This window comes from Paenibacillus amylolyticus (assembly GCF_047302515.1).
Classification (GTDB): domain Bacteria; phylum Bacillota; class Bacilli; order Paenibacillales; family Paenibacillaceae; genus Paenibacillus; species Paenibacillus amylolyticus_G.
The window spans coordinates 1384110-1499452 of sequence record NZ_CP168019.1; the positions used below are offsets into that span (position 1 = coordinate 1384110).

121 protein-coding genes, 1 riboswitch and 1 other annotated feature (2 of these 123 cut by a window edge) are annotated in these 115343 nt (G+C 46.3%); of the genes, 108 read left to right on the top strand and 13 right to left on the bottom strand.

From position 1 onward, the window contains the following. The 4 genes from ACDJ59_RS06060 to ACDJ59_RS06075 all read left to right on the top strand — a co-directional run. Positions 1-1002, top strand: partial view of a metal ABC transporter solute-binding protein, Zn/Mn family gene (locus ACDJ59_RS06060; RefSeq protein ID WP_413407982.1) — the 3' portion only. It extends 57 nt beyond the left edge of the window; only the last 1002 of its 1059 coding nucleotides appear in the window; its start codon lies off the left edge, out of view; it ends in the stop codon at positions 1000-1002. 99 nt (positions 1003-1101) lie between these two features. Beyond that, positions 1102-1860, top strand: a complete 759-nt coding sequence (locus ACDJ59_RS06065; protein ID WP_413407984.1) for a metal ABC transporter ATP-binding protein — start codon at positions 1102-1104, stop codon at positions 1858-1860. A gap of 52 nt (positions 1861-1912) precedes the next feature. After that, complete coding sequence (locus tag ACDJ59_RS06070) at positions 1913-2716, top strand: metal ABC transporter permease (protein WP_017687569.1); 804 nt, start codon at positions 1913-1915, stop codon at positions 2714-2716. 49 nt (positions 2717-2765) lie between these two features. Then, on the top strand, positions 2766-3479 hold the full coding sequence (locus ACDJ59_RS06075; protein ID WP_017687570.1) for a cytochrome c biogenesis CcdA family protein: 714 nt from the start codon (positions 2766-2768) through the stop codon (positions 3477-3479). Between the two features lie 146 nt (positions 3480-3625). Here the strand turns inward: ACDJ59_RS06075 and splB are convergent, their stop codons facing one another. Beyond that, entirely contained in the window at positions 3626-4696 is a 1071-nt protein-coding gene (gene splB, locus ACDJ59_RS06080; RefSeq protein ID WP_047843632.1) for a spore photoproduct lyase, read from the bottom strand. Positions 4697-4888: 192 nt separating this feature from the next. Here splB and mntR point away from each other — a divergent pair, with 192 nt between their 5' ends. From mntR to ACDJ59_RS06095, 3 genes are all read left to right on the top strand, one after another. Continuing rightward, positions 4889-5317, top strand: coding sequence for a transcriptional regulator MntR (gene mntR, locus ACDJ59_RS06085; protein ID WP_036614415.1), 429 nt, complete (start codon positions 4889-4891; stop codon positions 5315-5317). A 209-nt stretch (positions 5318-5526) separates the two neighbouring features. Continuing rightward, entirely contained in the window at positions 5527-7137 is a 1611-nt protein-coding gene (locus ACDJ59_RS06090; RefSeq protein WP_413407985.1) for a family 10 glycosylhydrolase, read from the top strand. 89 nt (positions 7138-7226) lie between these two features. Continuing rightward, a complete protein-coding gene (locus tag ACDJ59_RS06095; protein WP_036614410.1) occupies positions 7227-8228 on the top strand; it encodes a patatin-like phospholipase family protein in 1002 nt (333 codons plus the stop codon). Positions 8229-8289: 61 nt separating this feature from the next. On the opposite strand, the gene ACDJ59_RS06100 is transcribed toward ACDJ59_RS06095, so the two are convergent. Both ACDJ59_RS06100 and ACDJ59_RS06105 read right to left on the bottom strand, forming a co-directional pair. Continuing rightward, on the bottom strand, positions 8290-8622 hold the full coding sequence (locus tag ACDJ59_RS06100) for a hypothetical protein (RefSeq protein ID WP_413407986.1): 333 nt from the start codon (positions 8620-8622) through the stop codon (positions 8290-8292). Between the two features lie 5 nt (positions 8623-8627). Next, positions 8628-9620 (bottom strand): DUF1385 domain-containing protein, encoded by a 993-nt coding sequence (locus ACDJ59_RS06105; protein WP_062835280.1) that lies wholly within the window; start codon positions 9618-9620, stop codon positions 8628-8630. 213 nt (positions 9621-9833) lie between these two features. Here ACDJ59_RS06105 and ACDJ59_RS06110 point away from each other — a divergent pair, with 213 nt between their 5' ends. The 5 genes from ACDJ59_RS06110 (at position 9834) to ACDJ59_RS06130 (ending at position 14360) form a co-directional block, all read left to right on the top strand. Continuing rightward, positions 9834-10412, top strand: coding sequence for a YqhR family membrane protein (locus ACDJ59_RS06110; RefSeq protein ID WP_074095698.1), 579 nt, complete (start codon positions 9834-9836; stop codon positions 10410-10412). Positions 10413-10488: 76 nt separating this feature from the next. Continuing rightward, positions 10489-10932, top strand: a complete 444-nt coding sequence (aroQ, locus tag ACDJ59_RS06115) for a type II 3-dehydroquinate dehydratase (protein WP_036614400.1) — start codon at positions 10489-10491, stop codon at positions 10930-10932. A 39-nt stretch (positions 10933-10971) separates the two neighbouring features. After that, entirely contained in the window at positions 10972-12045 is a 1074-nt protein-coding gene (locus ACDJ59_RS06120; RefSeq protein ID WP_413407987.1) for a M24 family metallopeptidase, read from the top strand. Positions 12046-12358: 313 nt separating this feature from the next. After that, complete coding sequence (gene efp, locus ACDJ59_RS06125; protein WP_017687580.1) at positions 12359-12916, top strand: elongation factor P; 558 nt, start codon at positions 12359-12361, stop codon at positions 12914-12916. 190 nt (positions 12917-13106) lie between these two features. Continuing rightward, the gene (locus tag ACDJ59_RS06130; RefSeq protein WP_047843625.1) at positions 13107-14360 is read left to right on the top strand and encodes an aspartate kinase; all 1254 of its coding nucleotides are present in this window, start codon (positions 13107-13109) and stop codon (positions 14358-14360) included. Positions 14361-14447: 87 nt separating this feature from the next. Here ACDJ59_RS06130 and ACDJ59_RS06135 read toward each other — a convergent pair whose 3' ends face one another. After that, a complete protein-coding gene (locus tag ACDJ59_RS06135; protein ID WP_413407988.1) occupies positions 14448-15197 on the bottom strand; it encodes a 2-phosphosulfolactate phosphatase in 750 nt (249 codons plus the stop codon). Positions 15198-15459: 262 nt separating this feature from the next. Here ACDJ59_RS06135 and spoIIIAA point away from each other — a divergent pair, with 262 nt between their 5' ends. The 26 genes from spoIIIAA to ACDJ59_RS06265 all read left to right on the top strand — a co-directional run bounded on the left by spoIIIAA (position 15460) and on the right by ACDJ59_RS06265 (position 38983). Then, complete coding sequence (spoIIIAA, locus tag ACDJ59_RS06140) at positions 15460-16464, top strand: stage III sporulation protein AA (protein ID WP_340905739.1); 1005 nt, start codon at positions 15460-15462, stop codon at positions 16462-16464. Then, positions 16457-16975: a stage III sporulation protein SpoIIIAB gene (gene spoIIIAB / locus ACDJ59_RS06145; protein ID WP_036614389.1), complete on the top strand. Its 519-nt coding sequence runs from the start codon at positions 16457-16459 to the stop codon at positions 16973-16975. The genes spoIIIAA and spoIIIAB overlap by 8 nt, the downstream gene beginning before the upstream one ends. A gap of 29 nt (positions 16976-17004) precedes the next feature. Next, positions 17005-17208: a stage III sporulation protein AC gene (gene spoIIIAC, locus ACDJ59_RS06150; RefSeq protein WP_017687585.1), complete on the top strand. Its 204-nt coding sequence runs from the start codon at positions 17005-17007 to the stop codon at positions 17206-17208. 32 nt (positions 17209-17240) lie between these two features. Next, positions 17241-17630 (top strand): stage III sporulation protein AD, encoded by a 390-nt coding sequence (spoIIIAD, locus tag ACDJ59_RS06155; RefSeq protein WP_017687586.1) that lies wholly within the window; start codon positions 17241-17243, stop codon positions 17628-17630. A gap of 68 nt (positions 17631-17698) precedes the next feature. Further along, positions 17699-18841, top strand: a complete 1143-nt coding sequence (gene spoIIIAE, locus ACDJ59_RS06160) for a stage III sporulation protein AE (RefSeq protein WP_373419868.1) — start codon at positions 17699-17701, stop codon at positions 18839-18841. A 31-nt stretch (positions 18842-18872) separates the two neighbouring features. Continuing rightward, positions 18873-19703, top strand: a complete 831-nt coding sequence (spoIIIAF, locus tag ACDJ59_RS06165; RefSeq protein WP_413407989.1) for a stage III sporulation protein AF — start codon at positions 18873-18875, stop codon at positions 19701-19703. A 15-nt stretch (positions 19704-19718) separates the two neighbouring features. Further along, positions 19719-20357, top strand: coding sequence for a stage III sporulation protein AG (spoIIIAG, locus tag ACDJ59_RS06170; protein WP_036614381.1), 639 nt, complete (start codon positions 19719-19721; stop codon positions 20355-20357). 66 nt (positions 20358-20423) lie between these two features. Continuing rightward, positions 20424-21254, top strand: coding sequence for a SpoIIIAH-like family protein (locus tag ACDJ59_RS06175; protein WP_413407990.1), 831 nt, complete (start codon positions 20424-20426; stop codon positions 21252-21254). 139 nt (positions 21255-21393) lie between these two features. Next, a complete protein-coding gene (gene accB, locus ACDJ59_RS06180; RefSeq protein ID WP_026080991.1) occupies positions 21394-21858 on the top strand; it encodes an acetyl-CoA carboxylase biotin carboxyl carrier protein in 465 nt (154 codons plus the stop codon). Positions 21859-21913: 55 nt separating this feature from the next. Next, complete coding sequence (accC, locus tag ACDJ59_RS06185; protein WP_036614375.1) at positions 21914-23257, top strand: acetyl-CoA carboxylase biotin carboxylase subunit; 1344 nt, start codon at positions 21914-21916, stop codon at positions 23255-23257. Positions 23258-23474: 217 nt separating this feature from the next. Then, on the top strand, positions 23475-23885 hold the full coding sequence (locus tag ACDJ59_RS06190) for an Asp23/Gls24 family envelope stress response protein (RefSeq protein ID WP_017687593.1): 411 nt from the start codon (positions 23475-23477) through the stop codon (positions 23883-23885). Positions 23886-24031: 146 nt separating this feature from the next. After that, a complete protein-coding gene (gene amaP, locus ACDJ59_RS06195) occupies positions 24032-24571 on the top strand; it encodes an alkaline shock response membrane anchor protein AmaP (RefSeq protein WP_017687594.1) in 540 nt (179 codons plus the stop codon). Between the two features lie 14 nt (positions 24572-24585). Continuing rightward, positions 24586-24819, top strand: a complete 234-nt coding sequence (locus ACDJ59_RS06200) for a DUF2273 domain-containing protein (RefSeq protein ID WP_017687595.1) — start codon at positions 24586-24588, stop codon at positions 24817-24819. A 222-nt stretch (positions 24820-25041) separates the two neighbouring features. After that, on the top strand, positions 25042-25494 hold the full coding sequence (gene nusB / locus ACDJ59_RS06205) for a transcription antitermination factor NusB (protein WP_017687596.1): 453 nt from the start codon (positions 25042-25044) through the stop codon (positions 25492-25494). Positions 25495-25611: 117 nt separating this feature from the next. After that, positions 25612-26469: a bifunctional methylenetetrahydrofolate dehydrogenase/methenyltetrahydrofolate cyclohydrolase FolD gene (folD, locus tag ACDJ59_RS06210; protein ID WP_017687597.1), complete on the top strand. Its 858-nt coding sequence runs from the start codon at positions 25612-25614 to the stop codon at positions 26467-26469. Between the two features lie 10 nt (positions 26470-26479). After that, the gene (gene xseA / locus ACDJ59_RS06215; RefSeq protein WP_413407992.1) at positions 26480-27844 is read left to right on the top strand and encodes an exodeoxyribonuclease VII large subunit; all 1365 of its coding nucleotides are present in this window, start codon (positions 26480-26482) and stop codon (positions 27842-27844) included. Further along, positions 27834-28091 carry an exodeoxyribonuclease VII small subunit gene (xseB, locus tag ACDJ59_RS06220; protein ID WP_017687599.1) on the top strand — a complete coding sequence of 86 codons (258 nt, stop codon included), beginning with the start codon at positions 27834-27836 and terminating at the stop codon, positions 28089-28091. Before xseA ends, xseB begins: the two co-directional genes overlap by 11 nt. Then, positions 28066-28989 (top strand): polyprenyl synthetase family protein, encoded by a 924-nt coding sequence (locus ACDJ59_RS06225; RefSeq protein ID WP_413407993.1) that lies wholly within the window; start codon positions 28066-28068, stop codon positions 28987-28989. Before xseB ends, ACDJ59_RS06225 begins: the two co-directional genes overlap by 26 nt. Before the next feature lie 284 nt (positions 28990-29273). Next, on the top strand, positions 29274-31181 hold the full coding sequence (dxs, locus tag ACDJ59_RS06230; protein WP_036614362.1) for a 1-deoxy-D-xylulose-5-phosphate synthase: 1908 nt from the start codon (positions 29274-29276) through the stop codon (positions 31179-31181). Positions 31182-31203: 22 nt separating this feature from the next. Beyond that, the gene (locus ACDJ59_RS06235) at positions 31204-32049 is read left to right on the top strand and encodes a TlyA family RNA methyltransferase (RefSeq protein ID WP_339297343.1); all 846 of its coding nucleotides are present in this window, start codon (positions 31204-31206) and stop codon (positions 32047-32049) included. An 84-nt stretch (positions 32050-32133) separates the two neighbouring features. After that, entirely contained in the window at positions 32134-32619 is a 486-nt protein-coding gene (locus ACDJ59_RS06240; protein ID WP_413407994.1) for a hypothetical protein, read from the top strand. 84 nt (positions 32620-32703) lie between these two features. Continuing rightward, the gene (gene ahrC, locus ACDJ59_RS06245; RefSeq protein WP_017687604.1) at positions 32704-33153 is read left to right on the top strand and encodes a transcriptional regulator AhrC/ArgR; all 450 of its coding nucleotides are present in this window, start codon (positions 32704-32706) and stop codon (positions 33151-33153) included. 278 nt (positions 33154-33431) lie between these two features. Beyond that, positions 33432-35150: a DNA repair protein RecN gene (recN, locus tag ACDJ59_RS06250; RefSeq protein ID WP_340386702.1), complete on the top strand. Its 1719-nt coding sequence runs from the start codon at positions 33432-33434 to the stop codon at positions 35148-35150. 120 nt (positions 35151-35270) lie between these two features. Continuing rightward, positions 35271-36599 (top strand): SpoIVB peptidase, encoded by a 1329-nt coding sequence (spoIVB, locus tag ACDJ59_RS06255; protein ID WP_036675010.1) that lies wholly within the window; start codon positions 35271-35273, stop codon positions 36597-36599. 195 nt (positions 36600-36794) lie between these two features. Continuing rightward, a complete protein-coding gene (gene spo0A, locus ACDJ59_RS06260; RefSeq protein WP_017687607.1) occupies positions 36795-37601 on the top strand; it encodes a sporulation transcription factor Spo0A in 807 nt (268 codons plus the stop codon). Positions 37602-38026: 425 nt separating this feature from the next. Beyond that, positions 38027-38983: a GGDEF domain-containing protein gene (locus ACDJ59_RS06265; RefSeq protein WP_413407995.1), complete on the top strand. Its 957-nt coding sequence runs from the start codon at positions 38027-38029 to the stop codon at positions 38981-38983. 192 nt (positions 38984-39175) lie between these two features. Here the strand turns inward: ACDJ59_RS06265 and ACDJ59_RS06270 are convergent, their stop codons facing one another. Further along, positions 39176-39988, bottom strand: a complete 813-nt coding sequence (locus ACDJ59_RS06270) for a hypothetical protein (RefSeq protein WP_413407996.1) — start codon at positions 39986-39988, stop codon at positions 39176-39178. Between the two features lie 269 nt (positions 39989-40257). Here ACDJ59_RS06270 and ACDJ59_RS06275 point away from each other — a divergent pair, with 269 nt between their 5' ends. From ACDJ59_RS06275 to ACDJ59_RS06295, 5 genes are all read left to right on the top strand, one after another. Further along, positions 40258-42156 carry an ABC transporter substrate-binding protein gene (locus ACDJ59_RS06275; RefSeq protein WP_413407997.1) on the top strand — a complete coding sequence of 633 codons (1899 nt, stop codon included), beginning with the start codon at positions 40258-40260 and terminating at the stop codon, positions 42154-42156. Between the two features lie 195 nt (positions 42157-42351). After that, positions 42352-44325: an AraC family transcriptional regulator gene (locus ACDJ59_RS06280; protein ID WP_413407998.1), complete on the top strand. Its 1974-nt coding sequence runs from the start codon at positions 42352-42354 to the stop codon at positions 44323-44325. Between the two features lie 159 nt (positions 44326-44484). Continuing rightward, positions 44485-45522 (top strand): NAD(P)/FAD-dependent oxidoreductase, encoded by a 1038-nt coding sequence (locus tag ACDJ59_RS06285; RefSeq protein ID WP_253438770.1) that lies wholly within the window; start codon positions 44485-44487, stop codon positions 45520-45522. A gap of 205 nt (positions 45523-45727) precedes the next feature. Continuing rightward, positions 45728-46378 carry a hypothetical protein gene (locus ACDJ59_RS06290; protein WP_413407999.1) on the top strand — a complete coding sequence of 217 codons (651 nt, stop codon included), beginning with the start codon at positions 45728-45730 and terminating at the stop codon, positions 46376-46378. Between the two features lie 534 nt (positions 46379-46912). Next, positions 46913-47389, top strand: a complete 477-nt coding sequence (locus tag ACDJ59_RS06295) for a hypothetical protein (protein ID WP_017687614.1) — start codon at positions 46913-46915, stop codon at positions 47387-47389. A gap of 121 nt (positions 47390-47510) precedes the next feature. Here the strand turns inward: ACDJ59_RS06295 and ACDJ59_RS06300 are convergent, their stop codons facing one another. Next, entirely contained in the window at positions 47511-48110 is a 600-nt protein-coding gene (locus tag ACDJ59_RS06300) for a thymidine kinase (RefSeq protein WP_017687615.1), read from the bottom strand. Between the two features lie 176 nt (positions 48111-48286). On the opposite strand from ACDJ59_RS06300, the gene ACDJ59_RS06305 reads away from it, so the two are divergent. Then, positions 48287-48499 carry a hypothetical protein gene (locus ACDJ59_RS06305; protein WP_413408000.1) on the top strand — a complete coding sequence of 71 codons (213 nt, stop codon included), beginning with the start codon at positions 48287-48289 and terminating at the stop codon, positions 48497-48499. 8 nt (positions 48500-48507) lie between these two features. Here ACDJ59_RS06305 and ACDJ59_RS06310 read toward each other — a convergent pair whose 3' ends face one another. Then, entirely contained in the window at positions 48508-48855 is a 348-nt protein-coding gene (locus tag ACDJ59_RS06310) for a potassium channel family protein (protein WP_036607883.1), read from the bottom strand. A 63-nt stretch (positions 48856-48918) separates the two neighbouring features. Then, positions 48919-49236: a DUF2627 domain-containing protein gene (locus tag ACDJ59_RS06315; RefSeq protein ID WP_017687618.1), complete on the bottom strand. Its 318-nt coding sequence runs from the start codon at positions 49234-49236 to the stop codon at positions 48919-48921. A 224-nt stretch (positions 49237-49460) separates the two neighbouring features. Between ACDJ59_RS06315 and lpdA the strand changes: the two genes are divergently transcribed. The 5 genes from lpdA to lipB all read left to right on the top strand — a co-directional run bounded on the left by lpdA (position 49461) and on the right by lipB (position 55360). Then, entirely contained in the window at positions 49461-50885 is a 1425-nt protein-coding gene (lpdA, locus tag ACDJ59_RS06320) for a dihydrolipoyl dehydrogenase (RefSeq protein ID WP_413408001.1), read from the top strand. A 139-nt stretch (positions 50886-51024) separates the two neighbouring features. Then, positions 51025-52053: a thiamine pyrophosphate-dependent dehydrogenase E1 component subunit alpha gene (locus tag ACDJ59_RS06325; protein WP_036607878.1), complete on the top strand. Its 1029-nt coding sequence runs from the start codon at positions 51025-51027 to the stop codon at positions 52051-52053. A gap of 2 nt (positions 52054-52055) precedes the next feature. Next, positions 52056-53042, top strand: a complete 987-nt coding sequence (locus ACDJ59_RS06330) for an alpha-ketoacid dehydrogenase subunit beta (RefSeq protein ID WP_017687621.1) — start codon at positions 52056-52058, stop codon at positions 53040-53042. Positions 53043-53089: 47 nt separating this feature from the next. Continuing rightward, on the top strand, positions 53090-54541 hold the full coding sequence (locus ACDJ59_RS06335) for a dihydrolipoamide acetyltransferase family protein (RefSeq protein ID WP_413408002.1): 1452 nt from the start codon (positions 53090-53092) through the stop codon (positions 54539-54541). Between the two features lie 111 nt (positions 54542-54652). Then, the gene (gene lipB / locus ACDJ59_RS06340; RefSeq protein WP_036607873.1) at positions 54653-55360 is read left to right on the top strand and encodes a lipoyl(octanoyl) transferase LipB; all 708 of its coding nucleotides are present in this window, start codon (positions 54653-54655) and stop codon (positions 55358-55360) included. Between the two features lie 26 nt (positions 55361-55386). On the opposite strand, the gene prli42 is transcribed toward lipB, so the two are convergent. After that, positions 55387-55488 (bottom strand): stressosome-associated protein Prli42, encoded by a 102-nt coding sequence (gene prli42, locus ACDJ59_RS06345; RefSeq protein ID WP_017687624.1) that lies wholly within the window; start codon positions 55486-55488, stop codon positions 55387-55389. 83 nt (positions 55489-55571) lie between these two features. Here prli42 and ACDJ59_RS06350 point away from each other — a divergent pair, with 83 nt between their 5' ends. Then, the gene (locus ACDJ59_RS06350) at positions 55572-56705 is read left to right on the top strand and encodes a M20/M25/M40 family metallo-hydrolase (RefSeq protein WP_413408003.1); all 1134 of its coding nucleotides are present in this window, start codon (positions 55572-55574) and stop codon (positions 56703-56705) included. Positions 56706-56851: 146 nt separating this feature from the next. Here ACDJ59_RS06350 and ACDJ59_RS06355 read toward each other — a convergent pair whose 3' ends face one another. Next, on the bottom strand, positions 56852-56986 hold the full coding sequence (locus tag ACDJ59_RS06355; RefSeq protein WP_017687626.1) for a Z-ring formation inhibitor MciZ: 135 nt from the start codon (positions 56984-56986) through the stop codon (positions 56852-56854). Between the two features lie 122 nt (positions 56987-57108). Between ACDJ59_RS06355 and ACDJ59_RS06360 the strand changes: the two genes are divergently transcribed. From ACDJ59_RS06360 to sigF, 11 genes are all read left to right on the top strand, one after another. Continuing rightward, positions 57109-57702 carry an NUDIX domain-containing protein gene (locus ACDJ59_RS06360; RefSeq protein WP_051447058.1) on the top strand — a complete coding sequence of 198 codons (594 nt, stop codon included), beginning with the start codon at positions 57109-57111 and terminating at the stop codon, positions 57700-57702. A 2-nt stretch (positions 57703-57704) separates the two neighbouring features. Continuing rightward, a complete protein-coding gene (locus ACDJ59_RS06365; protein WP_413408004.1) occupies positions 57705-58925 on the top strand; it encodes an endonuclease Q family protein in 1221 nt (406 codons plus the stop codon). A gap of 161 nt (positions 58926-59086) precedes the next feature. Further along, on the top strand, positions 59087-59716 hold the full coding sequence (spoIIM, locus tag ACDJ59_RS06370; protein ID WP_017687629.1) for a stage II sporulation protein M: 630 nt from the start codon (positions 59087-59089) through the stop codon (positions 59714-59716). Positions 59717-59823: 107 nt separating this feature from the next. Continuing rightward, positions 59824-60291, top strand: a complete 468-nt coding sequence (locus ACDJ59_RS06375; RefSeq protein ID WP_036607866.1) for a Fur family transcriptional regulator — start codon at positions 59824-59826, stop codon at positions 60289-60291. 157 nt (positions 60292-60448) lie between these two features. Beyond that, the gene (locus ACDJ59_RS06380) at positions 60449-60691 is read left to right on the top strand and encodes a DUF4227 family protein (RefSeq protein WP_017687632.1); all 243 of its coding nucleotides are present in this window, start codon (positions 60449-60451) and stop codon (positions 60689-60691) included. A gap of 75 nt (positions 60692-60766) precedes the next feature. After that, entirely contained in the window at positions 60767-61657 is an 891-nt protein-coding gene (locus ACDJ59_RS06385) for a tyrosine recombinase (RefSeq protein WP_413408005.1), read from the top strand. 129 nt (positions 61658-61786) lie between these two features. Further along, positions 61787-62611, top strand: a complete 825-nt coding sequence (locus ACDJ59_RS06390) for a purine-nucleoside phosphorylase (protein WP_413408006.1) — start codon at positions 61787-61789, stop codon at positions 62609-62611. Positions 62612-62859: 248 nt separating this feature from the next. Continuing rightward, positions 62860-64035, top strand: a complete 1176-nt coding sequence (locus ACDJ59_RS06395; RefSeq protein WP_413408007.1) for a D-alanyl-D-alanine carboxypeptidase family protein — start codon at positions 62860-62862, stop codon at positions 64033-64035. Between the two features lie 145 nt (positions 64036-64180). Next, positions 64181-64534: an anti-sigma F factor antagonist gene (spoIIAA, locus tag ACDJ59_RS06400; RefSeq protein WP_017687636.1), complete on the top strand. Its 354-nt coding sequence runs from the start codon at positions 64181-64183 to the stop codon at positions 64532-64534. Next, positions 64531-64986, top strand: coding sequence for an anti-sigma F factor (gene spoIIAB, locus ACDJ59_RS06405; protein ID WP_036672324.1), 456 nt, complete (start codon positions 64531-64533; stop codon positions 64984-64986). The genes spoIIAA and spoIIAB overlap by 4 nt, the downstream gene beginning before the upstream one ends. 14 nt (positions 64987-65000) lie before the next feature. Further along, positions 65001-65756 (top strand): RNA polymerase sporulation sigma factor SigF, encoded by a 756-nt coding sequence (gene sigF / locus ACDJ59_RS06410; RefSeq protein ID WP_036607856.1) that lies wholly within the window; start codon positions 65001-65003, stop codon positions 65754-65756. A gap of 87 nt (positions 65757-65843) precedes the next feature. On the opposite strand, the gene ACDJ59_RS06415 is transcribed toward sigF, so the two are convergent. Beyond that, a complete protein-coding gene (locus ACDJ59_RS06415) occupies positions 65844-66773 on the bottom strand; it encodes a DMT family transporter (protein ID WP_413408008.1) in 930 nt (309 codons plus the stop codon). Between the two features lie 108 nt (positions 66774-66881). Between ACDJ59_RS06415 and ACDJ59_RS06420 the strand changes: the two genes are divergently transcribed. From ACDJ59_RS06420 to ACDJ59_RS06545, 26 genes are all read left to right on the top strand, one after another. Then, positions 66882-67790, top strand: coding sequence for an AraC family transcriptional regulator (locus tag ACDJ59_RS06420; protein ID WP_413408009.1), 909 nt, complete (start codon positions 66882-66884; stop codon positions 67788-67790). Between the two features lie 481 nt (positions 67791-68271). Further along, positions 68272-68928 (top strand): stage V sporulation protein AA, encoded by a 657-nt coding sequence (locus ACDJ59_RS06425; protein ID WP_413408010.1) that lies wholly within the window; start codon positions 68272-68274, stop codon positions 68926-68928. Beyond that, entirely contained in the window at positions 68909-69337 is a 429-nt protein-coding gene (locus ACDJ59_RS06430) for a stage V sporulation protein AB (RefSeq protein WP_026080996.1), read from the top strand. Before ACDJ59_RS06425 ends, ACDJ59_RS06430 begins: the two co-directional genes overlap by 20 nt. Before the next feature lie 24 nt (positions 69338-69361). After that, positions 69362-71029, top strand: a complete 1668-nt coding sequence (locus tag ACDJ59_RS06435) for a spore germination protein (protein WP_413408012.1) — start codon at positions 69362-69364, stop codon at positions 71027-71029. Between the two features lie 103 nt (positions 71030-71132). Next, positions 71133-72464: a diaminopimelate decarboxylase gene (lysA, locus tag ACDJ59_RS06440; protein ID WP_017687645.1), complete on the top strand. Its 1332-nt coding sequence runs from the start codon at positions 71133-71135 to the stop codon at positions 72462-72464. Positions 72465-72711: 247 nt separating this feature from the next. After that, complete coding sequence (locus ACDJ59_RS06445; RefSeq protein ID WP_017687646.1) at positions 72712-73143, top strand: peptidylprolyl isomerase; 432 nt, start codon at positions 72712-72714, stop codon at positions 73141-73143. A 110-nt stretch (positions 73144-73253) separates the two neighbouring features. Continuing rightward, positions 73254-74561, top strand: coding sequence for a hypothetical protein (locus ACDJ59_RS06450; RefSeq protein WP_413409733.1), 1308 nt, complete (start codon positions 73254-73256; stop codon positions 74559-74561). 168 nt (positions 74562-74729) lie between these two features. Continuing rightward, a riboswitch (FMN riboswitch) is annotated at positions 74730-74896 on the top strand. Between the two features lie 323 nt (positions 74897-75219). After that, positions 75220-76323: a bifunctional diaminohydroxyphosphoribosylaminopyrimidine deaminase/5-amino-6-(5-phosphoribosylamino)uracil reductase RibD gene (ribD, locus tag ACDJ59_RS06455; protein WP_167483687.1), complete on the top strand. Its 1104-nt coding sequence runs from the start codon at positions 75220-75222 to the stop codon at positions 76321-76323. Positions 76324-76384: 61 nt separating this feature from the next. Continuing rightward, positions 76385-77053 carry a riboflavin synthase gene (ribE, locus tag ACDJ59_RS06460; RefSeq protein WP_413408014.1) on the top strand — a complete coding sequence of 223 codons (669 nt, stop codon included), beginning with the start codon at positions 76385-76387 and terminating at the stop codon, positions 77051-77053. A gap of 32 nt (positions 77054-77085) precedes the next feature. Next, positions 77086-78318 carry a bifunctional 3,4-dihydroxy-2-butanone-4-phosphate synthase/GTP cyclohydrolase II gene (locus ACDJ59_RS06465; RefSeq protein ID WP_413408015.1) on the top strand — a complete coding sequence of 411 codons (1233 nt, stop codon included), beginning with the start codon at positions 77086-77088 and terminating at the stop codon, positions 78316-78318. A gap of 102 nt (positions 78319-78420) precedes the next feature. Next, positions 78421-78888 carry a 6,7-dimethyl-8-ribityllumazine synthase gene (gene ribE, locus ACDJ59_RS06470; protein ID WP_017687651.1) on the top strand — a complete coding sequence of 156 codons (468 nt, stop codon included), beginning with the start codon at positions 78421-78423 and terminating at the stop codon, positions 78886-78888. Positions 78889-78992: 104 nt separating this feature from the next. Further along, a complete protein-coding gene (locus tag ACDJ59_RS06475) occupies positions 78993-79793 on the top strand; it encodes a segregation and condensation protein A (RefSeq protein ID WP_076328266.1) in 801 nt (266 codons plus the stop codon). Further along, on the top strand, positions 79762-80418 hold the full coding sequence (gene scpB, locus ACDJ59_RS06480; protein ID WP_413408016.1) for an SMC-Scp complex subunit ScpB: 657 nt from the start codon (positions 79762-79764) through the stop codon (positions 80416-80418). The genes ACDJ59_RS06475 and scpB overlap by 32 nt, the downstream gene beginning before the upstream one ends. Before the next feature lie 189 nt (positions 80419-80607). After that, a complete protein-coding gene (locus ACDJ59_RS06485) occupies positions 80608-81339 on the top strand; it encodes a DUF2953 domain-containing protein (protein WP_036672305.1) in 732 nt (243 codons plus the stop codon). Positions 81340-81486: 147 nt separating this feature from the next. Beyond that, a complete protein-coding gene (gene ytfJ / locus ACDJ59_RS06490; RefSeq protein WP_340013625.1) occupies positions 81487-81969 on the top strand; it encodes a GerW family sporulation protein in 483 nt (160 codons plus the stop codon). A 130-nt stretch (positions 81970-82099) separates the two neighbouring features. Then, entirely contained in the window at positions 82100-83287 is a 1188-nt protein-coding gene (locus ACDJ59_RS06495) for a D-alanyl-D-alanine carboxypeptidase family protein (protein WP_413408017.1), read from the top strand. A 31-nt stretch (positions 83288-83318) separates the two neighbouring features. Further along, positions 83319-83945 (top strand): nucleoside recognition domain-containing protein, encoded by a 627-nt coding sequence (locus ACDJ59_RS06500; protein WP_036672256.1) that lies wholly within the window; start codon positions 83319-83321, stop codon positions 83943-83945. Between the two features lie 6 nt (positions 83946-83951). Continuing rightward, complete coding sequence (locus ACDJ59_RS06505; protein ID WP_017687658.1) at positions 83952-84485, top strand: spore maturation protein; 534 nt, start codon at positions 83952-83954, stop codon at positions 84483-84485. Between the two features lie 63 nt (positions 84486-84548). After that, on the top strand, positions 84549-85367 hold the full coding sequence (locus tag ACDJ59_RS06510; protein WP_413408018.1) for a S1 family peptidase: 819 nt from the start codon (positions 84549-84551) through the stop codon (positions 85365-85367). Positions 85368-85563: 196 nt separating this feature from the next. After that, positions 85564-86313: a pseudouridine synthase gene (locus ACDJ59_RS06515; RefSeq protein WP_036607741.1), complete on the top strand. Its 750-nt coding sequence runs from the start codon at positions 85564-85566 to the stop codon at positions 86311-86313. Positions 86314-86447: 134 nt separating this feature from the next. Then, positions 86448-86975, top strand: coding sequence for a redoxin family protein (locus ACDJ59_RS06520; RefSeq protein WP_017687661.1), 528 nt, complete (start codon positions 86448-86450; stop codon positions 86973-86975). Between the two features lie 14 nt (positions 86976-86989). Then, on the top strand, positions 86990-88663 hold the full coding sequence (locus ACDJ59_RS06525) for a cytochrome c biogenesis protein ResB (protein ID WP_413408019.1): 1674 nt from the start codon (positions 86990-86992) through the stop codon (positions 88661-88663). Continuing rightward, on the top strand, positions 88660-89922 hold the full coding sequence (gene ccsA / locus ACDJ59_RS06530) for a cytochrome c biogenesis protein CcsA (protein WP_036672251.1): 1263 nt from the start codon (positions 88660-88662) through the stop codon (positions 89920-89922). The genes ACDJ59_RS06525 and ccsA overlap by 4 nt, the downstream gene beginning before the upstream one ends. 139 nt (positions 89923-90061) lie before the next feature. Continuing rightward, entirely contained in the window at positions 90062-90778 is a 717-nt protein-coding gene (locus ACDJ59_RS06535; RefSeq protein WP_036607918.1) for a response regulator transcription factor, read from the top strand. 55 nt (positions 90779-90833) lie between these two features. Beyond that, complete coding sequence (locus ACDJ59_RS06540) at positions 90834-92231, top strand: ATP-binding protein (RefSeq protein ID WP_253501426.1); 1398 nt, start codon at positions 90834-90836, stop codon at positions 92229-92231. Between the two features lie 194 nt (positions 92232-92425). Beyond that, positions 92426-96838, top strand: coding sequence for a BclA C-terminal domain-containing protein (locus tag ACDJ59_RS06545; protein WP_413408020.1), 4413 nt, complete (start codon positions 92426-92428; stop codon positions 96836-96838). A gap of 195 nt (positions 96839-97033) precedes the next feature. Here ACDJ59_RS06545 and serA read toward each other — a convergent pair whose 3' ends face one another. Continuing rightward, positions 97034-98629 (bottom strand): phosphoglycerate dehydrogenase, encoded by a 1596-nt coding sequence (serA, locus tag ACDJ59_RS06550; protein ID WP_017687669.1) that lies wholly within the window; start codon positions 98627-98629, stop codon positions 97034-97036. A gap of 199 nt (positions 98630-98828) precedes the next feature. Further along, positions 98829-99059, bottom strand: a binding site (T-box leader). A 335-nt stretch (positions 99060-99394) separates the two neighbouring features. On the opposite strand from serA, the gene ACDJ59_RS06555 reads away from it, so the two are divergent. Genes ACDJ59_RS06555 through ACDJ59_RS06565 form a run of 3 tightly spaced genes read left to right on the top strand, consistent with a single transcriptional unit; the run spans position 99395 to position 101264 of the window. Then, positions 99395-99988, top strand: a complete 594-nt coding sequence (locus tag ACDJ59_RS06555; RefSeq protein ID WP_036607728.1) for a CPBP family intramembrane glutamic endopeptidase — start codon at positions 99395-99397, stop codon at positions 99986-99988. Positions 99989-100005: 17 nt separating this feature from the next. Then, positions 100006-100437, top strand: coding sequence for a hypothetical protein (locus ACDJ59_RS06560; protein WP_152683071.1), 432 nt, complete (start codon positions 100006-100008; stop codon positions 100435-100437). A 29-nt stretch (positions 100438-100466) separates the two neighbouring features. Continuing rightward, positions 100467-101264 (top strand): metallophosphoesterase, encoded by a 798-nt coding sequence (locus ACDJ59_RS06565; protein WP_413408021.1) that lies wholly within the window; start codon positions 100467-100469, stop codon positions 101262-101264. Between the two features lie 44 nt (positions 101265-101308). Here the strand turns inward: ACDJ59_RS06565 and ACDJ59_RS06570 are convergent, their stop codons facing one another. Further along, positions 101309-102205, bottom strand: a complete 897-nt coding sequence (locus ACDJ59_RS06570) for a polysaccharide deacetylase family protein (RefSeq protein ID WP_413408022.1) — start codon at positions 102203-102205, stop codon at positions 101309-101311. Between the two features lie 94 nt (positions 102206-102299). On the opposite strand from ACDJ59_RS06570, the gene ACDJ59_RS06575 reads away from it, so the two are divergent. From ACDJ59_RS06575 to ACDJ59_RS06660, 18 genes are all read left to right on the top strand, one after another. Continuing rightward, complete coding sequence (locus tag ACDJ59_RS06575) at positions 102300-102653, top strand: hypothetical protein (RefSeq protein ID WP_047843572.1); 354 nt, start codon at positions 102300-102302, stop codon at positions 102651-102653. Positions 102654-102840: 187 nt separating this feature from the next. Further along, on the top strand, positions 102841-103455 hold the full coding sequence (locus ACDJ59_RS06580; protein ID WP_017687675.1) for a genetic competence negative regulator: 615 nt from the start codon (positions 102841-102843) through the stop codon (positions 103453-103455). A 43-nt stretch (positions 103456-103498) separates the two neighbouring features. Continuing rightward, the gene (prsW, locus tag ACDJ59_RS06585) at positions 103499-104194 is read left to right on the top strand and encodes a glutamic-type intramembrane protease PrsW (protein WP_017687676.1); all 696 of its coding nucleotides are present in this window, start codon (positions 103499-103501) and stop codon (positions 104192-104194) included. Positions 104195-104308: 114 nt separating this feature from the next. After that, positions 104309-104479: a hypothetical protein gene (locus tag ACDJ59_RS06590; protein WP_165980215.1), complete on the top strand. Its 171-nt coding sequence runs from the start codon at positions 104309-104311 to the stop codon at positions 104477-104479. A 121-nt stretch (positions 104480-104600) separates the two neighbouring features. Next, positions 104601-105947: a germination protein YpeB gene (ypeB, locus tag ACDJ59_RS06595; protein WP_413408023.1), complete on the top strand. Its 1347-nt coding sequence runs from the start codon at positions 104601-104603 to the stop codon at positions 105945-105947. A gap of 148 nt (positions 105948-106095) precedes the next feature. Continuing rightward, on the top strand, positions 106096-106749 hold the full coding sequence (locus ACDJ59_RS06600; RefSeq protein ID WP_413408024.1) for a flagellar brake protein: 654 nt from the start codon (positions 106096-106098) through the stop codon (positions 106747-106749). Between the two features lie 63 nt (positions 106750-106812). Further along, positions 106813-107037, top strand: coding sequence for a hypothetical protein (locus ACDJ59_RS06605; RefSeq protein WP_413408025.1), 225 nt, complete (start codon positions 106813-106815; stop codon positions 107035-107037). A gap of 103 nt (positions 107038-107140) precedes the next feature. Further along, positions 107141-107845: a (d)CMP kinase gene (gene cmk, locus ACDJ59_RS06610; RefSeq protein ID WP_413408026.1), complete on the top strand. Its 705-nt coding sequence runs from the start codon at positions 107141-107143 to the stop codon at positions 107843-107845. Then, positions 107842-108429 carry a lysophospholipid acyltransferase family protein gene (locus tag ACDJ59_RS06615; protein ID WP_036607713.1) on the top strand — a complete coding sequence of 196 codons (588 nt, stop codon included), beginning with the start codon at positions 107842-107844 and terminating at the stop codon, positions 108427-108429. Before cmk ends, ACDJ59_RS06615 begins: the two co-directional genes overlap by 4 nt. Positions 108430-108571: 142 nt before the next feature. Then, positions 108572-109786: a 30S ribosomal protein S1 gene (gene rpsA / locus ACDJ59_RS06620; RefSeq protein ID WP_036607712.1), complete on the top strand. Its 1215-nt coding sequence runs from the start codon at positions 108572-108574 to the stop codon at positions 109784-109786. Positions 109787-109971: 185 nt separating this feature from the next. After that, positions 109972-111294 (top strand): ribosome biogenesis GTPase Der, encoded by a 1323-nt coding sequence (gene der, locus ACDJ59_RS06625; RefSeq protein WP_017687684.1) that lies wholly within the window; start codon positions 109972-109974, stop codon positions 111292-111294. 11 nt (positions 111295-111305) lie between these two features. After that, a complete protein-coding gene (gene plsY, locus ACDJ59_RS06630) occupies positions 111306-111929 on the top strand; it encodes a glycerol-3-phosphate 1-O-acyltransferase PlsY (RefSeq protein ID WP_413408027.1) in 624 nt (207 codons plus the stop codon). Further along, positions 111922-112962: an NAD(P)H-dependent glycerol-3-phosphate dehydrogenase gene (locus ACDJ59_RS06635; RefSeq protein WP_413408028.1), complete on the top strand. Its 1041-nt coding sequence runs from the start codon at positions 111922-111924 to the stop codon at positions 112960-112962. The genes plsY and ACDJ59_RS06635 overlap by 8 nt, the downstream gene beginning before the upstream one ends. Before the next feature lie 103 nt (positions 112963-113065). Continuing rightward, the gene (locus tag ACDJ59_RS06640; protein ID WP_017687687.1) at positions 113066-113341 is read left to right on the top strand and encodes a stage VI sporulation protein F; all 276 of its coding nucleotides are present in this window, start codon (positions 113066-113068) and stop codon (positions 113339-113341) included. A 172-nt stretch (positions 113342-113513) separates the two neighbouring features. Continuing rightward, on the top strand, positions 113514-113693 hold the full coding sequence (locus tag ACDJ59_RS06645) for a DUF2768 family protein (RefSeq protein WP_017687688.1): 180 nt from the start codon (positions 113514-113516) through the stop codon (positions 113691-113693). A gap of 83 nt (positions 113694-113776) precedes the next feature. Further along, on the top strand, positions 113777-114394 hold the full coding sequence (locus ACDJ59_RS06650; RefSeq protein WP_413408029.1) for a hypothetical protein: 618 nt from the start codon (positions 113777-113779) through the stop codon (positions 114392-114394). A 16-nt stretch (positions 114395-114410) separates the two neighbouring features. Beyond that, positions 114411-114761 carry a 2Fe-2S iron-sulfur cluster-binding protein gene (locus ACDJ59_RS06655; RefSeq protein ID WP_413409736.1) on the top strand — a complete coding sequence of 117 codons (351 nt, stop codon included), beginning with the start codon at positions 114411-114413 and terminating at the stop codon, positions 114759-114761. A 46-nt stretch (positions 114762-114807) separates the two neighbouring features. After that, on the top strand, positions 114808-115343 hold the 5' portion of the coding sequence (locus tag ACDJ59_RS06660) for a hypothetical protein (protein ID WP_413408030.1). Its footprint extends 244 nt past the window's final position; 536 of the gene's 780 nt are visible here — the first part of the coding sequence; the start codon lies at positions 114808-114810; its stop codon lies off the right edge, out of view.

Sequence of the window (115343 nt, forward strand, 5' to 3'; positions counted from 1 at the left end):
AAAAGAGGCAGCATGAAGTTACTGTGGACGGGATTGCTTATTCTCACTTTGCTGGTATTGTCAGCGTGTGGGCAGGATAGTTCCAATAGTGCGAAGATTGTGGAAGGCAAGGTAAACGTTGTGACGACATTTTATCCTGTATATGCTTTTACAACTGCAATCGGTGGTGAGGATGCCAATGTTATTAACCTGCTGCCAACAGGAGTAGAGCCACATGACTGGACTCCGAAGAGTCAGGATATCGTTAATACGTCCAAGGCACAGCTGTTTTTCTATAATGGAGCTGGACTGGAAGGATGGGTTCCGAATTTCCTGAAGTCGTTGAATAGCGATACACAGGTGAAGTCTGTTGCCGTCAGTGACGGTGTTAAGCTGTTAACCGCTGAGGGTGATGATGGGCACGGTCACGGCGAAGAGCATGAAGACGAGCATGCGGATGAACATACAGATGAGGCTACCAGTGAAGATGTCGCTGATCATCATATTGATCCACATACGTGGGTTAGTCCGAAATCGGCCATGATCATGGCTGAAAACATCAAAAATAGTCTGGTCGAGGCAGATCCTGATCACAAAGCAGGTTACGAACAACGTTATGAAGAGCTTCGTACGAAGCTTGAGACGCTGGATCAGCGTTTTACAGATGAATTGGCTAACGTACCAAACAACGAAATTGTTGTCTCGCACCAAGCGTTTGGCTACCTTGCACGTGATTATGGATTAACCCAGCATGCCATTATGGGACTTTCCCCGGATGCTGAACCGACAGGACAGGATATTGTGAAGCTTGCGAAACTGGTTAAAGATGAAGGCATTAAATACATTTTCTTCGAAGAGCTGGTATCTGACAAATTGGCGAAAACACTGGCAAGTGAAGCAGGCGTGGAGACCATGGTCCTTAATCCGGTTGAGGGATTGACCAAGGAGCAGGCAACAAACGGGGATGATTATTTCACCCTCATGGAGAAAAATTTGCAAAATCTGCTGATCGCATTAAAATAAGATAGAATGAAGAATTCAGATCGAAGAGTCTTTACCGTTCACGGTGAAGGCTCTTAGGACGCTATGGGATTCTTATATATAATGAAGGGCGGCTTTGCCATGCAGCAAATCATGCCACTATGTCATGATCCAATTATAGAGATCGAGAAACTATCATTTTCCTACGGGGACCAGCGAGTGATTGAGAATCTCGATTTTATGGCCCAGGAACGGGACTTTGTCGGGATTATCGGTTCCAATGGGGCGGGTAAAACGACATTGCTGCGCATGCTGGTAGGACTTCTTCCTCCTGCGCAGGGAGATATCAAACTATTCGGACAGTCGATCCGCAGGTTCAAGGACTGGGACCGAATCGGGTATGTGCCTCAAAAGAATGCATTTAACCCGTTGTTCCCTGCGACCGTTCGTGAAGTGGTCATGTCAGGCTTGTATAATAACAAAAACATGTTCCGTCGTATGTCTCGCAAATGTCAGCAACAGTGCATGGATGCGATGCAGGTCATGCGGATCGAGGATCTGGCGAACAAACGAATTGGTCAATTGTCCGGCGGACAACAGCAGCGTGTATTTTTGGCACGAGCACTTATCAATCACCCGGATCTGTTGATTCTGGATGAACCCACAGTAGGTATTGATGCTGAATCACAGGCCAGTTTCTTTGAACTGATTACCCATATGCATGAACATCACCGAATGACTTTTCTAATGGTGTCTCATGATATGGATCGGATGGAGAGTTATCTGGGTTCTGAAGCTGTGGTAACGAATGGCAAAATTAATTTCCATGTCCGTCATTCGCATGAGGTACAGGATTGTGCTGAGACCAATCTGCAACATACCACTGCACAGGTACGCTAGCCGTATTTGTGGCCCATTAGATTAGAGTAAGGCCGAAGGAGTCGTGTTTGTTTTGGAAATATTAATGAGTGATTTTTTTCAGCGTGCCCTGGCGGGTGGGTTGTTAATTGGCATTACCGCTCCGTTAATCGGACTGTTCCTGGTCTTACGGCGGTTATCCATGATCGGAGACACCTTGTCTCATGTGACCATTGCCGGTGTTGCACTTGGATTCCTGATTGAAGTGTATCCCATTGCAGTGGGCTTGATATTTGCCGTGCTTGCTTCATTTGCGATAGAGAAATTGCGCAAAGCGTACAAGAGTTACGCCGAATTATCGATTGCCATTATCATGTCCGGTGGCGTGGCTCTTGCTTCCTTGTTCTTCACGCTGGGCAAAGGATATAATGCAGATGTCATGAGTTATTTGTTCGGCAGTATATATACATTAGACGCTACGGATCTGAAGCTGGTAGGTGTGGTTACGCTGATCGTGGTGATTGTAGTGGCATTGTTACATAAGGAATTTTTCCTGCTCAGCTTTGAGGAAGATGCGGCAGCGGTTACAGGGTTGCCTGTGAGAATTCTGAACATGTTAATCACTGTGATGACAGCACTTGTCATAAGCACGGCGATCAAGATTGTCGGTGCGCTCCTGGTGTCAGCGCTATTGACTATTCCGGTAGCAGTCAGCCTGTTGATGGCCCGAAGTTTCAAATCCGCTATTATTTTGTCCGTGGTGATTGGCGAAATTGCCGTAGTCCTTGGACTGGTTGTAGCAGGTATCTGGAACCTCGCACCTGGAGCAACGATTGTATTATTGCTGATCATGATGCTGATTCTGACGATGATTGGAAAAAAAGGGTTCCGAGCCTGACGACTGAACGAGCAAGCACGTGAGCCCGGGGAAGGGAGACATCCGCTTCATGCCTGATGTTAATGTATGGATGGCTTTTGTAGCAGGCTTAGTCTCATTTATATCACCATGTTGTCTTCCGCTGTATCCATCATACCTCTCTTACATTACAGGTATGACGGTGCAACAATTGAAGGATGACCGCAATCAGCGCGAAGTCCGCTTTAAGACAATGACGCATACGCTGGCGTTTATTTTAGGCTTCTCGGCTGTATTTTATTCGCTTGGCCTTGGTGCCGGACTGTTTGGACAGTTTTTCAACGATAATCGTGAACTGATTCGTCAATTATCTGCGATTTTGATTATGCTCATGGGATTGTTTTTGCTGGGTGTGTTTAAGCCACAGTTTCTGATGAAGGAACGCAAGCTGGATATGAAATGGAAACCGGCAGGCTATCTGGGCTCTTTTATATTTGGCATCGGTTTCTCAGCAGGCTGGTCGCCGTGTATTGGTCCCATTCTGGCAACAATCATTGCGATGGCTGCGAGTGAGCCCACAACCTGGCTGGCGCTGATTACAGGTTATACGGCAGGGTTTGCAATCCCGTTTTTCATTTTGGCCTTTTTCATCGGTTCGACACGCTGGATTTTACGGTATTCTAATGTCATGATGAAAGTCGGGGGAGCATTGATGTTGTTCCTTGGTGTATTGCTTTTTACAGATCAGATGACGAAGATTACGATCTGGTTGCAGCAGATTACACCAGACTGGATGATTATTTAAACGGATGAACTGAATTTGAATTTAAAAATGCATGACAAAGCAGGCTACATGTTACCAGAGTCAATCTGGGTCATGTAACCTGCTTTTTAATCGTTTGTTAGGAATGCTTTTAACTGCATATGATTTTGGGCAATCCTATTGTTCGTTTAGGTGAAGTAATCAATACTGGCTAGTGGAAAATGTTCAAAGATCCGTTCCGTTATGAATTCGCGCAGCGCATCTTGCTGGTCATCTTTATACACATATTTGTACTGACCCCAGCGGCCCCATTTCATCTTACGTTTCTCGATATCCATCTCCAACTTGGTTTTAGGATAACGTTTCTCAATGGTTGCTTTGGCCGTTTTGGTAAAACGGTGCTGGATCATCTCAAAGGTAAGATCTTTGGTTGCTTCCTCTGGAAGCGTATCTGCCAGCTTCTGCAGCAGATCCGAGTATCCTTCTTCCCAGCCTTCATACCACATGATCGGAGCGATAATGAATCCAAGGGGATAACCGGCGTGTGCAATTTTGCCAGCAGCTTCAATGCGTTCCTCAAATCTGGAGGTAGCCGGTTCAAAGTTTTTGATAACATAATCCGAATTGACACTAAACCGGATACGGGTGTGGCCGTTATGCTTAATGTTCAGCAACGGATCAACGTGATGGTATTTGGTTACAAATCGCAAGCGCCCATATTCTTCTTCCGCCATAAAACGAATCAGGTCACTTAAATTCTCCGTGATATGCTCGAGTCCTACGGGATCAGATGTACAGGCAGCTTCAAATCGTGTAATTTCAGGCGCGCGTTCTTCAATGTATCCTTTGGCTGCCTGAATGATCTCCTCGGTATTGACATAGACACGGACATAAGGTTTCGCACCAAGTGTAGTTTGAAGATAACAATAATGACAGTGCCCCATACAGCCTGTAGAGATGGGAATGGCATATTCCGCTGAAGGTTTCGACTGGTCAAACTTGAGTGTTTTGCGCACACCAACGACCAGAGTACGCTTTGCCATCCGATATTTTTCTTGTTCGGTTTCACCCGGCAAGTTTGTGATTCGGTTATGGGATGTGGTCATCTGATAAGGTATGTTTTTGGATGTCACCCATTCCATAATCCGTTTGCCTTTATCATATTCCAACGCACCGGGTTCAAAATACACCAAATCGGGAATAAAGGGTTTAGTACCTTTTGCTTTACGAACTGGCGGTGAGGCTACACTTGTACTCACGAAATCACTCCTTTCGATGCGGAACTTTGCTTAGTTTGCCTCGTTTGGGGAGAAGTCACGCCTGCCAATTACTTGTGTAACAGCGCGCTCCGAACTGTACAGGACTTGCCAATGCGTATTGATAACATGTATCATTATAAGATAGGGACCAGGCACGAATAGGGGCCGGTCAGAGAGAAAAGAGGGAAGCAGATGCCAACGCCCAGTATGGAAGATTATTTGGAGCGTATATACAAATTAATTGATGAAAAGGGCTATGCTCGTGTGTCTGATATAGCTGAAGGACTGGAAGTACATCCTTCATCGGTGACGAAGATGATCCAAAAGCTGGACAAAGACGAGTACCTGATCTATGAAAAGTACCGCGGACTGGTGCTTACACCAAAAGGCAAAAAGATGGGCAAACGTTTGATGGAGCGCCATCATCTGCTTGAACAATTTTTGACAACGATTGGTGTTCAGGAACAAAATATTTACAATGATGTTGAAGGCATTGAACATCATCTGAGCTGGGACTCCATTACATGCATCGAGTCCTTGGTTGAATACTTCCGTCAGGATGAGAGCCGGTTGCGTGACCTCAAAAACCTTCAGGACGTCATGAGTAATACGGAGTCTTAAGTTTCAGCAGTGGAATAAACATGGTGATATACAATGAATTGTATCCTGTGATCAAAGGATGCTTCTTGCCGTTTCAATGGCAGGAAGCATTTTTTTGTGTGCAATCACACCATAATTTGGTGATTTTCGCAACTAAACGAACGGTAGGAGCGTCTATTAAACTAGTAGAATTTACCGCAAATTTATAATGATTTTGGAGGACTGCACTAATGAACGTTCGTAAAGGATTGATGCTGCTGCTCATTTTTGTACTTGGATTACAGACAGCAGGCATGACGGCCCAAGCAGCCGGGCAGAAGGAAATCGCTATTTTTCTAGATGGAAACCGCTTGGAATCGGATGTATCACCATACATCCTGCCCAAAGTAAATGTAACGATGGTACCTCTGCGTGTTATTAGCGAAGGACTGGGTGCCTCTGTTCTGTGGTCTCAGGCTACACGTACCGTGACTATTCAGAAATCCGATTCGGTCATCTCAATGACGAGCGGACGCCAGCAGGCAACCGTGGATAACACTGTTGTTGGTCTGGATGCATCGGTAGAATTAAAACAAGGTCGGGTCATGGTACCCATTCGATTCGTCAGTGAGAACCTTGGTATTCGGGTGAACTGGAATCAGGCAGCCCAGACTATTGATCTGTACACAGGAGACGAATCAGTACCGACCCCTGAACCAACTCCGGTAACCCCAGTAGAGCCTGGAGGCACGGGCACTGTACCAGCTTCTGAAGAGATGCGGGGAGCCTGGATCTCCACTGTGAATGGAGACTGGCCTTCATCCGGTGCCAAGGGAAATGTGGAGAAGCAAAAGCAGGAATACACGAAACAGCTAGATACTCTTCAAGGTATGGGCATTAATGCCGTATTTGTCCAAGTGAGAGCCAATGGGGATGCCATCTATCCTTCAGGTTTGGTACCTTGGAACAGCGTATTGACAGGAACACAAGGTAAAGATCCAGGTTATGATCCCCTCGCGTTTATGGTTGAGGAAGCACACAAACGGGGCCTGGAGTTCCACGCCTGGTTTAATCCGTTTAGAGCAACGAACTCAGCAAGTACATCAAACTTGGCTGCAAACCACATCTCCAAGCTTCATCCCGACTGGATTGTGAATGCATCCGGCAAAATGTACATTAACCCGGGTATCCCGGAAGCCAGACAGCATATTATCGATACGATCATGGAAGTGGTCAATCAGTATGATATTGATGGCGTACATCTGGATGATTATTTCTATCCGTCCAATGTGACATTTAGTGATGATGCAGCTTTCAAAACTTATAACACATTGAATACCAAAGACCGTGCTGAATGGCGTCGGGACAATATCAATCAGTTCGTTAAGCAGCTCGGGCAGAGCATTCACAGCGCGAAAGCTAACGTTGAATATGGAATTAGTCCATTTGGTGTGTGGCGTAATAAATCCGTTGATCTGACAGGTTCTGATACCAAAGCAGGAGTAACCGCGTATGACAGCATGAATGCAGATGTGCGGACATGGATTAACCAAGAGTGGATCGACTATGTCGCTCCGCAGGTGTATTGGAGTATGACACTGAGCGTAGCCCGATATGACAAAGTCGTGGACTGGTGGGCGAATGAAGTGACTAACACAAATGTAAAATTGTATATCGGTCACTCTCCTTATAAGTTAGGTACGCCGGAAATTGGCTGGCAGACTTCACAGGAGATCATCGATCAGCTGAACTACAACAAGAAACATGCTTCGGTTAAAGGGGATATTTTCTTTAGTTCACAGTACCTGACGAAGAATCCTCTCGGCTTGATTGCCAAATTGAAAGCCTACTATGGTCTCTAAAACATTTTAACAATACAGTGATAAGACAAACCCTTGTTCTCATAGAGTGGCAGTAGAAACGTGGCTGCCTGGAGAACGGGGGGTTTGTTGTGTTAATTAACGCGGTGTTTGAAGGTGGAGGCGTCAAGGGGATATCGCTTGCGGGTGCTGTACAGGGTGCTCAAGACTGTGGCATTCAGTTTAATCGAGTGGCAGGCACATCATCCGGTTCCATTGTAGCTGCTCTGCTAGCGGCCGGTTACAGGGCCGAGGAGATGAAAGTCATTATTGAGAATACCCCCTTTGTTTCATTGCTGCGTCGTTCCCCTATATTTAATACCCGATGGATCGGACCGGCAGCAAGGCTGTTCTTGAAGAAAGGCTTGTATTCGGGGGAGGCACTGGAATCATGGATTCGCAAGATGCTGGAGCAGAAAGGGATTCGCACATTCGCTGACTTGCCACAAGGTAAGTTGCTTATTACCGCATCTGATATATCCAATGGGACCATTCTGGTGCTACCAGACGATATTCGGAGGTTCGGCATTGACCCTGCGAAGCTGGATGTTGCAAAGGCGGTACGTATGAGTTGCAGTATCCCGTATTTTTTCGATCCGGTAGTCATACGCAAATCACCAGTATTCTCCAAAGGACTTCCTTTTCAAGATCAGTTTGTGTATGTCGTGGATGGTGGATTGCTTAGCAACTTTCCGTTGTGGCTCTTCGATGGTGATCGTTCGGAACGAGGAGGAGACGTTATTCCGGTTGTCGGATTCAAAATGGTGGGGAAGACGGAAGTAGAACCTGCCCGGATTAAAGGACCGCTAAGCATGCTTCAGGCCCTTGTGGAGACGATGCTCACAGCACATGATGAACGCTACATCGAACAGATTAACCGGTTTCGTACAGTGAAGATACCAACGCTTGGCATTAAACCGACGCAATTTCATCTATCGTTACAGGACAGCACAGCCTTATATCGATCAGGCGCAACAGCAGGGAATGAATTTTTCAACGGATGGAATATGAAAATGTATGATGAACAGCTGGACAAACAAAGAAAAGAATTGCGCAAGAAACAGGCAGAAGCTCCACCTCTGATTCCTGTATAAACGCGAAAAAAGCAGTTCTCCGCATGTTGGGAGAACTGCTTTTTTATATGTTCAGTACCTTTTAGTGAAATTTCGGTATATCTTCATCGCTTTTACCTTTTTGTCCCTGAATCACTTGGAAAGGATAATCCTTGCGTTTCTTTGAAGAGCCGCTGCTCTTTCTGGCACTGGACTGTGCATTGACTTTCGCCATGGTTCGTGCAGATGGCTTAATCTTAGGTGATTTGGTTTTGCTTGCCCAGCGACGAGGCGGATATTTGTACAGCAGGAATACGGCTCCGAACACGACCAGAGGAATAATGATCCTGGATGGACTAGCGCTCCCCAGCCAAGTCAAGACTCCAACAGCAGCTAGTGCGATGAACGTCCAAAATAAGATTGCCTGCTTGTTCATATCATTCACCCTTTCACAGGATCGAGTGTTGCAACAGGTACTTCTGACGTAGCAGAGACATTGGCAAGCTTGGCATCCAACTCACGCATACGGTTAAACGAAGCAATGGAGACTTCTACCTGTTCGTTGGTCGGTTCTTTTGTTGTAAGCAATTGCAGCCACAATCCCGGGTATCCGAGATAACGCAGTACAGGAATATCACGTACCGAATTCGTGAGCTTTAACAGTTCAAAAGAAATGCCTAGCACAACTGGCAATAACAACAGACGCTGACCCATCCGTTCCCAGAGGTTATCGTACGTGAAGAGAGAGTATAGAAACACTCCAATAATGACAGTCAACATAATGAAACTGCTTCCGCAGCGGTAGTGCAGTCGGCTGTACTTTTGCACGTTCTCCGGTGTCAGTTCTTCACCAGCTTCATGTGCGCTGATTACTTTGTGTTCCGCTCCATGATACTGGAAGAGACGTTTAATCATCGGCGTCTGTGAGATTAACCACAGATAAGCGAGTAACAGGATCAGCTTAATGCCGCCTTCCAGTAAATTATGCAAAAACTGATTGTCGAATGCATTTTTGAATAGAAAATTCTCGATAACAACAGGAAGCAATGTGAGCACAACCTTACCAAAAAGGAATGAAAGGATGGCGACGGCGGTCACACCAATGATCATGCTTAGGCTCCAGCCCGAACCTTCTTTCTCTTTTTGCTTGGCTTTCTCTTCCGGTTCCAGTTCATCATCAGCATAGGCGTCAGCAGAATAATTGAGATGTCTGCTACCTTTGACACTTGAATCTATAATGCTGACAATTCCGCGTAATAAAGGAATCCGCCGCAATTTCGTGACCCAGGACTTGTCTTGCTTGGGAACTTCCAGATACGTAATTTCGCCGTCTTTTCTACGAACAGCTGTAACGTTGACATGTTTCCCACCGAACATTACGCCTTCAATGACAGCTTGCCCCCCATAGCTGACAGGCTTGGATTGTTGAGGCAAATTATTCACCTTCCTATTCTGTTCTAGGCCTTCGCGATCAAAGGCAGTTTAATAACCCTATTGTATCGAATTTTCAGACCAATTTCTAGTTTGTGAGTCAAACCTTGAAGGATGTTGTTAAGATTGTCCTGTTTTGAACATACTACCTCGTAGAATCGGAGCGGAAATTCGAGGCGTAATGCGGGATTATCAACTGAATGAAGGAGAATATCGATGACAGAACGTAAGCATGAAGATACATCACAAGATGAAGGTCAACGTCCCAATGAGCGGCAGCAAAAAGACAAGGGCAGGCGCCCTACCCAGAGGCAAGGCCAAGCACACTACTACACCAAGCCATTTTCCTTTGCGTTAGAGCTTGGCTTTTTTGCCGGTTTTATCTGGGGCGGGCTGCATTGGCTATTCTATCTGTTGCATTTTACGATTGTACCTGTCGGATTTCTGGCCGAGCCTTTTTTCAAACATGAATATATATATACCGCAGCAGGACATTTGACAGGCTGGCTGTTTTTTATCGTCTTTTCCATCTTGGCATCCTTACTCTACACGTTCACGATTAGAAAACTGAAAGGGCCGTTACCCGGCATGGTGTATGGAATCGTCTGGTGGCTGATTCTCTTTATACTGGTCGGACCAAAACTGGGGATGATGAAACCTTTGAACGGTTTAACGTGGGATTCAATCATCACGGAACTCTGTTTCTTTTTGTTGTGGGGGCTGTTCATTGGTTACACGGTAGCCATGGAGTACACGGACGAACGCAAACGCGAGCCGGAGCAAGCGGGGGCATAGCGCAAAAAAGCTTCTCAATCCGGCAATGCCTGTGTTAAAATAGCAGATGGTTATTTGCAGAGAGGGTGGAGCAGCGATGAAACGAATTATTGTGATCAATGGTCCGAACCTGAACATGCTTGGTGTACGCGAACCGGGCATCTATGGAACGCTTAGTCTGAAGGATATTGAGGACAAAATTCGCAGACAGGCTGATGAAATTGGCGTCTCCATCGCTTTTTATCAATCGAACCATGAAGGGGACATCATTGACCGCATTCATGCAGCGATGGGTGAGGCTGACGGAATAATACTGAATGCCGGAGCATTTACCCATTATAGCTATGCTATACGTGATGCAATCAATGCTGTAAAAGTCCCTACAGTGGAAGTACATCTATCCAACATTCATGCACGCGAAGCGTTCAGACATCATTCAGTGATTGCAGCGGAAACAATCGGGCAGATTGCCGGATTTGGCGAAGTAAGCTATGAACTGGGATTGCTGGCTCTTGTGCGTCATCTGGACAAACAAACCTGAGCCGGGAACCCGGGAATGTGAGAGAAAGAAGGGTTACCGATGGAAAACAAACGAGTAAATAAGTTGCGTGAAGCCATGCGTGAGCATGAACTCACAGCAATGCTGATTACAAACCCGATTAACCGTCGTTATATGACGGGTTTTACAGGCTCGGCGGGATATGTGCTGATTACGGAACAGGATGCATATCTGCTGACTGATTTCCGTTATATGTCACAAGCACCTCAGCAAGCCAAAGGATTTACCGTTGTGGAGCATGGAGCTAAGCCGATGGATACGGTGCGCGAATTGCTGACATCCGCGAATATCAAAGAAGTGGGCTTCGAGCAGGATAGTGTCACATTTGGCACGCATTCCGCTTATGCAGAAGCACTGCAGTCTATTGAACTGAAAGCTGTATCCGGGATCGTGGAACAACTTCGTATGTTCAAGGATGAAGATGAGATCGCGGTCATGCAGAGAGCAGCAGATCTGGCGGATGCCACGTTCAGCCACGTTTTGAAGTTTGCAAAACCAGGTATGACGGAGCGTGAAGTGGATTTGGAGATGGAGTTTTTCATGCGCAAGCATGGAGCAACGTCCTCTTCGTTTGACACCATTGTTGCTTCGGGTGAACGTTCTGCTATGCCTCACGGTGTAGCGAGTAGTAAGGTCATCGGACAGAATGAGTTAATTACATTTGACTTTGGTGCACTTTTGGACGGATACTGTTCAGATCTGACACGTACCATTGCAACAGGTACACCTGTACCTGAACTGCGCAAAATTTATGACATTGTACTGGAAGCTCAGTTACATACGCTGGAGAACCTGAAACCGGGTATGACCGGACGTGAAGCAGATGCACTGGCTCGTGATATCATTGCAGGTCACGGATATGGAGATCAGTTCGGACACAGCACAGGCCACGGTCTGGGTATGGAAGTTCATGAAGCTCCTCGTTTGTCCAAGCTTAGCGATGATGTATTGAAACCGGGTATGGTTGTTACCGTTGAACCGGGTATATATATTGACGGACTTGGCGGCGTGCGTATTGAGGATGACGTAGTGATTACCGAGACGGGTATTCATATTCTCACGAAGTCGGACAAAAAGTTCACCGTAATCGGCTAAATTACAGCCACAGGGATATAAGACGATTTTTAATATAAAGGTACAAGTTATTGCTGATTGTTATGGACCATTGCAAAAGTAGTGAAGGGAGCGGAATCGATTCTGAAGAAGCGAAGCGCTCGCCTTTGTCTCCTCATTTTAAACCTTATTAAAGTCTAGTCGGGAAAATGAGGAGACAACAGCGATCGGAGGAACGATCCGGACCCGTAACGGTCACATCGCACATGGTCAATCAATTCAGAATAAACCCACCTTTATATTAACCCATCGTCTCATATCACCTACTTTTTAACCATATCAGGAGGGATTTTTTGTGATTTCAGTAAACGATTTTAAAACAGGCTTGACCGTGCAAGTGGATAACGATATCTATACCGTGCTTGATTTCCAACACGTTAAACCAGGTAAAGGCGCTGCCTTTGTACGTTCCAAATTGAAAAACCTGCGTAATGGTAACACCGTTGAAAAAACATTCCGTGCAGGCGAAACGATTGGTCGTGCGATCATCGAAAACCGTGGCGTATCCTACCTGTATGCAAGCGGTACAGAGCACACGTTCATGGACAACGAAACTTATGACCAATTCACTTTGACTAGTGATCAACTGGAATGGGAATTGAACTTCCTAAAAGAAAACATGGTCGTTAAGATCGTTAGCTACCAAGGTGAAATCCTCGGAATTGACTTGCCAACAAGCGTTGAGTTGAAAGTCATCGAGACTGAGCCAAGTGTTAAAGGTAACACTGCACAAGGCGCTACCAAAAATGCAAAAGTAGAAACAGGCTTGAACGTACAGGTTCCTTTGTTCATTAACGAAGGTGACGTTCTCCTGATTGACACACGTGAAGGTAAATACTCTTCCCGTGCGTAACTTTCACAGCTTGTAAGCTAAAAAAGGTTATTAACAACCCTTTGCCATTCCTTTGGCAGAGGGTTTTTTCGAAAAAAGATTAGCCTATCAGGCGCTTTCGTAATATACTGGGTTAAAGTCATTTCTCGTAGAGAATAATGACGATGGACATTAATTATGCATACTGCACAAGGTAGGGAGTGGATTTGCGTTGTCATTGTACGTCATGAAATTTGGGGGCAGCTCGGTCGGAGATACAGAACGCATGAAGCGTGTAGCCGGACGTGTTGTAGAAAAAGCTGATGAAGGACATCGGTGTGTAGTTGTGGTTTCGGCCATGGGGGATACAACAGATGATTTGATTGATCAGGCAAAACAACTGAATAGTGATCTGCCTGCTCGTGAGATGGATATGCTCTTAACGACAGGAGAACAGATTTCGATCTCTTTGTTATCGATGGCTATTCAAGCGCTTGGACGTAAGGCAGTATCGTTTACGGGCTGGCAAGCGGGATTCCGCACAGAGCCGGTTCACGGAAAAGCACGTATTCATGATATTCAACCTGACCGTGTGAATGCAGCACTTGCCGAGGGCAACATTGTTATTGTTGCAGGCTTCCAGGGCATGACGGAAGACGGCGAGATCACAACGCTCGGTCGTGGTGGTTCGGATACAACAGCTGTAGCGCTGGCGGCAGCAATTAAGGCTGATGCGTGTGAGATCTATACGGATGTAGACGGAATATATTCTACGGACCCGCGGATCGTTAAGGTTGCGCGCAAGCTGAAGGAAATATCGTATGACGAAATGCTGGAACTCGCTAATTTGGGAGCAGCGGTGCTGCATCCGCGTGCAGTAGAGTACGCGAAGCATTCCGGTGTACCTTTAATCGTAAGATCCAGCTTTAACCATAATGAAGGAACGGTTGTGAAGGAGGAAGCAGCAATGGAACAAGGCGTAGTGGTTAGTGGTATTGCCTATGACAAAAACGTGGCTCGCATCAGTATTCTGGGTGTGCCGGATGTACCAGGAGTTCTGGCCGAAGTATTTGGTGCGCTTGCATCCAATCAGCTGGATGTGGACATTATCGTTCAGAGCGGTGTGATGGATGGCAAAGCAGACTTCTCGTTCTCTGTGGCGCTGTCTGATCGTGAGAACGCATTACGTGTCATTGAAGGCCTTCACAGCCGCTTGCCTTACCGTGAAGTTACATCTGAGGAGAACCTCGTTAAAATCTCCATTGTTGGCGCAGGCATGGTCAGTCACCCAGGTGTAGCTGCGAAGATGTTCAAAGTCATTTCCGCTGAAGGCGTGAGTATCAAGATGGTGAGCACTTCCGAGATCAAAGTATCTTGTGTTATTGACGGAGATAAGCTGCATGACGTCATTAAGGCATTGCATACAGCATATGATCTCGACACTGCCGAGCAAGCCGTTATCGGTGGACCTCAAGATCGCAGATAAGTATTTGCTATGTATGTAAATTAGCAAAGGTGTACTGTTGCCAACGGGCAGCAGTACACCTTTTTTTTGTTTTTCTCATGGCAATTCTCACATCAACTTGAACATCTTTCCCCCGCGTATGCCTCTATAAGGCTGCATGCGGTTCCCCTCCCCCATCTCAGGAACACAATCCAGCAGGTTTAATTGAGAACAATACGAAATATCATGAACTCTGCCTAACTTTTCAAGCCTCCGCCCGCTAACAGACCCCTGCACCAACTCCGGGATGCTCTCCTTACATTGGGATACCGCCTGATGAAGCACTATGCCGAGATCGTTAAGTTGGAGGGGAGAACAGGATTGACGGTGCAGTTCATCGATGATACATCCAGCACACAAGCCGTCCTCCAGAGCAAATTCATCCTGGTTCCCCGCACATAACAGCAATACATCTCGTTGAAGTTCACATAGAGCTGCTGCAACAGCCTGCACATTGAGAAATGAACCAGCAAATACATGTTTCCCCTTGGAAGCCTTGATCAAAGCTCGGGTTCCATCGGTTGTGGTTAGAATGATTGTTTTATCTGCAATGCCTGCAGTCATATATTCATAGGGGGAATTCCCCACTTCGAATCCGGTGATTTTTTTGTCAAAACGCTCCCCGCCTCGAATGCAATCTTTCACTTCCATTTGTTTGGCTTGTGGAACGGTCTCTACGGCAATCACAGCCGAAGCGTCATACGCCAGAGCCGTAATAATCGTACTGGTCGTACACAATACATCAATGACAACTGCACTTCGCCCTGCAATATCAATGGTACGTACTTCATTCACATTGCCAACGACATCAACTCGCACTCCCCACAACTCCTTTCTGTATCTGGGGATCGGTAGTTCTGTTTGAACCGGAATGGAACTTACCTATCTGCAATTACTATATGCATGCACATCTAGACGGGTGCCTAGAACAGAAGGTGGATCTATGGTTTCAACTCTCAACCGTATTCTAAAGAATTGATAGATTTCAGCGTCATAAATTAAATGTACAGGCATAAACTTGAGATATGAACAAGCGCCAGAAGTGTGAACCAAATGATCTCAAGGTTGGAGGAGCCTACTCATGAAGGTGAACTGGAGGGAACTTTTTCCGGAACCGATCCGAACCATTCTTGGAAGAATGCCACCTGCTCTATTGGAACAAGTGGAGGAAGTACGTATTCGAGAAGGCAGACCCCTGGAGATTAATGCAGGCAACACATACCACTTTCTGACACCTCAAGGTTGTCCGACCGGGAATCCTGAAGAAGCGTATGTTCCTCAGAAAGAAGTGACGCACAGGTTGCTGGACCTGATCAGTAACCATTCACTTTATACATTGGAAGAGGAACTGCGCAAAGGGTTCATCACCATACCTGGGGGACATCGAATCGGGCTTGCTGGACGAACGGTACTAAGCGGTGGGCGTGTCGAATACCTGCGTGACATCAACGGGTTTAACGTTCGGGTAGCCCGTGAAGTACATGGAGTGGCTGATCGTATTCTTCCTTATCTTCTCGATATGAAGAGCGGACAGGTCCTGCACACGTTGATCCTATCACCACCACAACAAGGGAAAACGACGTTGCTGCGAGATCTGGCGAGACAAATTAGCAGTGGTACAAAGCTTACAGGGGGAACTGAACTGGTTCAGGGAATACGTCCACGTCTGAAAGTGGGCATTGTGGATGAAAGGTCCGAAATCGCTGGTAGCTACAAAGGAGTACCTGGCTTCGACGTAGGTCCCCGAACAGATGTGATGGACGGTTGTCCGAAGGCTGAGGGTATGATGATGATGCTTCGCTCCATGTCGCCCGATGTCCTGATTGTGGACGAGATCGGTCGTCCGGAGGATGCCGAAGCGGTGATGGAAGCCCTGCATGCAGGAGTCTCAGTGATTGCGACTGCGCATGGCCGTGACCTATCGGAGCTGTCGGCCAGACCCGCCCTCAGAACCTTAATTACGGAGCAGATGTTTCAACGTTATGTCCAGCTGCAACGGACGAGCCGGGGCATGACCTTTCGGCTGGCTGATGGCAAAATGCGTGCGTTGCAGCAGACCGGGGCAGGAGGTGAAGCCTTTGGTTAACATGTTTGGTGCGGTAATTATTCTGTTAGCCAGCACCCTCGCCGGATTTTACAAGGCCAGACAATATGCATTAAGACCGAGACAGTTGCGAGAACTCATTGCAGCCCTCCAGCGACTAATGACGGAGATTAACTATGGGCTCACTCCACTTCCCGATGCCATGGGAAAGATGGGAGCACAGACCAAAGAACCTGTAAAGACGCTGTTTCTTCATGCAGCTACACAGATGGAACCTCCTCATGGACTCACTGCCCGGGAAAGTCTGCAGTCAGGCGTGGATCTGGCGTGGGGAAGATCGGCCATGAAGGCTGACGAGAAGGAAGTGATGCTGCAATTAAGCTTCAGCCTTGGCACAAGTGACCGTCAGGATCAGACCAAACATATATCGTTAGCCATTCAACAACTAATGCATGAGGAATCCCGCGCCCAGGCCGATCAAATGAAATATGAACGAATGAGCCGAAGCCTCGGGATGCTTGTCGGAGCGTTAATCGTCATTCTGATCTTCTGAAATAGCCGGGATAGTGAGGTGCCAAGGTCATGAATCTAGAAGTGAACGCAATCTTTCAAATTGCGGGTATCGGAATCATCATCGCCATGATTCACACGGTACTGAAACAAATGGGAAAGGAAGATATGGCTCACTGGGTGACCGTAATCGGATTTGTCGTTGTATTGTTCATGGTGGTCCGTATGCTGGACAGCCTGCTACAAGAGATCAAATCGATATTTCTTTTTCAATGAAAAACGGTCATGAAGCCGGATGGTGGTGACCTGTGGAAATTATCCAAGTTGTAGGTTTGGCGCTGATCGCAACAGTGCTCATTCTGGTCATTAAGGAACAGAAACCGATGTTTGCCTTTCTGATTGCTGCCGCGACTGGCATTGTCATCTTCATGTTGTTGATTGGTAAGATCGGTGCAGTCATCGAAGTGTTGAAGCGGCTTGCCGAAAATTCAGGCATGGAAAGTATTTATCTGAAAACGGTGCTGAAAATTATTGGCATAGCGTACATCGCTGAATTTGGCGCACAGATTGTCAGGGATGCAGGTCAGGAGAGCATTGCGTCCAAGATCGAATTGGCTGGTAAGGTACTGATCCTTGTACTTGCTATACCGATCATCAGCATTATTATCGAAACCGTCATGAAGCTGATGCCGGTGTAGAAAGGGCGTGCGGACTTCATATGAAATCAATGCATCATAAGCCGCAGTGGCGCCTTACGGTTGTGCTGATGCTCTGTTTTCTGTTTGGTATCCTGGGACAGGTTACTGCAACCTCGCCTTCCGGTGAGTGGATGGAGCAGCAGGCCGATCAGCTTCCCAAGGATCAGGTGGAGAAATACTGGGATCAACTGATGCAACAATACGGTGGTTTCTTCCCGGAGGGGAAGACCCCTTCCTTCATGGATATGTTAATCCCCGGCAATGAAGGGTTCAGCCTGAAATCGGTGTTTGTAGCGATCGGAACCTTCATGCTGCATGAAATTTTATATAATGGCAAACTTCTGGTCACGATTGTGATGTTAAGTGTACTCAGCATGATTCTGGAGACGCTTCAGACCGCATTTGAGAAAAATAATATTAGCAAAATCGCCTATTCCATCTGTTATATGGTCATCATCATCATTGCAATCAACAGCTTCAGTGTGGCGATTGGATACGCCAAGGATGCCATAACCGGCATGATCAACTTCATGATGGCCATGGTTCCCTTGTTATTCACACTGCTTGCGTCCATGGGTAATGTCATCACCGTCTCGGTGACACATCCACTCATCATTTTCATGATTCATCTGGTGAGTACGTTGATTCACTTGCTGGTATTCCCGTTACTCTTCTTCTCAGCTGTTCTGCATCTCGTCAGTTCATTGTCTGACAAGTACAAGCTGACACAGCTGGCAGACCTCCTGCGCAATATTAGTGTGGCACTGCTGGGTATCCTGCTGACGATGTTTTTGGGTGTAATCTCGGTTCAGGGAGCATCGGGCTCCGTAGCGGATGGAGTTAGCCTGAAGGCCGCCAAATACATCGCAGGCAACTTTGTCCCTGTCGTGGGCAGAACATTTGCGGATGCAACGGATACGGTAATTACAGCTTCTTTACTTGTCAAAAATGCAATTGGACTCACCGGAGTGATCATCATTTTGTTTCTATGTGCCTTTCCGGCACTCAAGATCCTGGCTCTTGCCTTGATATACAACGTAACTGGTGCCATTATGCAACCACTAGGAGACACCCCGATTGTAGGATGCCTCCAGGCCATCGGCAAGAGCATGATCTACGTATTTGCGGCGCTCGCAGCCGTCGGGCTGATGTTTTTCCTGGCCATTACCATCTTGCTGACCGCGGGCAATCTGACTGTCATGATGCGCTGAATGTATGTTGGCAAGAAAGGGGGTGGAAAGGATGGGGTGGCTGAGCAACTGGCTCCAGGAATTGATTATGATCGTTCTGCTGGTGACTTTTGTGGATATGTTGTTGCCCAATCGATCCATGGAACGTTATGTCAAGCTTGTGCTGAGCCTTCTCATCCTGCTGACCCTTTTATCACCCATAACCAAGCTGCTCAAAAGTGATCCGGTTGGCGAACTGAAACGGGCAATGTCTGCAATGGATGCTCCATCGAATGGGAATGCGACACTCGAACAGATATTAGCTCAGGGCAAACGGCTGCAATCCAATGAACAGGAACAATCCTTACAATGGACAGCCAAAGAACTGGCTAATGTCATGAAAGGTCAGATTGAAGAAACAACAGGAGCGAGGGTGCGGTCCGTAGAGGTACAGCTGGCCATGAGTAAATATGAAACCGAGATGGAAGCTGCCTCATCAGTCGAACTGCCTGTGATCCAGCGTGTGTTGGTCGAGATGGCCGGAGAGGGTGCAGAAGGAGAAGTGAAGGCAGGACAGCAAGAAGTTCCTGCAAATACACAACCCATATTTGGAACAGACACAGAATCCGAGAAGGATAAATCACATCAAATACAACAGCCCATCCAGATCGGTCAGATTGAAGTGCCTGATGTACAGATTGATGTGAGTAGAGAGCAACGTGATGGAAATGAAGCGTCTTCCGAGCCTGTTATACGTGATCAGGCAGATGAGACGAAGCAGCAAGGTGAGACATCCACAAGGTCCGAACATGCGGTGCAGATTATTACATTGTTGACTGAAAAGTGGGATGTTGATGCAAACAACGTTCAAGTGACAGAACCAAAAAGTGCTGGAGTGCTCTGAGAAGGAGGGTGTCCGATGAAACAATGGTTCAAAAAGATGGAAACCTGGATGGGTGGCGGAGAGGGTGGGGCAAGGCGAAGTCAAACCTTCCGCTGGCTGATTATCCTGGGTTTGATCGGGGTGGGGATCATGCTGTTCAATTCCTTCGTCAATGTCAAAAAAATTGATTCCGAAAATATCGGTCGGGAACCACCGGACCCGGCAACATCCATGGCATCCATACAGAGTGATCCGTCGGAACAGAATCCTTTTCAAGCGATCGAAATTGCATTTGAAGACAAAATCAAAGGTGTGCTGGAAAACATTGTTGGTGTGGGAACGGTTGATGTGATGGTTACCGTGGATTCCACAGAAGAATTGGTCGTTCAGCGGAACGTGAAGGATTCTCAGCAACTTACCGAAGAAACCGATGCTAGCGGGGGCAAACGGCATATGACGCAATATACCCGTGATGGCGAGATTATTACTTACGAAATAGCAGGGGATCAGACACCTATAGTGACCAAAAAGCTCAAACCGCAGATCCGTGGGGTGCTTGTGGTTGCGAGGGGTGCAGAGAACAAGGTTGTGAAGGACCTGATAACCGACGCTGTGGAAAAAGGATTGAATGTGGCAGCCTACCGGATCTCGGTTGTACCGCGCAAACAAGACTAATTTGGTGTGTTGAATCACAAGATTCAATTCTCATAAGATTGAAGCCAATTTGAGGAGGAAGTTCTAATGAATAACAAACGTCAAACGGTATGGCTCGTTTCCATGCTAAGTCTGATGGTCATTTTGTCCGCGTATTATCTGTTCACTGAGGATTCCGGTCCAGTCAACACGCCGGTGGCCGACAGTCAGCAAGTGGATGGGATCAAGCAAGGGGAGGCAAAGGAGACGGCAGGCATTCTTGATCCTACAGAAGGTTTGGTTGTGAATGAAGTAGTGAATAGCGGCGAAGTTGAAAGTGATCCAAGTGCGGCTGGCGCTGTGGAAGAACCGGCGGCTACGGAAGGTAAAGAAGCTGGAAATACAGAGAAAACACCTGTTGTCGAACCAGGCGAGAATAAGGGTGAGGCAGGCAAAGAAACCAACAAAGAGACCGACAAAGGGGCAACAACTACACCGGAGACAGACGGTCAGGCAGGCGGCACTGCAACCAAGACAGATGAGGAAGTCCTCAAGGAAATGGAAGAGCAAAATACGACAGCATCTGCGAGCAGCCAGTTCCAGAACTACCAGTGGCAACGTGAGGAAAGCAACAATCGTAAGTATGAGGAACTGATGACCGTGGCAGGTGATCTGAGCAAAACGCCAGAAGAGAATGCCAAAGCAACAGAGCAACTCCGGACACTGGAAGAAAAAGAAGCTAAAATCACTGGCATTGAGGAGACGCTCTCTCAACAGTTCGCTAATGCGATCGTTCAAGAAGATGCCGACAAGTATAAAGTTGTGGTCCTCAGTGATAAACTGGATGTAAAACAGGCGGTATCCATTGTGGATCTGGTCATGAAAGAATTGGCGGTTTCACAGAACAAAATCAGCGTGCAATACGTCACAGAACAATAATCCAAATCATGGAAATACAGTCCCGGGAGCTGGTTGTACTCTCGGGCTCTTTCCATTTTTAATGATTATGATATAATACATAAAGCCATATGACCGTCCTAGTGAGACTGGCATGATGCCGAAGGAGTGAATAATGGAAATGTTTAAATTGAGTGAAATCAAAGAACTGATTAAACTGGTAGATGAAAGTTCCGTTCAAGAGTTGGAAATTGAAAATGAAGGATCACGGTTATCGATCCGCAAACCGGGCAAAACGGAGTATGTTCAAGCAGCTGCTGTGCAACCGCAAATGATTGCTGCTCCGCAAGTACAGCCGGCAGCAGTGGTAAGTGAAGCTGCACCGCAGGTCGATACTACAAGTCATTTACATAAAATTGTATCTCCGATGGTAGGTACTTTTTACAGAGCTTCTTCGCCGGAAACGGGTCCTTTTGTGAGTGCTGGTGATAAAGTTGTTGAGAAAACAACGGTATGTATCATCGAAGCTATGAAGCTGATGAACGAGCTTGATGCGGACATCAAGGGAGAAATCGTTGAAGTGCTGGTTGAGAACGGACAGCTGGTCGAGTATGGGCAGCCCCTTTTCCTGGTGAAACCGGAATAACCGTTATAGCTGGTTAACAGCTAACCGCATGAGCTTCGAAGGAGGACAAAACGAAATGAAATTTCAAAAAATACTGATTGCGAACCGTGGAGAGATTGCGGTACGTATTATTCGTGCCTGCCGTGAAATCGGTATCTCAACGGTAGCCGTCTATTCGGAAGCGGACAAGGATTCTCTGCATGTTCGTCTTGCAGATGAGGCTTATTGTATCGGACCGACCCTGTCTAAGGACAGTTACCTCAACTTCACAAACCTGATGAGTGTAGCTACGCTGACGGAATGTGATGCAATCCACCCTGGATACGGTTTTTTGGCGGAGAATGCTGATTTTGCGGAAATTTGTGAGTCTTGCAATATTACGTTTATTGGACCTTCTCCTGAAGCCATCACCAAAATGGGTGACAAGGCTGTTGCCAAACAGACGATGAAAGATGCAGGAGTACCTGTTATTCCTGGATCAGACGGCCTTGTTGAAAATATGGATGAAGCCATCATGATTGCTAGAGATATCGGATATCCTATCATTATCAAAGCTACTGCTGGTGGCGGAGGTAAGGGAATTCGTATTGCCGAAGATGAAGAAACGCTGATTAAGCAGATTACCGCTGCTCAGCAGGAAGCACAAAAGGCATTTGGCAATGCAGGTGTATATCTGGAGAAATTCCTGACAGGTATGAAACACGTGGAAATTCAGATCATTGCTGATAAACACGGAAATGCTGCACATTTGGGAGAGCGTGATTGCTCGGTTCAGCGTCGTCGCCAGAAATTGGTAGAGGAAGCTCCGTGTCCGATTCTCTCCGAAGATGTGCGCACACTGATGGGTGAAGCTGCGGTACGGGCTGCCCTTGCTGTGGACTACTCGGGAGCGGGTACATTGGAGTTCCTGCTCAGCCCGAATGGCGAGTTCTATTTCATGGAGATGAATACGCGTATTCAGGTAGAGCACCCGGTAACTGAGATGGTTACTGGCGTGGATCTGATCCGTGAGATGATCTCGGTAGCTGAAGGCAACCCACTTTCATTCCGTCAGGAAGACGTGGTTATCAATGGCTGGTCGATAGAATGTCGTATCAATGCAGAAGATCCGGACCGTAACTTTATGCCATCACCAGGCAAAATCGGATTCTACCTTGCACCGGGAGGACCTGGCGTTCGTGTAGATAGTGCTGCTTATCCGGGTTATACCATTTCACCTTTCTATGACTCCATGATCGCAAAATTGATCGTGTGGGGAGCGAATCGTGAAGAGGCGATTGCCAAGATGAAACGTGCGCTTGGGGAATTTGCGATTGAAGGCATATCTACAACTATTCCTTTCCATCAGAAATTGCTGGAGCACCCAACGTTCATTCGTGGTGACTTTGATATCAAATTTCTTGAGGAAAACGAGATTTAAAAGGTATATTGGGCTTGTTTGTCATAATGTAGCCCAAATGATATAGTATGAATAATAAGAGCGCATGTCTCCTGCAAAGGATAAGCCCGCACCTCGCGGATGTTTGCAGGAGTTCCGGTAAAGCCGGACCGGAAGGGTTCTGAAGGTTGATTAACCTGAGTCCAGCGCCCTGACGGATGGCCGCAAACTTATCTCGCGAAAGGTGTGTTGAACAGTTATGAGTACACTACCGACTGAATTTGAACGAACGGATATCGGTGAAATCCAGATCGCACCTGAAGTTATTGAAGTAATTGCTGGATTGGCGACCCTTGAAGTGAAAGGTGTTGCAGGCATGAGTGGCGGATTCGCTGGCGGATTTGCTGAATTGCTTGGTCGCAAAAACCTTTCCAAAGGCGTTAAAGTTGAAGTGGGCCAACGTGAAGCTGCAGTTGATGTTTCCGTAATTATCGAGTACGGATACCGTCTGCCACAAGTAGCTACGGAGATTCAACAGAACGTGAAACGTTCCATCGAGAACATGACAGGATTGAATGTGAATGAAGTGAATGTGCACATTCATGACGTTCAGTTCAAGAGCACCGAGAAAGTGGAAGAGATCGACCTGAACAGTCAGCGCGTAAAATAAAAGAAGACAGATTCCCCCGGCATCATCTGCCGGGGGTTATCCCGTCTTGGACAGGTCTTCATTATAGCGAAAGCTAGATGAGGATCTGATTTTTTGCTAGTGAACAGGTTAAGTCATGTTAGTGAGCAAGGGAGGCTGTGCAGTTCGTGGCTAAAATACTGGATCGGCTTCTGTTGTTTATATACAGCATAAGCGTTGGAGCAATATCGGCAGCCGTCATTCTTCTGATTAGCGGTGTGCTGCCTTACGAATTGAATTACCAGCAGGAACAAAACGTTATTGTTGCGTCGGTTATTGCAGCAGCGATTTTGTTTATCCTGAGTTTGCGATTTTTCTACATCTCGGTTCGGCGTGAGCGTGCATCGTTGCCGTCTGTAGATCAACGTACTGAGTTTGGTGATGTACAGATTTCGATGGAGACGATTGAGAATCTCTGTTTGAAGGCAACTTCCCGTTTCCGGGGAGTACGTGATGTCAAGGCACGCATACGTGTGGTTGAGTCAGGACTGGAGATTATGATCCGTGCAGTAGTGGATGGTGAGACACCTATTCCTGCGCTGACTTCTGATCTGCAAAAGGCGATTCATGATCATGTACAAGAGATTACGGGCATCCCGGTTTCTTTTGTCACGGTGTATATCGCTAATGTAACCCAGTCGCCTAACTACAAGAGTCGAGTGGAATGAGGTGAGTTTCACTGATGCTGTGGAAAGAGATTTGGGATAGTCACAGAGGCCGAATTACCGGAATTATCGGCGGCATCTTTTTTGGATTTCTTTATGTATGGATCGGTTTTTGGGATATGTTGTTCTTTGCACTCTTGGTGTTCATCGGTTATACGTTAGGCAGACGAAGCGATTCGAAGCTGGGTTCGTCCATTCCCTGGAGGGAGTGGGGACAATGGCTGGGCGATCGCTGGCGTCCGTTTAAGTGACCTACCTGAACCCTGCAATATGTTTCTTCCGAAAATAGAGCTGTAGTTTAGGTTGCCCGTTTTTTGGAGGAAACGTATTGCAGGTTTTTTTGTGAAAAGGGATAACAATAACAATACCGTGTAAGCCATTGATCTAACCGATACAGGATTTGATGAGATGGTTGCATGGATTATAAAATAAGCATGATGACGCTCCAGACGGAGCGCAGCAGGAGGCAGGACATGAAAAGACGTTTGGCAAGGGAAATTGCAGTACAAAGTCTGTATCAGATGGAAATGAATGAGGTAGGTGCAGCAGAAGCTGTGAACATGTTGATCAATGAAGCTGCTGAAGATAATGAAACTGAAGTAGTTATCCGCGATGCAGATGTAATGCGTACTTATGTTACTGAGATTGTACAAGGAGCCTGGAACAATAAGGAAGCCATTGACGGTCTGCTTGTGGATTATTTGAAAGGTTGGCAGATCAGCCGTCTGTCACGTGTAGATCGCCAGATTCTACGACTATCTACGTATGAAATGGTGTTCCGTGATGACATTCCGGCAAAAGTATCCGTCAATGAAGCGATCGAACTGTCCAAATATTTTGGTACAGAAGAATCCGGTAAATTCGTCAATGGTGTACTTGGACGCATGATTCAGGAAGTTGACGCGATTAAAGCAAAATTATCTTAAGTTAAGATTAATTATAGTGTGTGTTCAAAAAGACCGGTTTTCAGTATCCTTCGTAATCAAAAGCGGGCTTTTTGAACAACCTCTAAATTTATATTCACATAAGGGAGAGAGAGTACAATGACAGCATCTATTATTAACGGTAAAGAAGTATCCCAAGAGATCCGCGCAAGCATGACAACAGAAGTAAAACAGCTTAGCGAACAGGGGGTAGTACCTGGTCTGGCTGTTGTGCTCGTCGGGGAAGATCCGGCATCCCAAGTCTATGTGCGTAATAAAGAAAAAGCATGTCACGACCTCGGTTTCTACTCCGAAGTACATCGCTTGGATGCAGATACGTCCCAAGAAGATCTGCTTGCGCTGGTGGACAAGCTGAACAATCAACAATCCATTAACGGAATTTTGGTTCAACTCCCACTACCGAAGCATATCGAAGAGAAAGCGGTCATTGATGCAATTGCCGTGGATAAAGACGTAGATGGATTCCATCCAGTCAATGTTGGTAATCTTGTTATTGGAGACGATAGTCTGCTTCCATGTACCCCAGCCGGTGTAATTGAACTGATCAAACGTACTGGACTGGAAATGTCCGGTAAACATGCAGTGGTTATCGGAAGAAGCAACATCGTTGGCAAACCGGTATCGCTGTTGCTGCAACGTGAGAATGCAACGGTAACCATGTGTCATTCCCGTACAGCCAACATGAAAGAAATTACACGCCAGGCGGACATTTTAGTTGTAGCCATCGGTCGTGCAAACTTTGTGGATGCTGATTTTGTCAAACCGGGTGCTGTTGTTATTGATGTCGGCATGAACCGTTTGGAGAATGGAAAACTGGCAGGAGACGTTGATTTCGAGAGTGTGAAAGAAGTTTCTGGTCCAATTACACCCGTTCCTGGTGGTGTTGGTCCGATGACAATCACAATGCTGATGCAAAATACATTGATCGCTGCCAAGCGCGCTCACGGATTGGCCTAGGGTTTTGTCTGTGGCAGATCAAAAGATCTACTCCATCAAAGACCTGAACCGATACATCCGGATGAAACTGGAATCGGATCAGGTCCTGTCGGACGTCTGGCTGCGCGGGGAGATTTCGAATTTCACACATCACTCCAGCGGCCATATGTATTTTACATTGAAGGACAAGGACAGCCGGATTAAGTCGATTATGTTTGCGTCCCATAACCAGCGATTACCCTTTGTACCGAAGGAGGGTGCAAGGGTTATTGCCCGTGGTAATGTCTCGGTGTATGAACGGGATGGGCAATATCAATTCTACGCTACCCATATGCAACCGGACGGGATTGGGAGTCTGTATCTGGCTTACGAACAGCTGAAGAAAAAGCTCGAGGATGAAGGGTTATTTTCACCTTCGCGAAAAAGAAAGATTCCTCGTTATCCACAGACCATCGGGGTTGTAACTTCACCGACGGGAGCGGCGGTGCGAGACATCATGATCACACTCCAGCGCAGGTACCCTTCTGCCAAAGTTGTTTTATATCCTGTTCTGGTTCAAGGCAAGGGTGCAGCACCTTCCATTGTTAAAGCGATTGGCAACCTGAACCGGATGGGAGAAGCCGATGTACTTATCGTTGGACGCGGAGGCGGTTCACTGGAGGAGTTGTGGGCCTTTAATGAGGAGATTGTGGCAAGAGCAATAGTCGCTTCGGATATTCCTGTCATCTCTGCGGTTGGGCACGAAACGGACTTCACTATTGCTGATTTTGCAGCCGATTTGCGTGCGGCTACACCTACAGCAGCTGCTGAATTAGCTGTACCTAATCGAGCTGAGTTGCTTGATCAGATCGGACAACGTCAGCGCCAGTTACAGCACAGCTTACGTCAGCGTGCTGTACATAATCGTGAACGGCTCGCAAGATTACAGCGTTCGCCAGTGCTGGTGCATCCAAGACGTACCTTGATGCAGCATACGGAACGACTGGATATGATGCACCAACGGCTTTTGAGAACAGTGGATACACGTATGAAATGGACAGGAGAGAAGCAAGAGCGTCTGCGGGCAGCACTGCAACGATTCAATCCTCGTGAGCAGGTCAATGCAGCACGCCGTGAGAATGCGGCAGCACGCAGACAACTTGAACTTGCGATCAGGTCTATAGCCAGATCGAAGCAGCAACAGTGGAAATCATCTGTGCGGCATCTGGATGCGCTTAGCCCGCTTAAAGTCATGTCACGGGGATACAGCCTTGTCTATGATGAGCAAGAACAGCGATTGATCAAGTCAACGAAGGATGTACAGCCTGGAGATTCAATTAAGATTAAATTAACAGACGGACAGCTGGACTGTCAGGTTTGGGGAATGAAGGAGGACGACAATACCCATGGCGAATGAACCGGAATTGAATTTTGAAGAGGCAATGGCGGCATTGGAAGACATCGTAGGTCAGCTGGAACATGGTGATGTTCCGTTGGAACAGGCCATCGATCTGTTTCAACGCGGGATGAAACTTTCGCAACTTTGCGGTCTGAAGCTGGAACAAGTGGAACGCAAGATCGAGATGATCGTAGAAGAAGATGGAGAGCTTCGCAAGAAGCCTTTCGGAACTGCTGACGATGAGAGCGGTGAAGTCCATGAGTAATCGTCCTTCGTTTCAAGCATACCTCGAAGAGGTCACAGCTGCGGTGACAGAAGCGTTGAAACACACGCTTCCCGATCACTGGGATGTACCCCAATCGTTGACGGATGCGATGCAGTACTCACTCATGGCCGGAGGCAAACGCCTTCGTCCTCTTCTGGTCGTTGCTGCGGCGGAAGCCTTCGGTGCACAGCGTACAGCTGCAATGCCGGTAGCCTGCGCCGTGGAGATGGTTCATACGTATTCACTGATCCACGACGACCTGCCTGCTATGGATAATGATGATTACCGCAGGGGAAAATTAACGAATCATAAGGTATATGGTGAAGCAACAGCTATATTGGCGGGCGATGCGTTGCTAACTCATGCTTTTTATAGCATTGTTCAAGCTGGACGCCGTAGCGGTGTAGCGGCAGATGCGTTGCTGTCCATCGTAGAGGACATGTCCGAACTTGCTGGAGCAAGAGGTATGGTCGGCGGTCAAGTCGCGGATATGGAAGGCGAGCAAGGCATGACCGATCTTTCACAGCTCCAATATATCCATTTGCACAAAACGGGTGATCTGATTGTTTTCTCACTCATTGCTGGAGCACGAATTGGTGGAGCAACGGAAGGACAATTGGAAGCACTGCGTGTGTTCGGTCGTGATCTGGGGCTGGCGTTCCAGATTCAGGATGATATTCTCGATCTGACGGGTGACGAGCAGAAGATGGGCAAGAAAACACAGAGTGATGTGAATCAGCAGAAGGTAACATATCCTTATTTTATTGGCATGGAGGCTTCTGTAGATGAAGTGAAATCCCTTACCCAATCTGCAAAAGACGCACTTGAAAGAGCGGAGTTACCTGATGCATCCAGATTGCTGGAAATTGCAGATTATCTGATGAGTCGAGACCATTAGATTCGAATAAAACGCGCTGTTTCAAAACCTGTATAACCGTGTAATGAATGTAATGTCCTTTTTCCGAGTGGATGGAAAAAGTCTGTCCCGAGTGGATGCGGGAATACATATAGAGAAGAATTTTAAATAACTTGCTGGCGAGAATGCTCGTTATCGGGAGTATAGTGCAGTAAATTATGATTCTTGTTCTTTTATGTTATAATGATTTAATGTCATTTGATTGATAATGTATATATTGATTTAAAAACAATAACTAAACAATCTAGGAAAGCGGGGAGATTCTCGTGCTGCTTCCACAAATTAAACAACCCAGTGATCTAAAGTCGATGTCTCAGGATGATCTTGCCCTTTTGTCGGCAGAGATCCGGCAGTTTCTGATTGAGAAACTGTCTGTTACAGGTGGGCATCTCGCACCCAACTTAGGCGTGGTTGAGCTCACGGTAGCCCTGCATTACTGTTATAACAGTCCAGCAGACAAAATGATTTTTGATGTAGGGCATCAGGCTTATGTGCATAAAGTTCTGACAGGGCGTATGGATCGTTTTGATACATTGCGTCAACATAACGGTCTGTGCGGGTTTGTCAAACGTAACGAAAGTGAACATGATGTATGGGAAGCTGGACACAGCAGTACTTCATTGTCCGCTGCGATGGGGATGGCCCTTGCACGTGATCTCAAGGGTGAGGACAATCAAGTCATCGCGATGATTGGTGATGGAGCGCTTACAGGTGGTATGGCGTTTGAGGCCCTCAATCATATCGGTCATGAGCAGAGAAAACTGATGGTTATTCTGAATGATAATGAAATGTCCATTGCTCCAAACGTTGGGGCCATGCATAAATATTTGAGCAAGATTCGTTCGGATCGTCATTATCTGAAAGCAAAAGATGATGTCGAGGGCATGCTTAAAAAAATTCCTGCTATTGGGGATCGTTTGGCCAAATCGGCAAGCTGGATCAAAGATAGTGTCAAATATATGATGGTACCAGGTGTTCTTTTCGAAGAACTGGGCTTCACGTATTTGGGGCCGATTGATGGGCACGATATTCCCAAATTGATTGAAACCTTCAAACAGGCAGATAACGTTGATGGTCCTGTACTCGTTCACGTGCTCACTACCAAAGGCAAAGGTTATCAGCCAGCAGAAGCCGATTCGCACAAGTGGCACGGGATTTCTCCGTACAAAATTGAATCCGGTCAAGTGCTGAAAGCAGTGGGAAAACCGATGTACACAGAAGTGTTCGGTCAAACGTTAATTGATCTTGCGAAGCAGGATAAGCGGGTCGTAGCTGTAACGCCAGCAATGCCTACAGGATCAGGTCTCATTCCTTTTAGTAAGGAATTTCCTGACCGCATGATTGACGTAGGTATCGCAGAACAGCATGCGGCAACCATGTGTGCTGCACTGGCTATGGAAGGCTTGAAGCCGGTCTTTGCCGTGTATTCTACGTTTATGCAACGTGCATATGATCAGATTGTACATGATATTTGCCGTCATAACGCTAACGTGATGTTTGCTATTGACCGTGCCGGATTTGTTGGTCCGGATGGGGAAACACATCAAGGGGTATACGATGTGGCATTTATGCGCCATATTCCAAATATCGTTCTGATGATGCCAAAAGACGAAAATGAATTGCGCCACATGATGAAAACGGCGCTTGATTATAATGAAGGTCCAATTGCTTACCGTTATCCACGAAACAATGTGGTCGGTGTACCTTTGGATGATGTACTTGTTCCGATTCCAATCGGATCATGGGAGCAACTGCGTCCATCGGAAGGATATGCTGTCATCGCTTCAGGGTCGATGGTGCAGCTTGCAGAAGAAGCAGCAGAGATGGTGAAGCGGGAAGGTATCACAGCAGGCGTAATCAACGCTCGCTTCCTGAAACCTCTTGACGAGCAAATGTTGCGTGATTTAGCTGTTCGAGGCACCAAATTGATAGTACTTGAAGAAACATCCCAAGCAGGCAGCATGGGTAGTGCAGTTCTGGAGTTTTATGCAGAACAGGGACTGCATGATGTTCATGTACAATTGATGGGGATTCCGGATCGCTTCATCGAGCATGGCAGTATTAAGGAACAACGTGAGGAAGTGGGTCTTACCGTTGAAAATGTATGTGCTGAACTGCGCAAGATGGCTGTTCAATCATCTTACGGCATACCCAAAACACGTTTTCCTTCGTAAATTTACATGATAGGAGACAGACATGTCACTCCCGAAAGAACGAATTGATGTTCTGCTGGTTGAGCAGGGCTATTATGAAAGTCGTGAGAAGGCAAAAGCTGCAATCATGGCTGGACTGGTGTATGCCAACAATGAGCCGATTGAAAAGGCGGGTATGAAAATTCCACGGGAAGCCGAGCTTAAGGTTAAAGGCTCGGTACATCCCTATGTTGGCAGAGGCGGATTGAAGCTCGAAAAAGCGATCCGTCATTTCGGCCTTGATATGAATGGACTTGTCATGCTCGACATCGGTTCATCCACCGGTGGTTTTACGGATTGTGCACTTCAGCATGGCGCATCTCACGTCTACGCTATTGATGTGGGGTATAATCAGCTCGACTGGTCTTTGCGTAATGATGAGCGGGTTACTGTTATGGAACGAACTAATTTTCGCTATGTGACTCCTGAAGATCTGGCGGGACCCGTGCCGAACTTTGCGAGCATTGATGTGTCGTTCATTTCACTGCGAATCATATTGCCGCCACTTCTGGCTCTTTTGAAACAACCTGCAGATATCGTTGCATTGATTAAACCTCAATTTGAGGCAGGGCGTGAAAAAGTAGGCAAGTCCGGTGTGGTACGTGATACGAAGGTACACAAGGATGTATTGCAGACGATGCTTCATTTTGCCAGTCAACTTGGTTTGCATCTGCGGAGTTTAACTTTTTCACCGATAACCGGTGGAGAAGGTAATATCGAATTTCTCGCACATTGGCGTCTGGAAGCACCAGAGGCAACACAACCAGAGATCGATCCAGCTTCACTTGACGCACTTGCAGAGCAAGTTGCGAAGGAAGCAGCTCATACATTTAAGGGAAACTCATCATAAGATGGGTTTCTTTTCGCTGGAAAGGTGATTCATGTAAAGGGAAATCGTTACTGAACCTCGAATATGTCTTCGAGGTGAGCGATAATGGATGGTCAATATGACACAATCGTTATAGGTGTACTTGCTGTCTGTTTGATCTTATGGTTGTTCTTTGGCTTACGTAATTGGGTGAATCGACCGATGCCGGTAAGCTTGTCTGGAATGCAACTGAACGGGAAGATTCAGGATTCCCCGGCATTGGACTTGCTTGAAGCACAGGGTTACGAAGTCATTGGTGGCAAAATGAAAGTCCCTCTGGCTTTTGAGGCCAATGAATCCGTTTATTACAGCAGATTATTCATTGATTATGTTGCAGAACGTGAGGATCTCAGATACCTGGTGAAAACGTCTCGTCGCAGACAGCCAATTGAAATGACCGGCCCTGCGCTAAGGGATCGCTTCCTCAATTATCTGTTGTTATATCCTGGCTGTGAAGGATTGCTGTATGTTGACGTGGAGAATTCCGATATTAAGTTAATCAGGCTCATGGACTATCAGGAAGATGTGTATGATGGGGATGATCTGGACTAATATAAAAGAATGAACATTGCAGGGCAAAGTCTGCGGCGAATTACAAATGCTGCTTTATTGCAATACATCTAACTGGAGGCATGTATGAAAGGACAAAGGCACATCAAGATTCGTGAAATCATTAGTCAAAATGAAATTGAGACCCAGGATGATCTGGTTGAAGCCCTGCGCAAATCAGGTTTTCAGGTGACTCAGGCGACGGTATCCCGGGATATCAAGGAACTTCTGTTAATCAAGATTCCAATGGATGACGGAAGATACAAATACTCTTTGCCAACAGATCAACGATATAACCCGATTCAAAAGTTGAAGCGTGCACTTGTTGACAACTTCTTGCACATTGATCACACAAACAATCTGGTTGTGATGAAATGTTTGCCAGGAACAGCCAACTCCATTGCAGCTTTACTTGATAATATTGAGTGGAATGAAGTCATGGGGACGATCTGTGGAGATGATACCATTCTGATTATCTGCCGGACTGAAGGTAACAGCGTGACCGTTATTGAACGCATCATGGGTTACATTGCTTAAAGTGCGTGTTCAAAAAGATCGGTTTTCAGTACCGAGAAGATGGGATGAAGCTAGAAATGGAGTAGCGGAGCGTAGGGAAAACTACGTGAGCAACTGCAATGTTTCCGAAGGAAACATACTTCGTAAGCATCCCACTTATTTCGGCTGAATTCCATATTCGATGCTGATGATGCCACCAGGCATCCTTCTTAATCAAAAGCGGACTTTTTGAACAACCTCTTGAATCAATGGTTCGAAAACATAATATCTGAGTTAGTCATCCGGAGGTGTTTTTGCAGATGTTAGTTACGTTATCGATTCGTAATCTGGCTGTGGTGGAAGAAGTGGACGTTGTATTCCATCCGGGATTCCATGTACTTTCAGGGGAAACGGGTGCAGGTAAGTCGATTATTATAGATGCACTTGGCTTAATTGCTGGTGGACGAAGTTCAGCTGATTTGATCCGGTACGGTTGTGATAAGGCAGAGATGGAAGCCTTGTTCGAGATGGAGCAGAGTCATCCGGTATGGCAGACATTAGAGAAGTTGGGTATCCATTGTGAGCCTGAAGAGCATCTGGTCATTCGACGTGAACTGAACACACAGGGAAAGAGTACGTCCCGCATTAACGGGCAATTGGTCAATCTGACCATGCTGCGGGAAGTAGGCGAGAAGCTGATCAATATTCATGGACAACATGAACATCAGAGTTTGCTGCGTGCAGAGAGCCATCTGGGGCTTCTCGATACTTATGGCTCGGAAGTCATCGGACCGATCAAAGCGAAGTACCAGGAGCGCTACAGCAAGTTTATCACGGCGGAAAAAGAACTGCGTGCGCTTCAGGAGTCCAGTCAGCGTGCATATCAACTCTTGGACATGTATCGCTTTCAGCTTGAGGAGATCGCAGCAGCAAGCCTTACACAAGGCGAGGATGAATTACTCGGGGAAGAACGGGTCAAACTATCCCATAGTGAGAAAATGATGGACAGTGTTGCTGGTGCATATGATCTCCTCAGTGGTCAACGCGGACTTGAAGCTGTGAGCATTGCTCTTTCAAGAATTGAAGACATTTCTGGATATGATAACAAAGGACTGCAACCAATCGTAGAACAGCTGCAATCTGCATTTTATCAATTGGAAGATGCGACATTTCAGTTAAGGGATTACCGGGAGAAGATTGAATTTAATCCGGCAAGGCTGGAAGAAGTGGAGCAAAGGCTGAATCTGATTTCTGGCCTCAGACGGAAATACGGGGACAGTGTTGAACTTATTCTGAGTTATTATGATCAGATTAGCCATGAAACAGACCAACTTGAGAACAAGGACGAACGGCTGGAGAAATTGCGAGCTGAACGTGATAAAATGCTTAACCTTGTGATGGAGTCTGCTGAAGAGCTCAGCAAGGTTCGCAAACAATGCGCCGAGGAACTTGCTGCACAGGTGGAAAGCGAGCTCAAGGATCTGCAAATGGAGCGGACTACACTGCGTGTTCAGATTACTCCTTTCGAAGATCCGAAGGGCATTGAATGGAATGGACGCCGTATTCGTCTGAATCGTCATGGTGCGGACAACGCGGAATTCCTGATCTCACCGAACCCGGGTGAGCCATTACGACCACTTGGCAAAATTGCTTCAGGTGGTGAGTTGTCGAGAATGATGCTGGCGATGAAGAGTATCTTTGCGCGACATGACCGGATACCTGTGTTGATTTTTGATGAAGTTGATACCGGAGTTAGCGGTAGAGCAGCTCAATCCATTGCGGAAAAACTGTTCCGCTTGTCTTCGACTTGTCAGGTTTTCTCAATAACTCACTTACCACAAGTGGCTTGTATGGCAGATCATCAGTATCTCATTGAGAAACATGTTTACGATGGACGGACGATGACGCAGGTGGAATCGCTGTCAGACGAAGGCAGAGTGAAGGAATTGGCACGTATGCTGGGCGGCGTGGAAATTACAGAAAAAACGCTGCATCACGCACAGGAAATGCTGAATTTGGCGGAAGCCAAAAAAGGGTGAAACGGACGGCTGGCGTAATGATTGACAGTAATAAAAGCCTGGGGGCGAGGTTATCTTATAGGTACGCAATTGGCGACCACCTTTCGTCAAGCGAAAGAAGCAAAGGGAGTGTGACAGCCATTGAATTCCCCCCTCAGGAAGAAATTGCTAGGTCTTTTATTTGCCTTCTTTCTTTGTGTGATTAGCCAGGCCATTCAGCCTGTGCAAAGTTATGCTTCACTGCCGGATGAATTGCAGGTGTTTGCTGGCAGGCAGGCGGATGTCCGGCTCGCTGTACCTGCTGTTTCAAGCGCCGTTGTAGATCGTCCAGATATTGTTGGTTTGGATGATCAGGCAGCGATGCATGTTACCAGGCAACAACCTTTGCATCTTCACCCTCAACAAACGGGACATGCCAAATTAACGTTGAAGTTGTGGGGTAAAATTCCGGTAAAAACAGTCCATGTGAATGTGATACCGGATTTGCGTGTTGTACCCGGGGGACAAACGATTGGCGTCAAAGTTAAATCGGCAGGCATTCTGGTGGTTGGACATCATCTGGTCCGTTCCGGTCAGGATGAGCGTGTATCGCCCGGAGAAACAGCCGGCATTAAGCTCGGAGATCTGATTACGCATATGGATGGTAAACGTCTGGATGGCGTGGCGGGTGTCTCAGAAGCCGTTGAACTTGCAGGGAAAAGTAAAAAAGGCATCGATGTTGTGTTAAAACGTGGTAAGGAAACGGTGAAGACACGATTAACTCCGGCGTATGACTCCGAGGATCAAGCGTGGAGGCTTGGATTGTACATTCGTGATTCTGCAGCCGGTGTTGGCACACTTACCTTCTATGCTCCAGATCAGGGCGTATACGGTGCACTGGGCCATGTCATTACAGATATGAACACACAGACATCTATTGTTGTGGGTAGTGGTCAGATTGTTCAGTCCAATGTGACATCCATTTCTAAAAGTGAGACTGGTGATCCGGGTGAAAAACGTGCTCATTTCCTCAAGGAAAGCAAAATTTTGGGCAATATTGAACGTAATACGGCTTTTGGCATCTTTGGTAAAATGTCCGGAAATCCTGAGCACAGTCTGTATTCGAAAGGCATTCCCGTCGCTTTTTCTCATGAAGTCAAAGAAGGACCGGCCGAAATACTTACCGTGGTTGACGGTCAACAAGTTGAACGCTTCTCCATTGACATTGTTCATGTAGCAGATCAAACCGAACCAGCAACAAAAGGTCTGGTACTTCGAATCACGGACCCGAAACTGCTGGATAAGACCGGAGGCATTGTTCAAGGGATGAGTGGCAGCCCGATTGTGCAAAATGGTAAATTAATTGGTGCGGTTACTCATGTATTTGTCAATGATCCGAAATCGGGTTACGGTTGTTTCATTGAATGGATGTTACAAGATGCTGGCGTTATGATGAAAAAGGAAAACGATAAGAACCTCAAGGCTGGTTAAACAGCCTTGAGGTTCTTTTTTGTCGAAAGCAAACATAATATATCGGATAATGAAATAAATTATTTATTATATAGGATCAAGAAAAAAAAATAAAGAAAAATAATTTTCGACAGGAGGAATTTAACTCGCTGTGTCGAAAATTAAACGTGTAAGGAAATGTACGAAACGATGTTTAATTTAAAGGAGGATACCGTTTTGCAAAAAATTGAGGTATTGCTGGCCGATGATAATCGTGAATTTACGAATTTGCTTGCCGAATATATATCTGAACAGGAAGATATGGAAGTAACCGGTATTGCATACAATGGAGAAGAAGTACTGCAATTGCTGGAGCAAACTCGGGATGTGCCGGATGTATTGATTCTGGATATTATCATGCCTCACCTGGACGGACTGGGTGTGCTTGAGCGCTTGCGCGACCTGAACCTGTCTCCACAGCCTAAAGTCATTATGCTTACGGCATTCGGACAAGAGAATATCACACAGCGTGCCGTGCAACTCGGAGCTTCTTATTATATTCTCAAGCCGTTTGACATGGAAGTGCTTGCGAATCGTGTGCGTCAACTGGTGGGAACACAGACGGCGATGTCCACAAGCAGCGGATCATCCATGTTCATGAAATCCAATGTTGTGCCAATGGGCAAACACAAAAATCTGGATGCAAATATTACGTCCATCATACATGAAATCGGAGTTCCTGCACATATTAAAGGATATCAGTATTTGCGCGAAGCGATTACGATGGTGTATAACAATATCGAAATTTTGGGAGCCATCACCAAAACATTGTATCCGGCGATTGCCGAAAAATTCAAAACCACGCCGTCCCGCGTCGAACGTGCCATCCGTCATGCCATTGAAGTGGCGTGGACACGCGGCAACATCGACAGCATCAGCCACTTGTTTGGTTATACGATCAACATCAGCAAGTCGAAGCCAACAAATTCGGAATTCATCGCGATGGTTGCTGACAAGCTGAGAATTGAACATAAGGTAAGCTGAAAGGGTCAGGAGTAGTGAGCTGGCAAGTATAGTTTGGATTCAAATTTGATTCTAGCCAAATGGATTTTTGGCGGCCTATATCTGAATTCGTTCATTTCATGCCGATAAACTTCTGTAATATATGCCAACGAATACCGTCAATTATTGGATTCAAGATATCCAGTAAATGACGGTATTTTTGCATAACGAAATAACACAGAACATGATGATGAAATTTTGTTTTGCATGATTGCTTCTGAATTTTGAGATCAAGTATTAAAGTAAGCTCCCTATAGCAAAATTCAGATAAAGGAAATATTTCATAAACTTTTACTTTCAGTTAACGCTTTTTCAAGTAGAAAGTGGTACGATGTGACCATTGACAAAGACCTACATATATATTTGAAAAGTTCGGATAGATGCTACGAACAGAGGAGTAGAATAGTATGTTTACGCAAATAGGGGAGATTGCTGAACCAATTCCTGTAGTACAATCTGATACAAAATGTGATATCGTCTATCACCTTTTCAAGTCCAATCCTAGTCTGGAAGGTATAGCTGTTATGGGGGAGAAGGGTGTGTCATTATTGATGCGGCCCCGATTCTTTCAGCAGATTGGTACCCAGTATGGCTATAATCTGTATATGGGACGTCCTGTAGAACTGGTGATGAACACGCAGGCACTGGTCGTGGATTATTCGGAACAGATTACAGATGTCAGTGTTCTAGCCATGGACCGAGATGAAGGGGAAATATATGATCTTGTGTTGGTCACGTCAGGAGAAAGTTTCTTTGGAGCTGTGAGTATTCGGCGTTTGCTACTCGCGGTTGCTGATGTACGGGCTGAAATGGCGATTTTTATGAACCCGCTGACTGGTCTTCCAGGTAATCATATTATAGATGAAAGGCTGTCTCAGGCTCTTCAGATGGACCAATTTAGCGTACTGTACGTTGATCTCGATCAATTCAAATCCTACAATGATAGCTACGGCTTCAAAATGGGGGATCAGCTTATTCAGGCGACAGCTAACTTGCTTCGCAAGCTATTTGTTCCCCCTGAAGCCTTTCTTGGACATATCGGTGGTGATGATTTTATTACGATCCTGAATCACCATGATTACAAATATATTAGCGAGGAAGTCATCTCAGGTTTTGAGGAAATGAAAAAGACATTCTACAACGAACATGATTGGCATCATCAATATGTTCTGGGGGAAGGACGTTCCGGGCTAAATCGGCCCATTCCTCTGGTGTCGGTATCCATCGCCGTTGTAACCAACAGCAAGCGAAAATATGAAAACATAGATCAGATAATTGATGAGGCCACACGCATCAAAAAAGGTTGTAAAGCGATTGCTGGAAGTATCATTTGTGCAAATGATACCGCCACTACTCCGTGCTAGACATAAGAAATACTCATAGTAGCTACAACTACTAACGTTAAAGATACAAGAAAAACCGCTACTTATCAGGAGTTAGTCACCTGTAATAGCGGTTCTATCATTGGATGCGAGCTAAAGGTTGTGTAGCAAACGAGCCACTTTAATCTTTAAGCTCATTATGTATACATAAAATTATGTTTGATCAATGCGCACTCAGATTCGAATATCGACGGATGGATATGAAGTAGCAGGAGATGTAGAAGCCGTAGTTTGCGGACCATTTCCTGATTCCTGATCTGTGGTTCCGCCATCTGATGGGTGCTCCTTACTTCCCGTTTTCCTTCCTTCATTTACTTCCTGATTATCTTCTCCAGATGCTGCAGAGATAGGAGGTTGTGCCGATTCTTTAGGCGCGGATTGATGGATCTCTTCCACCAGTTCCCCAATCTTCTGATTGACCTTATTTAACTGGGAGTTGATGTCCTGGACAGTCTCTCGCTTTGCCTGAAAGACGGTGCGTTCTGAATTTTCCAGCATCATTGATTTGCCAAGATCGAGATCATTTGCGGGAGGATTGATCTCCAGAACAAGTCGGTCGAAGCGGGTTTCTCCTTCGGTGGTCTGAATGGAGCCCTGCATGCGATCACGCAAACCGACCAGCTTACCCAATTGATCATAAGTCTGACTATGTTTAATAAGATGATCCATTGAAGGGGCTTGTGTCTCATCGGTTGGTTTGGGTTGTTGCTGTTGAGTCTTTTCGGGCTGTCTTAATTTGTTCTTTTCTTGCAATTCTTCAGCTTTAATTTGGGCAATCTGGTTGTCGATCTGGGAAATGGAGCTTGTTAGGGATTTGATTCGCTGAGCTTTGGTTTTGGTATCCAACTCGTCATTGGTTTTTACACCTTGTATTTCTTCATTGAGCCGGATCTTCTGCTGCATGAGTCCCTGAATTTCTTTATCCCGATTGGAGACTTGATTCCCGGGAGTGAAACTGCTTTTGGTTGCAGATGAGATAGAATTCATATCCTCTGTCCTCCTTCTACTCTTTATCATGGTTCTATTTACATATATCGGATGTTAAGAGAAGGATTTGAATAGCTCTTGTTTCATCGCAATGGATTCATTTTACGTCGGTTGTATTGCGTACTTCATCAGAATATTTGATAATGGTTATCAATAAGTGAGTAGAGTACAGACACAATTTATGTAGACGGAGATGGGTTAGCAAAATGTGGAATGATTATTATATCCTCTGGAACTATGCTGCGGTGAGCATAACAGATATCCGTTACATGGAATTAGAGGCATATGAAGAGATGAAATACAAATTTCCAACAAGTACCTTTGTACTCACCATTCAAGGTGATGCTGGAGTGACGATTGACAATCAAACATATGAAGTGAGCCGCTTTTATATTATCCATGGGGGAAAAGGGAGTCAGTTGGTGATTCAAGCAGGCGAATCCGGATTGCGTCTATATTACTTGATGTACAAAGCAAACCTGCCTAGTGGAGGGAGAAACGATCTGGGAAGGTTAATGGAGCGTATCAATCCGTTCCAAATGAACTATGGCTTTACCCCCGATATGCCAACCATTTTATATGAGCAATTGAAAAAGATGCACTTTTTGTGGGATCAAAAGAACCCTATTCAGCACTTTCAGGCCAAGAGTTTGTTCTATGCATTTGTGGAGCAGATCTCATCACAGATTCCTCGTATATCCAATCGCTATCCAAGTATGTTGGATCAGGTTAGCAAAGTCATTGAAATTGTAGAGTCTTCCTACACCCAGCCACTTACACTTCATGTTTTGGCAGAAATGATCGGCACCAGTCCAAGAAGTTTGTCACGCAAGTTCAAGCAGTCGACTGGAACCAGTCCCATCGATTATCTGATTCAGTTTCGTTTGTTCAAAGCCAAAGAGATGTTGCTGCAAACGGACGCCACGTTGGATGAGATCGCAGCAGGCATCGGTTATCCGGATGGATATTATTTGGGGCGTATGTTCAAGAAACATACAGGTCTTTCTCCTTTGCAATTCAAAGAAAAGTCATCAGCACCCCTATATTGGCCTGATCTGACATCAGGTGTGGCGCGAAATGACATTTTCAGAGGTGGAAGTGGAAGGTATGTTTATACTGATGGTGATAATCATTATCAATATAAGCATGGAGGGTCAATAAATATGAACAGACAGACAAGAACGGGAATGCTGCTTAGCATTTTACTAAGTCTTACGTTACTGCTAAGTGCCTGCTCAACAGGTGTTGCCAGTAATTCAAGCGGGGATGCATCCAGAAGCAATAGTACGTCAAGTTCCACGAATACAGTAACAGCGGAGAATCAAAGCAAATCATTGGAACCCCGCACAGTCTCAACGGTTAAGGGAGACATTACAATCCCTGCTGAACCTAAACGGATTGTGGTTGACTTGTACCTGGGAAGTCTGATCGCCCTGGGGATCAAACCTGTGGGTACACCCGAGATGAACCTGAAAAATCCTTATTTTATCAAATCACTTGAGGGCGTGCAGAATATTGGTGAATATGAAACCATTTCTCTAGAAAAGGTGTTGGAACTTGAACCGGATCTCATTGTGACAGGTAATCCTGATTTATTTGATTCCTTTAGCAAAATTGCACCTACCTTGGTTGTACCTTATGGCGAACTAAAAAACACCCACGAAGAAATTGCCTATTTCGGTGAAGTGTTAAATAAAGAAAAAGAATCTGAGGCATGGTTAACCGATTATGACGCAAGAATTGCAGATGCCAAGAAACGTGTTGGAGAGGCGATTGATCCGCAGGCCGAGGTGTCGGTCATGCAGTTCTATGATAAAGCACCGTTGGCCTTTGGTGATAATTTTGGTCGGGGAGGTCAGGCAGTCTACAGCGCGCTTGGTTTGAATCCTCCTGCAGATAAAAAAGAGATCTTAATGAAGGATCAACTGGTTGAAGTTTCATCGGAAGCGATTCCTGAATTTGCCGGAGACTACATCATTCTAACAGCAGATAATCTGACCCTGGAAGAGTTGAAATCGAAACCGGTCTGGAGTTCACTGGATGCGGTTAAAAATGATCGTGTGTTTATCTGGAACCCGGATCGTTCATGGTACTTTGACCCGATTGCAACATTGGATCAAACAGAGGAATTGGCCGCGTGGTTTACGAAGATCTCTGAACCAAATTAAGTCTAACAAGTGATTGATGAGATGAAATCCAATTCCACTCTAAATTTCAGTTGATAATGAAAATTATTATCATTTATAATAAAAGGAATATTAGTGAACCTCTGCTACGCATATGTTATAAGGATTTGCGGCAGAATGATGACCTTTACCTTGTAAGGTCTTTGTTACGGGTGTGCTGGGATTGGAGAGTATTCGATGCAATTAGACGAACAGATGAAATGCTGGAATCATGCCGCTGTTAAGGTTCTGGATATACGCCGAATCGTTATGGAGGCAGGGGCACAACTGAGTTCCTACACACTTCCGGCAAATGGTTTTATATATACGATTCGAGGATCGGCTGTTCTTCAATTGGATGGACAAACATACAAGGCAGAGCGGTTCTACATGCTTCATGGGGCCAAAGGATCTTCACTGGATATCCAAACCAACGAAGATTTCGAATATATTCTGCTCTATTACAGAGCATTCCTTGCCTTTCCTAGTTATCGTAAAAAGTGGTTATTGGCACAGCCGGAGGTTGCACCGTTCTCTTTGCAATATGGATTTGCACCGAGTAGTCCGCTGGGGTTATTACGTTACCTTGATGAGCTTGAAGGTGCATGGAGTCAATCTGGCAGTCTGGATCTGCTTCATACAAAAAGTTTATTTTACCAGTTCATTCATGAAATGATGGTTCAATTGGCAGAGCAGGAGATCAAAACAGAGCTTGCTGACCCGGTGAAACAAACACTTCGTTATATACAGAATCATTATAGGGAACAGGTCACGCTTGATTTCCTGGCTGAACAGTTCAACTACAGCTCCCGACATTTATCCATGCAATTCAAACGACAGACGGGTTACAGTCCCATTGATTATTTAATTCAGACTCGAATCGCCAAGGCTCGAAATCTGCTTGTACGATCTGATGCAACGCTGAGTGAAATTGCAGCAGAAGTGGGTTATTCCGATGTGTATTATTTTAGTCGTATCTTCAAAAAACATGTGGGGATCTCTCCGATTCAGTATCAACGAAAGATAAGAGAAGAAGCGAGAACAGAGGATCGTCCATTGGTAATCTCTGAATCGTCCATTGGCCGAAGATGGAAGTCGGGATATATTGATTATGAGAATCATTATCAATATATAGACGGAGGGTCTACACCAATGAAAAGAAGAAAAACAAGTTCCAGTATGATAATGGTTGCATTATTGAGCATAACGATGCTCCTCGCAGCCTGCTCTTCAGGTACAGCAACAACACCAGCAGCTGGCGAAGGAACGGGTGCCAGTTCCAATAACAGCAGTACGGCAGTGTCCACGGACGCGGGAAGCCAGACGAACAAAGACAATGAAACACGTACGGTCTCAACAGTTAAGGGTGACGTAGTTGTTCCAGCTAATCCGAAACGGGTTGTTGTATTGTATCTCCAGGGGGATGTCGTCGCACTTGGAGTTAAGCCAATCGCTACCTCAGATGTATATGACGGAGCTGCATACAAGAGTGAGCTAGAGGGTGTAAACGCATTGGGTACCTGGTTTGAACCGAATCCTGAAGCTGTCATTGATCTTGATCCGGATCTGATCATTGTTCCTTCAGAAGAGACGTATACGTTATTAAAAGATATTGCACCTACGGTATATATTCCGTATGAGAAATTGACTACAGAAGAGAGACTTCATGATATAGCAAGTATCTTTGGCAAAGAGCAGGAAGCCGAGACGTTACTCACCAATCTCAACAACAAAGTCGAAGAGAGTAAAAAAACTCTTGCAGATGCAGGCATACTGGACAAAACAATCTCCATTGTGGAGGGTGGTTTGAAAGGTATGGTTATTGTGGAGAGCAAACAATTTGGCCGTGGATCTCAGGCGGTATATGAGTACTTGGGAATGAAAGCACCTGAAGTCGTACAGAAAAAAATCGACGTGGTTTCGGACGCGGCAGGCTCCACGATTTCCATGGAAGTCCTTCCTGAATATATCGGAGATTATGTGTTTCGCTCTGTGTATGAAGGGGCAGATAACTTGACAGAGAATCCAATATGGAGCAGTATCCCAGCGATCAAGGAAGGTCGTCTGATTGAGATTGATTTCGATTTCTTCTATTATTCGGATATCTATTCAATTAATAAACAACTTGATTTTGTCGTTGAAAAGCTGTTGGCGGCTCCAAGAGCGCAATAGTAAAGAGCAGATGTGTTCGTAGAATTTTTGTACAAGAAATGTTTGTTTTTTAGCCATTGTATTTTGATAAGATTACCATTACACTAGGATTTAAGTGATAATGAGAATCGATATCAAATACTCGATGTTCTGGATCGAATTAACGGAGGTATTTTTAATATGAATCAGCAGTTGGAACTTTATGATGTAACCATTATCGGCGGTGGCCCTGCGGGCATGTACTCTGCCTTTTATAGCGGCATGCGAGATATGAAGACCAAGTTGATTGAGGCACGTGACAGATTGGGAGGTCGCATGCTCTTTTATCCGGAGAAAATGATCTGGGATGTCGGGGGTGTGACGCCAATTCTGTGTGAAGATCTGATTAAACAATTGGAAGAACAGGCAAGAACTTTTGAGCCAACCCTCGTATTTGAACAACAGATCGAAGGATTCGAGCGTCAACCTGATGGCACAATTCTGTTAACTTCTGCAACAGGTGAACAACACTGGACACGTACCGTCATTATGGCAATCGGATATGGTATATATAAAATGGCCAAGCTGGAGCTTGAAGGTGCAGACCGTTACGAGGTTAGCAATCTGCACTATACTGTGCAGGAACTGGAGCCATTCCGTGGTAAACGCGTGTTGATCTCAGGTGGAGGCGACTCTGCTGTGGACTGGGCGAATGAACTGGAAGCACTGGCAGAGCAAGTTACGGTTGTGCATCGTCGTGACCGCTTTGGCGGGTTGGAGCGTAATGTACTGCGTATGAGAGAATCCTCTGTAGATGTCCGTACACCTTACGCGGTAGAGACACTGCATAGTATGAGTGGTGATGTGATTGAACAGGTGACCATCTCACACGTGGACACAGGTGAAACTGAAATGCTTGAAGTCGATGCTGTCATTGTAAACCATGGCATGAAGAGTGACTTTGGTCCAATCCGGGATTGGGGACTTGATCTTGGCGAATGGCATGTCACTACAACGGAGAGATTACAAACCAATATTCCTGGTGTATTTGCCGCAGGTGATTTTGTAGATTATGGTAGCAAACTGTATCTGATTGCAGGTACTTTCACTGATGCAGCCCTAGCGGTAAACAGTGCGAAGCTTTACATGGACCCTGAAGCGGAGAAAGTGGCTTATGTTTCTTCCCATAACAGTCGCTTTAAGGAGAAAAATAAAGCTCTTGGTGTTGTAGAAGAATAAAGGTCTGCGATCGGTTATATTAAGATGACTTCGGGTTCATTCCGAAGTCATCTTTTTTTGCATAAAATGGGTAATAAGAAGGCATAATGGCACAAGATAGAACACGCTTAGAATTGAACATGAACCACCAAATGTCTATAATAAGGCTGAGAAACAGTAGAATAACATCAAGATACAATAACTAGATCAGAGTGGAGTGCAGCGTATGAAAAAGGGATCACAGCCACAACGAGGTTTCACCTTCATCCAGCGGTGGTTCAAACGATCTGATAAAAAAAAGATCAAATGGTCTGAAATGTATCTCGCACTGGCTGGCGCGCTTCATCGCTTGTTGGTTGAAGGGCGGCGTGAACGTTCAGCAGCCAAACGGCTGCATCAGGACTTGCCCATTAACGCGTTGGGTGAGATGAAGCTAGAGCCAGGGGATATTGTGTACACGCCAAGCTCGGAATCAACGTATTACGCCGGACATATGGGAATTATCGGTCTCGACGGCAAGGTGTATCATGTGCACCCTTATGGGCCTGTATTTGCTGATTCATTAGAGTGGTATCTCACGCGGTTTTATGAAGGAGATCGCTTCATTGTATTCCGTTCCAGATTGAATGAGGCAGGCATGAAAGCAGCCGGTTGGGTACAGGACCATTACAAGCAGGTAAAATTCTACCGTTTGCAGACCAACTTGCGCAGTATTGAACGAAATTACTGCTCCAAGTTTATATATCAAGCCTATCAGTTCACATCGGGACTGGATCTGTGGAGCCGCAAATTTACCCGAATGAATCAGGGTTATATCTATCCATTTCGAATTGAGCGCTCATCAGAGCTGGACGTTCTGGGAACTTTTTATAAATAAGGCTGGAACCGACTAAAATACTGTTCTTCCGAAAAAAAGGAGAGCAGGTTCTGTCGGTTTTTTTTATATGTGTAGAGATTAAAAACAGGAAAAACGCCCAAAACGTCGAATAGATTATGAGATAGGCACGCACAACTTGGAATCGTATACATAAAAAAAGGCGAGATGATTTTTAGCCCACAGTAAAAAAATGACTACGAAGTAGACGAACAAGAAAGAGTGAAGCGAGATGAAATGGCCGGGTTTCTTACAACGATTCCGACCGAACAAAAACGTGGTTAAGCTATCGGACTATATCCCAAAAAAGGAAAGGAGGCACTACTGTTCCATATGCAAGAAAAACGTTAAATCGGTCGTGCATTATGCGGCGCCACAGGGAAATGTTTCAGGTGTATGCAGTTCTTGTAAGTCTTTGGCGGATGAACGTGGAATGTTTCCCATTTAATAAGAAGAGATGCGCTCAGGAAATAAGAATTTTTTGATTTATGCGCGTTTTTGTAGTACATTAGCAAATGTATTCGAAGGAGGATTCTAATGTACTCAGGTAGACAAGACGATACTTTATACATCATGACCTACACCTTAAACAGCGGTATCAAGGGTACGGTTCCACTGTCTAATAAGCAGATTATTGAGTGGCTGGATTGCTACAGAAATGAGAAGCGCTTCGTGACCGAAATCGGCAAGGAGTTTTTTGGATTGAATGCAGGATTGGTAGCAGACTTCAAGGTTCAAAATCATTTATCGGATTATCAGCAGACCATTATGCCTACACAGCAGCAGGATAACCTGGAACGCTTGTCCAGTGCTTATAAATCAACCGAGTTATTAATGAAGATTGATTGTAAATGTGGCACGGCTTATGTGACGGAATCCCCATACAAGCGCACAAAATGGTACTGTACAAAGTGTAAAGAAATTGTATTTTTGGATGCCAAAAAAGGAATGGTGGAAACGTCGCGTGGTGACGCTTACTACATGACCAACAAATATTTTGTTTCCCGGGACTAGCGGGAAGTGACTCTGGAAGCATCGCTGCGAAGCGGTGCTTTTTTGTACGAATGTTTGCTCTATAACAAAAAAAGCCCCAAAGGGCCTTTTTGGAAGATATCTAAGATCGATCTTTTAGGAATTATGATGAGCATTCAACTTTGTGAGGAGGAATGAAGCAGCAACGACAGCGTGGCTCGTAAGCTTCTGAATCGCCAATCATGACAACCGGACCCAAGGTAACAGGCTCCCCATTGACGATACGTTGCGTAAAGGCTGCATCCGGGCTGCCACATACCGCACAGAAAGCCGAGAGTTTCTCAATGTCATCTGCCATGGCAAGCAAACCACCGACATATCCGAATTCCTTACCACGGTAATCCATATTAAGTCCGTCCACAATGACATGTTTGCCACAATACGCTAACTCCGAGACAAGTTCCATAATGGCACTGCTGAAAAATTGTACTTCATCAAATGCAACAACATCAGCATCTATGGTTTGGTTCAAGATCATTTCTACAGATTCCGGGGTTAATTGCCGGGGAATGGAATGGGCAGGGAGTCGATAACCAATTCGGCTTACGATCTCGTCCTGGGCAAACCGATTATCCTCGGCTGGTTTGTAGGCCACAACCTTTTTACGGCCAAATTGTATTAATTTCTGACAACGGCGAATGAGTTCACCGGATTTTTCACTGAACATGGGTCCAGTAATTACGGTAATACGTCCTGTTTGCACGGTGCTGCTACTCCTCTCACATACGGGATTCAACAAAAAAAGCGACCTTTACAGAGTACCACAAAATCTTTGGAAAGAGCCAGAACTAATCTGCACAGCTTTGTGTTACTATATGGATTGTTAAGGTATTGGTTACGGCAGCTAGTTAACAGGAGTTGTGAAAAGAGGTGTTTAGTATGAGTGAAGCATTAACATCACTTCAAGAGCGATATGAAAGCCTGAAAGAACAGGGATCTCTAGATGAAGCGACGCAGGCGTTATTTGCAGAACTGTTCGCAGAAGCGGAGAGACTGCAGGCAAGTAACCTTACCTTGCGTAGAACGATCTTGAAGTCTTCTTCCAAAGAATCGCGTATGTCTACCAAGCTGCGGGATGCCTTATACGAATGACCCGGAGATTACTCTGGATCCTCTTCTGTCTTTAATTTGCGAGGGAATAGAATACCTGCTGTAATTCTGGCAATCATGGCAAAGGTGAGACCAATGCCTGCAAACATGTAGATTACGGTAAAGGCTTTGCTGAATCCGGTGGTTGGCACAAATTCAGGATGTCCCACCGTAGTCAGGGTAACCGCACAGAAGTATAACGCATCGATCCAGTGCAGACCTTCAACACGAGTGTAAAATAAAGTGCCTGATAGCAACGTTGCTGCCGTTAACGCGAACAGAGCCAGAAACTTAGGGTCTTTGAACGCATGGAAAATGCCTTTGAGCAATCGTTGTAACGTGATTAGAAATGATACCATGATGATCCATCCTGTCTATGTAAAGTAGGCGGTGTGTTGTATAAACACACAAAAAGCCCGGACTCATGGAGTCCTTCCGGGCGTCTCTGCTTTTTCGGGTACACTTTTGGACCGGAAACGGGGACCTACATAATTACGCTTGCGGTCACGGAACAAGATCCAGCCTCCCAGAAAACTCATACCTGCGGCAAAAAGGACAAGTCCACCGCCAAAGGAAAGCCACTGGAACCCTGGTGAAATCAGTTCGTTCCCGTGCTCGGCATAATATAGGAACAGGGCATCTTTCATCATCAGAAAACCCTTCATTGCCATTAACCCGGGGATGACCAGAACAACAATTGCCAAAAATCGCGCAAAGACCAATCTTGTATTCATGAGCATTATACCCTTTCTGCCAAAGTCGACATTAAATAAAGGTTACGCTTACAGATCATACCTGATTCCATCATAGCTTGGAATGCATAGGCTGTCCATGTGTGATTGGTTCAAACTTTGAGTTGACCGCTCAAGGAGAGTACAATGGCATATAGAGGGTATAAGCTAAACCATGATTTTAGCCATCATAAATTATATTGAAATTTGATTCATAGAGGAGAGCATGAGAGATGCCAATTACATGTGATGTTGCAATTCTTGGAGGAGGAACCGGTGGATATGTAGCTGCGATCCGGGCTGCACAGCTGGGAAAACAGGTCGTTATCATTGAGAAGGACAAGCTTGGCGGTACCTGTCTGCATCGTGGCTGTATTCCGAGTAAGGCTTTGCTGAAAAGTGCGGAAGTATACGCCGAGATCCAGGAGAGCGAGACGTATGGTATCGAGACAGCTGGAGCTAAACTTGTATTTCCCAAAGTACAGGCGCGCAAGGATGCAATTGTCGAACAGCTCCATCAGGGCGTTCAGTATTTGATGAAAAAAAATAAAATCCAGGTTGTACACGCGAAAGGTCGCGTCATCGGACCATCCATCTTCTCACCGCAGAGCGGAGCAGTCGCTGTGGAGTTTGAAGATGGAGAGATGGATACGGTAGTTCCAACCAATCTCATTATTGCCACTGGTTCGCGTCCTCGTGTGCTGCCGGGCCTGGAACCGGATGGAAAATTCATAATGAGCAGCGACGAAGCCCTGCGTATGGATGAACTTCCTGCATCACTCATCATTGTGGGTGGGGGTGTGATTGGACTGGAGTGGGCATCCATGCTGAATGACTTTGGCGTAGACATCACAGTAGTAGAAGCAGCTGCTCACGTGTTGCCTGCCGAGGATGAGGATGTTGCCAGAGAAATGCAGCGATTGCTCGGCAAACGAGGTGTTCGTTTCCTGACAGGTGCCACCGTACTAACGGAAACATATAACACGGATCAAGAGGGCATCCAGATTGATGTGCAGCTTGGTGACGATAAGCAGGAAACGCTGAGAGCGGAGAAAATGCTCGTGTCGGTTGGACGTCAAGCTAATGTCGAAAATATCGGACTCGAAAATACAGATATCAAACTGGAGCGTGGGTTCATCGCTGTGAACAAACAGTTACAGACCGGTGAAGGTCACATCTACGCCATTGGTGACTGCATTGGCGGTTTGCAGCTTGCACATGCCGCAAGTCATGAAGGCATTCTCGCTGTCGAACATCTGGCGGGCGAAAAGGTACATGCCGTAGAATCCCACCGTATCCCGCGCTGTGTGTACACACGTCCGGAAGCAGCAAGCATCGGATTTACCGAGCGTGAAGCCAAAGAACGTGGCTATGACATTAAAACAGGGAAGTTCCCATTTTCGGCTATTGGCAAATCGCTTATTCACGGAAGTCGGGATGGATTCGTGAAGGTGATCGCAGATGCCAAGACGAATGATATATTGGGGGTACATATGATTGGCACCCATGTGACGGAATTAATCGCTGAGGCTTCTCTGGCACAGATGCTGGATGCCACACCTTGGGAAGTCGGACAAACCATTCATCCGCACCCTTCTCTGTCGGAAATTATGGGTGAAGCTATGTTGGCGGTCGATGGAAAGGCCATTGGGATGTAAGCCAAACAAGCTTATGAGAAAGGTCCTTTCCTTTTTTGGGTAAAAGGGATTATAATAAGGTTAAGCCAAGTCTTAGTACCAGGTTATAAGATCGGGTAGTAAGAGTGGCACAGGCTCTGATTAAAAGGAGGTACCTCATATGAGTTCACAAGGTACTGCAGACGCGGTCCACCGGCATCAACAGCTGGGACTTAGCGATGGTGAAGTATTGGATATGTACAAATACATGCTGCTCGCGCGCAAGTTTGACGAGCGTTGCTTGCTCTTGCAACGGGCTGGCAAAATTAACTTTCACGTATCCGGTGTAGGACAGGAAGCTGCGCAAGTAGGCGCTGCTTTTGGTCTGGATCGGGATCACGATTATTATTTACCTTATTACCGCGATTACGGTTTTGTACTGGCGGTAGGCATGACTCCGCGTGAGTTGATGCTGTCTGCTTTTGCGAAGGCAGAAGATCCGAATAGTGGCGGTCGGCAAATGCCGGGTCACTTCGGTCACAAAAAGCTGCGGATTGTGACGGGTTCGAGCCCGGTTACAACACAGGTTCCGCACGCTGTTGGATTTGCACTGGCTGCCAAAATGAAGAAGCAAGAATTTGTTTCTTTTGTTACGTTTGGCGAAGGATCAAGCAATCAGGGTGACTTCCATGAGGGAGCCAACTTTGCAGGTGTGCATAAATTGCCTGTCATTATTATGTGTGAGAACAATCAATATGCAATTTCGGTACCGATTCACAAACAGTTGAGCGGCAAAATATCCGATCGAGCACAAGGATACGGGTTCCCCGGACTGCGTGTAGATGGTAACGATGCATTAGAAGTATATGCTGCAGTGAAGGAAGCGCGTCGCCGTGCTATAGCCGGGGAAGGCCCGACACTGATTGAAGCGATGATGTATCGGTTGTCACCTCATTCCACCTCCGATAATGATCTGGCTTACCGGACCAAAGAGGAAGTTGAGGAGAACTGGAAGAAAGATGGCGTTCCTCGCATGAAGAACTACTTGATCGATTGTGGCATCTGGGACGAAGCCCGGGACGCGGATCTGGCTTCCCAGCTTGCGATGGAAATGAAAGAAGCAACTGAATATGCAGACAACGCGCCATATCCTAAACCTGAGGACACTCTGACGCACGTTTATGCGGACAGCGAAGAAGGGGGACGGTAAGTATGGCAGTGATGGAATATATTGATGCAATCCGTCTCGCGATGAAAGAAGAGATGGAACGGGATGAGAATGTTTTTATCCTTGGTGAAGACGTAGGTCTCAAAGGTGGTGTGTTTACCACAACTAAAGGGCTGCAAGATCAGTTTGGCGAAATGCGAGTGATGGACACACCATTATCTGAATCCGCTATTGCAGGTGTTGCCATTGGTGCAGCGATGTATGGCATGAAGCCGATTGCCGAGATGCAATATTCGGACTTCATGTTACCGGCAACCAACCAGATCATTAGTGAAGCGGCGAAGATCCGCTATCGTTCCAACAATGACTGGAGCTGTCCGATTGTTATCCGCGCGCCGATTGGTGGCGGGATTTTCGGTGGGTTGTATCACTCCCAATGTCCGGAATCGATTTTCTTTGGTACACCTGGTCTGAAAATTATAGCTCCCTACTCGGCTTACGATGCTAAGGGACTGCTCAAGGCCGCTATTCGCGACCCGGACCCGGTACTCTTTTTTGAAAATAAAAAATGCTACAAACTTATCAAGGAAGATGTGCCTGAGGATGATTACATCGTTCCGATTGGTAAAGCCAACGTACTTCGTGAAGGTGCGGATATTACCGTGATCGGTTACAGTCAGCCGCTGCATTTTGTCATGCAGGCTGCTGAGGAGCTGGAGCGCGAAGAAGGCATTACAGCACACGTTCTCGATCTGCGCACATTGCAACCGTTGGATCGTGAAGCGATTATTGCTTCCGCTCGTCTGACAGGCAAAGTGCTGATCGTACACGAAGATAACAAAACGGGTGGTGTAGGTGCCGAAGTTGCCGCAATTATTAGTGAGGAATGTCTATTTGAACTGGATGCACCGATTCAGCGTCTCTGCGGACCTGATGTGCCGGCCATGCCAATTAGCCCAACATTGGAGAAATTCTACATGCTGAGCAAAGACAAAGCCAAAGCAGCAATGCGTACACTTGCCGAGTTTTAATTTCGTTTTTTGGATCGTTTAAAAGTAAAGTTTGGAGTGATAATCAAATGGCTGAACGTATGAAATGGATCGAGGTCATTATGCCGCAATTGGCGGAATCGCTGGTCTCGGCTACCATAGGCAAATGGTTGAAAAAACCGGGCGACCGTGTGGAACAGTACGAGCCGATCTGTGAAGTAATTACCGATAAAGTCAATGCCGAGATTCCATCCACTGTGGATGGAATTATGGGTGACCTTTTGGTGGAAGAGGGCACAACGATTGCTGTTGGTGAAGCAATCTGCCGCATGCAGGTCGCAGCTTCTGACGAAGAAGCGGCTGAGCAAGTAACACAAGTATCGCAGCAACAGGAGCAAGTGCAGCAACATGTCAGCCACACTCCTGTTGCCGCCTCAAATACAGCAGCACATGACCCGAACCAGCCGATGCGCAATCGGTATTCCCCGGCAGTGCAATCCTTGGCAGCAGAGCATGGCTTGAACTTGCAAAGCATTCAGGGTACTGGGGCCGGTGGTCGTATTACTCGCAAAGATGTGCTGGCATTTGTTGCACAGGGAGGTAACGCGTCTGGAACGTCTGCGTCTGCACAAGCATCCTCTGCAGCAGTACAGCATACACCTTCTGGTGTGCCGTCTGCTTCTCCATTCAGCGGAGTGAATCGTGGAAATGGTGAAATGGGTTTAACCGCTGGAGAAGCGATCTCAGCGTCCGATGCAGGTGTTCCTGTGAGACTTTCAGGCATTCATCTAACCGAAAGCCCGAAAATTCCACAGATCGAAGTGGAAGGTGGCGGCCAGGGAAGATCGGAGTATTTCATTGATGTTACCCCTGTGCGTAATGCCATTGCCCGGAATATGCGTCAAAGCGTATCTGAAATCCCGCATGCATGGACAATGATCGAAGTGGACGTAACCAATCTTGTGATGCTGCGCAATAAACTCAAGGATGAGTTCAAGCGTAAGGAAGGCATCAATCTGACATATCTGTCCTTCATGATGAAGGGAGTCGTTAACGCGATTAAAGACTACCCAATCATGAACTCGGTATGGGCAGTGGACAAAATTATCGTCAAACGGGACATTAACTTGTCCATGGCGGTAGGAACCGAAGATTCCGTACTTACACCCGTAATCAAACATGCCGATCAGCGAAATATTGCAGGTCTGGCCCGTGAAGTGGATGAACTGGCACGCAAAACACGTGAAGGTACGTTAAAGCTGGACCATATGCAAGGTGGTACGTTCACGGTGAACAACACCGGTTCATTTGGTTCGATCCTGTCCCAGCCAATCATTAACTATCCGCAGGCTGCGATTCTTACATTCGAGTCGATTGTCAAAAAGCCAGTGGTTATTAATGATATGATCGCTGTTCGCTCGATGGCTAACCTGTGTCTGTCGCTGGATCACCGAATCCTGGATGGTGTAATCAGCGGACGTTTCTTGCAACGTGTCAAAGAAAACCTTGAAGGATATACCATGGAGACCAAGGTGTATTAAGTTAATAGTTGTCGGGGAAGTGTATGTGCCGGAGGCCGTGCACTTTTCCTGCTGTCTACGGACAGGTACTAATTTGTACACTGAACCTGAAGCAGAAGGGTGTGGGGAATCATGAGCAAGCCGCTGGATGTTGCATACATACCAATGCTTGATTATGAAGAGGCTTGGAACCGCCAGAAAGCGATTGTGCAGCGATTGGACGAGGGCGAGGGAGCGGAGCAGATGCTGCTTTTACAGCACCCGCCAACGTATACGATCGGCTCACAAAATCATCCGGAGCATCTGCTTCTCAGTCCGGAAGAGTTGCGAGAGCAAGGGATCTCTTTGTTTCAAATTGACCGCGGCGGTGATATTACTTATCATGGCCCGGGCCAGTTGGTAGGTTACCCGTTATTGATTCTCGGTCGGGATGAAGACCTGGATCTGCACGGCTATCTACGGAAACTTGAGCAGGTGCTTATGGATTATCTCGCAGACCAGGGCATTGAAGCTGGACGCAAAGAGGGTTACACGGGTGTGTGGATTGGTGATATGAAGATTGCTGCAATCGGCATCAAGTTTAATCGTTGCAAACACCGCCGCGGTTTTGTGACCAGTCACGGGTTTGCTTTTAACATCAGCTCAGGCATTCAACATGCAGGTTTTCAGGGGATTGTTCCTTGTGGGATTGAGCAGTATGGCGTTACTTCACTGGAGGATATAACGGGCAAGTCCTATGCAGTGGAGCAGGTAGCGCAGGAGATTGTTCCGTACTTTAATCGTATTTTTCCATATCAAATTAATTGGGTCACGGAAAAAGAAGCCCTTCAACGTCTGTAAACAGGTCGTCGAAAGGCTTTAGGTTGCTATCCAAACAGCAACGGTTCGAGAGCTATGAAAAGGGTGGACCCGATCATGGCGATCAGCATGAGATAGATGATGATTTTGAACCATTTCTTTTTTTGCATGGATGAGAGAACTCCTTTCACCATAAAGTAAACAAGCCATAGTAATTGTATTGTACCGTATCCACGAGAGGGAGGAAAGTCCTATGATTAAACAACAACGTGTTATCGATCAGTTCATGGAACTGGTGCAGATTGATAGTGAAACGAAAAATGAACATAACATCTCGAAGGTGTTAAAAGAACAGTTTACAGATCTCGGTCTTCATGTCTATGAGGATGATACCAAGGAGCAAACCGGACATGGCGCCGGAAACCTCGTCATTACCTGGGAAGCCGAAGGAACTGAAGGGGTTGCACCGATCTTTTTCACATGTCATATGGACACCGTGACGCCGGGACAGGGAATCAAGCCTGAACTGGGTGAAGATGGCTGGATCCGCAGTGATGGAACAACGATCCTGGGAGCAGATGACAAAGCAGGGATTGCGGCATTGTTTGAAGCGATTCGTGTGATCCAGGAAAACAAGATTCCACATGGTAAAATTCAATTTGTCATTACGGTCGGCGAAGAGTCTGGACTGGTGGGTGCACGTGCCATGAATCCGAAGGATATCGATGCCGAGTTCGGTTATGCGCTGGATTCTAATGGAGCTGTAGGCACGATCTGTGTTGCTGCACCAGCGAGAGCTGAAATTCAAATGAGCATCTATGGGAAGTCCGCCCATGCGGGTGTGAACCCGGAAGACGGGATCAGCGCCATTCAAGTTGCAGCCAAAGCGATTGCAGCGATGACACTGGGCAGAATTGATGATGAGACGACAGCGAACATCGGTAAATTCCAAGGTGGATCAGCACTCAATGTGGTGTGTGACTTTGTACAGCTTGAAGCGGAAGCTCGCAGTATTGTGCAGGAGAAAGTTGAATTGCAGGTTGCACAGATGCGTGACGCGTTGGAAACGACATGTCGCAAATACGGTGCAACAGCTGAATTCAGAAGTGAGATCCTTTACCCTGCGTTTGGTTTCCATGATGAACACGAAGTTGTACAACTTGCACAGCGTGCCATCCGCAGTATTGGGCTGGAGACAAGTACGTTTGCTTCCGGTGGTGGCAGTGATGCCAATATCTTTAACGGATTCGACCTTCCAACAGTGAATTTGGCGGTAGGGTATGAGGATATTCATACAACCAAAGAACGTATTCGTGCAGAAGACATTGTGAAGTTATCCCAGGTAGTCGTAGCTATTATTCAGGAAACGGCAGCTGACAAGAAATAATATAGAACACATGTTACCTCACATGTTGTTAGACAAAAGTCCGAACCCGGTCTATCTGTATCGGATTCGGACTTTTTGTGAATTCATGTTATATTTCAAGGGAGTTAATTTAGGGTCAAAAATGAATCAATGGATCAATGACTCATTCATTTGCGTCCAGCGAGGAGATCGATTAACTTGGCATCCGGGCCCCACTCGCGCAACCATTGTTTGAGTATAAGCTGTACTTGCCGGGCTTGTCCTACCACGTGTACGGATTGAGGCGTCATATAACTATTCATTGAAAGTCCCCCTGATTCGTTTATATTTGCTGTGAGAATTCTATACGCTCACCATATGCCCAAAATCAGAGATATATACATTAACCGAATATATAATCCTACGATATGGAGTTGAAGAACCAATGAAACCAAATCAATCTGCCCAATCCATCCACGCGGCGCAACCTGCCAATCCAAAACTAGATGAAGTGACCGTATCCACTAAGCCAATCTTCGAGGGCAAAGTGATTTCACTTCAAGTCGATACCGTTAAACTGCCAAACGGCCAGACGGCTACACGTGAGATAATCCGGCACCCTGGAGCGGTAGCTGTACTCGCTCTGAATGGGGATCGCATGCTTGTTGTGGATCAGTATCGTCAGGCAATGGGACGCACCGAAGTGGAGATTCCTGCGGGGAAACTGGACCCGGGAGAAGAGCCGGAGGTTGCCGCAGCACGTGAATTGCGAGAAGAGACGGGATATGTAGCCAAATCGCTGCGTCATTTGCGTTCGTTTTACACGTCACCGGGGTTTGCAGATGAGATCATTCATCTTTACATCGCTGAAGAGTTGGAAGCAGGGGACATGGCGCTGGACGAAGATGAATTCCTTGAAGTTGCCGAAATAACTCTGGAGGAAGCCTATGCGCTTATGGACGAGAACCGGATTAGCGATGCCAAAACGATGATGGCCGTGTACGCGTGGGACCTTTACAGAACGACAGGACGGTTCTAGGCATGCAAGACCAACTGGAAACGTCCACGATGTGGGAGCCCTGTTACACAGACCTGCATATTCACATCGGACGAACCTCACGCGGTGAGGCTGTTAAAATCAGCGGCAGTCGTGATCTGACATTTGAGAATATTGCCCGGGAAGCATCGGATCGCAAAGGAATTCATTTGCTTGGTGTTATTGATTGTCATTCTCCGGTTGTACAGATGGATATCGAGCAATTGCTGGAGAGTGGTACCATGTCCGAGATTGATGGCGGAGGTATTGCCTACCAGGACACCACCATTCTGTTGGGTACAGAGATTGAGCTGCGCGAGCCTGGAATGCGTGAGTTCCATATGCTGGCGTACTTCCGTGATCTGAAAACGATGAAGTCCTTCACGGACTGGATGAAACGTTATATGAAAAATGTGAATCTCAGTTCTCAGCGTGTCTACGTGCCCGCTCTTGAGATGCAGGCGGAGATTAAGGCACGTGGTGGGCTTATTGTACCTGCACATGTATTTACACCGCATAAAGGCATCTATGGCAGTACGGCACCCCGTATGGGCGATGTTCTGGATACTAGTCTCGTGGATGCGGTAGAGCTAGGGTTAAGCTCGGACTCATCCATGGCCAGTTATATTCGGGAATTGGATCATGTTCCGTTCCTGACCAATTCGGATGCTCACTCTCTCGGTAAGATTGGACGGGAGTATAATGAACTGCAAGTGGCTGCCCCTTCTTTTGATGAGTTCCGTATGGCACTTCAAGGAGAAGCCGGCAGGAAAATTGCGGCCAATTATGGACTGAATCCAAGGCTGGGCAAATATCATCGTACTTACTGTTCAGCATGTGGCAGCATTATGGACGAGCAAGCGATGTCAGCAGAGCGTTGTCCGCACTGTGGTAGTCTGAAGCTGGTGCAGGGGGTGCTGGATCGCATCCTGGCGATCTCTGATCGAGAGAGTCCTCATGTTCCTGCAAACAGACCAGCTTATCACTATCAGGTGCCACTGGAGTTCATCCCGGGACTTGGCAAAGCCAAACTGCGCCAGCTACTGGACCATTTTGGTACAGAAATGAACGTACTTCATCGCACGCGTGAGGAAGAGCTTGCTGCGGTTGTTGGACCTGTGCTGGCAGGCTTGATTGTGGCTGCACGGAACGGACAACTGGAGCTGTCCTCCGGAGGTGGCGGTACGTACGGAAAGGTTGCTGTTCAGGAAAAAGCCTCGGAGTGACCGGTGTAAATAATCTTTAGTTCAACTCATATAGCTTTCGCTATACAGAGGTCCAATCTGGACAAGAAGTCATACAGGTGCATTCCGGTTCATAAGAATGACTATGAGGATGTAAATGAAAATCCTTGCAGCATGATACCGGAAAGGGGACTCGTACCTGTATGCGCTCTTCCTACTTTACATTTAAAGGTCAGACTTCGTTATATGTATTCGTGGCTGTCTTGTTTCTGGTCGGCGTCATTTTTGGCGCGCTCATGGTGAACGCATTGTCTCTCGAGCAACGTCAGGATCTGGAGGGTTATCTCGGCAATTTCTTCATGACCGTGCAGCACAGTGCACAGGTAACAGAGACCGGTGCATATTGGGACATTGCCATGCTTCATCTGAAATGGGTAGGTCTGATCTTTATTCTGGGTTTATCCGTTGTTGGACTACCCGGTATACTGGTTCTGGATTTTTTGAAAGGTGTGCTCATTGGATTCACAGTGGGGTACCTTGTTGGACAGTATTCCTGGAAAGGGCTGCTGTTTGCACTGGTGTCCGTGGCACCGCATAATCTATTTGTCATTCCGATCCTCCTGATCTGCAGTGTGGCGGCGATGACGTTCTCGTTATACATCATTCGCAATCGTGTTTTGATGCAGCGAACACCTGGTCGACAAAGGCCTTTTGCTTCATATATAGTGTTAACTTTGGTTATGGCTGCATTGCTGCTCGGCGTGGCGTCTTTTGAAACATGGGTTACACCTGCGATGATGCGTTGGGTCACGCCAATGTTACTACCGGCCTAACGTGCACCGTATAGTGTAAAATGTTGACTTTAATTACGCACTCCCCCTATAATGAAAAGAGTGGGTTAAGTTGCAGTGTGCAGTGATTTCCTAGGGGGAGGGAGAAAATGGAAGCACGGATTGATAAAATTAAGCAGCAACTACAGTCCCAAGGATATAAATTAACGCCCCAGCGGGAAGCCACCTTAAGAGTACTTCTTGAGAATGAAGAAGATCATCTGAGCGCAGAAGATGTATTCATGCTTGTTAAAGAAAAGGCTCCCGAAATCGGTTTGGCAACCGTGTACCGTACCCTCGAACTGCTGAGTGAGCTGCATGTTGTAGAGAAAATCAACTTCGGCGACGGTGTAGCGCGTTATGATCTGCGCGGAGATACATCCAAGCATCACCATCATCACTTAATCTGTGTTCAATGCGGAAGTATGGATGAAATACGTGAAGACTGGCTTGGACCGCTTGAAGAGCGTTTGGAGCGGGAATTCAACTTTTCGGTAGTAGATCACCGACTGGACTTTCATGGAATTTGTTATCGTTGCAAAGCTAAAAATGAACAGAAACCCAAAGATGAAGAATAACATAGCATATCTTCAAGCTCTCACCGGCGGTTTTGACGGGAGAGCTTTTTTGGCACCGGAGTGATCTGGAGTTTACCCGAAATGGCATAAACCTGTGTTTATGGACATACCCTGATTCAAGGACAATACCGGATTCGAATCAGGAGGGGACGCGCCCATGATTATATCAGTGCGGAGAGGGCTTCGTTTTATTCGATTTATTATATTTTTTGCTGCATTAGTTTATCTGTTCTATCATGTTCTGGATCTGTTTAATGGCTGGATCTCACCTGTGGATCAGTATCAGATGCCAACTGGCAATGCAATCAAAGTATTTCAGGAAACGGATTGGCCGGGTAATGGAGAAGGACGTCCTACGATGGCAGAGCGTCTCCGTTTGTTCTATTGGTACGGGGAGTAGCTTCAAACAGCCAGGGATGCAAATACGGGAGCAGTCTGCCAGAGCGGCAGATCTGTCAGTTGAGGAGCGTTGTACATGAAACAGACGATACATGCCTATGCCTTATACTTGGAAGATGATAAAGGGATGTCGAGCAGCACGCTTGAATCGTATCTCCGAGACGTGGACAAGTTCATTGAATTTGCAGATAAGGAATATGGCATACGCGAAGCCGATCAGGTCAGACGCACACATGTCGTCCTGTTTGCAGGTCAGCTCAAACAGGCAGGACGTGCCAATGCAACCATTGCCCGCAGCATCGTATCTCTGCGCTCCTACTTTCATTTTTTGATGCGGCGGGGTGATATTATACAGGACCCTACGTTTGATGTGGAAGCTCCCAAGGCGGACAAGACGCCACCACAGGTGTTAAGTATCCAGGAGATCGAACAACTGCTGACAGCGCCTGATACTCGTTCACCGCAGGGGGTGAGAGATCGATCGATGCTTGAACTGTTATATGCTACAGGCATTCGGGTCTCGGAACTGATTGCCCTTGACATTCGGGATGTTCAGCCAGGCATGCGCTTTATACGATGCGGTGGGGCGGGCAAGGAGCGCATCCTTCCCATCGGTGCACCAGCAGCACATTGGGCAAGTGTATATGTGGAGGAATTCCGCAACAAGTTGCTCAAAACCGATTCGGACGAGCAGGCACTATTCGTGAATGTATCTGGTAGACGTTTAACCCGGCAGGGATTCTGGAAGCTGCTCAAAAAAGCGGCGGTGGACGCAGGAATCTCGGAAGAAATTACGCCGCATACGCTGCGTCACTCCTTTGCAGCACACCTGATTGCCAACGGGGCGGATACACGTGCGGTTCAAGACATGCTGGGTCACGTGGAGCAGCCTGGACAACAATATGGCAATCATGGTCGCAAAACCATGAAAGAAATCTATGAAACCCATCATCCGAGGGCAAGATAGATTTTGACGCATGGCCTTCACAAATAAATGCGGAACATTGGGCCGATTTAGGATAAAATAAATTGAATACATCCAAACGCCGTTATACATAAGACGGATCGTTTCAACTCAAGGAGGAACATACATCGCATGACAGCATTAAACCAACAAATGATTTCGGAAGCAGCATCTTATATTCAAAGCAAAAGCTCCATCAAGCCGGAAGTCGGTTTGATTTTGGGTTCGGGTCTTGGCGTACTGGCAGAACTGATTGAAGATGGCGTAAGTATCGCTTATCAGGATATTCCGCATTTTCCAGTGTCCACAGTAGAAGGACATGAAGGTGAACTATTGGTCGGAACCATTAAAGGTCGTCCAGTCGTGATGATGAAAGGCCGTTTCCATATGTACGAAGGATATGGTCCGGAATTGACAGCTTTCCCGGTACGGGTTATGAAAGAACTGGGTGTAAGCAGCCTGCTTGTAACCAATGCTGCAGGCGGCGTGAATACGTCGTATGTAGCTGGAGACTTGATGCTGATCTCGGATCACTTAAATCTCACAGGCAAAAATCCACTGATCGGACCGAATGACGCTGCACTGGGCGTGCGTTTCCCTGATCTGTCCGAAGCATATAGCCGCCGTTTGCGTGCGCTGGCGAAGGATACGGCCGCATCACAAGGTTTTAACGTACGTGAAGGGGTATACGCAGGTATGCTCGGTCCGAACTATGAGACACCGGCAGAGATCAGAATGCTGCGTACATTGGGCGCAGACGCAGTGGGTATGTCCACTGTATCTGAAGTGATCGTGGCACGCCACGCAGGCCTGGAAGTACTCGGTATTTCCTGTATCAGCAACATGGCTGCCGGAATTCTGGACCAGCCACTGTCACATGATGAGGTTATGGAGACGACCGAACGTGTGCGTGAGTCGTTCCTGGCGCTGGTAGTGGCGGTTATTCCACAAATGTAAGCAAGATTTGAGTAGAGAAGGTTACCTCTTTGGATGAGAAATCATCGGGGGTAACCTTTTTTTGTTGTGTTCAACGTACGGTTACTCATTCGTTGAGTGCAGTGCGTTATTTTTGCTTTGACCACATTTTCAATAAAAGTTCGGGAAATCATGCTTTACATGGAATAATTTACTGAAAACGGGCCGACAATGATTAGCAGTACATGCATGGAACATGCAGTAAGCAAGTCATTTGAGGAGGTAACCTTGTGAAGAAAAGAATAATGGCATCGTTCATGACCCTTTGTATCCTGCTGTCCCTTTTGGCATCAACGGCATTAGCTGAAGAAACACCGAAAGCAGCGGGAGGAACTGATCTGGCCCCGTCGGCGCGCTCTGCGATCTTAATGGATGCAGACACGGGAACGGTCATTTATGAGAAAAACAGTCATGATCAGCTGCCTCCGGCGAGCATTACAAAGATTATGACCATGCTGCTTACGATCGAAGCGATCGACTCGGGCAAGCTGAAGCTGACGGATAAAGTAAGAACAAGCGAATATGCAGCTTCCATGGGCGGTTCGCAGATCTTCCTGGAGCCCGGGGAAGAAATGACGGTCGATGATATGTTAAAAGGGATCGCGATGGCTTCGGGCAATGATGCCTCGGTAGCGATGGCTGAGAAGATTGCTGGCTCGGAAGAAGCCTTTGTACAGCTGATGAATGAGCGTGCGAAGGAGCTTGGCATGAAGGATACTCATTTTGCCAACTGTAACGGCCTGCCGGTTGATAATCATTATTCTTCCGCCCATGACATTGCCGTCATGAGCCGTGAACTACTGAAGCATTCCGGGATTACGAAGTACACCGGTGCATACCAGGATTACCTTCGCAAAGATACGGAAAAGCCATTCTGGCTGGTGAACACAAACAAGCTGGTTCGTTTTTATGAAGGGGCAGATGGTTTGAAAACAGGTTACACATCCGAAGCGAAATTCTGCTTGTCCGCAACAGCGTCCAAAGATGGACTGCGTGTCGTTTCCGTGGTACTCGGTGAACCAAATACCAAAACACGGAACAGCGAAGTATCTTCGATGTTTGACTATGCGTTTAGTCAATATACGATGAAGGCTCTCTACAAGGCAGGGGATCTGCTGGGCAGTCTGAGAATCGAAAAAGGGGAAGTCGCCGAATTGCCTCTGAATGCCACGCAAAATTATAGTGTGCTGATGCGCAAAGGAGCTAAATCCAATGACATCCGGCATGAATTGCTGGTCGCCAAAGAATTGAAAGCTCCGATCAAAGCCGGGCAAAGTATAGGTAAACTGGTGGTTTACCAGGGCAACGACGTCATTAAGGAGTTCGACATTCAGGCTCCGCAGGATGTGAATAAGGCTGGCTGGTGGAAGCTGTTTAAGCGGACAACGTCCAACCTGTTTGACTAAAACGGCGATTTCTGCGAGTTGCACGTATCCTTCGAACATATTTTGTAGTTAAATAGGGGTTTTCTTCTAGTTTTGTCGGGGGGCAGGAAAAGCCTTCGGAAGCGTAGAAATCCTTGTTCTAAGACAGGGAGGAGAGTGAGCAAACGTGAACTTGCATGTGGAAATGGAACACCATCGCGGGATTCTGATTGTACGATTATCCGGGGAGCTGGATCACCATACAGCTGACATGGTACGGATGCAAATGGATGAAGCCATCCAACGGAGACAAAGCGAGCATCTCGTACTCAGCCTGAAAGATCTGCAATTTATGGACAGTTCGGGTCTAGGTGTCATTTTGGGAAGATACAAGCTCATTAAGAATAAAGGTGGCAAGATGGTGGTCTGTGACGTCAATTCGCCAGTGTACCGTTTGCTGGAAATGTCGGGGCTGTTTAAGATTATGCCGATATACGAAAATGAGGGAACTGCTCTCTCAGGTCTGGAGGTCGTCTCATGAATGAAGGAACAGGAACAAATTTCATGAATCTGCAATTCGCGGCCAAGTCAGAGAATGAGTCGTTTGCACGGGTAACCGTTGCTGCGTTTATCTCCCAGCTTGATCCAACGATGGACGAGCTCAGTGACCTGAAGACGGTCATTTCGGAAGCCGTGACCAACAGCATCATCCACGGATACAACAACAACTCCGAGGGTGTGGTGTCCATCCAGGCGGAGATTCGGGAAGACATGATCACAATCATCGTGGAAGACCGCGGTGAAGGAATCGAAGATCTTGAACTGGCCAAGCAGCCGCTATATACGTCCAAACCCGAACTTGAGCGGTCGGGCATGGGCTTCACCATTATGGAAAACTTTATGGATGAATTCGAAGTCAGCAGTGAGCCCGGCAGAGGCACCTCCATCAAGATGAAAAAAAGGATTGAATCCAAGAAAGCATTGTATAATTAGGGGTTGGTGTTCTTATGGATGCTGAAGTGAAACCATCTTCACAGACCTATTTGGACGATGCCGAGGTCAAACGGCTGATTGCGCTCAGTCAGTCGGGTGACCATGTCTCACGGGATACGCTGGTGAACTGCAACATCAGACTCGTCTGGTCCGTCGTACAGCGTTTTATGAACAGGGGATATGATCCGGAAGATCTGTTCCAGATTGGTTGTATCGGTCTGCTCAAGTCAGTGGACAAATTCGATCTCAGTTATGACGTGAAGTTTTCAACCTACGCGGTACCGATGATCATCGGAGAAATCCAGCGATTCCTGCGGGATGACGGTACCCTGAAGGTCAGTCGTTCACTGAAAGAGATGGCGAATAAAGTCCGCAAAAAAAGGGACGAACTGTCCAAACATCTGGATCGTTTACCAACGATTAAGGAAGTTGCCGCAGAGCTGGGGGTAACCCCGGAGGAAGTCGTATTTGCCCAGGAAGCGAACAAACCACCGACTTCCATCCATGAGACGGTATTTGAGAATGACGGTGATCCCATCACGTTAATGGATCAGATTGCCGACGAGTCTCAGGAACGTTGGTTTGACAAGCTGGCCCTGAACGAAGCCATCGGTGGTCTCAGCGAGCGGGAGCGATTAATCGTTTATCTTCGGTATTACCGGGATCAAACCCAGTCCGAGGTTGCCAGCAGGCTGGGAATATCTCAGGTGCAGGTATCACGTCTGGAGAAAAAAATACTGCAATCCATCCGCGACCAGATCGCGCAGTGATTTCATGGGTTGCACCAACAATATTGGCGTTTATACACCAATATACGACAACTAACAACCTTCTATCGCGCATTATGGCGAGGGAGGTTATTTGTTGTTAATACGGGGAGATCTCGAACGATTGGACTGCATGACCAGCATCATGCCAAGAATACATGCCATACCAATCCATTGATAAAAGCCAAAAGGTTCATGGAGCCATATGACGGTTGTTCCAACAGCAGCAAGGGGCTCTGCGCTCCCGAGCAGGCTAGTTTCCTTGGGTGTAAGACTTTTGAGACTCGCAATGTAAAACCAAAAAGCAATCATGGTTCCAAAAAGGATCGTAAATATCAAATAACCGTAGGTTTCAAGCGTGATGTTAGCAAAATTCATTTTCCAGGGTGGGTGAATAAAACTCATTCCCAAACCACCGATGATCATAGCCCAGCCGACCACAACAAGTGAATCGAACTTTTTAATCAGTTGCACGGCATAGTTCGTATAAAATGCAGCTGAAACCCCAGATAACAGCCCCCATATCACTGCAAGCGAGGAGACAGATAACTGCGTAAGCGAGCCATTCGTGAGCAGGAGAAAACACCCACTGAGAGTCAGAACGGCGCATGCAAGGTCATTGCGTGTGAGGACAGACTGCTTACGGAGTGCGATGTAAATCATGATCATGACAGGGGACAGGTACTGCAGGAGTGTAGCCACCGCTGAATTGCCGTGTTTAATGGATGCCATGTACGTATACTGTACGGCGAGCATGCCCACCAATCCGAAAATGATCAACTGTCCAGCCGTTTTTTTATTTCTCCACACAGCAAAAATCTGAAATCGTCCATTTGTAAACGATTGAATAACCAGTAATAGTAACCCAGCAATCAACAAGCGTACAGTGACATACCAATTGACCTCAATTCCATCCAGCTGAAACAGTTTTTGAGATACCGTCCCCCCAATGCCCCAGCAGATGGCTCCCGTCAGAACGAGTATGATGCCTGAAATTTTGGATTTTGCAGAAGTTGTCATTCTTGTTCGCCTCACCTTAAATATAAGAATAGTGTTATATTAAGGAGAAATGCGATACATTTATATCAATATTACACTTAAAAATATAATTATATTGAGATGAGGGCCATGCAGAAGATCGAATTTATCATTGATCAACATTTGAAAGAAATGACGCAACACCGTACCGATACATTATCTATAGGCTGTTATGAGACAACCATTGTTCAAAATGTTCACGGACATATTCCTCTCCACTGGCATGATGAATTGCAGTTTGTTGCCGTTCTTCAGGGTACGGCGTTGTTTCATATCAACGATCAAAAGATGATTTTGTCCAAAGGTGACGGGATTTTTATCAACAGTGGAATAATGCATATGGCCGAAGATCACGGGGTGAGCGAGAATTGCATTTATTTATGTCTGAATTTGTCCCCACACGTTATCATGCCTTCGGATTTGTATATAAAGTACGTACATCCATATGTAACAGCAACTAATTTGCCTTTTCTGTATATCGAAAGAGCTAACGCTTGGGGAGAACAGATCCTGGATGCTATTGCATGGATTAGAAAGGAGCTGGTGCACCAAGTTCCTTTTTACGAAGTGAATATTGCTTCGGCGGTGCTTAATATGTGGAAACTGCTGATTATGAACGGATATTCTCTAGAACATGATCCATCAGAGATGAGCAGAAATAACCGAATGAAAGACATGTTGCAATGGATTAATCTCAATTATGCCGATCCGATTAAGCTAGAAAATATTGCGAAGGCCGGACAGTTAAGTCGATCGGAGACATGCCGTTATTTCAAGCAAATTCTGAAAACCACACCCATGCAATATGTGATCGAGTACCGCATCCAAAGAAGCATTGAACTATTGCAATCCTCCAAGCGTAGCATCACCGAAATTGCCTATGAGGTCGGTTTTAACAGCACGAGTTATTACATTAACCAATTCCGCAAAACAATGAATTCAACCCCTTTACGATTTAGAAGGGAATTGAACAAAAGAGGAAAAGAAAATAATTCTTGAGATAATGTTTATGATCGGTAAGTCTATCAACCAATCCCAAAGAGTCGCCCATACGGCGACTTTTTTTGATATGTAAAATAATGCTTCACACTCCGTTTCGCCTCAAATCCCCAAATTTCTAAAATTAATATCCAGAAGACAACTCCAAAGTCATAGAATTCTGAGCAAAATAACCCCAAAAAGCTCTTCTTTCAATTCCCTTACTGCCTACTCCCCAGCATATTTATTTCAAACGTTTGGAAACGGGAGGACGATGGGTAGCGAAGGGATGGAATCGGTCAAAAGGAGCGAAGCGTTCGCCTTTAGCACCGGATTTCCTCCTTGAAAAGGAGAGTTCAAGAAATCCGGGGATAACAGCGACCAATGACCGATCCATCCCGCAGCGCCACCCCCACCTCCCGATCTTTTTCCAATCCGTTTGTAATAAATTTGCACATTCTTCAAATACTAACCTAAATTACGCAGTAAAGGAGTGCTTTGGATGTCCCAGACACCCACTCCAATGGTCTATATTCGTCTGCGCAGCCGTATTCGCATCCAGAGGGGCAGAGCAGTCAAGCTTGGAGACATTGCACATGTACTGACCTCTTCTGAAGACCAGGAGGGCAGGCTACTGGAGCTTGAACTGCTGCGCCCTGGACCGGAGGATGGCAATCTGATCCTCATTGATATATTGCAGATTATTCCCCGAATTCGGCACATCTTGCCGGAGGTAAGTGTGGAACTGATAGGATCAGGCCATACCTTGGTTGAAGTCATTGCGGGAAATGGTCAACCTTCCAAGTCTCTGTTCATATTGGTTTGGCTGCTGCTGTTCTTCGGATCGGCCTTAACAATTATGAATTTTCATGCCGATGTGAACATGCAGGAAGTACAGATTCGAATTGTGGAGATGCTTACTGGGCATCGGGACGAACATCCCTATCTGTTCCAAGTGGCGTATTCCATTGGCATTGGATTCGGAATGGCAGTATTTTTTAATCATTTGTTCAAGAAAAAGTGGAATGAGGAACCTACCCCGCTTGAAGTGGAGATGTTCCTATACCAGCAAAATGTAGATAAATATGTGGTGATTGAAGAAAGCGAACGGATGCACGAGCAGGAACGCAGGGAGATGAATGCGGATGAGCGTTCTTAATGGAGCAATCAGCATTGTATTGGGTATTGCAGGGGGAATTGCCGTAGGGAGCGGCGTAATTGCGCTCATTCTGGTGCTCGATATGATTCCCAGGTTAGCTCAACTTACGCAATCGTATGACAAGACTCACTGGTACGAAGGGGCGCTAATTGGTGGTTCACTGCTAGGGACGGTGGCGGATTTCTGGCACTGGAAAATGCATGGGGTGCTGCTGCTCAGCCCAATCGTTGGTTTGTTCTGTGGCGTGTTCATCGGTCTGCTGGCCGCAGCGCTCACTGAGGTACTCAATGTACTGCCCGTGCTAGCCAAACGATTGGGCATGAAACCTTACTTGTTTGGATTACTGCTCGCCATGATTTTGGGCAAAATGACAGGTTCCCTGTTTGATTTTTTCATATATCAGCGGTAACTCGTGGCCATAGGAGGATGGAAGATGGATGAACGAACGGAGCACACAGGCCAGGAAAATAGTGAAGGTATAACAGAAGAGATGTTACACAAGTCTGCTTATGAGATTCAGAAGGAAGAAGAGGAGAAAGCATACAATAAGAAAAAACAAAATGAGATGTCCGACAGCGTTGAGGAATCCGTACAATATTGGCAGGAAAACGATGACATCTCCCCTCGGATGAGTGAAAATAGATATACATTACAACAGGTACTGGGGCTCGGAGAATCGTTCGACGTAAATATGAGGGAAATGGTCCTGGGTGGCAAGCACGTTGGATTGCTGATGATCACCGGTTTTGCGAAGGATGAGATTTTGCTTGAAATATTAAAGAGACTGACCTATCTCACGCCTGATCAAGTGTCAGGACATGCGCTCAAATCGTATTTTGAATGTTACATTCCCCATATTCAGGTGGAAAAAGTCGACAAGATGAGTGCGGTCATCAACAAGGTTCTTACCGGTATGAGTGCAATGTTCGTTGAAGGGGATCGCTCGGTCTTAATTATGGATACCCGGAGTTATCCGGTCCGTTCACCCGAAGAACCTTCATTGGAAAGAGTAGTCCGCGGTTCGAGAGACGGCTTTACCGAAACACTCCTGACCAATGTAACCTTGGTGCGCCGTAGAATACGCGACCCTGGACTGAAGTTTGAGATCATGCAGGTGGGGCGGAGAACACAAACCGATGTCTGCGTGGTGTACATTGACGATATTGTGGATAAAGTTCAGGTGGATTCAGTCCGGGAAAAAATTCAACGAGTGGATATCGATGGTATTCCCGCCGCCGATAAACAGCTGGAAGAAGCGATTATCAACAAGGGATGGAATCCGTTCCCACTCGTTCGTTATTCGGAACGACCAGATGTTACAGCTTCTCATTTGCTGGAAGGACGAGTCGTCATTTTCGTAGACACTTCCCCCAGTGTGATGATTCTACCAACGACCTTTTTCGACCTATGTGAGCATGCGGAGGAGAACAGACAGACCGCCTTGATGGGGACGTATTTACGATGGGTGCGTTTTGCAGGGATTCTCATCTCATTGTTTTTGCTACCACTATGGCTTCTGATGGTTATTGACCCTTCGATTAAACCGATGGGACTTGACTTCATTGGTCCGCAGGAAAATGTAAAGCTACCGCTGATTCTACAGTTTCTACTGATCGAACTGGGCGTCGATTTATTACGTATGGCAGCGGTCCATACGCCTACACCTCTGGCATCGGCCATGGGCTTAATCGCGGCCATTCTAGTCGGGGATATCGCGGTGAAAACAGGATACTTTGTCAATGAGGTTGTGCTCTATATGGCCATCGCAGCCATCGGTATGTTTGCCACGCCAAGTTACGAATTGGGTCTCGCCAATAGGCTGGTCAGGCTGGTTCTGCTAGTCGCTGTTGCGATATTCAAGGTTCCGGGGTTGGTCGTGGGCTGTACATTACTCATATTGGCGCTCACCGTTCACCGGTCGTACAATTCTTCGTATCTCTGGCCTTTTATACCGTTTAATGCAAAGGCCCTGGGCAACTTTTTATTCCGGCTTCCGCTGCTGGAAAATAAAAAACGTCCATCATTCAATAAAACCCGTGACAACACCAAAATGTCCGATGATCCGGACGGGGAACTGCAAAAAAGTAAAAAACACAAATGATCTTCCGAAAAATCCATTCATCTCGCTGCCTAATTTGATATACTGGTGTAAAATCATTGGAATATCAATTGTTCCAGTATATAAAAAGTGAGGAATGCAGATTATGTATTTACATGGTACAAGTAAAATAAATGCGCAAGGGCATCTGGAGATTGGCGGAGTTGATGCAACAGATCTGAAAGAACAGTTTGGAACTCCCCTGTACGTTGTGGACGAGCAATTGGTTCGTGAGCGTTGCAGAGAGTACATGGAAGCATTCCGTGCTTCCGGACTGGGCTTCCAGGTTGCTTACGCAAGTAAAGCATTCTGTGTAATGGCGATGTGTGCCCTTGCAGCTGAAGAAGGACTTTCCCTGGATGTCGTATCTGACGGTGAACTGTTTACTGCACTGCAAGCAGGATTCCCGGCTGAGCGCATTCACTTCCACGGTAACAACAAAACGCTGGAAGAGATCGAAATGGCTCTTGATGCAGAGATTGGATGCTTTGTTGTTGATAACTTCAATGAATTGCATCTGTTGCAGGCTGTAGCAGCGGACAAAAATCGTAAAGTAAACATTTTGCTTCGTGTGACGCCTGGTGTTGAGGCACATACGCATGAATATATTTCCACTGGTCAGACGGATTCGAAATTTGGATTCGATATCGGTAATGGTACAGCATTTGAAGCGATTGACTTGGCTTCCAAGCAGTCTAACCTGGTATTGCTCGGTGTGCATTCCCACATCGGTTCCCAGATCTTCGAAGTTGAAGGCTTCCAGATGGCGGTTCAACGTGTTGCTGAATTTGCAGCAAGTGTATATGAGCGTCTTAATGTTGCTTTCAAAGTGGTTAACCTTGGTGGTGGATTCGGAATCCGTTATATCGATGGAGATACGCCACTTGAAGTTGCACAATACGTGAAGGCTATTACAGACGCCGTTAAAAATCATTTTGCTCAAATCGGCTATGCCGTACCTGAGATCTGGGTTGAGCCAGGCCGCAGCATCGTGGGTGAAGCGGGAACAACACTGTATACCGTTGGAACAAGCAAAGACATTCCAGGCGTGCGTAAATACGTTGCCGTTGATGGTGGTATGACCGATAACCCACGTCCTGCTTTGTATGAATCCAAGTATGAAGCTGTGCTTGCCAATCGTGCGAATGAGGCTGCTCAGGAAACAGTATCTGTTGCGGGTAAATGTTGCGAGAGTGGCGATATGTTGATCTGGGATCTGGACCTGCCAAAAGTGGAAAGTGGCGACCTACTCGCTGTAGCTTGCACAGGTGCGTATAACTACTCCATGGCGAGCAACTACAACCGGATTCGTCGTCCGGCCGTTGTATTTGTCAAAGACGGTCAAGGAGATGTCGTGGTACGCCGTGAGACGTATCAAGATATCATCCAGAATGACCTGGTACCAGCGCGCATTGGAAAACAGCCAGTAACTCGCTAATTCGTCAAAGATAATGCGTTTCTGCATTATCCAGGAGATATGGGGTTAACAGTTGAAGCAGATGAAAAGGGAACTTCCTTTTTCGTCTGCTTTTTGCGTATTTGAGCTAAATCATGAAAAAAGTTGCCGTTTTTTTTGCGATCCAGACATTTTCGGTGTACACTAAGAAAAGTGCTGTAATGCTTGGCCCAGGGTCATGCGTTCTAGCACCATTAACGATGGTCAATACGAAAGGAGTCATTTACATATGGCGAAACAAGCGAAAATTAAATTGGCAAACGGCGGAGAAGTTCTGATTGATCTGTTCGATCAAGAAGCTCCAAACACAGTAGCAAACTTTGAGAAACTGGCTAATTCCGGTTTCTACAATGGTCTTACATTCCACCGCGTTATCCCGGGCTTTGTAGCTCAAGGCGGATGCCCTAACGGTTCCGGTGCAGGTGGCCCAGGTTACACAATCAACTGTGAAATTAACCCGAACAAACATGAGCGCGGAACACTTGCTATGGCACATGCTGGCCGTAACACAGGTGGAAGCCAGTTCTACATCTGCTACCAACCGCAACCACATTTGGATGGACAACATACTGTATTTGGTAAAGTAACTAAAGGTATGGAGTTCGTGGACGCTTTAGAAGGTAAAGACAAGATGGAAACTGTTGAAGTTGTAGAAGCTTAATACCTTCACCTTAACTGGATCCAAACATGAAGTGCTTCTTTTATAGAAGCACTTTTTTTTTTTTACATACTTGAAATCGATGATTAGAAAGGATGAATGAAACCTTGGATATGGTTACTCAGCTAAGCTTGTTAAAACAAATTTATAGTGAGCGCACGTTGTGGGATGAAGAACTTCAGGCATCGCGCCATGTCGTTCCGGATAGTCTATCCGTAAAGGATCGAGAAGTGCTTGAGGCAGCCGGGCATGAACCGAATCGATTTGTACGTCCGCAACATGATGAAACGATTACTGAGCTGAAAAAAGTTGCAAATCAATGGACGATCAATGATGCAGCGCAGGCCTTTGTATCCTCTTTGTGGTCAGCACCCATGATCTGGCGCTCGTTGCTTACGGGCAAGCTTATTGCGAGCAGTATGCCAAGTCATGAACATACGCCATATCCATCTTCGAACACTTGTAAGATCTGCGGATTAAGTGTAGATCAAGCAACCGACACAACGCTGCAATGGTTTTGGCGGATGACCAATGGAACCCCGTTGGACGGTGATCCTTTTGGATATGTGTTGGCACTTCGAGAGCTGGCTGCCGCGCAGGAGCTTCCAATACCCAATGAGTACGACCGATGGACATTCAGTGCGGTGTTAACGGTGCTGCGCGATTTACCTCCCAAAACACGTTACAGCAAGGCAGCAGTAGCGCTCAAGAAGGAACGTCTTTTGCCTACACAGAAGGAATATGCCTACCGTGATTTGCTTGAGACGTTAGCTCTGATTGGTATATTGGATACGCCGGAACATCCTGGAATGATTACGGAATTCACCTCTTACATACAGCGTGACGCACGCCCCAATATTCGGGTTGAAGTGCAGGCCCCTCTGGCGTGGTGGGACTCATCTGTCGGAATTAATGAGAACAACCTGAACAAGATATTTCATGATTTTGATCTGAATAATATATCTCTTGCGGATAAGCCTGAAGAGAGTCCAGCTGTAAAGGACACGATCTTAGGGGCATTGGAGAAGAAGAGAAGTGTTCGTGGAAAAGTACCAAAGGCATCTCCTGATGCAGGTACCGGGGAGGTACAGTCTGGAGATGTGTATGCTGTTCGGGTCAGAGAAGGTGTATGGGTGACGGTGTATTGTCATGAAGTCAGAGACAAGCGTGTCATCGTCGAATATCTGGATGGTGTCTTTCCAGAGATGCCGGGAAAAGCAGATTTGCATGGGACGTTTCGACCGAGAGCGAATGGACGCTGGAAATGCTCGGCTATTGCAATCGATTCCACAAGTTGGGTCAGAAGGGTGGCAAGAGAGTTCCCGCTTCCAACTTCGCCCCTGCAAGAACCTGACCGCACCCCATTCCATAATGCCAAAGAATTAAAGCATATGGCGAGCTGGTGTTTTCCTGATATGTAGAATGATACGATGGATATGAAATGTGCCTCCAAGCAAAAACCGTGCCTCCTTGAGAGGAAGCCGTTTTTTGTTGTTTCTTAGCTTATTAAAAGTTAGTATGTGACAAAAAGGAACAAAAAACAATTGATTTTTTGGCATTAAAGTGCTAACATCCAAGTAATAACGAAAGCAATCCTTCAGGGCAGGGTGCAATTCCCTACCGGCGGTGATGCAGGAGGTGTAAGGACATATGTCCAGCACTTGATGCAAAGTCCGTGACCTGTCTGCCTTTGGCAGATGGCTGATCTGGTGTAATTCCAGAACCGACAGTATAGTCTGGATGGGAGAAGGAGAGGTGCAGACCTAACAGGTTTGCATTCAGCAGGAGTATTGCTGCACAGTCACGATTTGTGATGTCTTGCACTGTGCAGGGAAGATCCGGTTACGCCGGACAGTTCCATACATATGCCGCACTATAAAAGCTCTTTACCTGTAATTGATGTTCATTAAGGTATGTGTCTATTTTCACTTGCCCGAAATGAAGTTTTGGGCATAGTGTTGGCGTGCTGTATCCATTTCACTCCTGCTGGTGACATTTGTCTCTCATCATCCCCATCGAACTGATTGTTCGACGGGGATTTTTTAATAAACAAGACTTTAAACCGCGGGGTGAACGGATTTGGAAATGATCAATGATGAATTTTATATGGCACTGGCATTGGATATGGCGGAACGAGCACAGGGACAGACGGGGATTAATCCGGTTGTTGGATGTGTAGTTGTGAAAGAGGGTCGTATTGTAGGCCTGGGGAGCCATCTGAAACGTGGAACCGGTCATGCAGAGGTGCATGCACTTAACATGGCAGGCAGTGATGCAGAAGGAAGTACGGTATACGTCACACTTGAGCCTTGTAGTCATTATGGCAAGACGCCACCTTGTAGTGAACGCCTGATTCATGAAAAGGTGAAACGTGTTGTGGTATGTTGTGAAGATCCAAATCCGCAAGTATCCGGCAGGGGCATAAGCATGCTTCGTCAACAAGGCATTGAAGTTGAAGTTGGCGTACTGCGTGAGCGTGGAAGACGTATGAATGAAAAATTCATTAAATTTATCACAACGGGTCTACCTTTCGTGACACTGAAAACGGCTACTACTCTGGATGGGAAAATTGCTACTCGCAGCGGAGACAGCAAGTGGATCTCTAACGAGCCCGCTCGTGAGATTGTGCATGCCCTTCGTCATCGTCACCAGGGAATCATGGTTGGCGTCGACACGGTAATCGCCGATAATCCGGAACTTACAACCCGTTTGCAAGTCGAAGGCATTAGTCCAGTGCGCATTGTGGTGGATTCCAAGTTACGTCTTCCCGTAGGTGCCAAAATGGTTAAGGATGGTCTTGCTCCAACATGGGTGCTGACAACAGACGAAGCAAGTCCTGAAGCTGCTGAACGTTTGGAAGCCTACGGCGTCGAGATTATACGCTGTGGTCCTGGACCACGTGTGGATCTGTTAAACGGACTTAGCAAGTTGGGTGAGCGTGAGATAGGTTCGATTTTGCTTGAAGGTGGAGGCACCTTGAATGGAGCCATGCTGGAGGCACGGTTGGTTGATCGACTGCTCATGTTTATCGCTCCGAAGATTGTAGGCGGTTATGATACACCTGGAAGCTTCCGCTTCGAGGGTGTGGAACGTATGAATCAGGCGATTCAATTGAATCAGTTGGAGATCGAACAAGTTGGAGATAATATCAGCATTGGCGGTATTCCGGTGTGGCCTGAATAAATAAATGGATTTTAAAGTAGAAAGTTAAGTTTTTTATAACTTGAAAAAGGGAGGCGGCAGCATGTTTACCGGTTTGGTGGAAGAAGTCGGTCAGATCCGGCGTATTGGTCGGAAAGGCGAAGCGATGGTCCTGAATATCGGAGCTTCCGCCATCATGGACGATCTGAAGATTGGTGATAGTGTAGCAGTGAACGGCGTGTGCTTAACTGCGACAACGCTCGAAGGTGGAGGTTTTACCGCCGATGTAATGCCTGAAACCTATCGCCATACCAATCTCAGTCAGCTACAAGCTGGCAGTAAAGTTAATCTGGAGCGGGCCATGCAATCAGGCGGTCGTTTTGGCGGACATATCGTACAGGGCCATGTCGATGGTACTGGCGTGATTGGCAGTATAACACGTGATCAGAATGCAATTGTGTTTGAGATCAAGCCTGATGATCACCAGTTGTTCAAATATCTGATCCCCAAAGGATCGGTTACATTGGATGGCATTAGCTTGACCGTTGTCCATACATCGGATACCGCATTCACGGTTTCCATTATCCCGCATACCATTGGTGAAACTGTACTAAATGTGAAAAAGACAGGGGATACCATTAATATCGAATGCGATATTTTGGGCAAATATGTGGATCATCTGCTCCAGTATGGGAGAGGGCATCGGGAGACGGGTGCTGGCAAGCCGCGCAGTATCAGTGAAGATTTTCTCTCCAATCACGGATTTGCATAAATAGAGAACAGAAATTAACTGGAGGTGGACCAATGTCAGAACAATCCATTCTGGACACAATAGAAGAAGCCATATATGATCTCATGCGTGGTAAACCCGTCATTGTTGTGGACGATGAAGATCGGGAGAATGAAGGCGATTTTATCGCTTTGGCCGAAAAGGCGACACCTGAAGTCATTAATTTCATGATTACTGAAGGTAGAGGTCTGGTCTGTGTTCCGATTACACAACAACGTGCGGACGAACTTAACCTGAAACCGATGGTTCAACAAAATACGGATTTCCATGGAACAGCCTTCACCGTCTCTGTGGATCACAAAGATACGACAACAGGTATCTCGGCACATGAACGCTCTATTACTGTGAAAGGTCTGATCGATCCTGAAGCGAAAGCCGGGGACTTCCGTAAGCCTGGTCACATGTTCCCGCTGATTGCAAAAGACGGCGGTGTGCTTCGTCGTGCCGGGCACACAGAAGCGGCGGTAGATTTGGCCATTATGTGTGGTTCATATCCCGCAGGCGTTATCTGTGAAGTAATTAAGGAAGATGGCACGATGGCCAGACTTCCGGATCTGCAGGAGATTGCCCGCAAACATGATCTGAAGCTGATCAGTATTCAGGACATGATTCGTTACCGTAACGAAAAAGAGCAGCTGGTTCAACGTGAAGTGGCTGTGCGTATGCCAACGGACTTTGGTGAGTTTCAAGCGGTGGCTTATACAAACGCTGTGGACAATAAGGAACATGTGGCTTTGGTCAAAGGAGAAATTGATGGTACGAAACCCGTACTTGTACGTGTGCACTCTGAATGTTTGACAGGTGATGTATTCCATTCGCATCGTTGTGACTGTGGTCCGCAGTTTGATGCGGCACTCAAACAGATTCACGAGGAAGGCAATGGTGTACTGCTCTATATGAGACAAGAGGGTCGGGGTATTGGCCTGATCAACAAACTCAAAGCCTATAAGCTGCAAGAGGAAGGTATGGATACTGTTGATGCAAACCTGAGTTTGGGTTTTGCTGCCGACTTGCGTGATTACGGAATTGGCGCTCAAATTCTGAAAGACCTTGGGGTTCGTCAGATCAGACTGTTAACTAACAACCCTCGTAAAATTAAAGGTCTTGAAGGATATGGACTTGAAGTCGTAGAGCGTGTCTCGATCCAGATGGAGGAGAACGAGGACAATACGGTTTATCTTCATACCAAGCAAGCCAAGCTGGGGCATATGCTCAAGTTTGATGATATCGAGCAAAACGAACAGTAAATATATTTTATATGAACAACGTTTACCATGTAATTTATGGAAGAGATTACTTAGGGATTTCCGTTACTTACATTACATTATACCGTTAGGGAGATGACTTGAATGCCACAATTTTTTGAAGGACATTTAGTATCAGAAGGATCCAGATATGGAGTTGTCGTTGGACGTTTCAACGAATTCATTACCAGTAAATTGCTTAGCGCAGCACTCGATGCATTCAAACGCCACGGCGTGCAGGATGATGAAGTGGATGTAGCCTGGGTTCCAGGTGCGTTCGAAATCCCTTTGATTGCGCAGAAAATGGCGGAGAGCGGCAAGTATGATGCGGTGATTACCTTGGGAACTGTCATTCGTGGATCCACTACACATTACGATTATGTGTGCAACGAGATGGCTAAAGGGGTAGCAGCAATTAACCTGAAAACTGGCGTGCCTACGATCTTTGGACTGGTTACAACAGAAAATATTGAACAAGCGATTGAACGTGCTGGAACCAAAGCGGGTAACAAAGGATGGGATGCAGCTACGGCGGCAATTGAGATGGCAAACTTGACGAAACAGCTAAAATAGTGCTTATTTAATAGTAGTGCCCTGCTTTGCGCAGACGAACACGGGAAACCGGATTCGGACGGCTTAGCAGGGTTTTGTATTTTTCTGGCGGGAGGATTCGTCTAGTGACGGTAGTTACATACAAACTGGAGACTTTTGAAGGGCCTTTGGATCTGCTGCTTCATCTGATCGATAAGGCTGAAATTCATATCCAGGATATTCCCATCAGCGATATTACCGATCAATACATGGCGTATCTGCATTCGATGCAGGAACTGGAACTGGATATTACGAGTGAATTTCTGGTCATGGCAGCAACATTGCTGTCGATCAAGAGCAAACTTTTACTGCCTAAACCACCGGTCATTGAGGACTTCGAGGATTATGATTTTATGGAAGAAGAAGATTATGATCCACGTGCAGAGCTGATTGCACGTCTGATAGAATATCGCAAGTACAAGGGAATTGCGCGTCATCTTCATGAACGGGAGTGGGAACGCAGCCTTATATTTTCCAAAGAGCCCGAGGATCTGCGCCCCTATATGCCCGTAGAAGCCCAATCGAACCCGGTTGAGGGTTTACACACCTCTGACCTGATTGCAGCATTTCAGAAGGCGCTACGCAAGGCTGAGAAGCGTACAACTGTAACCCGAATCAAACGGGATGAGATTTCGGTTAAAGACCGGATACGGGATGTCATCGGCGCTTTGGAAAGTATGGGGCCGGGAGGCAGGCTGTTATTCTCCAAGTTGATGGATGAGCATATCTATCGCCATGAGATTGTTGTCACTTTTCTGGCGGTGCTGGAACTGATGAAGATGAAGCAGATTGTCTGTTATCAGGAACGGATGTTTGAGGATATCGTTATGGAGTGGAGAGGGGAAACAAAGAATCATGGATTTTCCGAAATTGAAATCGATTATTGAAGGCCTGCTGTTTTTGTCCGGAGAAGAAGGTCTGAGTATCAAACAAATCGCCGAGATAGTCGACCAGCGAGTGGAACTTGTAACGGACGCGATTGAGGAGATGATTCATGAATTTTCACAGCAGGGACGAGGTGTACAGATTCTCAAGATCGCTGGTGTAGTTCAGTTGGGCACCTTGCCTGACCACGCTGTATATTTCGAGAAACTGGCATACTCTCCCGCACGTACGTCCTTATCCCAAGCGGCTCTGGAGACGCTGGCTATTGTAGCGTACCGGCAGCCCATTACACGGGTAGAGATTGAGGAAATCCGCGGTGTAAAATCGGAGCGGGCCATCCATACGCTTGTGAATAAGGATCTAATTATTGAAGTGGGACGAGCCGAGGCGATCGGACGACCAATTCTGTACGGAACGACCAAGTCATTCCTGGATTATTTCGGACTGGCATCAATTAAGGACCTCCCGGAACCGGGCTTGTTTGAAGATTCGGAAAACCTGGAAGAAGAGACACAACTGTTATTCAACAAACTGGATTTGCAACAACTGGAACCGGAAATTGTTGATCCGGCGGATGATCTAAGTCTTATCGACAACGAAGATGATAATACGGATTCTTCACTCTAAATTTGCAAGCTCATACTAACCGACACCCATCAGTGGAGTCGGTTTTTTTGTGCATTATTTTAGATAAATGGTGAATAGAACAGTTTCCAAACAAATATGAAATGGGATTTTTAGGTCAGACGTGAATTTTTTCCTATCCAGAGTGCCATACTAGACGAGAAAAGAATTGAGGGCTTGGAGGTAAGGCCTGTGTGGATTTGGCTTGGAGGAATCGGTTTATTGTTCGCATTGCTGATTGCCGCAGTCCTCATCTCAAATGTTCATGTACATTTTACATTCAGTAAACATAAAAGTGATGATTACGCCAATATTAATGTTCGTCTTCTCTATGGGATTGTGCGGATTAACTATGAGATCCCGAGTATTGTTTTTCGTAATATGAAGGAAGGTTTTCTGGTCAAGACCGAACAATCCATGAATCATTCGAGAGGGGAGGCCCAGGGAAGCGAGCGAGTCAACAAACGCAAAGTCAAGAAGTGGGCTAAAGATGTGAAAATCATGCTTAGGGCAACGGACGCGCTCAAGCTGTGGCTGAAGCAAACACTCACACGCGTACATATGACTCAACTGTCCTGGGCTACACACATCGGCGTTGGTGATGCTGCATATACAGCGGTGCTGACGGGTTGGGTGTGGAGTATCAAGTCCATTATTATTGGTTTTCTCACCTATCAGATCCGCTTTGATGAAACACCCGTGCTTCAGGTTATGCCGGTATGGTCCGATGAAATGGAATTTAGAACAGAGCTCGATTTCAGAGTGAAAATTCGGATTACAGCCGTTTTGATCGCTGGAGTAACACTACTCACCCGTGTGCTTCAAGTCGAAGGCGGATGGCGGATGTGGTTCAAGCTTCTTCAGGAACAGCGCCGCAGGCATAAGGAGAAGCAAAAGAAGAAACTTAGTGGGACAACAGTATAAAAACCCATCATAGTCGGTCTGTTTTTGGGAATGTAAGGTTGGGATTTGGTGAGTGTATTTAAAATGCTTATTACATAAGTCCCTTCAAGTTTGGGGATGATATGGTTAGATCAAACCTAGCTTACATTGAAACTGGAGGGAATTTAAATGTCAGATCATCCAATTCAAGGCTTAATGGAAACCGCAATGGAAAATATCAAGGCCATGGTGGATGTCAATACAATTGTTGGCGATGCAGTCGAAACACCAGATGGTACCGTGATTTTGCCAATCAGTAAGGTGGGATTCGGATTTGCTGCCGGTGGTAGTGATTTTCACGTTAATGGAGAAAGTAGTGGCAAAAGTGGTGCTACGGGTACCTCTACTGAACATGCGAGTTCAGCTAAAGTGGCTTCTCCGTTTGGTGGCGGTAGTGGCGGCGGTGTATCCATACGTCCTATTGCGTTCCTGGTGGTAGGTAAACAGGGGGTACACATTGTACCACTCGATAACTCCACACATCTGTTTGAGAAACTCATTGACTCCACCCCTTATGTTTTGGACCGAATTCAAGGCATGTTCCAACGGAATACAACACCAACGAATACAACAGGTGTACCAGTTACACCAGATCCATCAACATATAGCTGAATCATTTCGTTATGATCCCTCCCGCATCCAAGCGTGAGGGATTTTTGCTGTTTTTGCCCTATGGGACATACTCCAAGTTGTCCGGACATAAGATAGTACAAGATTCCAAGTGACCCGGAGGAATGAATTAATGCGAAAAATAACGAAAGTCATTGCATGCATGCTTATCCCTGTCTTCTTGTTGTCTTCATTAGGGGTTACTCAAGCCCAGGCAACGATTCAAGGTCCGTCTACACATGCGCAAAGCGCTGCTCTCATTGATGTCACATCAGGCCGGATTTTATACAGCAAGGATGGGGATAAGGAACTGCGAATTGCCAGCTTGACCAAAATCATGACAGCGATCGTAGCGATCGAACACAGCAAGCTGGATGAGAAAGTGAAAGTGTCTCCCACGGCTTTTGCCAAAGAAGGATCTTCTCTCTATCTCAAGTTAGGTGAAGAGATGACGCTTGAAAACATGTTGTACGGGCTAATGCTCCGTTCAGGCAATGACGCGGCCTCTGCGATCGCAGAACATGTCGGTGGATCGGAAGAAGGCTTTGTCCTGTTAATGAACAAAAAGGCGGAGCAAATCGGTCTGACGCATTCCCATTTTATGAACCCTCATGGACTGGATGCAGAAGGTCACTATTCTACAGCTAACGACTTGGCCCGATTAACGGCATATGCATTGCACAATCCGGTGTTCAAACGCATCGTAGCCACGGAGGACAAATCCGCACCGAACCCCAATGAAAGCTGGGAATACTCTTGGCACAATAAAAATAGAATGCTGCGGATGTATGAAGGTGCGGATGGAGTGAAAACCGGCTACACAAAGAAAGCTTTCAGATGTTTGGTCAGTTCCGCTACACGTAACGGACAGCAGCTCGCCGCAGTAACGCTGAACGACGGAAACGATTGGAACGATCATGCTCGGATGCTAGATTTCGGTTTTGAGTACTTCCCGTTAGTAGAGGTCGCCAAGCAAGAACAGCCTGTGCAAAATACAGATGTCGTTACGGGCCGGGGATTTTGGTACCCGCTGGCTGAGAGTGAGAAAAGTTCATTGACCAAGAAATTGATACTACACGAAAATCGAGGACAGTCGGAAACGGAAGGCAAGGAACAATCGACAGATCCTTCGTTCGGATTGGCAGGTCGCATTGATATGCAGCTTGACGGCAAACTTGTGGGCTCAATTCCCGTGTATCGCAAAGGCAGTTATATTCCTCCTGAACCGAAGACAGAAGATGCAACGCTGGGTGGAATCGGTAATGTCTCTTCCTGGGCAGCTGCATGGCGTGCCGTGTTAGGCCACCTGTTGTCTCCTTAGCTAAATCGCCATTGAAGGGAGGATATAATCCATGATTAATCTAATTTGGCTGCTCATGATTTTAATCGGATTTGCTTTTGCAGCTGTCAACGGCAATATCGAAGTGGTCACGCAAGCTGCTTTTGATGGGGCGGCAACGGGAGTCACGGTCTGTTTTGGACTGATTAGTGTGCTTGTGTTCTGGATGGGCATGATGAAAATGGCTGAAGATGCGGGTCTACTGGCTCGTATTGCCAAGCTGCTCGGTCCGGTTGTGGGTTTCCTGTTCCCCGATGTGCCCAAAAATCATCCGGCGATGGGTTATATTCTCTCCAATATGAGTGCCAATCTGCTGGGGCTTGGAAATGCGGCTACACCAATGGGAATCAAAGCCATGCAACAGCTGCAGGAGCTTAATCCGGACAAACAAACCGCTTCTCCTGCGATGTGCACCTTACTGGCTCTGAATACGGCTAGTATTACCATTATTCCGACAACCCTGATCGCCATCCGCTTAAACTATCATTCTGCCAATGCTACAGAGATTGTGGGAACAACATTGATGGCTACCATTATCGCTACACTTGCTGCTATCATCGCCGATCGCTGGTATCGGAACAGGGCTTTACACAAACCGCCGCGCATACAGAAAAGTGGCAATCCCGGCATGAAAGGATGAGCACCTTTGTTAACCTTCATCAACTGGATTTCCGTCTGGGCCATCCCGGTTATTATCGCGTTTGTTCCATTATATGCGTTTACCAAAAAGGTCCCGGTTTACGAATCCTTTGTTGATGGGGCCAAGGATGGATTCTCTACTGCAATCAGTATTATTCCACATCTCGTGGGCATGATGGTCGCAATCAGCGTATTTCGTGCCTCGGGTGCACTGGATTTTGTGATTAGCCTGTTCGCTCCGCTGGTGTCCTGGATGGGTGTTCCAGGTGAAGTGTTGCCACTCGGAATACTGCGTCCTTTAACGGGGACAGGCTCTCTTGCGTTTACAACCGATCTGATCAAAACCCATGGTCCCGACTCCATGATTGGACGTATGGCATCTACGATTCAAGGGAGTACAGACACCACGTTATATGTGCTGACTGTTTATTTTGGGGCTGTAGGCATACGAAACGGTCGATATGCACTCAAAGTAGGGTTGTTTTCCGATGTCGTTGGTTTTATTGCTGCCCTCGCCATTTGTTTGCTCGTTTTTGGTTAAAAGATATCTCCTTTCCTTCCGATATATTAGATATGCTAGAATAATAGCGGAGGAGAGTGAGACATGCAGAAGAGTTGGAAACGAATGCTCCGTGTCGGAATGTCAGGCGTGCTTGCTATTGCAATGCTCGCAGGGTCAACGGGGCTGGCGGCAGCTCAAGCCGTTCAGACGATACATTTTACAGGTTACTTCGACAAACAGCTGCGTGCACAAATGGCAGTCACAGCGGATTCTTTTCCAGTCGTGAATGTACGTTTGGTCAAGCAGGATGAACCCGATATGGTATATTATGATGTTGGTACCTCAATATTGATCTCAAAGGATGAAGTGCTCACGAATTATCATGTCGTTCAGAGTTTTGCTGAACTGTCTGATGGTGATGAAGGTACACTGACTGTTGCGAGTCCGGGTTCCTTGGGTAAGCCTGTAAAGGCAAAGATTATTAAGACAGACCCGGTCACAGACATGGCACTGCTGAAGCTGGACAAGGAAATAGACGCCCAACCGGTTACATTTGCAAATGCAAGGGATAACCAGGTTGTCTATACGATTGGATTTCCCAAAAATCCTGCTGGTGATCTTGTCATCCTGGATGAAGATTTTCCTTCAACCTACAATACGGTAGCCAAAAGCAGAGTGTTCAGTTCCCAAGCTTCGGACGTTCCAGGTAAAAAGGGAATCGGCAGTATTGTGAAATCCATGGCCCAAGGTAATTCAGGTGGCCCTGTTCTGGATCAGAACAACCGGGTAATTGGTATGATGACATTTGTGTACGGTGGACGTACCTATTATATTACTTCCAAAACATTGCAGACTTTCATTAAAGAGAGTACTAAACCTGCCAAAAAACAGGTTGCAGTTGCCGGCAAAGTTTCCAACTAAATGATTTGAGAAAAAGGCTTATCTTTACGCCATCTGTGTTCAACAGGTCGTGTAAAGGCAGGCTTTTTTTGCGTCAATCTCAAAGGGGAAGGTAGCCTAAAATGCATATTCGTGTCGCCAGTTTACAAAATCCTTGGATTATCCTTGTGATTTCCTTGCGTGATGGGTATCATTAGTGTGAGGTGACATGACAAACATGGAAAGATTACAAAAAATTATCGCACAGGCAGGCATTGCATCCCGCCGCAAGAGCGAGGAACTAATCCTGTCCGGCAAAGTAGAAGTTAACGGGGAGGTCGTAACCGAACTGGGTACAAAAGCGAACCCCGAAGAGGATATGATTACGGTTAATGGAAAACCGATCCGCAGTGAGAAAAAAGTGTACTTGATGTTGAACAAGCCAAAAGGCGTAATCACAAGTGCATCTGACCCGGAAGGTCGGAAAATTGTATCCGACTACCTGAAAGGTGTCAAGGAACGCGTATATCCTGTGGGTCGTCTGGATTATGACACAGAGGGCTTATTGATCCTCACCAATGATGGTGAGTTTGCACATTTGCTGACGCATCCGAAGCATCACGTACCCAAAACGTATCATGCAACGGTTAAAGGTGTGCCACATGGTACAGCTCTGGAGAAATTAAAGACAGGCATTATGCTGGATGACGGCATGACTGCTCCTGCAGAGGTAGAGTACAAAGATGTGGATACAGCGGCCAATGAGTCGGTCATCTCCATTACGATCTATGAAGGACGTAACCGTCAGGTTAGACGTATGTTCGAGGCAATCAACCATCCAGTAACCCGTCTGAAACGGATTTCGTTTGGTGGTATTTTGCTACAAAACCTGAAACGTGGTCTGACACGTCATCTGACCAAAGAGGAAGTCAACAACCTGATTACCCTCGCACAATCAGAACCAGCCAAAAAAATGAAAAAAAGGTAATGTGAGGACACATAATTTTCATAAAACCGCCGCAGTTTTGTGACGAAATTCGCTATAATTGTTCATAGGATGTTCACAGTTGTCTTAGACCAATGATATGCGAATGCTACAGTCACTTAAAAGGGGAGCAGCACATGGGGAAATCAAGAAGAACGGTGCAAATCGTCATTTTGTTATTGATCCTGGTGTTGGGCGGATATGCGATTACCACATCGGTATCCGGCTCGAATGGCAAGCCAAAGGAAGGGGACAAATCTCCTTCTTTTGAACTGCTGGGCCTGGACGGTCAAGTTCATACGTCTGATGAGTACAAAGGAAAAGCGATGGTGATCAATTTCTGGGGCACATGGTGTGAACCTTGTGTTAAAGAAATGCCTGCACTTCAGGCGCAAGCTGACAAATGGAAGGACCAGGGAGTACAATTTGTCGGGATTAATGTTGGAGAAGACCAGATGACCGTGGATAATTTTGTTCGGCAGGTTGGGGTTACGTTTCCAATCATGTTAGACCGTGAAAAAAACTCGGTTCGTGATTTCGGGATCTCTCCGATGCCAACGACATTTTTTGTATCCGACACGGGCAAAATCTCTACCATTCATATCGGGCAACTTGATTTGGACACACTTGACGCTCAAATTTCGCAACTGGCGAAGCAGCCCTGATAGGAGGTCTATTCGTGTTCCAAAATACCAAATGTGAGTGTGGACACCAGAATCCGGTAGGCACTGTACTATGTGAAGCATGTGGGAAACCGCTGCTGGAGTCTGAAGCTAAATCGGATGAAGTGTTGGAAATGCGTTATGATGGCATGGCGCGCCGTTCACAGCGCAGTAATCCCAACATCATTGACCGCATATGGAACTTTTTTTCTTCCGTTAAAATTGCCGTCTATATGATTGTTTTTACGCTTGTAGGTTCTATGCTTGGTACAATCTATCCGCAAGAAAGTACATTCTTGAATATTGATCCTTCCGTGTATTACAAAGAAACATACGGTCAATTGGGTCATATCTATTATCTGTTGGGTTTATCCCATACATACGAATCCTGGTGGTTTATTCTACTGCTGGTGCTGATTGGGGCATCATTGGTGATATGCAGTCTGGATCGCGTCCTACCGCTCTACAAAGCACTGAATAAACAGAGAATACGTAAGCATACGCAATTTTTGACAAGACAGCGTCTGGTGTACCAAGGTACCATCGAAGAGGCACCAGAAGACTGGATTAAGAAAGCGGTTACGCCGTTGAAAAAGAAAGGATACCGCGTGCACACCCAGGGGGATGCATTACTCGCCGAGAAACAGCGATTCAGTCGATGGGGCCCATATGTTATCCATATTGGACTCATTATATTTTTGCTGGCAGTGCTCGCACGAGGTCTTCCAGGTCTGAATCTGGACGAGCATGTCGCTTTTCCTGAAGGTGAGATCAAAAAGATCCCGAATACATCGATGTATCTGCAAAATGAACAGTTTAATGTTGAATTCTACAGTGAGGAAGAAGTACCAGAGCAATTCCGTAACCTGAATAAGACCGTTCCAAAACTGTTCGAAACAAAAGTTGTTTTGTATGAATGTACAGCAGATTGTTCGGATCTCTCGAAGAAACCTCAGTTAGCTGAGGTAGCCAGACATGATGTACGCGTGAATCATCCATTGAATTATAACGGTCTGAAAGCATATCAGTTTGATTATGATCTAACACCCACCATTCGGTCCGTAACGCCTGATCTGGTCAATACAAAGACGGGTGAAGTATATGGGCCAATTAAGATCGATATGGTAGATACTCAAAGAACATTTGAAGCTGGTCCTTATAAGCTCACGGTAAAAGAAAAGTTTATGGACTTTGGATTGGATGAGAATGGTCAGCCCAAATCAAAATCGCCTTCACCTAATGCACCTGCTTTTCTCTTTCTCATCAAGGGACCGGATCTGCCCGAAGAGGGGATACAATATCTGTACTTTGCAAAGCAGATTGATAAACAACGGTTTCAACAGGATGCGATTAACCAACAGCTGATTGGAGCTGATATTCCTTTACAGCTGGAAGTAGACAGCATGGACAAGGTCGATATTATTCAGTCCGTAAGTTATCTCAATATAAGAGTGGATAAGGCAATGCCTTTTGTGTGGGTAGGAGCCGGTATTGTTATGTTGGGTCTGGTCATGGGTTTTTATTGGCATCATCGCCGCATTTGGATTCGTTTTGATGATAAGCAGCTCACCTTGGGTGGACATACCAACAAAAACTGGTTTGGCTTCAGGCGTGAAGTTGCGGCCGTTTTGAAACAGATGAATCTGGAAGTGGAAGAGAAGTCGTTGGATAACGGGGGGAACCAGGCATGAGATTATTGGATTTCAGCAGCGATGCATTTATCGTATCTTTCTTTCTCTATTGTGCTGCATTCTTGTTATATGCTGTCGCGGTCATGGGCAAAAAATGGAGTAATCGTGATCCTCTGGACCATATGAATCGCTGGGGTAAAAGAGCTTTCATCGCTTCGACTGTCGCCTTGGCGGCGCATTTCGTATTTTTTGTAACCCGATGGGCTGGGGCAGGTCATATCCCGGTTAGTAACATGTATGAGTTCATGTCTTTTCTGTCCATGATGATTATGGTTGCATTTATTGTTGTATATGCCATATACCGCAAGTCATTACTGGGTTTGTTTGCCTTACCACTTACCATTATTATTATGGCGTACGCCGCGGTATTTCCTCAGGAGGTACAACCATTAATCCCGGCACTTCAGTCCATCTGGCTGAAAATTCACGTGACGTTGGCCGCGCTTGGTGAAGCATTCTTCGCCGTAGGTTTTGCCGCAGGGTTCATGTATTTGCTCCGTACCGTTGATTTTAGCGGTAAAGACAAATCTTCAAGACGTCAACGAGGATGGGTTGAATTCACCCTGGTTACGATCGTTGTAGTCATCGGATTTATCGGAACGGTATTTGCCTTTCGTACAGCTGGTTACGAGGCGGTTTTTGTACAGAAAACGGTCAGCATTGACACAGAGGTACAGGAAAATAGTACAATAGAGAAAGTGATTTATCGCATGCCTCCGATTTTTGCACCATATAATAGCGAAGTGGAGAGCATGACACCGTTTCTTGGCATGAAAAAACCTTTACTTGAGACGCCTTCCTGGATGAACGGGGTAAATGCTGGGCGTAAGCTGAATACGGTGGTTTGGTCACTTATTGTAGGTCTGATCCTGTATGGAATTGTACGACTTCTTGTGCGCAGACCACTTGGACAAGCGTTACAGCCAATGATGGATGGAATCGATGCCGATGATCTGGATGAGATAAGTTATCGTGCGATTGCCATTGGTTTTCCGATATTTACGCTGGGAGCATTAATTTTTGCCATGATCTGGGCTCAGATTGCCTGGAGTCGCTTTTGGGGTTGGGACCCCAAAGAGGTGTGGGCATTGATTACATGGCTATATTATAGTGTGTATCTGCATTTGCGTTTATCCAGAGGTTGGCAAGGTCAGAAGTCTGCATGGCTTGCAGTTCTTGGCTTCCTGGTGGTCATGTTTACGCTGGTTGGAGTGAATCTGATCATTGCCGGATTACATTCTTATGCTGGAGCTGACTAGGACAGACTCGTATTGCAAAGGTTGAGTTTAGAAGCGGGAAACACAAATGTACCTTTTTATTAAAGGGTATTCAAATATTGTTCGCCAGATCGAACATAATAGAAGTGATGAGGAGTTATTGCAAAGGGGCTGGAGAGGCATGGCTGAACATGAGAATCGAATACTGGTCGTGGATGACGAAGAGAGAATCCGCAGGCTTTTGAAAATGTATCTTGAAAAAGAAGGTTATGAAATCGATGAAGCTGAGGATGGGGAAACTGCACTGCGTAAAGCAACAGCAGGGGACTACGGGCTGATTTTGCTTGATGTGATGTTGCCGGGTATGGATGGAGTTGAAGTGTGTACCCGTCTTCGTCAGGTGAAATCAACGCCGGTTTTGATGCTCACTGCAAAAGGTGAAGAGATTAACCGGGTTCAAGGCTTCGAAGTTGGCGCTGATGATTATGTTGTAAAACCATTCAGCCCGCGTGAAGTGATTTATCGCGTCAAAGCGATTTTGCGTCGAGCTTCCGCGACAGCTTATCTCTCCAAGGAGAGCAATTCGAGTAACAACATCGTGTTCCCGCATCTGGTTATTGAGCATGATGCCCACCGGGTAACCGCTGGTGGCGAAGAGATTAGTCTTACACCAAAAGAATATGAATTGCTGCACTACCTGGCAACATCTCCCGACAAAGTTTTCTCCAGAGAAGAATTGCTCAAAGATGTATGGAATTACGAATTCTTTGGCGATCTTCGTACCGTGGATACGCATGTGAAGCGTCTTCGCGAGAAACTTAACAAGGTATCGCCTGAATCGGCGGCCATGATTACGACGGTGTGGGGTGTGGGTTATAAACTGGAAGTACCGAAGTAGTTTTAGTTTCTGGAGATCATTGGTCGGGAAGTTATGGATCACTATTATCTGCCTTGTGGGTTGTGTACTTATAGCGCTGGGTCTTTTTTTGCTGCCCTACATTGATACGAACTTTGCAGAATCCGAATCCAGAGATATTAAGCGGTTGTTCACCTATATCTGTATTATCGGGTTCAGTTTAACCACGTTTTTTGCATTGTTTCTATTCACCAAAATAACGCAGCCCATGCAGCAATTGATTCAGGCAGCCAATGCGATTCGCAAAGGGAACTACGGAACACGTCTCTCCCTGGTAACGAGTGATGAGATTGGTGAACTTGCCAACACATTTAATCATATGGCTGCCCAACTGGAAGATAATATTCGAAACCTTAACCATGAGAAAGAACATTTGGCGAGTGTGCTTCGCAGCATGACCGATGCGGTGGTTACATTTGATGGTGAAGGCAAAGTTATTCTGACGAATCCGCCTGGAGAGAAGATCATGCAGGCATGGTATGATCTCGATTGGGCGAAAATGGACGAAGGACAAGAATCCGAGCAGTCTGACAAGACTTCGCGTGATGTACCTGAGCCCCTTCTTCCTTTGTTCAGAATGGTGATGGAGCAAGGTGGGGACCAGAACTCCAATGTTCATGTACAGCAAGGTGTCTGGTCTGTTCAGATGGCACCGTTGTACGCTGACAGTGTTGTCAGAGGGGCTGTGGCTGTTTTAAGAGATGTAACAGAAGAAGTGCGTCTGGAGAAAATGCGACGTGATTTCGTGGCTAACGTATCTCATGAGATACGAACTCCGCTATCCATGATGCAAGGCTACAGTGAAGCTCTTTTGGACGGTATGGCAACCTCACCGGAAGAGAGCGAAGAACTGATCCAGGTCATTCATGATGAGTCTCTACGGATGGGCAGACTGGTTAAAGACTTGCTTGATCTTGCGCGGATGGAAGCTGGACACACGGACATGGTGATGAAGGAAGTTGACCTCGGAGAACTACTTGAACGTGTATATCGGAAGTTCTCTGTGCGTTCAAAAGAACAGGGAATTCAACTGCAATTTAAGTTCGAACAGCCAACCATTGAACTTCAACAGGCAGATGAGGATCGACTTGAGCAAGTATTTACGAATCTGTTGGATAATGCGTTCAGACATACACCTACTGGCAAAAATGTTATGATCTCAGCCGAGCGCGTCACTTATCTTCGTGCTCCATTTGTCAGAGTTTCTGTGAAGGATCAGGGAGTAGGTATCCCTTCATCCGACTTGCCATTTATTTTCGAACGATTCTACAAAGCAGACAAGGCTCGTGTTCGGGGAGAAAGTGTAGGTACAGGGCTTGGTTTAGCGATTGTGAAAAATATTGTTGATGCGCATCAAGGCATGATTACCGTCAATAGTGTGCTTGGCGAAGGAACAGAGTTCATTTTGCAATTTCCTTTGGATTCATCGAAATAGCCTGAATTTCATACAAAAAGTGCGGAAACACCCTCTTATGGAGGGTGTTTTTTTGTTGAAGACTACCGTTTAATCTTGTTCAACGTGGAACAAGAATGGTCTTTTTTTGACTAAAAAGAGTGTCCAAGATAATTTTCCTTCCTATGTAACATAAGCTTGAAAAGCAAGCAAGATAGAGGAGGATTGAGTTAAGCATGTCCGATGATCGAAAAAGGGTCAATATTAAAGCTTTCCTGGAAGGCAGATCTTTTAGAGCAGGCTCTCCGTTTATTCCAATAACCACAAGCGAACTGGAGCAGTTTGAATCCATACTGCGTTCTTTGGCTGTGGCTATTCCTGCTGCAATTAGTCAGCCGACTTCAGCCAATATACTGTCATTACAGAATGGATTACGCCAGTTACTTACTTTTGTAAATCAATCCGGATTTCGTGCCGGAGTAAAGGCTGAATTACAAGCCGTATTGGAATTAACGATTGCAGGTTCAGAGGTTGTCCCTGTTCCTCTTATTAATCTCGCAGGTAACTTGCAAAACTTACTGGATGACTTGTTAAGTGTGACGCTGCTTCTGGAAGTATCACCTGTAGAAAAAGATAAACTTGTGGGATTAATTCGATCGATCTCCATATCGTTAAGCCGGGCGACGATAACTCTTGGAACTGTAGGGATTACCGGACCAGCCGGCCCACAGGGAGTGCCAGGAGTCCCGGGGGTACCAGGTGTCCCAGGAGTCCCTGGGGTGAAAGGGGCTACTGGCACACCGGGAGGAATTGGACCAGTAGGACCGGTGGGCCCAGTTGGTCCACAGGGAGCACAGGGTCCGGCAGGAGCACCTGGTGTGGGCTTAAACAATATTACTGCATTTGATCCTGCGCTTGGGCCGACATATGCTCAAGGTCAAGTAGTGAGCTACAAGGGTAGTCTTTATGTTGCCAATGTAAACGGTCCCTTGGGTACACCCGGAAGTTCTCCAGACTACACTCTTTTGCTGTCGGGTGGAACGACTGGAGCAACGGGGGCAACCGGAGCTGGTTTGACAGGAGCCGTAGCATTTAATCCAGTGCTCGCCCCGGGTTATCCAGCAGGTCAAGTCATTACGTATAACGGTAGTACTTACATTACGAGTGTAGCTGGTCCTCTAGGAACACCAGGATCTTCATCGGATTACACATTAATCGCTGCTGCGGGGGCGACTGGTGTTACTGGAGCCACAGGTGCAGGATTAAGTGGCATCGTGCCATTCGATCCCGCATTAGCCCCAACATATCCAGCTGGACAGATCGTCACGTTTGGTGGCAGTACTTATATTACAAATGTCGCTTCGCCAACGGGGACGCCAGGAAGTTCTCCAGATTATACGTTGTTAGCAGGATCGGGAGTTACAGGTGTGACCGGAGCTACGGGCATCGGTCTCAATGGTGCGGTTCCGTTTGACCCTGCAGTAGCTCCAACATATCCAGCCGGTCAGGTCGTTACCTTTAATGGCAGCACGTATATAACGACTGTGGCTTCTCCTACGGGTACGCCAGGTACTTCGCCAGACTATACATTGCTTGCAGGTGCAGGACCTACCGGAGTCACAGGAGCATCAGGGGTAACGGGAGCAACAGGCGTAGGTTTAAGTGCTATCGTGCCATTCGATCCAGCCATAGCCCCAACGTATCCTGCAGGTCAAGTCGTAACGTTTAACGGTAGCACGTATATTGCGAATGTGGCATCACCAACCGGAACGCCGGGCACATCGCCGGATTACACGTTGATCGCTGGCGCTGGAGCAACAGGTGTGACCGGTGCAACTGGAGTCGGAGTGACAGGAAGTACCGGAGTCACAGGAGCATCAGGGGTTACGGGAGCAACAGGCGTAGGTTTAAGTGGTATCGTGCCATTTGATCCAGCCGTAGCCCCGACGTATCCAGCGGGTCAGGTTGTAACGTTCAACGGCAGTACGTATATTGCGAATGTGGCATCACCAACCGGAACGCCGGGCACATCGCCGGATTACACGTTGATCGCTGGCGCTGGAGCAACAGGTGTGACCGGTGCAACTGGAGTCGGAGTGACAGGAAGTACCGGAGTCACAGGAGCATCAGGGGTAACGGGAGCAACAGGCGTAGGTTTAAGTGGTATCGTGCCATTTGATCCAGCCGTAGCCCCGACGTATCCAGCGGGTCAGGTTGTAACGTTCAACGGCAGTACGTATATTGCAAATGTGGCATCGCCAACCGGAACGCCGGGGACTTCACCAGATTACACGTTGATCGCTGGAGCAGGAGCGACAGGTGTGACCGGTGCAACTGGAGTTGGAGTGACAGGAAGTACTGGTGAAACAGGAGCGACTGGTGTTGCAGGGGTGACTGGGGCGACTGGAATTACAGGAGTCACAGGATTAAGCGTAACGGGATCAACAGGAGTAACTGGAGGACCCGGGGCAACTGGTGAAACAGGAGCAACGGGAGTCGGAATAACGGGAAGTACCGGAGCAACTGGTGTCACGGGGGAGACCGGAGTCACAGGTATAACCGGTGCAACGGGAGTCGGGGTAACGGGGAGCACCGGGGCAACTGGTGTCACGGGTGAAACAGGAGTCGGGGTAACGGGAAGCACCGGAGCAACTGGTGTCACAGGGGAAACCGGAGCAACTGGTGCGACTGGAGGAACCGGAGCGACAGGTATAACCGGATCCACGGGAGTCGGTGTAACGGGAAGCACCGGAGCAACTGGTATCACTGGGGAAACCGGAGCGACAGGTGTAACAGGAGCCACGGGAGTGGGCGTAACGGGAAGTACCGGGGCAACTGGTGAAACAGGAGCGACAGGTCTTGTAGGGTTAACCGGGGCGACGGGAATTACAGGAGCCACGGGATTAAGCGTAACAGGAGTAACTGGAGGAACTGGGGCAACTGGTGAAACAGGAGCGACTGGTGTTGCAGGGTTGACTGGGGCGACGGGAATTACAGGAGCCACAGGAGTAAGTGTAACAGGTAGTACTGGTGCTACAGGGGAAACAGGAGCAACAGGCGTAACGGGATTGACTGGCGCAACAGGAGTAAGCGTAACAGGTGTAACAGGAGCCACGGGAGTCGGCATAACGGGAAGTACCGGAGCAATTGGTGCCACTGGTGAAACCGGAGCGACAGGCATAACGGGAGCCACGGGAGTCGGCGTAACGGGAAGTACCGGAGCAACTGGTGTTACAGGGGAAACAGGAGTTACAGGTATAACCGGAGCCACGGGAGTCGGTATAACCGGAAGTACTGGAGTTACTGGTGTTACAGGGGGAACAGGAGCCACAGGTATAACCGGATCCACGGGAGTCGGCGTAACGGGAAGTACCGGGTCAACTGGTATTACTGGTGAAACAGGAGCTACAGGTATAACGGGAGCCACGGGAGTGGGCGTAACGGGAAGTACCGGGTCAACTGGTGCGACTGGGGGAACAGGAGCCACAGGTATAACCGGAGCCACGGGAGTCGGCATAACCGGAAGTACCGGAGTAACTGGTGTTACAGGGGAAACAGGAGTTACAGGTATAACCGGAGCCACGGGAGTCGGCATAACCGGAAGTACTGGAGTTACTGGTGTCACTGGGGGAACAGGAGTTACAGGTATAACCGGAGCCACGGGAGTCGGTATAACCGGAAGTACTGGAGTTACTGGTGTTACTGGGGGAACAGGAGCCACAGGTATAACCGGATCCACGGGAGTCGGCGTAACGGGAAGTACCGGGTCAACTGGTATTACTGGTGAAACAGGAGCTACAGGTATAACGGGAGCCACGGGAGTGGGCGTAACGGGAAGTACCGGGTCAACTGGTGTTACAGGGGAAACAGGAGTTACAGGTATAACCGGAGCCACGGGAGTCGGTGTAACCGGAAGTACCGGAGCAACTGGTGCGACTGGAGGAACAGGAGCCACAGGTATAACCGGAGCCACGGGAGTCGGCGTAACGGGAAGCACCGGAGCAACTGGTGCGACTGGAGGAACAGGAGCCACAGGTATAACCGGAGCCACGGGAGTCGGTGTAACGGGAAGTACCGGGTCAACTGGTGCAACTGGAGGAACAGGAGCCACCGGAGTCGGCGTAACCGGAAGTACCGGAGTAACTGGTGTTACTGGGGGAACAGGAGCCACAGGTATAACCGGAGCCACGGGAGTCGGCGTAACCGGAAGTACAGGAGTTACCGGAGCAACAGGTGCAACCGGAACATCTGTAACATCTAACTCGGCTTTTGCTGAGAACACTAATGGTACGATTGTTGTAATATTGGGTGGTACACTCGTTCCATTACCGAATAACCAAAATATTGGCACAGGTATAACCGTCAATGGGACAAATGACACATTCACGTTGACGAATGCAGGTCGTTACTATATCTCATACAAAATAAATCTGACAGCTGCACTTGCTATCCAATCTCGGGTTTTACTTAACGGTGCAGCAATTCCAGCGAGTGTAGTATCTCCAGTACTTTCTCTCAGCCAGCTGCAGTCTGACTTTATGGTTACCGTTACCGCTGGTTCTACAATACAGTTACAATTATTCGGGCTTGTTGGCGCAGCCGTTCTGTCTCCTCCGGGATCTACACTAAACATTATTCAGTTAAGTTAATAGTTCGATTACGTATTAAGACTATTTCCATTGACCAAAAGAAGCTGAACTTATATGGGTTGGTGCGCACCCCTTTTTCAATTCCACAAATATTTTGTTTGCAAGCTTCACTACCGATATTTCAGCGGGTACACGAAAAAAGACGGGACCACGAGGGTCCCGTCTCTCCTTATACATTTTTTAAAATACGTTTGATTATTCCAGAACAATTTCAACAGCAGTATTGATTTCAGGCAGCGCAGCAAGCTGCACAAGCACATCTTTTGGAACAGCTTTATCTACGGTCAGAATCATGATCGCAGCACCACCAATAATTTTACGTCCAACCTGCATGGATGCGATGTTGACATCGTTTTGTCCAAGCAGGGTTCCTACACGTCCGATAATACCTGGTTTATCGTTGTGGGAGATCAAAATTTGATGACTTTCCGGAGCGATATCTACCGGGAATTTGTCCAGACGAACAATACGTTCTCCATAACCCGCAAGCAATGTACCTGCTACACGACGTTCCTCAGCATCCTGAGTTGTAACCAACGTTACGGTAATCAGGTTAGTAAATCCTTTAGTTGTTGAGGTTTGGCTTACAACCACATTCAGATCACGGATTTTGGCCAGATGCATGGAGTTAACGATGTTGGCTTCCCCACCCAAATGTCTGGCGAGAATCCCTTTCACAATGTAACGTGTGAGAGGAGAAGTATCTACTTCAGAAAGTTCACCAGCATAGTCGATACGAATCTCCTGCACTGCATTTTGTGTAATCTGTGCTGCAAAACTACCCAACGTTTCACCCAGTTTGAAATACGGCTGCAATTTGTTCATCACGGTTGGTGCAACAGCAGGCATGTTAACTGCGTTCTTGAACGGTTCATTGCGCAGAATATGAAGAACTTGTTCCGATACATCGATAGCCACGTTCTCTTGTGCTTCTACTGTGGACGCACCAAGGTGAGGCGTAACGATAATGCTTGGGTGATTCAGGAACGGGTGATCAGCGGCTGGCGGCTCGCTTTCAAATACGTCAAATGCTGCACCAGCAACAATACCTTGATCAATGGCTTCGACAAGTGCCATCTCGTCAACTACACCACCACGAGCACAGTTGATGATACGCATGCCTTTTTTCATCACTTCGAATTGTGGACGTGAAATCATGTGCCGTGTTTCCGGTGTTAATGGCGTGTGAACGGTCATGAAGTCCGCATTGCGAATGATATCATCTACACTAGCCAGCTTCACTTGCAGCTTCTCAGCACGCTCCTCCGTGAGGAACGGGTCGTAAGCAAGAATGTCCATTCCAAATGCTTTGGCGCGCTTGGCAACTTCACTACCGATCCGTCCCATACCCAGTACACCGAGCGTTTTATTTCTTAATTCCACACCCAGGAAGGTTTTACGATCCCACGTACCTTGAATTGTCTTAGCGTATGCCTGAGGAATGTGTCGTGCCAATGCCATCATCATGGCAAACGTGTGCTCACAGGTTGTGATGGTATTGCCATCAGGTGCATTAATAACGATGATACCGCGCTGTGTAGCAGCTTCCAGATCAATGTTATCTACACCAACCCCTGCACGTCCGATCACTTTAAGGTTGGTACCAGCCGTCATAATACGATCTGTAACACGAGTCTGGCTGCGAACCAAGAGGGCATCATATTCACCAATAATGGCAACAAGTTCATCTTCACTAAGACCGGTTTTCTTCTCAACAACAACATCATTTGCATCCACCAGTTGCTGGATCCCCAGATCACTGATTGGGTCCGACACTAACACTTTGTACATGGTTTCTTCCTCCTTAGGTATGTGTATCTATATCGTCAAGGTCTGACCTCAGCGAAGAGGTATTCCTTAAAACCAGGTTGATTCTTCCGCCCAACAACGCGGTGTCGCAACAGAGGGGGAAGGTGAAGCAAATAGAGTGATCCCACAGATATCCTTTAAAATAAATCAAAAAACTCTCAATCCACATACTGCTTGCGCAATAAGGGACGAGAGTTGTCGTGGTACCACCCTAATTCACCGCCGTTTCGCAACGACAGTCTTAGCGGTCAATGAAGACCGAAGAGGATAACGGGTCTAAACCGATTGCACCTACTCCAATTTCAATGCAATAACTCAGGAGCGCTCAAGACCATTTGCCTGCCACCGATTCACACCTACCATCGGCTCTCTGTAAGACGAAGCAACGTCTTTTTTCCATCATCGTGTTTAACGTGACTAATTTTTTCATAATGTATCATGGCTGACATGAGCATGTCAATAGGCTTAAATGTTTTAAAATGTTCTGCAGATGTCTTTAGATTCACACATAAACAGAGTCACCATAAGTAATACAATAGTTAATATACCTACCACAAGAAGATGGAAAGTAAGCTGTTTGGTGAACTGGATTTTATTGCTTTAATGAAGTAATGGCACTGATATAAAACCAGGACTTGGGGCAGGCCTTGAACCTAATTGGTTTTTTGGCTATCATTTAGTATACTATCCGATTGGACAACGTAATTGTTATCCATCAAATTTAACTCAAGAGGACAGACGCATCCGATGAAAAAATTCAAGTTTCCCAAGTTCAAGATTCAGAAGGCTGAGCCACAGCAGCTTACCGAGCGTTTGCTTTTAATCAATCTATACTTTACACAAGGTCTGACACTGATTATCGGAGTTGTGTGGATCTTATTGCAGAAACGAAACTTGTTAGATGTACTCGCGTGGCCTGACAATTACCAATTTATATGGTGGGGTCTTGGTCTTGCAGGAATAATGCTTGTTATGGACTTGGTACTGTCGTATGTTATACCTCAGGAAAGCATGGACGACGGTGGAATTAACGAGATGTTGTTCCGTGGGCGTCCGATCTGGCACATTGTATGTATAGCAGCCATTGTTGCTGTGTGTGAGGAATTATTATTCCGTGGAGCCATCCAACATGCCATCGGTCCTTACTGGACAAGTATTTTATTCGCAGTTATCCATATTCGTTATTTGCGCCACTGGATTCCAACAGGCTGGGTGTTTGTCTCAAGTTATGGATTGGGTTGGATTTACTTGCAGTCCGGCACATTATGGGCGCCTATATTATGTCACTTTATTATTGATTTGGTGTCCGGATTAGCGATACGTTTTCGGAGGGGATCATGAATCAGCCATTAAGTAGAATGAAGACATATGGCAGTCAGCGCCATCGTCAATCGGATAAAAAAGAGAAATCCGAGCGTCAGGTGGCTTCTCAAGTAAGCATCGTTGCTGAAACGGCAGCAGCTGCTGAGGTTGGCGGAATCACACCAATTACTTCCGTTTCTTTACCTAGATCACAGCGCAAGCCTTATACAGAAAAACTGGAAAGTCCAGTACTTCCTCAAAGGGCACCATCACGCTCCAAAAAAACGCCAAATTCAACGGAAGAATCGATCCCCGAAGCGGGTTCGCTTCCTACACGGACAGAATTACATCCTTCACGTCGGTTAAAATTGAGCAAGAGGTTTGTCAATTCACTCATTTTTATTTTTGTCATGTTAACGATTAGTCTGGTTTGGTGGGGGGTTGAAGGGGCACCCGCTCTGAATACGTTCCTTCCCTTGCCGTGGTAATGCTTTTACTCGCAGGTTTAATCATTTTGATGGGAGTATTACTAGTTTTTCATATGTGGCGTGAAGCCCATATTCATCAAATGATTGAAGAAGAGGTTGAAGTGCCTCATCTGCCAACATCCTTTGACGGGGCTAAGATTTTGTATGTATCCGACACGCACAAGCGCAAGCTGAAGCAGAAGGATCTGGAAAATGTTAAAAACAAGGTGGACTGGGTTCTCATTGGCGGGGATGTTGCGGAAAAAGGAATCTCATGGTCTCTAGTTAGACATAACATGAAAATTTTATCGAACATTGCTCCTTCATTTACGGTGTATGGCAACCATGACAAGAGGGCTGGTACCGCTCAACTTGCGCGAATCCTTCGGGAATCGGACGTTAAGCTCCTGCAGGATAATGTGGAATATTTGCAAAGGGGCAACGACAGATTGAGCCTGATTGGCATAGACTATCGTTCCAAACAGGGCGATGTATTACTACAACAGATCGGTAACCGTTTTTGCAAAATTGCTATCGTTCATGATCCTTTGCAGGCCCTTCGCTTGGAAGAAAATGCAGATCTTATTTTAAGCGGTCATACACATGGCGGACAATTGGTTTTACCATTTTTCGGACCTGTGTTCCTGAGCAAAGCGTATCGTCCCGTATCGAACGGGTGGTACTCCCTGAAGCGAAGTCCGGAGGACGTTCACCAAGAAGGCAAAATGCTTGTTAGCAGAGGATACGGTACAAACCATCTTCCTCTCCGACTAGGTTGTCCTGCGGAGATGCATATCATCACGTTAAGAGTGCCCGCGGAAAAAGCACTCACAGAGAAACAGCCTTGATCCATTGGATCAAGGCTGTTTTATTTTAATGCGCAAAATTACAATTAACGAGCTTCCAATTCAATTGCACGCGGATCAACAAAGGAATAACCTTTCTTTTCGAGCTTGGTCAGCAACTCATCCAATGCTTCAACCGTCCATGGCAACTCATGCATCAAAATATTGCTTCCGGGATTTAACTGGTCCAGTACATTTTGAATGACTTTTTCCGGTTTGTCTTTGGTGCTTTTATCCCAATCGAGCGAACCATTAGACCAAGTCATATATAACATGCCATTTTTCTTAACAACAGCCTTCAGTGCATCATTTCCCGACCCAAAAGGTGGACGGAAGAATTGCGGTTCCTCACCAATGGTTTCCTTCACTATTTTTTGGACATCTGTAACCTGTTTTGCCGCCTCAGCGTTGGACATTTTTTTGAGATCCTCATGATCCCAGGCATGATTGCCTACAATCTGACCCCGTTCATGTATGAGTTTGAGCAATTCCGGATGGCTTTTCACCCGATATCCATTGACGAAAAATATCGCTTTAGCGTTATGTTTATCTAAAGTGTCGATCAGTGAAGTAATCATTTTTTCTTCTTTGGGTCCATCATCAAAAGTTAACAAGACCACTTTGTTTGGGCTCGCTTCATCGTTTGGTTTAATATAATAATTTTCATTCATATGATACGTCTTTTCCACTTTCTCTTCTGTAGAAACCTTCTCCGAAGATTCAAGTTCTTCTTCTGTCGCAGTTGAATCTTCCGTTGAAGGCTCGGGCACACCAGATCCGGGTTCTCCTGTTTCAGTTGGGTTAGAGTTACCTTGCTCTTTTTGAACCGTGGTAGTTGATTCGCCCGCTGGTGTGGAATTATCAGATGTTTTTTCTTCCGCTGTCCCACAAGCTGACAACAGCAAACTTGCAGCAATGATCAATGCGGCGGTATGTCTAAACATGATTTCAACTCGCTTTCCTGTATTTATACGGAATGAGATCGCTCACTACCGCAAACACTAAATATGATTTTAACACTTGAAGGAGGTTGGTGTAATGAAGACGTCATCCTTTTTTTGGGGTATTGTCATTGGTGTTGCAGCCAGTTCATGGCTGTCCAAAGGCAAATTGCCCATGATGTCATCGGGTTCATCAAGAAATATGATGGATCAGGCAAAACATAAGATGATGGAAATGACTTTCCCGGGTATGGACGGGTTCACAAGCAAGCAAAATCAACATGGTGAATCCCACAAAAATCCGGCAGCAAAGACCGCAAGAGCAATCACACCGCAGGAAAAAGAAGCGAATATGAGCATGCTCAAAGATTTTATTCGCACCAATCCGGATGTGAAGCATGAAGTTGAGCAAATTTTAAGCCAAACAAACACAACAGTACCGGGTTTATAAACCAAAACCTCCAATTAGAATCATCCACAGTCTAGATTGGCTGTGGAATGATTCTTTTTTTGTCGATTTTACTTCGTGCATTTAGAGGTATAAAATGATAACATAACTACATAGATTTATTTTCAGCACATATTGTTTTGTGCTTCATAATCTGTTATAAGACTTGCTTATAAAGGGGAGATCCTGTATGAAAATAGAACGACTAAGTCACGATAAGATACGGATTTTCCTGACCTTTGACGATCTGAGCGAGCGCGGAATACAAAAAGAAGATATGTGGCAGGAAATACCTAAGGTTCATGAACTGTTCACTGAAATGATGGATCAGGCCTATTCCGAACTTGGATTTGATGCCACAGGTCCACTCGCTGTCGAAGTATTCGCACTTCCCGCTCAAGGGATGGTTGTCATTGTCACACGTGGAAAATATGATCCGCAACAATATGGTTTAGGTCATGAAGATGATCTTCCTGAAGAAGTATATGAAATGGAAGTTACACTCGAGCAAAGCGATTCCATTGTTTATGCATTCAAGGACTTTGAAGTTCTCATTGAAGCTGCACATATGTTGCGTCAGCATGTTACGGACGCTGGGAGACTTTATTCTTATAAAGACAAGTGGTTCTTGCATTTGGAGCCAGATGAGGTAGATTCCACCAAACATGCGGCATTGATTGCCTTGCTTGCTGAATTTGGCGAAGGATCCTCAGTTACTCCGGCAGTTATGGAAGAGTATGGTAAGGTTGTTATTCCTGCACAAGCGATTGATGTTATCTGCACCCACTTCAAACGCCAGGATTAATCTCTAGTTGTAATCGCGTCTTTAGTCAGAGGAGGGAATTTCGGTGCTTTTGTTTTCGGTCTTAGCGGCAGCAGTTGCTCCGGGTCTCGCCTTGTTAACATACTTTTACCTGAAAGACCGTTATGATTATGAGCCACTTCATATGGTATTGCGGGTTTTCCTCATGGGGATTCTGATGGTACTGCCTGTGATGATTATTCAGCGTGGTATGATGATGTGGCTCGGGGATAATCCTTATCTTGAGGCCATTATGATCTCAGGTGGTGTGGAGGAATTTGTTAAATGGTTCGTACTTTATCATATCATCTATAATCACACCGAATTTGATGAGCCGTATGACGGGATATTATATGCAGTCGCTGTTTCACTTGGATTTGCCACTGTTGAGAATGTGTTGTATGCCTTTGCGGGGAATGCATCCGTCTCAGCCATGTTCCTTCGGGCACTGCTCCCTGTTTCAGGGCACGCTATGTTTGCGGTAATCATGGGTTATTACATGGGGAAAGCCAAGTTTATCGGTGGTAAGAAAAAGCGGTGGTACCTGGTTCTTTCTCTGGTGTTACCTTTTTTCTGGCATGCATTGTACGATGTCATCATGAACACCATGGTGAATCATTGGTTGTGGTTTATAGCGCCGCTAATGGCGGGCCTGTGGTATGGGGCAATGGGTAAAATCACACGAGCTAATAACCGTTCTCCTTTTCGTTTTGTGAAGCGGGAGGAAGAGGTTAAATTATAAAAATACGGACACACTGGTGGACATAAAGCGCATATTGCGCCTATGGCTCCGGTGTGTTTTTATTTTTACAGATAAACTCCCGGGGAATGACCAACAGAAACGGAGATCGTTGTGATGAGAATTAAAATTAAAATCAGATGCAAACAATGCGGTGAACGATTTACATTACGAGGCAAGAAAGAACGGGGCCGGATTGAGACGGGATTCAAGCAGTGCCTCTGTGATAACAGAGACCAGTTCGAAATTGAAGAAGAGGGCATGGCAACTGGGATTCAGCTGAATTAAAAGGAGGACCCAAACGGTACTTTAGCAGCCTGCTTGTGTAAGGACTGGAAATCGCATGCATAAGAGATCTTTCTTCGATCCACAATAGAGGTAGTGGTTTAGAAGAAAGGAGACTCTACCGATGTATAAACGATTAAGTTCAGTTATGTTTCCGATATTTGCGGTTCTGCTGGTCGGTGCGCTCGTGTGGGGCTATCAGGAGAATCAGGAGAAGAATGCAATTCTGATCAAGGCAGAGAATCAATATCAGCGTGCCTTTCACGATTTATCTTTTCATATGGACAAATTGCATTCGGAGATTGGTAACACCTTGGCGGTTCACTCTACATCACAGGGGATGCATCGCAAAGGTTTGATGAATGTATGGCGACTCACCAGTGAAGCGCAGAATGAGATCAACCAACTGCCACTCACCATGCTGCCATTTAACGAGACAGAGGAGTTTCTCTCGCGTATTTCCAACTTTGCCTATCGGGCGTCGATGCGTGACTTGACGAACGAACCGCTAAGTGAGAAGGAAATGGGCAACCTGAAAAAGTTGTATCAGAATTCATCCGAGATTACCAAGAATCTGCAGGATGTGCAGCAGAAAGTCCTGACGGACCGATTGCGCTGGATGGATGCAGAGACTGCCATGGCAACGCAAGAGCAAACCATGGACAACACGATCGTTGATGGTTTTCGTACTGTAAACAAAAAGGTACAGGAATACCCGGAGCTTGATTGGGGTCCTTCCGTATCCAATATCTATGCAAAACGATCAGTCAAGAAACTGGACGGCTTGCCGGTGACCAAAGAACAGATTCAGAGCAAGGCTGCAAAATTCTCTGATGCGGATCGTAGCAAAATCCAAGTGCAGGAGAACGGCAAAGGAACAGACTGGGAGTCTTACACTGCCACGATTGATCATGCCAACAATGGCAAACTGATGATGGATTTCACCCGTAATGGTGGAATGCTGATCTCTTACAGTGATACGCGTCCAATCGGAACCAAAAAAGTGTCTCGTCAGAATGCCATGGCTAAAGCAGATCAATTTCTAATGAACAAAGGCTATAAGGATATGAAGGCTGTAAACTATGATGAATATGGTAATCTGGGTAACCTTACTTATGTGCGTAAGCAAGGGGACACCTTGATCTATCCCGAGAAAATGTCAGTTCGTGTAGGTTTGGATACAGGCGAAGTAACCGGCTTCCAGGCGAGTGACTTTGTCTACGAACATAATGACATGCGCAAAATTCCGAAAGCAACTCTTACGGAGCAACAGGCGCGGAAAAAGCTTAATTCGGAGTTCGAAGAAAATTATGTTCGCAAATCTCTGATTGAGAATGATTACAGCAAAGAAGTATTGTGTTATGAATTCGGAGGAAAAATTAACGGTTCCCGTTACCGGATATACATTAATGCGAATACAGGATTAGAAGAAGCGGTTGAAGAGATCAAACCGGTCAATGCAACCTCATAAAAAGATGGATAATCTCAATTTTAAGTTGAGCGAATAACTGCGGCAGACCACGATGTGGTCTGTTTTTTTCTTGTTCAATGTGAGAAAGGTCATGGTATAATAGTCCTTGTACATACGAAGATAAATACATAAAGTGGCGGTGAAAAGCTTGTTTCCTAAAATAAATGAAATTTTATACATCCAGATTGCTTCTGCAGATGAAAAAGAGGAATACAAAGAATACAAATCACGCATTGCAGATATGGATGACAGCAGTTTTCTGATTGAGGTCCCGATGCAACAAGGAAGCAGCCGTCTGAAAAGGCTCTTTTTCGGAGATGAATTGTCCATTTCATATATTACGGAGGATGGGGTCCGGCATTATTTTAATACCTATGTCACGGGATTTGAAGAAGATGTAGTCCGTCTTGTTCGTATCCGCAAACCGTTACCGAGCGATATATCCAAAATACAACGTCGCAGCTTTCTTCGTGTTCATGCCAACCTCGAATTGGCCATCCAGAGTGAAGATCTGACCCGTGCCGTCGGATTGACTGAAGATATTGGTGGCGGTGGATTGTCCATCTACGGCGAAACAGGTTTCTCAATAGCTGAAGGTCAAAAACTGAAATGCTGGTTGCTGGTTCCCTACCGGAATTCAACCATTGAGCATGTGAATTTTGAAGCTGAAGTTGTGCGGATCAAAACCCTGGAAACCGGCAGACAGCTATGCATGTTGAAATTTGTGCAGATATCAGATTCGGAACGCCAGAAAATTATCAAGTTTTGTTTTGAACGGCAATTGGACTATCGTACGAAATAGGAATGTTGTGGCATAAAAAGAAGGAACTGCGGGTACCGTAATGAAAAAAACGGAGGCATTGCCATGAATCATCGTCATGCAACCCGCAGATATGATCGGCTTTATTATGTTTTCTCCAGGCGAATGGAACGAAAGGTTACGATTCTGATTACAGCCCTTATAATCCTGCTTGTGGTGTATCAATTGCTGCTGTTGGTTCCGGGCTTCAAAAAGTATATGACCACCATTGATCGGCTGGAAGGAACGCCAATTCATGTGCAAACGGTGAATGATTACAAACGTCGTTGATTTGTCTGTTTTTGCATCCATGTGTAGAGTGTGGTATAATTTTCACGATGCAGGCAATGCCTGTTTTTTTATTGAGGTTTATCGTTTGAGGAGGAATGCCCCGTTGGCAAGCCAGAACACATCAGAGAACGGGAAAATGAACGTTGCAATTGACGGACCTGCCGGTGCCGGGAAAAGCACGGTGGCCCGATTGGTTGCAGAGGCGCTCGCGTATGTATACGTCGATACAGGCGCAATGTACCGTGCGGTAACCTTGCACATGCTTCGGAAAGATATTTCACCGGAAGAAGTGACACAGGTACTTCAGGAAGCCCAAAAGCTGGTCATTGATTTACAACCGGATCCCGACGGACAGAAAGTGTTCTGTAATGGGGAAGAAGTAACCTCGGAAATCCGCTCCCGTGAAGTGACGGGAATCGTGTCCCGATATGCGCAAATCGAGGGGCTGCGTACGCAATTAGTGGATACTCAGCGGCAAATGGCTTTGCGCAAGGGCGTCGTCATGGATGGACGCGATATCGGAACGACAGTACTGCCCGATGCGGAAGTGAAAATCTTCATGACTGCCAGTGTCGAAGAGCGTGCGCTTCGCCGCTTCAAAGAACTGGACCCCTCTGAAGGACTAACGCTGCAACAACTGGAGCGAGACATTGCCACCCGTGACAGATTGGATGAGAGTCGGGAAATTTCCCCGCTTCGTTGTGCTGAGGATGCTATCGTTCTTGATACAACAGAGATGAACATCCATGAAGTGGTTGACAAAATCGTATCTTATTGCACAATGGTCAGAGGAGAGATCGGTCTATGATTTACACATTTTGCAGCACATTACTGCGGATCATTTATACCATTCTTTTCCGCTTGGAGGCCGTTGGACGGGAGAATATTCCGAAAGAAGGCGGCGTACTTTTATGTTCCAATCATATTAGTAACTTCGATCCTCCAACCGTTGGTATCAAACTTCGCCGTCAGGTGCGTTTCATGGCCAAAAGCGAGTTGTTTGAAATTCCGGTACTCGGCCGAATTATTAAAGCCGTGGGCGCTTTCCCCGTTAAACGTGGAGGTGTCAGCAAGGAATCCATCAAAACCTCACTCAATATTTTGCGTGATGGTCAAGTGCTTGGAATCTTCCCCTCGGGAAGCCGTCACAATGATGGAGGTATCGGCAAAAAAGGGGCAGCGAGTTTTGCTCTCCGCAGTGGCGCTACAGTTATTCCTACTGCTATTATCGGTAACTACAAAGTTTTTCGTAAGATGAAAGTTGTATATGGAGCACCAGTAAGTTTGGACGAGTTCAAGGAAGACCCATCTGGAGAAGCTCTGGAGAAGGCGACTGAAAAGATTATGTCCAAGATTAACGAAATGGTGCAAACGGGCGTGCCAAGCAAGTAATGGCTTCGTCAGTAGCTGAGTGCATGTTTCCATATTTTTGAGGGAGACTAAAGTTTGAGCACTCAGTGATGAAAGTGTTTTGAACTCTGCTACAGGCAGGTTTGAATATAATGGGGTTTTTGAATTGAGGAGGGTATTTGACATGTCGGAAGAAATGAAAAATCAAGAAGCAACCCAAGATGAGTTGGATCAATTCGTTTCCTTGAAAAAAGGAGATACCGTAAAAGGAACCATCGTCAAATTGGAAGATAACCAAGCCTATGTGAGCATTGGATATAAATATGACGGTGTCATTCCAATTCGTGAACTGTCTTCATTACATGTTGACAGCGCGTCTGACGCAGTAGAAGTTGGACAAGAAGTTGAAGCTAAAGTTCTTAGCATCGACGACGAGAAAGAAAAACTCGTTCTGTCCAAACGTGCAATCGACAGCGAAAACGCATGGGATCAATTGCAAAAGCATTTTGAAGACCAAGACGTATTCGAAGTTGTTGTAGGTGATGTTGTTAAAGGCGGTCTGGTAGCAGACGTGGGCGTACGTGGATTTATCCCGGCTTCCATGGTTGAACGCCATTTCGTTGAAGACTTCAGCGACTACAAAGGACGCACACTGCGTGTTAAAGTGAAAGAGATCGACCGTGAGAACAACAAAGTGATCCTTTCCCAAAAAGACGTACTGGAGCAAGAATTCGAAGCAAACAAAGCTACAGTAATGGCTGGTTTGCAAGAAGGTCAAGTGATCGAAGGTACAGTACAACGTTTGACTCAATTCGGTGCATTCGTTGATGTGGGCGGAGTTGACGGTTTGGTTCACGTTTCCGAGCTGGCTTGGACACACGTTGAAAAACCATCCGACGTACTGTCTGAAGGTGATAAAGTTAGTGTGAAAGTGCTGAAAGTTGACCCTGAAAAAGGCAAAATCAGCTTGAGCATGAAAGCTGTTCAACCAGGTCCTTGGGAAACAGCAAGCGAAAAATTCAATTCCAGCGATATCGTAACAGGTGTTGTAAAACGTCTGGTAGACTTCGGTGCATTTGTTGAAATCGCTCCTGGTGTTGAGGGACTTGTGCATATCTCGCAAATCTCCCACAAACACATCGGCACTCCTCATGAAGTGCTGAAAGAAGGACAAGAAGTTCAAGTTAAAATCTTGGACATGAACCCTTCTGAGCAACGTGTAAGCTTGAGCATCAAAGAAACAGAAGAAGCTCCAGCTCAACCACAAAAATCAGAAAGACCTTCAAGAAACAACGCTCCGCGTGAAGAAATCAACAATCCAAACGTTTCCTTGAACAATCAAGGTATGAGCACTACGCTTGGCGAACTGTTTGGAGACAAACTCAGCAAATTCAAATAAGTTAACAATGCATGGTTCTAAGTTATATACTGCATATTTTGCTGAATAACAAAAGCAAGATCGGCGAGCCCCAGGCGGGTTCGCCGATTGTTTTTATTGCGAGTAATTTGGCATGAAACGTTAGCCAAGACATATCTTTTTTGCTATGATGAGTATCGTAAGTATGGACAGGAGGAGTGGAATGTATGGCAAGACCCGTTGTGGCAATTGTCGGACGACCGAACGTGGGTAAATCCACCATTTTCAATCGGATCATCGGCGACAGACTGGCCATTGTGGAAGACAAGCCGGGCATTACCCGTGACCGTATATATGGAATCGGTGAATGGAACGGTAAACCATTTAGTATCATTGATACGGGTGGTATCGAAATTGATGGTGAAGATGTAATTTTAAAATCGATTCGGATGCAAGCAGAGCTCGCTATTGAAGAAGCGGATGTTATTGTATTCATGTGTGATGCAAAAGCAGGTATTACGCAATCGGATGAAGAGGTAGCAGAGATGCTCTACCGCTCAGGCAAGCCTATTGTTGTAGCCGTTAACAAAGTGGATAATATCGGACGAAGTGAGCTCATTTATGAGTTTTATGGATTTGGTTTCGGTGATCCCATTGGCGTATCAGGAAGTCACGGTACAGGTGTAGGTGATTTGCTTGATGCAATTGTGGAGAAGTTGCCAGAACTTGAGGAAGAGACTTACGATGAAGATGTCATTCGTGTAGCTCTGATCGGACGTCCTAATGTAGGTAAATCTTCACTGGTGAACGCTATTCTGGGTGAAGAGCGTGTCATTGTAAGTGACGTGGCTGGAACGACCCGGGATGCGATTGATACACCTTTTGAAAAAGACGGCCAACGTTACGTGCTGATTGATACAGCAGGTATGCGTAAGCGTGGTAAAGTATATGAAACAACTGAGAAATACAGTGTAATGCGTGCGATGCGTGCGATTGAGCGTGCAGATGTTGTTCTGATTGTCATTAATGGTGAAGAAGGCATTATTGAACAGGACAAGCATATTGCAGGATATGCATTCGAAGCTGGTAAAGCGTCATTGTTTGTTGTGAACAAATGGGACGTGGTAGAGAAGCATGACAAAACGATGAAAGAGTTTGAGAGAAAAATTCGGGATCACTTCCTGTTTATGACTTATGCTCCAGTCGTATTCTTGTCAGCCCTCACAAAACAACGCTTACAAAAATTGTTGCCGGTTGTGAAAAGGGTAGCCGATCAACACTCGTTACGTGTACAAACACATCTACTTAACGATGTGGTATCGGATGCAGTAGCTATTAACCCTCCGCCAACGGATAAAGGACGGAGAATGAGAATTAACTATGTGACTCAGGTTGCCGTTAAGCCACCGACCATGGTTGTTTTTGTGAACGATCCGGAATTGATGCACTTCTCATATGAGCGCTACCTGGAGAATAAAATCCGTGCAGCGTTTGATTTCGAAGGAACACCAATTCGTATATTTACTCGGAAGAAGTCCGACGAAAGTTAGGGGAGAAGTGTGTGATTTTACAAATCGCAGCGATTGTACTGAGTTATCTGCTCGGTTCGATCAGCTTTAGTGTCCTCCTTGCCAAAGCGATACGGGGGATCGATATTCGTCAGCACGGAAGCGGAAACGCGGGAGCTACCAATACATTGCGTATTTTGGGTAAAGGACCGGCAATTGCTGTTCTGTTACTTGATGTACTTAAGGGTGTTGCAGCTGTATGGATTGGAATCTGGCTGAACGACGGTTCTGCCTGGATTCCTGCACTCAGTGGTATAGCAGCCATTGCAGGACATAACTGGCCGCTTTACTTCCATTTTCGTGGAGGAAAAGGCGTTGCCACAGCCATTGGTGTTCTGGTGAGTCTTGCTTTCCTGCCTGCGTTATGTGCTGGGGTGATCGCCATTCTGTCTATTGTATTGACACGCTATGTTTCATTGGGGTCTCTGATTTTTGTAGCATTTACACCCATCTTTATCCTGGTATTACCCGGATATTCAATGAATATCTTCTGGGGGAGTCTGATTATTTGTCTGTTTGCGTTCTGGAGACATCGTACCAATATTGCGAAGCTCGCCAAAGGACAGGAAAATAAATTGGGATCGAAAAACCCTGGAGGGGGTAAACGAGTTGTCTAAAAAAGTTGCTGTTCTGGTCGCTGGGAGCTGGGGAACAGCTCTCGCCAGTGTACTCGCCGCCAATCAGTTGGATGTGATGATGTGGACACGTGGTGAAGACCAAGCTAACGAAATCAATAACAAGCACACCAATACTCGCTATCTTCCGGATGCGGAGCTTTCATCACGGATTCAAGCAACAACTGATATGGAAGCTGCGGTGGAAGGCGCTATAGCTGTGTTAATTGTTGCGCCTTCATCAGCCATGCGTGCAGTTACGAATCAGCTTAAGGCTTATTACAAGCCTGAGATGTTAGTCATTCATGCAACCAAAGGTTTTGAGACAGAAAGCCTGAAACGGATGTCCACAGTCATTTCAGAAGAGCTTGAATGTGAAGAAGGACGTGTGGTTGTTCTTTCTGGTCCAAGCCATGCGGAAGAAGTGGTGAAGCGTTGTCCAACGACGGTGGTTGTAGCTTCACTGGATAAGGCATCTGCCGAGTCTGCCCAAGCTTTGTTTATGAATGCTTATTTCCGGGTTTACACGAATCGGGATATGATCGGTGTTGAGCTGGCGGGCGCATTCAAAAATATCATTGCTCTTGGTGCAGGCATGTCCGATGGTCTTCAATTTGGTGATAATGCCAAAGCCGCTTTGCTAACACGCGGTTTGGCAGAGATCACACGTATTGGTGTTGAGATGGGAGCAAATCCGCTAACGTTTTCGGGACTTGCTGGAATCGGGGATCTGGTTGTAACGGCTACAAGTCAGCACAGTCGGAACTGGAGAGCAGGTTCCATGTTGGGCCAGGGACAGAAGCTGGATGATGTTCTGAAGTCCATGGGCATGGTGGTAGAAGGCATTCGAACTACGCAAGCTGCCTATTTCATCTCACAAAAATACGGTGTACAAATGCCAATTGCGGATCAGTTATATCACGTATTATTCCAGGAGAGACAGCCCCGTGATGCGGTTGAAGCCTTGATGGGACGTGACCCGAAGACTGAAATGGAAGTCATGAAACTTGAAACCTGGGAGCAGTGGCATTCCTGATTGTAATCAGCCTAAACGTACCTTGTGAAATAAGAAGCTTATTCACCTTTTCTGTAGCAGACTCATACTATACACATGAGTATTGCCGGAGGAGGGGAGACGAATGGGTAACAACATTTCCAAAGATGCACTGAATGCAATCAACAAGAAAACGGGTAAAACGATAACGGAAGGTGCCGTTAAGAAATTGGCAAGCACGGTGAAACCAACGACGATTCAGAATGAAGCTCAGTTGCGCCAATTGATCAAACAAGTATCCGCCATGGCGAAAGTTCCGGTATCTGAGGATACGGTTAAGGATATTGTGAGTGCGGTCAAGAAAAGCGGATTGAATCCGAGCAGTATGGAATCGTTAATGAAAATGATGATGAAAAAATAATAGATCACACCTGCATGTACAGGTGACCAGTAAGACAAAAAGACGAGTCGGCTTCTGCCGGCTTGCTTTTTTGTCTTTTTTTTGGAAAGTTGAGCTGAATTTCGTGTTATAATGGTTGCAATTGTCACAGTGTCAGTGATGAATATCGGACTGAAGGGGAGACTGCTGGATTATGAGCGCAATGGACAAGATGTGGCTGTCATTGGTGGCCATCCTCATTATGGGACTATCTGTATTCCTGATTACGTTTGCTCGTGCCAAAACAAAAGGTATTGTACGGGGGATTCTTTCTCTGATTGCATTTTTGATTATGCTGATTGGCTTTTTCGGTGGAATCGCTTCTCTGACCTGATTTCCCATGCCTGAAAGATAACATCCGCATAAGCACATCATAAGAACTGACACAATGAACACGGATGAGGGGAGTGTGAGCCTATGAGGCCGCATGATACGGAGGGTCGGACAGAGCGTTATCCGGAATTACACGCGGCTTTGCTGGAAACGGCCAAAGCCTGGAACACACAGCCACAGACATGGTTACTTGGAGGAAGTTGTGGGTTGCTGCTTCAAGGGGTGGAGTTGCAACAGGCTCCGAGAGATATTGATATCTATGCGGATGTTGCTGCTGCTAAGGAACTTCACCGTAGCGCCCCGGGGAAAATGCTTGACGAGCCTACAGTGGACAAGACAGGACCGTATGCTTCTCTGCTGAGCCACTATCAGGTGGGTGAATGTGCGCTGGAACTGGTTGGTGGTTTCGAAATATGGGCTCGCAAAAGTTGGTACCGTATTGAGATTGAATATGTACTTGCTCCGCATGCACCAGTAGCACAAGTGGGTTCATATAGCCTGCGACTGATGCCGCTTGCGCATGAGCTGTTGTTTAATCTGTTGCGAGGTCGTGAAGATCGTTATGTCCCCATTGCGTCACAGATGCGCGAGCAGCCAGATGCACATCAACCTATAATGATGCTTTTAAGTCAACAGAATGTATGGACAAGCCGCTTCAGAGCCGAGGTGGAAGAGCTTGTTGGCTTTACATGGCCCCAGTAGGTTAGGGAGGAAAATGATGGACTATAAAGTTACTTTTTTACCTATGAACAAATCGATAGCGCTCAAACCAGGGGCAACACTTCTGCATGCAGCACGACGTGCTGGAGTCAAGATTACGACCCGATGTGATGGTAAAGCGGCTTGCCTGATGTGCAAAGTGAATGTGGATGAAGAACATCGGGCGGAACTGTATCCACCAACAGATGCAGAAAAGCACAAGCTGGGTTCACTGTTGGAAGCAGGTACACGACTGTCCTGTCAGGCCAAGGTGTGTGGATCTCTATCGGTTCATGTTCCAGAGGACCCGCTGAAGGCAGCCATTCGGAAACAACTGGAACGTCAACAACAGGAAGACGACTGGTTCTGAGCGTTATAACATTGATTCTCTAATGAGTTATTCAAGGAGGACACGAATGATTAGGAACAAGCCAAAATGTGTGGAAGGAAGCAGACGGCAGCGTCTGAAACATCAGACGGGCGGTCTGCTGTTATTCCTGTTGTTTGCTTTTACAGCAAGTGGTTGTATGTATCCATCCCAGAGTAATTCGGACCCTAAGATAGCCTATCGGGAAAGCGTGAGCCGTATCCAGAGTGCGGTCGAGGCATTTCAGCAAGATGAGGGAATTTTGCCAATCATCAATGCAGATATGGAAACGCCAAAATATGAAAAGTTCAGAGTGGATCTGCCCAAGTTGAAGCAACTGGGGTATCTGGATGAAATACCAGGGACTGCTTTTGAAAGCGGTGGGAGCGCTTACTTCCTTATTCAGGACGAAGAAGTGAATCCGACCGTTAAAGTGATGGATCTTCTGACCGTACAGAAAGTAAACGATGTGCAACGAATGGTTAATCAATATAAGTCCGTACATAATAATAAGCTGCCACGCGGGGAAGAACTGTATCCGGGGTTATATGCTGTGGATATGGAGCAGGCTGCTCAGGCAGGTAC

Coding starts and splice junctions, on each gene's coding strand:
- ACDJ59_RS06575 (WP_047843572.1), top strand. CDS start 102,300: ATGAAGACGTCATCCTTTTTTTGGGGTATTGTCATTGGTGTTGCAGCC.
- ACDJ59_RS06520 (WP_017687661.1), top strand. CDS start 86,448: ATGGGGAAATCAAGAAGAACGGTGCAAATCGTCATTTTGTTATTGATC.
- spoIIIAF (WP_413407989.1), top strand. CDS start 18,873: ATGGGGTGGCTGAGCAACTGGCTCCAGGAATTGATTATGATCGTTCTG.
- ACDJ59_RS06450 (WP_413409733.1), top strand. CDS start 73,254: ATGGTTACTCAGCTAAGCTTGTTAAAACAAATTTATAGTGAGCGCACG.
- ribE (WP_017687651.1), top strand. CDS start 78,421: ATGCCACAATTTTTTGAAGGACATTTAGTATCAGAAGGATCCAGATAT.
- ACDJ59_RS06270 (WP_413407996.1), bottom strand. CDS start 39,988: ATGAATTCTATCTCATCTGCAACCAAAAGCAGTTTCACTCCCGGGAAT.
- ytfJ (WP_340013625.1), top strand. CDS start 81,487: ATGTCAGATCATCCAATTCAAGGCTTAATGGAAACCGCAATGGAAAAT.
- ACDJ59_RS06445 (WP_017687646.1), top strand. CDS start 72,712: ATGGCGAAACAAGCGAAAATTAAATTGGCAAACGGCGGAGAAGTTCTG.
- ACDJ59_RS06655 (WP_413409736.1), top strand. CDS start 114,411: ATGGACTATAAAGTTACTTTTTTACCTATGAACAAATCGATAGCGCTC.
- spoIIIAG (WP_036614381.1), top strand. CDS start 19,719: ATGAAACAATGGTTCAAAAAGATGGAAACCTGGATGGGTGGCGGAGAG.
- ACDJ59_RS06065 (WP_413407984.1), top strand. CDS start 1,102: ATGCAGCAAATCATGCCACTATGTCATGATCCAATTATAGAGATCGAG.
- ACDJ59_RS06295 (WP_017687614.1), top strand. CDS start 46,913: ATGTACTCAGGTAGACAAGACGATACTTTATACATCATGACCTACACC.
- ACDJ59_RS06265 (WP_413407995.1), top strand. CDS start 38,027: ATGTTTACGCAAATAGGGGAGATTGCTGAACCAATTCCTGTAGTACAA.
- prli42 (WP_017687624.1), bottom strand. CDS start 55,488: ATGCAAAAAAAGAAATGGTTCAAAATCATCATCTATCTCATGCTGATC.
- ACDJ59_RS06290 (WP_413407999.1), top strand. CDS start 45,728: ATGAAAAAGGGATCACAGCCACAACGAGGTTTCACCTTCATCCAGCGG.
- lipB (WP_036607873.1), top strand. CDS start 54,653: ATGAGCAAGCCGCTGGATGTTGCATACATACCAATGCTTGATTATGAA.
- ACDJ59_RS06200 (WP_017687595.1), top strand. CDS start 24,586: ATGCTGTGGAAAGAGATTTGGGATAGTCACAGAGGCCGAATTACCGGA.
- serA (WP_017687669.1), bottom strand. CDS start 98,629: ATGTACAAAGTGTTAGTGTCGGACCCAATCAGTGATCTGGGGATCCAG.
- ACDJ59_RS06285 (WP_253438770.1), top strand. CDS start 44,485: ATGAATCAGCAGTTGGAACTTTATGATGTAACCATTATCGGCGGTGGC.
- ACDJ59_RS06555 (WP_036607728.1), top strand. CDS start 99,395: ATGAAAAAATTCAAGTTTCCCAAGTTCAAGATTCAGAAGGCTGAGCCA.
- accB (WP_026080991.1), top strand. CDS start 21,394: ATGTTTAAATTGAGTGAAATCAAAGAACTGATTAAACTGGTAGATGAA.
- ACDJ59_RS06615 (WP_036607713.1), top strand. CDS start 107,842: ATGATTTACACATTTTGCAGCACATTACTGCGGATCATTTATACCATT.
- ACDJ59_RS06545 (WP_413408020.1), top strand. CDS start 92,426: ATGTCCGATGATCGAAAAAGGGTCAATATTAAAGCTTTCCTGGAAGGC.
- ACDJ59_RS06385 (WP_413408005.1), top strand. CDS start 60,767: ATGAAACAGACGATACATGCCTATGCCTTATACTTGGAAGATGATAAA.
- ACDJ59_RS06280 (WP_413407998.1), top strand. CDS start 42,352: ATGCAATTAGACGAACAGATGAAATGCTGGAATCATGCCGCTGTTAAG.
- ACDJ59_RS06225 (WP_413407993.1), top strand. CDS start 28,066: ATGAGAGCGGTGAAGTCCATGAGTAATCGTCCTTCGTTTCAAGCATAC.
- ACDJ59_RS06495 (WP_413408017.1), top strand. CDS start 82,100: ATGCGAAAAATAACGAAAGTCATTGCATGCATGCTTATCCCTGTCTTC.
- sigF (WP_036607856.1), top strand. CDS start 65,001: ATGGATGCTGAAGTGAAACCATCTTCACAGACCTATTTGGACGATGCC.
- spoIIAB (WP_036672324.1), top strand. CDS start 64,531: ATGAATGAAGGAACAGGAACAAATTTCATGAATCTGCAATTCGCGGCC.
- ACDJ59_RS06605 (WP_413408025.1), top strand. CDS start 106,813: ATGAATCATCGTCATGCAACCCGCAGATATGATCGGCTTTATTATGTT.
- ACDJ59_RS06560 (WP_152683071.1), top strand. CDS start 100,006: ATGAAGACATATGGCAGTCAGCGCCATCGTCAATCGGATAAAAAAGAG.
- ACDJ59_RS06350 (WP_413408003.1), top strand. CDS start 55,572: ATGATTAAACAACAACGTGTTATCGATCAGTTCATGGAACTGGTGCAG.
- ACDJ59_RS06510 (WP_413408018.1), top strand. CDS start 84,549: ATGCAGAAGAGTTGGAAACGAATGCTCCGTGTCGGAATGTCAGGCGTG.
- spoIIIAA (WP_340905739.1), top strand. CDS start 15,460: ATGAAGGTGAACTGGAGGGAACTTTTTCCGGAACCGATCCGAACCATT.
- ACDJ59_RS06335 (WP_413408002.1), top strand. CDS start 53,090: ATGGCTGAACGTATGAAATGGATCGAGGTCATTATGCCGCAATTGGCG.
- ACDJ59_RS06310 (WP_036607883.1), bottom strand. CDS start 48,855: ATGGTATCATTTCTAATCACGTTACAACGATTGCTCAAAGGCATTTTC.
- nusB (WP_017687596.1), top strand. CDS start 25,042: ATGAAAAGACGTTTGGCAAGGGAAATTGCAGTACAAAGTCTGTATCAG.
- ACDJ59_RS06645 (WP_017687688.1), top strand. CDS start 113,514: ATGAGCGCAATGGACAAGATGTGGCTGTCATTGGTGGCCATCCTCATT.
- ACDJ59_RS06425 (WP_413408010.1), top strand. CDS start 68,272: ATGTCCCAGACACCCACTCCAATGGTCTATATTCGTCTGCGCAGCCGT.
- ACDJ59_RS06435 (WP_413408012.1), top strand. CDS start 69,362: ATGGATGAACGAACGGAGCACACAGGCCAGGAAAATAGTGAAGGTATA.
- ACDJ59_RS06650 (WP_413408029.1), top strand. CDS start 113,777: ATGAGGCCGCATGATACGGAGGGTCGGACAGAGCGTTATCCGGAATTA.
- ACDJ59_RS06235 (WP_339297343.1), top strand. CDS start 31,204: ATGTCACTCCCGAAAGAACGAATTGATGTTCTGCTGGTTGAGCAGGGC.
- recN (WP_340386702.1), top strand. CDS start 33,432: ATGTTAGTTACGTTATCGATTCGTAATCTGGCTGTGGTGGAAGAAGTG.
- ACDJ59_RS06240 (WP_413407994.1), top strand. CDS start 32,134: ATGGATGGTCAATATGACACAATCGTTATAGGTGTACTTGCTGTCTGT.
- lysA (WP_017687645.1), top strand. CDS start 71,133: ATGTATTTACATGGTACAAGTAAAATAAATGCGCAAGGGCATCTGGAG.
- mntR (WP_036614415.1), top strand. CDS start 4,889: ATGCCAACGCCCAGTATGGAAGATTATTTGGAGCGTATATACAAATTA.
- ACDJ59_RS06355 (WP_017687626.1), bottom strand. CDS start 56,986: ATGAATAGTTATATGACGCCTCAATCCGTACACGTGGTAGGACAAGCC.
- xseB (WP_017687599.1), top strand. CDS start 27,834: ATGGCGAATGAACCGGAATTGAATTTTGAAGAGGCAATGGCGGCATTG.
- ACDJ59_RS06175 (WP_413407990.1), top strand. CDS start 20,424: ATGAATAACAAACGTCAAACGGTATGGCTCGTTTCCATGCTAAGTCTG.
- ACDJ59_RS06325 (WP_036607878.1), top strand. CDS start 51,025: ATGAGTTCACAAGGTACTGCAGACGCGGTCCACCGGCATCAACAGCTG.
- spoIIIAC (WP_017687585.1), top strand. CDS start 17,005: ATGAATCTAGAAGTGAACGCAATCTTTCAAATTGCGGGTATCGGAATC.
- ACDJ59_RS06570 (WP_413408022.1), bottom strand. CDS start 102,205: ATGTTTAGACATACCGCCGCATTGATCATTGCTGCAAGTTTGCTGTTG.
- ACDJ59_RS06190 (WP_017687593.1), top strand. CDS start 23,475: ATGAGTACACTACCGACTGAATTTGAACGAACGGATATCGGTGAAATC.
- spoIIIAE (WP_373419868.1), top strand. CDS start 17,699: ATGCTCTGTTTTCTGTTTGGTATCCTGGGACAGGTTACTGCAACCTCG.
- ACDJ59_RS06580 (WP_017687675.1), top strand. CDS start 102,841: ATGAAAATAGAACGACTAAGTCACGATAAGATACGGATTTTCCTGACC.
- ccsA (WP_036672251.1), top strand. CDS start 88,660: ATGAGATTATTGGATTTCAGCAGCGATGCATTTATCGTATCTTTCTTT.
- aroQ (WP_036614400.1), top strand. CDS start 10,489: ATGAAACGAATTATTGTGATCAATGGTCCGAACCTGAACATGCTTGGT.
- ACDJ59_RS06090 (WP_413407985.1), top strand. CDS start 5,527: ATGAACGTTCGTAAAGGATTGATGCTGCTGCTCATTTTTGTACTTGGA.
- ahrC (WP_017687604.1), top strand. CDS start 32,704: ATGAAAGGACAAAGGCACATCAAGATTCGTGAAATCATTAGTCAAAAT.
- ACDJ59_RS06360 (WP_051447058.1), top strand. CDS start 57,109: ATGAAACCAAATCAATCTGCCCAATCCATCCACGCGGCGCAACCTGCC.
- ACDJ59_RS06305 (WP_413408000.1), top strand. CDS start 48,287: ATGAGTGAAGCATTAACATCACTTCAAGAGCGATATGAAAGCCTGAAA.
- ACDJ59_RS06330 (WP_017687621.1), top strand. CDS start 52,056: ATGGCAGTGATGGAATATATTGATGCAATCCGTCTCGCGATGAAAGAA.
- ACDJ59_RS06565 (WP_413408021.1), top strand. CDS start 100,467: ATGGGAGTATTACTAGTTTTTCATATGTGGCGTGAAGCCCATATTCAT.
- ACDJ59_RS06500 (WP_036672256.1), top strand. CDS start 83,319: ATGATTAATCTAATTTGGCTGCTCATGATTTTAATCGGATTTGCTTTT.
- ACDJ59_RS06375 (WP_036607866.1), top strand. CDS start 59,824: ATGGAAGCACGGATTGATAAAATTAAGCAGCAACTACAGTCCCAAGGA.
- ACDJ59_RS06640 (WP_017687687.1), top strand. CDS start 113,066: ATGGGTAACAACATTTCCAAAGATGCACTGAATGCAATCAACAAGAAA.
- rpsA (WP_036607712.1), top strand. CDS start 108,572: ATGTCGGAAGAAATGAAAAATCAAGAAGCAACCCAAGATGAGTTGGAT.
- ACDJ59_RS06420 (WP_413408009.1), top strand. CDS start 66,882: ATGCAGAAGATCGAATTTATCATTGATCAACATTTGAAAGAAATGACG.
- scpB (WP_413408016.1), top strand. CDS start 79,762: ATGGATTTTCCGAAATTGAAATCGATTATTGAAGGCCTGCTGTTTTTG.
- ACDJ59_RS06535 (WP_036607918.1), top strand. CDS start 90,062: ATGGCTGAACATGAGAATCGAATACTGGTCGTGGATGACGAAGAGAGA.
- folD (WP_017687597.1), top strand. CDS start 25,612: ATGACAGCATCTATTATTAACGGTAAAGAAGTATCCCAAGAGATCCGC.
- ACDJ59_RS06075 (WP_017687570.1), top strand. CDS start 2,766: ATGCCTGATGTTAATGTATGGATGGCTTTTGTAGCAGGCTTAGTCTCA.
- lpdA (WP_413408001.1), top strand. CDS start 49,461: ATGCCAATTACATGTGATGTTGCAATTCTTGGAGGAGGAACCGGTGGA.
- ACDJ59_RS06365 (WP_413408004.1), top strand. CDS start 57,705: ATGCAAGACCAACTGGAAACGTCCACGATGTGGGAGCCCTGTTACACA.
- ACDJ59_RS06515 (WP_036607741.1), top strand. CDS start 85,564: ATGGAAAGATTACAAAAAATTATCGCACAGGCAGGCATTGCATCCCGC.
- accC (WP_036614375.1), top strand. CDS start 21,914: ATGAAATTTCAAAAAATACTGATTGCGAACCGTGGAGAGATTGCGGTA.
- spoIIM (WP_017687629.1), top strand. CDS start 59,087: ATGCGCTCTTCCTACTTTACATTTAAAGGTCAGACTTCGTTATATGTA.
- ACDJ59_RS06100 (WP_413407986.1), bottom strand. CDS start 8,622: ATGAACAAGCAGGCAATCTTATTTTGGACGTTCATCGCACTAGCTGCT.
- ACDJ59_RS06430 (WP_026080996.1), top strand. CDS start 68,909: ATGCGGATGAGCGTTCTTAATGGAGCAATCAGCATTGTATTGGGTATT.
- der (WP_017687684.1), top strand. CDS start 109,972: ATGGCAAGACCCGTTGTGGCAATTGTCGGACGACCGAACGTGGGTAAA.
- ACDJ59_RS06390 (WP_413408006.1), top strand. CDS start 61,787: ATGACAGCATTAAACCAACAAATGATTTCGGAAGCAGCATCTTATATT.
- ypeB (WP_413408023.1), top strand. CDS start 104,601: ATGTATAAACGATTAAGTTCAGTTATGTTTCCGATATTTGCGGTTCTG.
- ACDJ59_RS06590 (WP_165980215.1), top strand. CDS start 104,309: ATGAGAATTAAAATTAAAATCAGATGCAAACAATGCGGTGAACGATTT.
- ribE (WP_413408014.1), top strand. CDS start 76,385: ATGTTTACCGGTTTGGTGGAAGAAGTCGGTCAGATCCGGCGTATTGGT.
- ACDJ59_RS06380 (WP_017687632.1), top strand. CDS start 60,449: ATGATTATATCAGTGCGGAGAGGGCTTCGTTTTATTCGATTTATTATA.
- ACDJ59_RS06120 (WP_413407987.1), top strand. CDS start 10,972: ATGGAAAACAAACGAGTAAATAAGTTGCGTGAAGCCATGCGTGAGCAT.
- ACDJ59_RS06415 (WP_413408008.1), bottom strand. CDS start 66,773: ATGACAACTTCTGCAAAATCCAAAATTTCAGGCATCATACTCGTTCTG.
- ACDJ59_RS06275 (WP_413407997.1), top strand. CDS start 40,258: ATGGAATTAGAGGCATATGAAGAGATGAAATACAAATTTCCAACAAGT.
- ACDJ59_RS06465 (WP_413408015.1), top strand. CDS start 77,086: ATGTCAGAACAATCCATTCTGGACACAATAGAAGAAGCCATATATGAT.
- ACDJ59_RS06315 (WP_017687618.1), bottom strand. CDS start 49,236: ATGCTCATGAATACAAGATTGGTCTTTGCGCGATTTTTGGCAATTGTT.
- ACDJ59_RS06110 (WP_074095698.1), top strand. CDS start 9,834: ATGACAGAACGTAAGCATGAAGATACATCACAAGATGAAGGTCAACGT.